125 protein-coding genes and 2 pseudogenes (2 of these 127 cut by a window edge) are annotated in these 110692 nt (G+C 71.2%); 82 read left to right on the plus strand and 45 right to left on the minus strand.

Going from position 1 to position 110692, the window contains the following annotated elements:
- Window positions 1-295: the 5' end (the start) of a class I SAM-dependent methyltransferase gene (locus ABD143_RS31225; RefSeq protein ID WP_343985142.1), read on the minus strand. Its footprint begins 296 nt before the window's first position; only the first 295 of its 591 coding nucleotides appear in the window; its start codon is at window positions 293-295; the stop codon falls past the left edge of the window.
- 125 nt (window positions 296-420) lie between these two features.
- Here ABD143_RS31225 and ABD143_RS31230 point away from each other — a divergent pair, with 125 nt between their 5' ends.
- From ABD143_RS31230 to ABD143_RS31250, 5 genes are all read left to right on the plus strand, one after another.
- Window positions 421-1227: a sensor domain-containing protein gene (locus ABD143_RS31230; RefSeq protein WP_343985144.1), complete on the plus strand. Its 807-nt coding sequence runs from the start codon at window positions 421-423 to the stop codon at window positions 1225-1227.
- Window positions 1228-1333: 106 nt separating this feature from the next.
- Window positions 1334-1804, plus strand: coding sequence for a sensor histidine kinase (locus ABD143_RS31235; protein ID WP_343985146.1), 471 nt, complete (start codon window positions 1334-1336; stop codon window positions 1802-1804).
- The gene (locus ABD143_RS31240) at window positions 1747-2451 is read left to right on the plus strand and encodes a LuxR C-terminal-related transcriptional regulator (RefSeq protein WP_343985148.1); all 705 of its coding nucleotides are present in this window, start codon (window positions 1747-1749) and stop codon (window positions 2449-2451) included. Before ABD143_RS31235 ends, ABD143_RS31240 begins: the two co-directional genes overlap by 58 nt.
- Window positions 2452-2475: 24 nt before the next feature.
- Window positions 2476-3549, plus strand: a complete 1074-nt coding sequence (gene ychF / locus ABD143_RS31245; RefSeq protein WP_343985150.1) for a redox-regulated ATPase YchF — start codon at window positions 2476-2478, stop codon at window positions 3547-3549.
- A gap of 313 nt (window positions 3550-3862) precedes the next feature.
- Window positions 3863-4822, plus strand: a complete 960-nt coding sequence (locus ABD143_RS31250; RefSeq protein ID WP_343985152.1) for a TRADD-N-associated membrane domain-containing protein — start codon at window positions 3863-3865, stop codon at window positions 4820-4822.
- Here the strand turns inward: ABD143_RS31250 and ABD143_RS31255 are convergent.
- Genes ABD143_RS31255 through ABD143_RS31280 form a run of 6 tightly spaced genes read right to left on the minus strand, consistent with a single transcriptional unit; the run spans window position 4743 to window position 9402 of the window.
- A complete protein-coding gene (locus ABD143_RS31255; RefSeq protein WP_343985154.1) occupies window positions 4743-5903 on the minus strand; it encodes a tyrosine-type recombinase/integrase in 1161 nt (386 codons plus the stop codon). The two genes, ABD143_RS31250 and ABD143_RS31255, sit on opposite strands and share 80 nt — an antisense overlap.
- Window positions 5903-6085, minus strand: a complete 183-nt coding sequence (locus ABD143_RS31260) for a helix-turn-helix transcriptional regulator (RefSeq protein ID WP_343985156.1) — start codon at window positions 6083-6085, stop codon at window positions 5903-5905. The genes ABD143_RS31255 and ABD143_RS31260 overlap by 1 nt, the downstream gene beginning before the upstream one ends.
- A complete protein-coding gene (locus tag ABD143_RS31265; RefSeq protein ID WP_343985158.1) occupies window positions 6082-7413 on the minus strand; it encodes a replication initiator in 1332 nt (443 codons plus the stop codon). Before ABD143_RS31265 ends, ABD143_RS31260 begins: the two co-directional genes overlap by 4 nt.
- Window positions 7410-7976: a hypothetical protein gene (locus ABD143_RS31270; protein WP_343985160.1), complete on the minus strand. Its 567-nt coding sequence runs from the start codon at window positions 7974-7976 to the stop codon at window positions 7410-7412. Before ABD143_RS31270 ends, ABD143_RS31265 begins: the two co-directional genes overlap by 4 nt.
- Window positions 7973-8188, minus strand: coding sequence for a hypothetical protein (locus ABD143_RS31275; protein ID WP_343985828.1), 216 nt, complete (start codon window positions 8186-8188; stop codon window positions 7973-7975). The genes ABD143_RS31270 and ABD143_RS31275 overlap by 4 nt, the downstream gene beginning before the upstream one ends.
- Window positions 8188-9402 carry an FtsK/SpoIIIE domain-containing protein gene (locus tag ABD143_RS31280; RefSeq protein ID WP_343985162.1) on the minus strand — a complete coding sequence of 405 codons (1215 nt, stop codon included), beginning with the start codon at window positions 9400-9402 and terminating at the stop codon, window positions 8188-8190. The genes ABD143_RS31275 and ABD143_RS31280 overlap by 1 nt, the downstream gene beginning before the upstream one ends.
- A 22-nt stretch (window positions 9403-9424) precedes the next feature.
- On the opposite strand from ABD143_RS31280, the gene ABD143_RS31285 reads away from it, so the two are divergent.
- Window positions 9425-9595, plus strand: coding sequence for a hypothetical protein (locus tag ABD143_RS31285; RefSeq protein WP_343985164.1), 171 nt, complete (start codon window positions 9425-9427; stop codon window positions 9593-9595).
- 29 nt (window positions 9596-9624) lie between these two features.
- Here the strand turns inward: ABD143_RS31285 and ABD143_RS31290 are convergent, their stop codons facing one another.
- The 3 genes from ABD143_RS31290 to ABD143_RS31300 form a co-directional block, all read right to left on the minus strand.
- On the minus strand, window positions 9625-9834 hold the full coding sequence (locus ABD143_RS31290) for a hypothetical protein (RefSeq protein ID WP_341333632.1): 210 nt from the start codon (window positions 9832-9834) through the stop codon (window positions 9625-9627).
- Window positions 9825-10034, minus strand: coding sequence for a hypothetical protein (locus tag ABD143_RS31295; protein WP_343985167.1), 210 nt, complete (start codon window positions 10032-10034; stop codon window positions 9825-9827). Before ABD143_RS31295 ends, ABD143_RS31290 begins: the two co-directional genes overlap by 10 nt.
- Window positions 10035-10187: 153 nt before the next feature.
- Entirely contained in the window at window positions 10188-10568 is a 381-nt protein-coding gene (locus ABD143_RS31300; RefSeq protein ID WP_341333634.1) for a hypothetical protein, read from the minus strand.
- A gap of 122 nt (window positions 10569-10690) precedes the next feature.
- Between ABD143_RS31300 and ABD143_RS31305 the strand changes: the two genes are divergently transcribed.
- The gene (locus tag ABD143_RS31305; protein ID WP_343985169.1) at window positions 10691-11515 is read left to right on the plus strand and encodes a hypothetical protein; all 825 of its coding nucleotides are present in this window, start codon (window positions 10691-10693) and stop codon (window positions 11513-11515) included.
- The gene (locus tag ABD143_RS31310) at window positions 11506-12327 is read left to right on the plus strand and encodes a hypothetical protein (protein WP_343985171.1); all 822 of its coding nucleotides are present in this window, start codon (window positions 11506-11508) and stop codon (window positions 12325-12327) included. Before ABD143_RS31305 ends, ABD143_RS31310 begins: the two co-directional genes overlap by 10 nt.
- Before the next feature lie 91 nt (window positions 12328-12418).
- Here ABD143_RS31310 and ABD143_RS31315 read toward each other — a convergent pair whose 3' ends face one another.
- The 3 genes from ABD143_RS31315 to ABD143_RS31325 form a co-directional block, all read right to left on the minus strand.
- Complete coding sequence (locus ABD143_RS31315) at window positions 12419-12940, minus strand: hypothetical protein (protein ID WP_343985173.1); 522 nt, start codon at window positions 12938-12940, stop codon at window positions 12419-12421.
- 995 nt (window positions 12941-13935) lie between these two features.
- Window positions 13936-14106, minus strand: coding sequence for a hypothetical protein (locus tag ABD143_RS31320; protein WP_343985175.1), 171 nt, complete (start codon window positions 14104-14106; stop codon window positions 13936-13938).
- A 147-nt stretch (window positions 14107-14253) separates the two neighbouring features.
- Entirely contained in the window at window positions 14254-15429 is a 1176-nt protein-coding gene (locus tag ABD143_RS31325; RefSeq protein ID WP_343985176.1) for an erythromycin esterase family protein, read from the minus strand.
- 91 nt (window positions 15430-15520) lie between these two features.
- Here ABD143_RS31325 and ABD143_RS31330 point away from each other — a divergent pair, with 91 nt between their 5' ends.
- Both ABD143_RS31330 and ABD143_RS31335 read left to right on the plus strand, forming a co-directional pair.
- On the plus strand, window positions 15521-16207 hold the full coding sequence (locus ABD143_RS31330) for a TioE family transcriptional regulator (protein WP_343985178.1): 687 nt from the start codon (window positions 15521-15523) through the stop codon (window positions 16205-16207).
- Between the two features lie 273 nt (window positions 16208-16480).
- Window positions 16481-17431, plus strand: a complete 951-nt coding sequence (locus tag ABD143_RS31335) for a DUF4331 family protein (RefSeq protein WP_343985180.1) — start codon at window positions 16481-16483, stop codon at window positions 17429-17431.
- Between the two features lie 52 nt (window positions 17432-17483).
- Here ABD143_RS31335 and ABD143_RS31340 read toward each other — a convergent pair whose 3' ends face one another.
- Complete coding sequence (locus ABD143_RS31340; RefSeq protein WP_343985181.1) at window positions 17484-17744, minus strand: hypothetical protein; 261 nt, start codon at window positions 17742-17744, stop codon at window positions 17484-17486.
- 98 nt (window positions 17745-17842) lie between these two features.
- Between ABD143_RS31340 and ABD143_RS31345 the strand changes: the two genes are divergently transcribed.
- Together ABD143_RS31345 and ABD143_RS31350 are read left to right on the plus strand one after the other, a co-directional pair.
- A complete protein-coding gene (locus tag ABD143_RS31345; protein WP_343985183.1) occupies window positions 17843-18082 on the plus strand; it encodes a hypothetical protein in 240 nt (79 codons plus the stop codon).
- Window positions 18083-18382: 300 nt separating this feature from the next.
- Window positions 18383-18970: a hypothetical protein gene (locus tag ABD143_RS31350; protein ID WP_343985185.1), complete on the plus strand. Its 588-nt coding sequence runs from the start codon at window positions 18383-18385 to the stop codon at window positions 18968-18970.
- A 450-nt stretch (window positions 18971-19420) separates the two neighbouring features.
- Here ABD143_RS31350 and ABD143_RS31355 read toward each other — a convergent pair whose 3' ends face one another.
- Entirely contained in the window at window positions 19421-19648 is a 228-nt protein-coding gene (locus ABD143_RS31355; protein WP_343985187.1) for a hypothetical protein, read from the minus strand.
- A 49-nt stretch (window positions 19649-19697) separates the two neighbouring features.
- Between ABD143_RS31355 and ABD143_RS31360 the strand changes: the two genes are divergently transcribed.
- On the plus strand, window positions 19698-19976 hold the full coding sequence (locus ABD143_RS31360; protein WP_343985189.1) for a hypothetical protein: 279 nt from the start codon (window positions 19698-19700) through the stop codon (window positions 19974-19976).
- A 418-nt stretch (window positions 19977-20394) separates the two neighbouring features.
- Here ABD143_RS31360 and ABD143_RS31365 read toward each other — a convergent pair whose 3' ends face one another.
- Window positions 20395-21027 (minus strand): NYN domain-containing protein, encoded by a 633-nt coding sequence (locus ABD143_RS31365; RefSeq protein ID WP_343985191.1) that lies wholly within the window; start codon window positions 21025-21027, stop codon window positions 20395-20397.
- Window positions 21028-21200: 173 nt separating this feature from the next.
- On the opposite strand from ABD143_RS31365, the pseudogene ABD143_RS31370 reads away from it, so the two are divergent.
- Window positions 21201-21659, plus strand: a pseudogene (locus tag ABD143_RS31370) (SDR family oxidoreductase); the annotation flags it as partial.
- Window positions 21660-22007: 348 nt separating this feature from the next.
- On the opposite strand, the gene ABD143_RS31375 reads toward ABD143_RS31370, so the two are convergent.
- Complete coding sequence (locus ABD143_RS31375) at window positions 22008-22772, minus strand: SDR family NAD(P)-dependent oxidoreductase (protein WP_343985831.1); 765 nt, start codon at window positions 22770-22772, stop codon at window positions 22008-22010.
- Between the two features lie 171 nt (window positions 22773-22943).
- On the opposite strand from ABD143_RS31375, the gene ABD143_RS31380 reads away from it, so the two are divergent.
- Together ABD143_RS31380 and ABD143_RS31385 are read left to right on the plus strand one after the other, a co-directional pair.
- Window positions 22944-23804 (plus strand): FkbM family methyltransferase, encoded by an 861-nt coding sequence (locus tag ABD143_RS31380; RefSeq protein WP_343985834.1) that lies wholly within the window; start codon window positions 22944-22946, stop codon window positions 23802-23804.
- Window positions 23805-23872: 68 nt separating this feature from the next.
- Entirely contained in the window at window positions 23873-24721 is an 849-nt protein-coding gene (locus ABD143_RS31385; RefSeq protein ID WP_343985193.1) for a class I SAM-dependent methyltransferase, read from the plus strand.
- On the opposite strand, the gene ABD143_RS31390 is transcribed toward ABD143_RS31385, so the two are convergent.
- Window positions 24690-26162, minus strand: coding sequence for a hypothetical protein (locus ABD143_RS31390; RefSeq protein WP_343985195.1), 1473 nt, complete (start codon window positions 26160-26162; stop codon window positions 24690-24692). The genes ABD143_RS31385 and ABD143_RS31390 overlap by 32 nt on opposite strands.
- 262 nt (window positions 26163-26424) lie before the next feature.
- On the opposite strand from ABD143_RS31390, the gene ABD143_RS31395 reads away from it, so the two are divergent.
- The 5 genes and pseudogenes from ABD143_RS31395 to ABD143_RS31415 all read left to right on the plus strand — a co-directional run bounded on the left by ABD143_RS31395 (window position 26425) and on the right by ABD143_RS31415 (window position 29192).
- The gene (locus tag ABD143_RS31395; protein ID WP_343985197.1) at window positions 26425-27117 is read left to right on the plus strand and encodes an alpha/beta fold hydrolase; all 693 of its coding nucleotides are present in this window, start codon (window positions 26425-26427) and stop codon (window positions 27115-27117) included.
- Window positions 27118-27192: 75 nt separating this feature from the next.
- Complete coding sequence (locus ABD143_RS31400) at window positions 27193-27699, plus strand: hypothetical protein (protein WP_343985199.1); 507 nt, start codon at window positions 27193-27195, stop codon at window positions 27697-27699.
- Window positions 27700-27788: 89 nt separating this feature from the next.
- The gene (locus ABD143_RS31405; RefSeq protein ID WP_343985201.1) at window positions 27789-28130 is read left to right on the plus strand and encodes a YciI family protein; all 342 of its coding nucleotides are present in this window, start codon (window positions 27789-27791) and stop codon (window positions 28128-28130) included.
- Window positions 28127-28690: pseudogene (locus ABD143_RS31410) on the plus strand (RNA polymerase sigma factor); the annotation flags it as partial. The gene ABD143_RS31405 and the pseudogene ABD143_RS31410, both read left to right, overlap by 4 nt.
- 124 nt (window positions 28691-28814) lie before the next feature.
- On the plus strand, window positions 28815-29192 hold the full coding sequence (locus ABD143_RS31415; RefSeq protein ID WP_343985890.1) for a hypothetical protein: 378 nt from the start codon (window positions 28815-28817) through the stop codon (window positions 29190-29192).
- 10 nt (window positions 29193-29202) lie between these two features.
- On the opposite strand, the gene ABD143_RS31420 is transcribed toward ABD143_RS31415, so the two are convergent.
- The 3 genes from ABD143_RS31420 to ABD143_RS31430 all read right to left on the minus strand — a co-directional run bounded on the left by ABD143_RS31420 (window position 29203) and on the right by ABD143_RS31430 (window position 33345).
- Window positions 29203-31170 (minus strand): CehA/McbA family metallohydrolase, encoded by a 1968-nt coding sequence (locus tag ABD143_RS31420; protein WP_343985202.1) that lies wholly within the window; start codon window positions 31168-31170, stop codon window positions 29203-29205.
- Between the two features lie 267 nt (window positions 31171-31437).
- Window positions 31438-32499, minus strand: a complete 1062-nt coding sequence (locus ABD143_RS31425; RefSeq protein WP_343985204.1) for a 3-deoxy-7-phosphoheptulonate synthase — start codon at window positions 32497-32499, stop codon at window positions 31438-31440.
- Between the two features lie 159 nt (window positions 32500-32658).
- Window positions 32659-33345, minus strand: a complete 687-nt coding sequence (locus ABD143_RS31430; RefSeq protein WP_343985206.1) for a DUF2848 domain-containing protein — start codon at window positions 33343-33345, stop codon at window positions 32659-32661.
- A 96-nt stretch (window positions 33346-33441) separates the two neighbouring features.
- Here ABD143_RS31430 and ABD143_RS31435 point away from each other — a divergent pair, with 96 nt between their 5' ends.
- On the plus strand, window positions 33442-34809 hold the full coding sequence (locus ABD143_RS31435) for an MFS transporter (protein WP_343985208.1): 1368 nt from the start codon (window positions 33442-33444) through the stop codon (window positions 34807-34809).
- Here the strand turns inward: ABD143_RS31435 and ABD143_RS31440 are convergent.
- Window positions 34781-35443 (minus strand): GntR family transcriptional regulator, encoded by a 663-nt coding sequence (locus ABD143_RS31440; protein ID WP_343985210.1) that lies wholly within the window; start codon window positions 35441-35443, stop codon window positions 34781-34783. The genes ABD143_RS31435 and ABD143_RS31440 overlap by 29 nt on opposite strands.
- Window positions 35444-35472: 29 nt before the next feature.
- On the opposite strand from ABD143_RS31440, the gene ABD143_RS31445 reads away from it, so the two are divergent.
- Window positions 35473-36261, plus strand: a complete 789-nt coding sequence (locus ABD143_RS31445; RefSeq protein WP_343985212.1) for a carbon-nitrogen hydrolase family protein — start codon at window positions 35473-35475, stop codon at window positions 36259-36261.
- Between the two features lie 126 nt (window positions 36262-36387).
- Here ABD143_RS31445 and ABD143_RS31450 read toward each other — a convergent pair whose 3' ends face one another.
- Window positions 36388-37479, minus strand: coding sequence for a LacI family DNA-binding transcriptional regulator (locus ABD143_RS31450; RefSeq protein WP_343985214.1), 1092 nt, complete (start codon window positions 37477-37479; stop codon window positions 36388-36390).
- Between the two features lie 286 nt (window positions 37480-37765).
- On the opposite strand from ABD143_RS31450, the gene ABD143_RS31455 reads away from it, so the two are divergent.
- The 5 genes from ABD143_RS31455 (at window position 37766) to ABD143_RS31475 (ending at window position 42829) form a co-directional block, all read left to right on the plus strand.
- Window positions 37766-39049: an extracellular solute-binding protein gene (locus ABD143_RS31455; protein ID WP_343985216.1), complete on the plus strand. Its 1284-nt coding sequence runs from the start codon at window positions 37766-37768 to the stop codon at window positions 39047-39049.
- Between the two features lie 126 nt (window positions 39050-39175).
- Window positions 39176-40063: a carbohydrate ABC transporter permease gene (locus ABD143_RS31460; RefSeq protein ID WP_343985218.1), complete on the plus strand. Its 888-nt coding sequence runs from the start codon at window positions 39176-39178 to the stop codon at window positions 40061-40063.
- A 1-nt stretch (window position 40064) separates the two neighbouring features.
- The gene (locus tag ABD143_RS31465) at window positions 40065-41003 is read left to right on the plus strand and encodes a carbohydrate ABC transporter permease (RefSeq protein ID WP_343985220.1); all 939 of its coding nucleotides are present in this window, start codon (window positions 40065-40067) and stop codon (window positions 41001-41003) included.
- 30 nt (window positions 41004-41033) lie between these two features.
- The gene (locus tag ABD143_RS31470; protein WP_343985222.1) at window positions 41034-41729 is read left to right on the plus strand and encodes a ThuA domain-containing protein; all 696 of its coding nucleotides are present in this window, start codon (window positions 41034-41036) and stop codon (window positions 41727-41729) included.
- A complete protein-coding gene (locus ABD143_RS31475; RefSeq protein WP_343985224.1) occupies window positions 41714-42829 on the plus strand; it encodes a Gfo/Idh/MocA family protein in 1116 nt (371 codons plus the stop codon). Before ABD143_RS31470 ends, ABD143_RS31475 begins: the two co-directional genes overlap by 16 nt.
- Window positions 42830-42879: 50 nt before the next feature.
- On the opposite strand, the gene ppk2 is transcribed toward ABD143_RS31475, so the two are convergent.
- Together ppk2 and ABD143_RS31485 are read right to left on the minus strand one after the other, a co-directional pair.
- Window positions 42880-43677 carry a polyphosphate kinase 2 gene (gene ppk2, locus ABD143_RS31480; RefSeq protein ID WP_343985226.1) on the minus strand — a complete coding sequence of 266 codons (798 nt, stop codon included), beginning with the start codon at window positions 43675-43677 and terminating at the stop codon, window positions 42880-42882.
- Between the two features lie 24 nt (window positions 43678-43701).
- The gene (locus ABD143_RS31485) at window positions 43702-44028 is read right to left on the minus strand and encodes an ArsR/SmtB family transcription factor (protein WP_343985228.1); all 327 of its coding nucleotides are present in this window, start codon (window positions 44026-44028) and stop codon (window positions 43702-43704) included.
- An 84-nt stretch (window positions 44029-44112) separates the two neighbouring features.
- Between ABD143_RS31485 and ABD143_RS31490 the strand changes: the two genes are divergently transcribed.
- Entirely contained in the window at window positions 44113-45285 is a 1173-nt protein-coding gene (locus ABD143_RS31490; protein ID WP_343985230.1) for an MFS transporter, read from the plus strand.
- A 116-nt stretch (window positions 45286-45401) separates the two neighbouring features.
- Here the strand turns inward: ABD143_RS31490 and ABD143_RS31495 are convergent, their stop codons facing one another.
- Window positions 45402-46106 carry an alpha/beta fold hydrolase gene (locus tag ABD143_RS31495; RefSeq protein WP_343985232.1) on the minus strand — a complete coding sequence of 235 codons (705 nt, stop codon included), beginning with the start codon at window positions 46104-46106 and terminating at the stop codon, window positions 45402-45404.
- A gap of 205 nt (window positions 46107-46311) precedes the next feature.
- Between ABD143_RS31495 and ABD143_RS31500 the strand changes: the two genes are divergently transcribed.
- The 3 genes from ABD143_RS31500 (at window position 46312) to ABD143_RS31510 (ending at window position 48931) form a co-directional block, all read left to right on the plus strand.
- Window positions 46312-47334, plus strand: coding sequence for an AraC-like ligand-binding domain-containing protein (locus tag ABD143_RS31500; protein ID WP_343985234.1), 1023 nt, complete (start codon window positions 46312-46314; stop codon window positions 47332-47334).
- Window positions 47291-47602 carry a 4a-hydroxytetrahydrobiopterin dehydratase gene (locus ABD143_RS31505; protein WP_343985236.1) on the plus strand — a complete coding sequence of 104 codons (312 nt, stop codon included), beginning with the start codon at window positions 47291-47293 and terminating at the stop codon, window positions 47600-47602. The genes ABD143_RS31500 and ABD143_RS31505 overlap by 44 nt, the downstream gene beginning before the upstream one ends.
- 135 nt (window positions 47603-47737) lie before the next feature.
- Window positions 47738-48931 (plus strand): right-handed parallel beta-helix repeat-containing protein, encoded by a 1194-nt coding sequence (locus tag ABD143_RS31510; protein ID WP_343985238.1) that lies wholly within the window; start codon window positions 47738-47740, stop codon window positions 48929-48931.
- A gap of 16 nt (window positions 48932-48947) precedes the next feature.
- Here ABD143_RS31510 and ABD143_RS31515 read toward each other — a convergent pair whose 3' ends face one another.
- Genes ABD143_RS31515 through ABD143_RS31525 form a run of 3 tightly spaced genes read right to left on the minus strand, consistent with a single transcriptional unit; the run spans window position 48948 to window position 51837 of the window.
- Window positions 48948-49808, minus strand: a complete 861-nt coding sequence (locus ABD143_RS31515) for an ABC transporter permease subunit (RefSeq protein ID WP_343985240.1) — start codon at window positions 49806-49808, stop codon at window positions 48948-48950.
- Window positions 49805-50794: an ABC transporter ATP-binding protein gene (locus ABD143_RS31520; protein ID WP_343985242.1), complete on the minus strand. Its 990-nt coding sequence runs from the start codon at window positions 50792-50794 to the stop codon at window positions 49805-49807. The genes ABD143_RS31515 and ABD143_RS31520 overlap by 4 nt, the downstream gene beginning before the upstream one ends.
- Complete coding sequence (locus ABD143_RS31525) at window positions 50791-51837, minus strand: LolA family protein (RefSeq protein WP_343985245.1); 1047 nt, start codon at window positions 51835-51837, stop codon at window positions 50791-50793. Before ABD143_RS31525 ends, ABD143_RS31520 begins: the two co-directional genes overlap by 4 nt.
- A 107-nt stretch (window positions 51838-51944) precedes the next feature.
- Here ABD143_RS31525 and ABD143_RS31530 point away from each other — a divergent pair, with 107 nt between their 5' ends.
- A complete protein-coding gene (locus tag ABD143_RS31530) occupies window positions 51945-52628 on the plus strand; it encodes a response regulator transcription factor (protein WP_343985247.1) in 684 nt (227 codons plus the stop codon).
- Entirely contained in the window at window positions 52625-53992 is a 1368-nt protein-coding gene (locus ABD143_RS31535; protein ID WP_343985249.1) for a sensor histidine kinase, read from the plus strand. Before ABD143_RS31530 ends, ABD143_RS31535 begins: the two co-directional genes overlap by 4 nt.
- 15 nt (window positions 53993-54007) lie before the next feature.
- Here the strand turns inward: ABD143_RS31535 and ABD143_RS31540 are convergent, their stop codons facing one another.
- The gene (locus ABD143_RS31540) at window positions 54008-55336 is read right to left on the minus strand and encodes a hypothetical protein (protein WP_343985251.1); all 1329 of its coding nucleotides are present in this window, start codon (window positions 55334-55336) and stop codon (window positions 54008-54010) included.
- A 122-nt stretch (window positions 55337-55458) separates the two neighbouring features.
- Between ABD143_RS31540 and ABD143_RS31545 the strand changes: the two genes are divergently transcribed.
- From ABD143_RS31545 to ABD143_RS31585, 9 genes are all read left to right on the plus strand, one after another.
- A complete protein-coding gene (locus ABD143_RS31545) occupies window positions 55459-56328 on the plus strand; it encodes an NUDIX domain-containing protein (protein WP_343985253.1) in 870 nt (289 codons plus the stop codon).
- Window positions 56329-56373: 45 nt separating this feature from the next.
- Window positions 56374-57225, plus strand: coding sequence for a type IV toxin-antitoxin system AbiEi family antitoxin (locus ABD143_RS31550; protein ID WP_343985255.1), 852 nt, complete (start codon window positions 56374-56376; stop codon window positions 57223-57225).
- A 234-nt stretch (window positions 57226-57459) separates the two neighbouring features.
- Complete coding sequence (gene typA / locus ABD143_RS31555; protein WP_343985257.1) at window positions 57460-59340, plus strand: translational GTPase TypA; 1881 nt, start codon at window positions 57460-57462, stop codon at window positions 59338-59340.
- Window positions 59341-59410: 70 nt separating this feature from the next.
- The gene (locus ABD143_RS31560) at window positions 59411-61237 is read left to right on the plus strand and encodes an ABC transporter family substrate-binding protein (protein WP_343985259.1); all 1827 of its coding nucleotides are present in this window, start codon (window positions 59411-59413) and stop codon (window positions 61235-61237) included.
- 224 nt (window positions 61238-61461) lie between these two features.
- Window positions 61462-63225, plus strand: a complete 1764-nt coding sequence (locus ABD143_RS31565) for an ABC transporter family substrate-binding protein (RefSeq protein WP_343985261.1) — start codon at window positions 61462-61464, stop codon at window positions 63223-63225.
- A gap of 126 nt (window positions 63226-63351) precedes the next feature.
- The gene (locus tag ABD143_RS31570; protein WP_343985263.1) at window positions 63352-64332 is read left to right on the plus strand and encodes an ABC transporter permease; all 981 of its coding nucleotides are present in this window, start codon (window positions 63352-63354) and stop codon (window positions 64330-64332) included.
- Window positions 64325-65254 carry an ABC transporter permease gene (locus ABD143_RS31575; protein WP_343985265.1) on the plus strand — a complete coding sequence of 310 codons (930 nt, stop codon included), beginning with the start codon at window positions 64325-64327 and terminating at the stop codon, window positions 65252-65254. Before ABD143_RS31570 ends, ABD143_RS31575 begins: the two co-directional genes overlap by 8 nt.
- A 68-nt stretch (window positions 65255-65322) precedes the next feature.
- On the plus strand, window positions 65323-66381 hold the full coding sequence (locus ABD143_RS31580) for an ABC transporter ATP-binding protein (protein WP_343985837.1): 1059 nt from the start codon (window positions 65323-65325) through the stop codon (window positions 66379-66381).
- Complete coding sequence (locus ABD143_RS31585) at window positions 66378-67409, plus strand: ABC transporter ATP-binding protein (RefSeq protein ID WP_343985267.1); 1032 nt, start codon at window positions 66378-66380, stop codon at window positions 67407-67409. The genes ABD143_RS31580 and ABD143_RS31585 overlap by 4 nt, the downstream gene beginning before the upstream one ends.
- A 339-nt stretch (window positions 67410-67748) precedes the next feature.
- Here the strand turns inward: ABD143_RS31585 and ABD143_RS31590 are convergent, their stop codons facing one another.
- The 5 genes from ABD143_RS31590 to ABD143_RS31610 form a co-directional block, all read right to left on the minus strand.
- A complete protein-coding gene (locus ABD143_RS31590) occupies window positions 67749-68753 on the minus strand; it encodes an ABC transporter ATP-binding protein (RefSeq protein WP_343985269.1) in 1005 nt (334 codons plus the stop codon).
- Complete coding sequence (locus ABD143_RS31595; RefSeq protein ID WP_343985271.1) at window positions 68750-69751, minus strand: ABC transporter ATP-binding protein; 1002 nt, start codon at window positions 69749-69751, stop codon at window positions 68750-68752. Before ABD143_RS31595 ends, ABD143_RS31590 begins: the two co-directional genes overlap by 4 nt.
- Window positions 69751-70704: an ABC transporter permease gene (locus tag ABD143_RS31600; protein ID WP_343985273.1), complete on the minus strand. Its 954-nt coding sequence runs from the start codon at window positions 70702-70704 to the stop codon at window positions 69751-69753. Before ABD143_RS31600 ends, ABD143_RS31595 begins: the two co-directional genes overlap by 1 nt.
- Window positions 70697-71623, minus strand: a complete 927-nt coding sequence (locus ABD143_RS31605) for an ABC transporter permease (protein ID WP_343985275.1) — start codon at window positions 71621-71623, stop codon at window positions 70697-70699. Before ABD143_RS31605 ends, ABD143_RS31600 begins: the two co-directional genes overlap by 8 nt.
- Before the next feature lie 103 nt (window positions 71624-71726).
- Window positions 71727-73349 (minus strand): peptide ABC transporter substrate-binding protein, encoded by a 1623-nt coding sequence (locus ABD143_RS31610; RefSeq protein WP_343985277.1) that lies wholly within the window; start codon window positions 73347-73349, stop codon window positions 71727-71729.
- 358 nt (window positions 73350-73707) lie between these two features.
- Between ABD143_RS31610 and mshB the strand changes: the two genes are divergently transcribed.
- From mshB to ABD143_RS31625, 3 genes are read left to right on the plus strand one after another with little or no spacing between them, the layout of a single operon-like run.
- Complete coding sequence (gene mshB, locus ABD143_RS31615) at window positions 73708-74583, plus strand: N-acetyl-1-D-myo-inositol-2-amino-2-deoxy-alpha-D-glucopyranoside deacetylase (RefSeq protein ID WP_343985279.1); 876 nt, start codon at window positions 73708-73710, stop codon at window positions 74581-74583.
- A complete protein-coding gene (locus tag ABD143_RS31620) occupies window positions 74576-75007 on the plus strand; it encodes a hypothetical protein (RefSeq protein ID WP_343985281.1) in 432 nt (143 codons plus the stop codon). Before mshB ends, ABD143_RS31620 begins: the two co-directional genes overlap by 8 nt.
- Window positions 75000-75758 (plus strand): hypothetical protein, encoded by a 759-nt coding sequence (locus ABD143_RS31625; RefSeq protein ID WP_343985283.1) that lies wholly within the window; start codon window positions 75000-75002, stop codon window positions 75756-75758. The genes ABD143_RS31620 and ABD143_RS31625 overlap by 8 nt, the downstream gene beginning before the upstream one ends.
- On the opposite strand, the gene ABD143_RS31630 is transcribed toward ABD143_RS31625, so the two are convergent.
- A complete protein-coding gene (locus tag ABD143_RS31630; RefSeq protein ID WP_343985285.1) occupies window positions 75734-76690 on the minus strand; it encodes a GNAT family N-acetyltransferase in 957 nt (318 codons plus the stop codon). The genes ABD143_RS31625 and ABD143_RS31630 overlap by 25 nt on opposite strands.
- Before the next feature lie 113 nt (window positions 76691-76803).
- Here ABD143_RS31630 and fdxA point away from each other — a divergent pair, with 113 nt between their 5' ends.
- Together fdxA and dapC are read left to right on the plus strand one after the other, a co-directional pair.
- On the plus strand, window positions 76804-77130 hold the full coding sequence (gene fdxA / locus ABD143_RS31635) for a ferredoxin (RefSeq protein ID WP_169396823.1): 327 nt from the start codon (window positions 76804-76806) through the stop codon (window positions 77128-77130).
- Complete coding sequence (gene dapC, locus ABD143_RS31640) at window positions 77127-78212, plus strand: succinyldiaminopimelate transaminase (RefSeq protein WP_343985287.1); 1086 nt, start codon at window positions 77127-77129, stop codon at window positions 78210-78212. Before fdxA ends, dapC begins: the two co-directional genes overlap by 4 nt.
- Before the next feature lie 19 nt (window positions 78213-78231).
- Here the strand turns inward: dapC and ABD143_RS31645 are convergent, their stop codons facing one another.
- The 4 genes from ABD143_RS31645 to ABD143_RS31660 form a co-directional block, all read right to left on the minus strand.
- Entirely contained in the window at window positions 78232-79176 is a 945-nt protein-coding gene (locus ABD143_RS31645) for a CHAD domain-containing protein (RefSeq protein WP_343985289.1), read from the minus strand.
- A 36-nt stretch (window positions 79177-79212) separates the two neighbouring features.
- Complete coding sequence (gene dapD, locus ABD143_RS31650) at window positions 79213-80148, minus strand: 2,3,4,5-tetrahydropyridine-2,6-dicarboxylate N-succinyltransferase (RefSeq protein ID WP_343985291.1); 936 nt, start codon at window positions 80146-80148, stop codon at window positions 79213-79215.
- Between the two features lie 11 nt (window positions 80149-80159).
- Window positions 80160-80642: a helix-turn-helix domain-containing protein gene (locus ABD143_RS31655; protein WP_343985293.1), complete on the minus strand. Its 483-nt coding sequence runs from the start codon at window positions 80640-80642 to the stop codon at window positions 80160-80162.
- Window positions 80643-80779: 137 nt separating this feature from the next.
- Window positions 80780-81688: an endonuclease domain-containing protein gene (locus ABD143_RS31660; protein ID WP_343985295.1), complete on the minus strand. Its 909-nt coding sequence runs from the start codon at window positions 81686-81688 to the stop codon at window positions 80780-80782.
- A gap of 310 nt (window positions 81689-81998) precedes the next feature.
- Between ABD143_RS31660 and dapE the strand changes: the two genes are divergently transcribed.
- The 9 genes from dapE (at window position 81999) to ABD143_RS31705 (ending at window position 87747) form a co-directional block, all read left to right on the plus strand.
- Entirely contained in the window at window positions 81999-83069 is a 1071-nt protein-coding gene (gene dapE / locus ABD143_RS31665; protein WP_343985297.1) for a succinyl-diaminopimelate desuccinylase, read from the plus strand.
- A gap of 74 nt (window positions 83070-83143) precedes the next feature.
- Window positions 83144-83908, plus strand: a complete 765-nt coding sequence (locus ABD143_RS31670) for an LOG family protein (protein ID WP_343985299.1) — start codon at window positions 83144-83146, stop codon at window positions 83906-83908.
- Window positions 83905-84480, plus strand: a complete 576-nt coding sequence (locus ABD143_RS31675) for an LOG family protein (protein ID WP_343985301.1) — start codon at window positions 83905-83907, stop codon at window positions 84478-84480. The genes ABD143_RS31670 and ABD143_RS31675 overlap by 4 nt, the downstream gene beginning before the upstream one ends.
- Window positions 84481-84546: 66 nt before the next feature.
- The gene (gene folP, locus ABD143_RS31680) at window positions 84547-85362 is read left to right on the plus strand and encodes a dihydropteroate synthase (RefSeq protein ID WP_343985840.1); all 816 of its coding nucleotides are present in this window, start codon (window positions 84547-84549) and stop codon (window positions 85360-85362) included.
- A 75-nt stretch (window positions 85363-85437) separates the two neighbouring features.
- Complete coding sequence (locus tag ABD143_RS31685; protein ID WP_343985303.1) at window positions 85438-86367, plus strand: glucosyl-3-phosphoglycerate synthase; 930 nt, start codon at window positions 85438-85440, stop codon at window positions 86365-86367.
- 27 nt (window positions 86368-86394) lie between these two features.
- Complete coding sequence (locus ABD143_RS31690; protein WP_343985305.1) at window positions 86395-86736, plus strand: DivIVA domain-containing protein; 342 nt, start codon at window positions 86395-86397, stop codon at window positions 86734-86736.
- Entirely contained in the window at window positions 86733-86861 is a 129-nt protein-coding gene (locus tag ABD143_RS31695) for a hypothetical protein (RefSeq protein ID WP_343985307.1), read from the plus strand. The genes ABD143_RS31690 and ABD143_RS31695 overlap by 4 nt, the downstream gene beginning before the upstream one ends.
- Complete coding sequence (locus ABD143_RS31700; protein ID WP_343985309.1) at window positions 86854-87438, plus strand: DNA-3-methyladenine glycosylase I; 585 nt, start codon at window positions 86854-86856, stop codon at window positions 87436-87438. The genes ABD143_RS31695 and ABD143_RS31700 overlap by 8 nt, the downstream gene beginning before the upstream one ends.
- 141 nt (window positions 87439-87579) lie before the next feature.
- On the plus strand, window positions 87580-87747 hold the full coding sequence (locus ABD143_RS31705) for a DUF3117 domain-containing protein (protein ID WP_075944083.1): 168 nt from the start codon (window positions 87580-87582) through the stop codon (window positions 87745-87747).
- Between the two features lie 197 nt (window positions 87748-87944).
- Here the strand turns inward: ABD143_RS31705 and ABD143_RS31710 are convergent, their stop codons facing one another.
- Window positions 87945-88130 carry a hypothetical protein gene (locus ABD143_RS31710; RefSeq protein ID WP_343985313.1) on the minus strand — a complete coding sequence of 62 codons (186 nt, stop codon included), beginning with the start codon at window positions 88128-88130 and terminating at the stop codon, window positions 87945-87947.
- A gap of 72 nt (window positions 88131-88202) precedes the next feature.
- On the opposite strand from ABD143_RS31710, the gene ABD143_RS31715 reads away from it, so the two are divergent.
- On the plus strand, window positions 88203-88775 hold the full coding sequence (locus tag ABD143_RS31715; protein WP_343985315.1) for a CGNR zinc finger domain-containing protein: 573 nt from the start codon (window positions 88203-88205) through the stop codon (window positions 88773-88775).
- On the opposite strand, the gene glgA is transcribed toward ABD143_RS31715, so the two are convergent.
- The gene (gene glgA / locus ABD143_RS31720) at window positions 88757-89917 is read right to left on the minus strand and encodes a glycogen synthase (RefSeq protein WP_343985842.1); all 1161 of its coding nucleotides are present in this window, start codon (window positions 89915-89917) and stop codon (window positions 88757-88759) included. The two genes, ABD143_RS31715 and glgA, sit on opposite strands and share 19 nt — an antisense overlap.
- A gap of 163 nt (window positions 89918-90080) precedes the next feature.
- Here glgA and glgC point away from each other — a divergent pair, with 163 nt between their 5' ends.
- A complete protein-coding gene (gene glgC, locus ABD143_RS31725) occupies window positions 90081-91331 on the plus strand; it encodes a glucose-1-phosphate adenylyltransferase (RefSeq protein WP_379659956.1) in 1251 nt (416 codons plus the stop codon).
- Between the two features lie 248 nt (window positions 91332-91579).
- Here the strand turns inward: glgC and ABD143_RS31730 are convergent, their stop codons facing one another.
- Window positions 91580-92230: an O-methyltransferase gene (locus tag ABD143_RS31730; protein ID WP_343985317.1), complete on the minus strand. Its 651-nt coding sequence runs from the start codon at window positions 92228-92230 to the stop codon at window positions 91580-91582.
- Window positions 92231-92483: 253 nt separating this feature from the next.
- Here ABD143_RS31730 and sigE point away from each other — a divergent pair, with 253 nt between their 5' ends.
- The 15 genes from sigE (at window position 92484) to ABD143_RS31805 (ending at window position 102571) form a co-directional block, all read left to right on the plus strand.
- The gene (gene sigE / locus ABD143_RS31735) at window positions 92484-93107 is read left to right on the plus strand and encodes an RNA polymerase sigma factor SigE (protein WP_343985319.1); all 624 of its coding nucleotides are present in this window, start codon (window positions 92484-92486) and stop codon (window positions 93105-93107) included.
- 97 nt (window positions 93108-93204) lie between these two features.
- On the plus strand, window positions 93205-93915 hold the full coding sequence (locus ABD143_RS31740; RefSeq protein WP_343985321.1) for an anti-sigma factor family protein: 711 nt from the start codon (window positions 93205-93207) through the stop codon (window positions 93913-93915).
- Between the two features lie 90 nt (window positions 93916-94005).
- Window positions 94006-95553: a S1C family serine protease gene (locus tag ABD143_RS31745; protein ID WP_343985323.1), complete on the plus strand. Its 1548-nt coding sequence runs from the start codon at window positions 94006-94008 to the stop codon at window positions 95551-95553.
- A 16-nt stretch (window positions 95554-95569) separates the two neighbouring features.
- Window positions 95570-95953 carry a Sec-independent protein translocase protein TatB gene (gene tatB, locus ABD143_RS31750; RefSeq protein ID WP_343985325.1) on the plus strand — a complete coding sequence of 128 codons (384 nt, stop codon included), beginning with the start codon at window positions 95570-95572 and terminating at the stop codon, window positions 95951-95953.
- A gap of 175 nt (window positions 95954-96128) precedes the next feature.
- A complete protein-coding gene (locus ABD143_RS31755) occupies window positions 96129-96302 on the plus strand; it encodes a hypothetical protein (protein WP_343985327.1) in 174 nt (57 codons plus the stop codon).
- A 703-nt stretch (window positions 96303-97005) separates the two neighbouring features.
- On the plus strand, window positions 97006-97632 hold the full coding sequence (locus tag ABD143_RS31760) for a hypothetical protein (RefSeq protein WP_343985329.1): 627 nt from the start codon (window positions 97006-97008) through the stop codon (window positions 97630-97632).
- Complete coding sequence (locus ABD143_RS31765; RefSeq protein ID WP_343985331.1) at window positions 97625-98857, plus strand: SRPBCC family protein; 1233 nt, start codon at window positions 97625-97627, stop codon at window positions 98855-98857. The genes ABD143_RS31760 and ABD143_RS31765 overlap by 8 nt, the downstream gene beginning before the upstream one ends.
- Before the next feature lie 3 nt (window positions 98858-98860).
- On the plus strand, window positions 98861-99286 hold the full coding sequence (gvpJ, locus tag ABD143_RS31770) for a gas vesicle protein GvpJ (RefSeq protein WP_343985333.1): 426 nt from the start codon (window positions 98861-98863) through the stop codon (window positions 99284-99286).
- 8 nt (window positions 99287-99294) lie between these two features.
- The gene (locus tag ABD143_RS31775) at window positions 99295-100068 is read left to right on the plus strand and encodes a GvpL/GvpF family gas vesicle protein (RefSeq protein WP_343985335.1); all 774 of its coding nucleotides are present in this window, start codon (window positions 99295-99297) and stop codon (window positions 100066-100068) included.
- 4 nt (window positions 100069-100072) lie between these two features.
- The gene (locus ABD143_RS31780) at window positions 100073-100303 is read left to right on the plus strand and encodes a gas vesicle protein GvpG (protein ID WP_343985337.1); all 231 of its coding nucleotides are present in this window, start codon (window positions 100073-100075) and stop codon (window positions 100301-100303) included.
- Window positions 100304-100413: 110 nt separating this feature from the next.
- Window positions 100414-100932, plus strand: coding sequence for a gas vesicle protein GvpO (gene gvpO, locus ABD143_RS31785; protein WP_343985339.1), 519 nt, complete (start codon window positions 100414-100416; stop codon window positions 100930-100932).
- Window positions 100929-101354 (plus strand): gas vesicle protein, encoded by a 426-nt coding sequence (locus ABD143_RS31790; protein ID WP_343985341.1) that lies wholly within the window; start codon window positions 100929-100931, stop codon window positions 101352-101354. The genes gvpO and ABD143_RS31790 overlap by 4 nt, the downstream gene beginning before the upstream one ends.
- A complete protein-coding gene (locus ABD143_RS31795) occupies window positions 101347-102114 on the plus strand; it encodes a GvpL/GvpF family gas vesicle protein (RefSeq protein ID WP_343985343.1) in 768 nt (255 codons plus the stop codon). The genes ABD143_RS31790 and ABD143_RS31795 overlap by 8 nt, the downstream gene beginning before the upstream one ends.
- The gene (locus ABD143_RS31800) at window positions 102111-102281 is read left to right on the plus strand and encodes a gas vesicle protein (protein ID WP_343985345.1); all 171 of its coding nucleotides are present in this window, start codon (window positions 102111-102113) and stop codon (window positions 102279-102281) included. The genes ABD143_RS31795 and ABD143_RS31800 overlap by 4 nt, the downstream gene beginning before the upstream one ends.
- 17 nt (window positions 102282-102298) lie before the next feature.
- Window positions 102299-102571, plus strand: coding sequence for a gas vesicle protein K (locus ABD143_RS31805; RefSeq protein WP_343985847.1), 273 nt, complete (start codon window positions 102299-102301; stop codon window positions 102569-102571).
- A gap of 98 nt (window positions 102572-102669) precedes the next feature.
- On the opposite strand, the gene ABD143_RS31810 is transcribed toward ABD143_RS31805, so the two are convergent.
- On the minus strand, window positions 102670-104070 hold the full coding sequence (locus ABD143_RS31810; RefSeq protein WP_343985347.1) for an amidase: 1401 nt from the start codon (window positions 104068-104070) through the stop codon (window positions 102670-102672).
- Window positions 104067-104948 (minus strand): D-2-hydroxyacid dehydrogenase, encoded by an 882-nt coding sequence (locus tag ABD143_RS31815; RefSeq protein ID WP_343985850.1) that lies wholly within the window; start codon window positions 104946-104948, stop codon window positions 104067-104069. Before ABD143_RS31815 ends, ABD143_RS31810 begins: the two co-directional genes overlap by 4 nt.
- A gap of 178 nt (window positions 104949-105126) precedes the next feature.
- Here ABD143_RS31815 and ABD143_RS31820 point away from each other — a divergent pair, with 178 nt between their 5' ends.
- From ABD143_RS31820 to ABD143_RS31855, 8 genes are all read left to right on the plus strand, one after another.
- Window positions 105127-105678, plus strand: a complete 552-nt coding sequence (locus tag ABD143_RS31820; protein ID WP_343985349.1) for a DUF3830 family protein — start codon at window positions 105127-105129, stop codon at window positions 105676-105678.
- Window positions 105679-105686: 8 nt separating this feature from the next.
- Window positions 105687-106451, plus strand: a complete 765-nt coding sequence (locus tag ABD143_RS31825) for a maleate cis-trans isomerase family protein (RefSeq protein WP_343985351.1) — start codon at window positions 105687-105689, stop codon at window positions 106449-106451.
- On the plus strand, window positions 106448-107197 hold the full coding sequence (locus tag ABD143_RS31830) for a maleate cis-trans isomerase family protein (protein WP_343985353.1): 750 nt from the start codon (window positions 106448-106450) through the stop codon (window positions 107195-107197). The genes ABD143_RS31825 and ABD143_RS31830 overlap by 4 nt, the downstream gene beginning before the upstream one ends.
- A 12-nt stretch (window positions 107198-107209) precedes the next feature.
- Entirely contained in the window at window positions 107210-107896 is a 687-nt protein-coding gene (locus ABD143_RS31835; RefSeq protein WP_425563752.1) for a GntR family transcriptional regulator, read from the plus strand.
- A 51-nt stretch (window positions 107897-107947) separates the two neighbouring features.
- On the plus strand, window positions 107948-108289 hold the full coding sequence (locus ABD143_RS31840; RefSeq protein ID WP_343985357.1) for a cupin domain-containing protein: 342 nt from the start codon (window positions 107948-107950) through the stop codon (window positions 108287-108289).
- A 77-nt stretch (window positions 108290-108366) separates the two neighbouring features.
- The gene (locus ABD143_RS31845; protein WP_343985358.1) at window positions 108367-109623 is read left to right on the plus strand and encodes an aspartate aminotransferase family protein; all 1257 of its coding nucleotides are present in this window, start codon (window positions 108367-108369) and stop codon (window positions 109621-109623) included.
- Window positions 109624-109694: 71 nt separating this feature from the next.
- Window positions 109695-110051, plus strand: coding sequence for a hypothetical protein (locus ABD143_RS31850; RefSeq protein ID WP_343985359.1), 357 nt, complete (start codon window positions 109695-109697; stop codon window positions 110049-110051).
- A gap of 71 nt (window positions 110052-110122) precedes the next feature.
- Window positions 110123-110692 carry the 5' end (the start) of an MFS transporter gene (locus tag ABD143_RS31855; RefSeq protein WP_343985361.1) on the plus strand. The gene runs 756 nt beyond the window's last position, so the window shows 570 of its 1326 coding nt (coding positions 1-570); the start codon lies at window positions 110123-110125; its stop codon lies beyond the right edge, outside the window.

Below are 110692 nucleotides of genomic sequence, written 5' to 3' on the forward strand. Positions count from 1 at the left end.
CGGCGTCACCGTGGAGCATCTCGATCCACGGAAGCGTGCGGCGCAGGTGCGCGACGAGCTCGGCGTCCAGCTCGACCGCCACGTAGCGCGAGCCGGGGGCGAGCCGTGCGCGGACGACGGGGGAGATGGGGCCGGTGCCGGGCCCCAGCTCGACCACGGTGGTCGCGGTCGTGCTCGGTACCACGGCCGCGATCTCCGCGGCGAGCGCTGCTCCGGTCGGGGCGGGCGCCCCGATCATGGCCGGCTCGCGCAGCGCCCGGCGTAGGAAGGTTGCATACGTCGTCACGCTGATCATGCTCTTTCCCCCCAGGCGTGAAAACGATCGGGCTGGACCGCTGATCCACTGGCGGGACAACCCGATGGTGGGGGTGGGGCTAGGCCTACCGCAAGCAGTTGCGGTGATCGGTCAGACTGGTGGCCGTGACCCGAGTGCGGGAGTGGCTCCGTGCTGCCGTCCGCCTATTTGGTCTCGTCGGCACGTCGTTGCTCGCGCTCCTGCTGTTCTGCACGCTGCTCGTCGGGCTGGTGCTGGTGCCGCTGTTCGGGATGGGCGTTCCCGTCGTGGCAGGGTCGCTGCGCGCCACCCGCACGCTGGCCGACGTGCACCGGCGGGAGGCCGGCAGCGTGCTCGGTGTGCGGCTGACCGGTGCCTACACATCGGAGCCCGGGTGGGCGTGGCGCGACCTGGTGGCGTGCCTGCGCGACCAGCAGAACGGCCGCGACGCGGTGTGGCTCGTCGTGCACGGCCTCGGCGGGGTCATCGTCCTCTGGGTCGGGTACATGCTGGCCGCGGTCGTCTCGGGCGCTGTGATCGCCTCGAACGGCCCGCTGTCGGTGTTCACACTGCCCGTCGTGGTGAGTGCTGCGGTCGTCTGGTGGACCGTGCCGTGGGTCGTGTGCGGCTTCGCGCTGCTGGCGCGGGTGCTGCTGGCCCCGTCCGACGCGGTGCTGGCGAAGCGCGTCGAGCAGCTCGCCGAGTCCCGAGCCGCCGCCGTCGACGCGCAGGCCGCCGAGCTGCGGCGGATCGAACGCGACCTGCACGACGGGGCGCAGGCCCGCCTCGCCGCCGTCGGCATGACGCTGGGGCTCGCGGCACAGGCTCTGCACACAGATACGCGCCGCGCGGGCGAGCTGCTGGATGAGGCCCGCGCCGACGCCGGGCGGGCGCTCGCCGAGCTGCGCGACCTCGTCCGCGGCATCCACCCGCCGGTGCTGGGAGCGCCCTGAACAACTCGGCCCTACTGCGCGCCGCCCAGGCGGGCACCTCGCGGCGTTGGACGTTCGGGCCGATACAACAGCGGTATCGGCCCTCCGCGTCAGGTGACCCGATGCGATGCACCCACCTGGACGCCGCTCGCTACGGGCGGAGTCGTTCAGGACCCTCCCAGCCGACCGCGGGCTGGCCGGCGGGCTGGAGGCAGCGGCGCTGCTCTGCCCGGTCCCGGTCGCGGTGTGGGTGGATCTCCGGGGCCGCCCCGACGCGCCCGTCGAGTCGGCGCTGTACTTCACCGCCACCGAGGCACTCGCCAACGTCGGCAGGCATGCGCACGCCACCCGGGCCTGGCTGCGCGCCTCGTACGCGGACGGCTTGCTCAGCGTCGTCGTCGCGGACGACGGGCGCGGGGGCGCCGACCCGTCCCGCGGCACCGGCCTGCGCGGCATCGAACGCCGCCTCGCCGCCTTCGACGGCACACTGCGCGTGGCGAGCCCGCCCGGCGGTCCGACCGAGATCACGATGGAGCTGCCGTGCGTCCTCTCCGGACCGTCATCGCCGAGGACCACGTCCTCCTCCGCGACGGGCTGATCCGGCTGCTCGGCGCCAACGGCTTCACCGTCGTCGAGGCTGTGGACAACGGCCCCATGCTGCGCGACGCCCTGCTGCGCAACCGCCCCGACGTGGCCGTCGTCGACGTGCGCCTGCCCCCGACGTTCACCGACGAGGGCTTGGCGGCGGCCGTCGCGGCGCGTAAGGAGGTGCCCGGTCTCCCGGTGCTCGTGCTCTCCCAGTACGTCGAACAGCTCTACGCGCGCGAGCTGCTCGCCGACCAGGCCGGCGGGGTCGGATACCTGCTCAAGGACCGCGTCGGCAACGTCGACGAGTTCGTCGAGGCCGTGCGGCGGGTGGCGGCGGGCGGCACGGCGATGGACGCGGAGGTGATCGGCCAGCTCCTCGGCCGCCGCGCCGCGCCGATCGCGACCCTGACCCCACGGGAGCGGGACGTGCTGGAACTCGTCGCCGAGGGCCGTTCCAACGCCGCGATCGCGGCGGCGCTTTTCGTCACGGAGAAGGCGGTGGGCAAGCACATCACGAACATCTTCACGAAGCTGGGCCTGCCGCCGTCCGACGACGACAACCGCCGCGTGCTGGCCGTGCTCGCGTACCTGCAGGCAGTGGGCCAAAGCATGTCCGACGGATCAACGCCGCCAGGCGGGGATCCATCGGTGAGATGAGAGACGCGACTACCCTGGTATCTCGTGTCACTCACCCTCGGCATCGTCGGCCTTCCCAACGTGGGCAAGTCGACGGTGTTCAACGCGCTGACCCGCAACGACGTGCTCGCCGCCAACTACCCGTTCGCGACGATCGAGCCGAACGTCGGTGTGGTGCCCCTGCCCGACCCGCGGCTCGAGGTGCTCGCCCGCATCTTCTCCTCGGCGAAGATCGTGCCCGCCACCGTGTCGTTCGTCGACATCGCGGGCATCGTCAAGGGGGCGTCCGAGGGCGCGGGGCTGGGCAACAAGTTCCTCGCGAACATCCGCGAGTCCGACGCGATCTGCCAGGTCGTGCGGGTCTTCGACGACCCGGACGTCGTGCACGTCGACGGCCGCATCGACGCGGCGGGCGATATCGAGACGATCTCCACCGAGCTGATCCTCGCCGACCTCCAGACGCTGGATAAGGCCGTCCCGCGCCTGACCAAGGAAGCGCGGATGCAGAAGGACCGGCGCCCGGTGCTGGAGGCCGCCGAGCAGGCGGTCGAGCTGCTCAACGGCGGCACCACCCTGTTCGCCGCGCGCGTCGACCCGGAGCCGCTGCGCGAGCTGACGCTGCTCACCACCAAGCCGTTCCTGTACGTCTTCAACGCCGACGAGGGCGTGCTGTCCGACGAGTCGAAGCGCAAGGAGCTGGCCGAGCTGGTGGCCCCGGCCGACGCGGTGTTCCTCGACGCGAAGGTCGAGGAGGAGTTGCTGGAGCTGGACGAGGAGTCGGCCCGCGAGTTGTTGGAGTCGATCGGCCAGGACGAGCCGGGGTTGTACTCGCTCGCGCGCGCCGGGTTCCACACGCTCGGACTGCAGACCTACCTGACTGCAGGGCCGAAGGAATCGCGGGCCTGGACGATTAAGAAGGGCGCGACGGCGCCCCAGGCGGCCGGGGTGATCCACACCGATTTCGAGCGCGGGTTCATCAAGGCCGAGATCGTCTCCTACGACGACCTCGTCGAGGCGGGCTCGATGAACGCGGCCAAGGCGGCGGGGAAGGTGCGAATGGAGGGCAAGGACTACGTCATGGCCGACGGTGACGTGGTGGAGTTCCGCTTTAACGTCTGACACCGGGCTGTCTTGCCTGGTCAGCGGACCAAGCAGTCCCGCCGTTCGTCAGTCGTTCGTCAGTAGGCAGAGCCTGTGACGGTTGTCGAATGATCGGGCCGACTCGCGGACTCGATGGGGTTGGCCGTGAGACTCAGCGGCCACGGTCATATCCAAGGCTTGAGCTAGGGCGTAGTCCGGGCAGTCGGTCGACTTTGGCGTCCATATGCCGAGTAGCTGGACATCTGTCGCGGTCCTCCCGCGGACGTGTAACGCCGATGCACGTGCTCGCGACGGTAGTTCTGGTACGACCGGTCAAGAGGAGCGGCAAGAGATGCTGGGCATATTGGATACGACGTTGCTTGCGTCGAACGTTGTAAAAGCGCTCCTTGTTTCGAAGAATCGCAATATTCATGAGTTCGAACTTTCGGCTATCGGGCGCAAGTGTCGGACTCGCAGATTTTTTCTCTATGTTCTGGCGGCCAGTACCGCATGCGCGACGGGCATACTAATCGCGTTTGGCAGATTTGCATTTGCCTTGCCGGCAGATTTCGTCCTCGCCACTGCGATCGCTGGGGGCCTGATCGCGGTAACGCTGGCAGGAATCGGTGCATTCCAGTATAATCAAGACCTAGTTAACTTCGTGCCCGAGATGGCACTGGAGCAGGAGCGTAAGGCGGAGGAAGAGCGGCTTCGTGAGCTGACTGACACATCTCTGCCGGCTATGCTGAAGTTTAATCGCGATCAGATGGTGCTCTATCACACCATCGCTACCACGCAAGCTCGCGTTGCTGGGCGAAACAGTCAGCTAGCAATTGCGGCGGGGTTCGTTTTGCTTATTGCGGGCGCTGTCATCGCTATTCTGAGCCCGGATATGACGACCAAGATCGTGACTGCTTCTTTAGCGGGCCTCGGAGGAATCTTCTCGGGCTACATCACGAAGACGTTCTTTGTGGCTCAAGATCGCGCCATTCAGCAGTTGTACAGTTACTGGCAGCAGCCGCTTACGACGAGCTACTTGTTGGCGGCTGAGCGAGTCGCGACCCAGGTTGATGCTTCCTCTCGCGAAGTGTACTTCGCTGAGCTATTAAAGCATACGCTGCGTATTGTGTCACCCCAATCTGAGATCGGTAGTGATCTCGGCATGGCCGGTGGAGCGACCGGGAGTCAGGGGCGCCAGCTGCTAGACAGTGGCATTTCGAATGCCAAGGAAATCAGCTCGGCTTCGACTGCTCAGCCTCGTGGAAGGATGGAGCGATTTCTGCGTAAGCCATTTCGGCAAGGACCTCAGTGAGCATGGATGACGCACCAGATCGTGTGCGATCTTCTGCCGTTGGCCAGAGGTGCGCGTAGGTGTTCAGCGTGACGGTCGCGCTTGAGTGCCCAAGTGCGCGCTGGACAGTCACCACATCGCAGCCCGCCGCGATTAGGCCGGACGCGTAGAAGTGCCGCAGGTCGTGCAGCTTGATCGTCGGGCTGCCCGCCGCCTCACGAGCCTTGCGCCACCAGTAGCCGACCGTGTTCTGGTGCGGCGGGTTTCCATTGTCGCCGTGAAACAGCCAATGCTCGGCGCCGCGGGCGGACAGACGGGCGATGTGGGCCTTGACGATGGTGACCAGGCCGTCGGCGAGGTAGACGGTCCGCTCGCTGCCGTACTTTGGTGACCGGATCTCGACGCCCCCACCGCGCTCGCGCTGGACCTGGCGGCGGACGAGAAGCGTCCGCCCCGAGAAGTCGATGTCGCCAACCTGGACCGCCGCAGCCTCGCCGAGGCGCAGCCCAGCGAACGCGCAGAGAGCGACGAACGCGCGGAAGTCACGATCCGCGGCGTCGAGGAGCGCGCGGACCTGCAGCGCAGTCGGCAGCTCCATCGCGACGTCGGAGCGGCGGCCGCGCGGGAGCCGGACACCCTCGCTCGGATCCGCCGCGATGATCCGGTCCTTGACGGCACCTCGGAGCGCAGCCCGAACGTTGTTGAAGCGGGTTCGGATGGTGCCCGCCGCGAGCCCCTGAGGCTTACCCAGCCCGCGATCAGCGGACTGCATCGTCTTCACCCACGCCTCGATGTGCGACCGCACGAGGGACCGCATCGGGACGTCCCAGAACGTCACGGAGCGGGCGGCGAGGTTCATCGCACGTTCCGTACCGGGCGCCCAGAGCTGCCGGGCGGCCCACCGCTCGAAGTAGTCGCCGAAGCTCACCCGGCCGGCGTTCGGGTCGACGTAGTTGCCGGTGACCAGGGCCGTCGTCTGCTCGTCCAGCCACCGTTGCGCGTCGACCTTGCGTTGCGTGGTCCGGGTGACCTGCTTCCCGCCCGGGTAGGGGCGGTACTGGGCCTGCCAGCGTCCGTTCGGCAGCTTCCGGATGCTGGCCACTACGCAACCTCATGGACGAGCGAGGCGACCCAGGCGCGGACGTCTTCCGGCCTGTAGCGGACATGGCGACCGACTCGGATACCGCGAGGTCCGTAGCCCCGGCCGCGCCACTGGTAGAGCGTCTGGACTGGAACCCGCGGGTAGTCCGCGACGTCCTTGATGCCCCAGAGCTGTTCGGTCATGACGGCCTCCCGGTGGTGGTCCTGCGCTGTTCCCGGTTGCGTTCGGCGTGGGCGATGGCGAGTTCGCGGTCGGTGTCGGTGTGGTGGCCGATGCCGACGAGGTGCCAGTCGTTGATGACGAGGACCGGGTCGTCGGCGGGGTGGCCGAGCTGGTCGAGCTGCTCGGCGAGGCGCCAGGCCCGGCGGTCGCCACGGATGGTGCGGAAGGTGGTGGAGTAGGCGCGGCTCTTGGTGAGGAAATGGCCGCGGAACCCGAGCATGTGAGCCCACTTGCGCAGGTTCAGCTCCGCGTACTGCGGCAGGCCGCCGAGGTGCCAGGCGGTCTCGATCAGCCGCCGGTGGTGCTCGGCCAGCGTCATGCGCTCGAGGTGCGCGAGGGAGCGGATGGGGCGGTCGGGGTGGCCGTCGGTCTTGCCGGTGCCCTTGGTGGCGTACTTGGCGATGTAGCCGGCCAACCGGCTGTCGGTGATCTCGCCGGTCTCGTCGGTGACGGAGTCGTGGGCGGTGGGGGTGATCTCGCGCAGGTCGAGTTGCGCGCCCCAGCGCAGGGTGAGGGTGGTGCCGTCGGGTTGGGTGGTGTCGAGGCTGGTCGCGGTGGCTGCCTCGTGGACGGCGTCGCGCAGGGCCTCGGCGGTGAGCCCGGCGGGCGGCGGGTCGGCGGGTCCGTCCGAGCCGTCGAGCCGGATCGCGGCGTGGAAGTGGACGAGCCCGCGGCGCTGGTATTCGGCGACCTTGGCGTAGGACAGCCGCGCGACCTGGCCGAACCGGCGGCCGGAGACCCCAAGCCGAGCGGCGAGCGCGCGGCGCAGGGCGATGGCGAAGCGGTGCCAGAGCTTCCCGGCGTGGGCCTGCCAGAGCACCGCGGCGGTGTAGTCGTAGCTGTCGTGGTCGATCGCGCCGCCGAGCTGCGGGTCGTTGTCGCGATGGTGCGTTCCGCAGGCGCACGGGATGACCCGGCCGCGGGCGGTGAGCCGTCGAGTGTGGACGGGTCCGAACGACGGCGCGGTCAAGGTCAGGAAGAGCCGGGGCCGGTCGGTGATGGTGGCGGGGATGCCGCGTTCGGCTCCGGCGAGTCCGGCGCGGATGAGGTGGAAGGCGTCGGCGGCGTAGCGGTCCGAGCAGGACGGACAGACCGTCTCGCGGCGGTTCCCGCACGGTGCCCAGACCTCCCCGGTGCGCTGGACCAGGACGCGCCCGTCGGAGGTGGTGATGGTGGAGGAGCCGCGGAGCCGGACGGGGTGGGCGCAGCCGCCGGTGGCTTCCATGCGGGCCCGCCAGGTCGGGTAGTCGAACGAGCGCAGCCGGTGGGTCAGGTCCAGGTCGCTCATCGGGGGTAGGCCTCGTGTTCGTGTTCGATCTCGACGGGGTCGGCGCGCAGGCCGTAGTGGCGGGCGAGGCGTTCGGCGCCGGCCCGGTAGGAACGGGCCCGCCCGATGACCTCCCCGGCGCTGGTCTCGACGAGGTAGCTGCCGTTCTCGCGGACGATGGCGCCGGAGAACTCATCCGCGGTAACCAGGCCATGCCCGGGTCGGACAACGTCGACGAAGACCCGCACCCGGTCCCCGGGCTGGGCGTCGGTGCTCGCGATAGGGGCGACGTCGACGGTGGTGGCGGCTTCGGGCTCGGTGCGGCCGTCGACGGTGACGGTGACCCGGGACCCGTGGACGAGGCGCCCGGCGCTGAGGAGGTGATGCACGGTGGCGGCGACGTCGGGGCGGACGGGAAGGGCGTGTTCGGCGGCGCGGGTGCCGATGTGGCGGGTGTGCACGGCCTCGCCGATCCCGACCAAGACGAACCCTGGATCGTGGGCGTCCCGCAGGACGCGGTCGGTGATCTCGTCGTCGAACAACAAGCCCTGACCGGCCGACTCCCGGTGGAACAGGCGGGTCATCGGGACCACCACCACGAGTACCGGGCCTCAGTGCCCCATTCAGTGGCCAGCGCGCGGGTCGTCTTCCACTCGATCAGGGCGGCGCCGACGACGGCGGCCCAGAACCAGCCAGACCCGGTGCCCAATACGAGCCAGAGCACTCCGAGGGTGGCGGCGAGGGCGAGGGTGACGCGCAGCCAGGTGGCGGCGGCCCATCCGGTGACGGCCCACATCACGCCGCCTCCCCGTCCTCGACCGTGCGCAGTGCGGGAGGCGCGGGCGGGGCGCAGCGGGCGACGAGCTCGTCGATCTCGTCGTCGGTGACCAGGCAGGCGCGGAAGCGGATCGGGAGCCGGGAGCGCTGGTCGATCACGTACCCGATCCCGGCGTGGGCGGGGTCGCCCGGGATCTCATCGGCCAGCGCGCCCCGCTCACGGGCACCTTCACCGAGGACCATGTCGACGTGGGAGCTAGCGGTGACGCCGAGGCAGATCCGGGTGGGGAACAGCTCGCGGACGTCGACGACGTCCTTGGACGGTTCCTGGACGTAACCCATGACCGAGGTGAGGCAGGCCCGTCCTTGAGTGAGGATCTCGGCGAGCAGGCGCAGGGCCTCGCGGACGTCGCCGCGTTCCCCGTAAGCGGTGAGCATCGCCATCTCGTCGATCACGACCAGGTCCAGCGGGGTCTCTGGGGAGACGTCGAGGCGCCGCAGCCCGTGGGCGGCCATGTGAGCCTGGCGGGCCTTCATCTCGTCCCGCACGGCGGTCAGGACGGCGATGGCCTCGGCCGGGGTGGTGGCGTGGCGGTGGAACAAAGGCGCTCCGCGATGGGTCTCGGCGCCGCCCTTCAGATCGATCACGTGCACCCGCACCAAGCCGTCGCGGATCGCGGGCCCATCGCGCGCAGGGGCGCCCAGATCAGCGAGCCCTTCCCGGAGCCGGTGGCGCCGGCCACCAGGACGTGACGGCCGGGAACGCCCAGGGTGAAGGGGTGGCCGTACTCGTCCTCCCCCGACCGGGAGCGCGGCGAGGTCTACGGCGTCGGCCTCCGCGGGGATGACCGGTGCGGGAATGGGCAGGGTGAAGGGCATCTGTCGTTCGACCACGACGGTGAGCACGCCGGGGCGGTGACGGGTGACGGCGACCCGGTGGGCGCGCATCGCGTCGGCGAGGGTCTCGGTGCGCCCCGCCCACAGCGTGAGGTCCTGGCCGCGGGTGAGACGGACCCGCAGGGTGTCGATCGAGCGCGTGGCCGAGCGGACCCGCAGTACCCGTGGGGCGTCGATGCGGCCGGTGTGGTGGTTCTCCCTCGCGAGGCCGCAGTCGGCGAGCAGAGCCGCCCAGCGGCGGCCGCGGTAGGTGGTCCAGCGCCGCCAGGCTGCGCGCAGGGTGGGGGCGGCGAGGCGGTCGAACGTGGGCGGGTGCAGCCGCCCCCACACCACCACGGCCAGCAGCAGCGCGCCGATAGTGATCGGCGGCCGGGACCGGGCCGACGAGCACCGCGGCCGCGACGAGGGTGGTGGGGACGAGCAGGAACAGGGGGTGGCGGGCCAGCCAGGCCAGGCCGCGGAACTCGCCGCCGACCGGGCGGGAGGAGTGCCGGACCGTCGGGCGGTGGTGTGCTTCGGCGTGGCGTAGGGACGGGCGGTGCAGCGGGCGGGCCATGATCAGACTCCCTTGCGGATGGCGAGCTGGGCCAGGCGCAGGCCCTCGGCGACCCCGGCGCGCCAGGCCTGCTCGGTCGGGACCTCCGGGGTGGTGGCGTGCAGGAACCGGCGGCGCTCGCGGTCCAGGCGGCGCACGAGGCGCCCGACGCCGTTCGCGGGCTGACGGACCCGGCCGTGCCGGACGGGCTTCTCGGTGGCGGTCAGGGACATGTCGTCTCCTCGGGAGTGGTGGCGGTGCAGGGGGTTCCGGTGCCGTGACAGACGGGACAAATGCCGTCGCCGGGGCAGTCCCGGCCGTCACCGGCGCCGGGGGAGGTGTCCGGGGTGGTGCCGTAGCCGTCGCAGACGTCGCACGAGCCGGAGCCCGAACAGCCGCCGCAGACGGCGGTCGTGGTCGCGGTGGTGGTCATCAGGGGCCTCCGGTTCCGGGGGTGGCCTGTTTTCGGGCAGGGGGCAGCCACTGCGGAACTGCGGTTATTTCGCCGATCAATGAGGGGTCGGCTGCCCCGTCCCCGAGCGCGGCCGATCAGGCCGCCGGGAGGTGGGCCGTCAGGCCCGGGCTGCTACTTGTCGCTGCTCGGGCGCGGCGCCGGGGCCGAGGCGTGCTTGAGGCCCATCGCCCGCCACGCGAGCCCGGAGTTGACCCGGCCCGCGGACTCGAGCTGGTAAGGGGACACGCGGACGTCGATCAGCTCGACCCGCACGTCCTCCCCGAAGTCCGGGCCGGGATCGGTCGCCAGCGTCACCTTGATCTCCTCGCCCTTCGGGGCCCGCTCGCCCGGCTTGGCCCGCAGCTTCGCGAACAGCGACACCGTGAACTGGGTGGCGCCGTCGCGGTCGGTCACCGGGATCTGGGCGCCGTTGACGTCATCGCGCATCTTCGGGGCGGGCGGCTCCACGATCGTCAGCTTGTAGCCGCCGAGGTTCACCGGAATGTCTCGCATCGCTCTTGCTCCTTCGATCGGTCCGTGTAGGCCCCTAAACATCTGAAGCAGTGACGTTGAGGGGGCTAAACCGACGATGGTCCGCGGCGAGCCTACTTGTCAAGGGGCCTAAACTCGCGGGCGTGGATGAGGAGTTCGAACGCCTGCGCCGGGAGCCTGACCCGGTGCGACGAGGGCGCAGGGCTACCGAGCTCCTGGCTACCTACCAGCAGCGCTCGGTGGAACTGGCGCGGCTGCGTCGGGCCGCGATCGAGGAGGCGCGGGACCAGCTCGGCGGCAGCTACACCGAGGTCGCCAAGGCGTTCGGGCTGACGAAGGGCCGGATCACGCAGATCCGCAACAGCGCACCGCCCGCGCACCGGGCGTTCTTCGGGGTCGGCCCGCTCGACGTCGCGGTGGTCGGCCGGCGCATCTTGGAGCGCGAGGACATGGTCATCGCCGCCGAGGACGACGCGGTGGGCGCGCACCTGATCGCGGAAGCCGAGCAGCTCGCGTTCACCGCCGAGCGGCTGGTCATCGACCCGCGCCAGGAGTGGGAGCCGGCCAACGACGCGATCGTGGTGTGTGGCCCGGCGTCGGCGCACATCGGCAACGCGCTGATGAGCGAGGACCCGGTACTCGGCATGACCATCGCCGACGGGGGCCGCTGGTACATCGTGGACAAGGCGACGGGGGAGCGGTTCGGCTCCGCGTTGGACGACCCCGAGCCCCGCCGGGCCGACGTCGCCTACCTCGCCCGCCACGTCCGGGACGGCCAGGTCGTCACGCACATTGCCGGTGTTCACGCGCTCGGCTCGATCGGCGCCGCGCACTACCTCACCGAACACCTGGCCGAGCTGTACGCGGCGCACCCCGACGAGTCTTTCAGCATGGCCGTGACCGCCGAGTTCGACGGCCTCACGCCCAAGTCCAGCGACGTCCTCGTGGCCCCGCGACCATGGGCCTGACCGTCGCCGCTGCATCGCTTCCTGGCGGGGACCCGCCGGGACAGGACCGGTGGGGGACGAGCGCGCGAGCCGCGGTCGTGCTCGACGGCGCCAGCTCGTACAGCCCGGAGGCCCCGCCTGCCGATGACTACGTCGACGTGCTGCTCCCGGCTCTGCTCACCCGCGTGGACGACGGCGATCTCCGCGAGCAGCTCCGCGAGGCTCTCGCCGAGACGGTCGACCGACTCGGGTTGATGCCCGGCGCGGCGCCCTCGTCCACTGTTCTGATGCTGCGAGTGGGGGAGGCGCTGGTGGAGGTGGCGGCCCTTGGCGACAGCACAGCTGTCATCGGCCACCCGGACGGCACCACGAGCCGACTGTCCGACGACCGGCTCGCCCGCATCGGAGCTGACAAGCGCCGCGCCTACCGCGAGCACCTGCGGCGGGGGAGTGGTTTCGGTTCCGAGCACGGCGGCCGTCTACGCGAGCTGCAGCGCAGCGAGTTCCCGCACCGAAACCGGCCCGGGGGCTACTGGATCGCAGAGGCCGATCCTGCGGCTGCTGATGAGCTGGTGAGTTGCTCGTTCCAACGGGACGCGGTCTCCTGGGTCGTGCTCGCCACCGACGGAGCCCAGAAGCACGTCGACCGGCTCGGTGGCCAGTGGGACCTCATCGTGAACCAGGACAACGATCAGCTCACCGCGTTCCTCAAGAGCGCGCAGCAGTGGGAGACCGAGGCAGATCCGGACGGCATCGAGATGCCCCGATCCAAGCGCCACGACGACAAGACCATCCTCGCCTGGCAGCAGCCCGCGCCGTCACCCATCAACTGAGCACGCGCCTCGCTGCATGGCTGCTCCGCACGCAGCTGACCTGCAGTTCCCCGTAGCCCAAGGCCGCGGGGTTCAGACTTTCTCTACCTGTTCAAGGCGCCGCCTCCGGCGGCGCGGGCGGGCTTGGCTCGCGCGCTCCTGCCTCCGGCCCGCGCGCGGCCAGCCCGCCCGATAGCTCGTCGTCGCCGCGTTGAGCCACAGACTTGGCAGAACCGTGGCCCCAGTGCTCGCTCAACGGCTCTCGGGTCTCATGGACGGTCTCGCCGGTGGACGGATCAACGACCGTCTCCTCGTACCAGTCTCCGTCGCGATCGATCAGCCGGCGCTTGCGGACCCAGCGCCCGCTTGCAACCGACAGTTGATCTCCGGCCTGCAGCTCGAATCGAGGTCTCTTCACGCCCGGCGCCTTGCCCCGCAGGCCGATGAACTCGTGCAGTTGCGCGTGGTCGGACCCGTGTAGGTCAACCAACCACGAGATGGAGCCGCAGTCTGGGCATGGTTCGCTCTGCACCTGTGGGTCGTGTCGCCACTGGTCAGGCTCCGGGATCGCCCAGCCACACATACGGCAGGAGACGGCGGCTTCGACGTCGGGATCCTGACCCGGCGGAGTCATCTCGCAGACCTTACGCGGGCTCCGCCCGAACCCCGGCACCGCTCAGAGATCCGGGGGAGTGCGGCGGGGTGGTGATCTCCTCACGGCACGCCGATACGGCAGCCAGACCGAGGGGCGGGCCACAAGGCGGGACGACGTGCCTTGCACCCCACCCCTCGGCCCGGCAGGGTTCCACCCGCGCCGCGAGGAGATCACCACCAGCTCCCAGCGTGGGGAGAAGATCCGGGCCATTCACGGGCCATTCACGGGCCATTACGAGCAGTCAGCAGCGGTCAACGACGGGGTACCCAGACCGGGACGCGGCGCAGGTCAGGACCGGGACGTCGCCCCCACACGCTGATTCCCAAGCAGATGTCTCCGCAACAGCGAAAGTTCGCTGAACGTGTGGTCTCTACTCCGCAGTCGCTGTTATCTGATAAGTCCATCGAACTACGACGCCGTTACCATCCGTCTCAAACGGTTCAGCACTGATGGTGTCGAGTCGAAAAGGCGTCCGCCCGAAGTGTCTCAATGCTTTTGAGTTTACAAACTCAAGAGCCTCCACCTCGGAGCTGGCCGTCGTTCCGAACGTCTCGGTTGTCGCCATCCGGTGCACCTCCCGCGTCGCTTCGTGCTGTCAGATCGTGTTGCAGCCTAGGCTGGGTGCGGCACCCCGTCGTCGACCTCCCTCGGCCAGCTGTGCCCGGGACACCGCGCGATTGGGGCTGCGCAGGTCGACGGGATGCCGCACGAGCCCCGAAGTGGGTCAAGATCGGTGGGCCGGCCCGTTCGTCAATCGTTCGTCAGGACACCCACCGGCAGCGGAGAACAGCGACAAGCGCCGAGCAGCGTTCGCGCAGGTCAGTACCGGTGTCGGGGGAGTCGTGGCAGGTGGGCGCGACCTGCCGACTCGTTCCGCTTCTACGTCTGAGCCAGGCCCCTTTGGCCTGGTCAGTGTGACCTCCAGCGGTCAGTGGCGCCGTTTTCCCAGCATTATCTGACGTGGTCTCACGAGTTCAGGGTGCTGCACGGCGGTCTTGCACCGAGGCGGTCGCGACCACGACGGTGAGCAGCTGATCGAGGGTGTCGGTGACGAAGAACCGCTTGCGGTCGGTGATCTTCTTCACCGAAGGCTGGCGGGCCGCTGCGGCCCCACGCACCGTCAACGAGTCCGACACCTCATTCATGCTTCACCCGTGAACCCGGGGGCCGTCGACCAGCCCGCACAGCAGCAATCACCTGGCGATCCCGGGCGCTGCCTTCGCTGAGGGCGCGGGCATGGATCGTGATTGATGCGCGTGCATGTCAGAACAGCCTGACACGCACGCGCCCTGTCAACCCAGCGAACCCAGCCTGACCGCCTGCTTGAGGAAGACGACGCCGTCGATCATGTCGAGCTGGGCCGGGTCCAGGGGGAAATAGGCGAAATCGTGGGAGATGCGCGTGGCGGGCTTTGTGATGGCCTCGGCCAGACGGCGGGCGTCGATGAGAGAGTGGTCCCACGGGAGCGTGGACAGGATGCCCTCGACGGTGTCCGCGGGCGGGGTGTTGTCGCCGGCCGTGCCGAAGGCGGAGGCCAGGAAGACGTACCGGTCGCCCAGATGCGACCCGGTGATCGCTCCCGCGCTCCACCACTCCAGCTGCTGGTCGCCGAACGACATGAAGCTCTTGTTCCGCTGTAAGTGGAGGTTGGAGGCGAAGACCAGAGCCGGGCCGTGCTCGGCTACGGCACGCAGGTTGGCGGCCATCATCGCGTCCCGCAGGGCCGACAGCCGGGTCCACCGTGCCGGGGACGCGTCGGCCATCCAGTAGTGATAGCGGAGCAGGCCGGTGGCAGTGCGCCCATACAGTGCCGCCCGCTCCCTGTCCTGCGCGCTCAGCTGCGGCGCCTGCGTGTCGAATAGCGCCACCAGGTCGTCGGCGATCAGCCGCAGGCGCTGGGCGTCGGCGGACTGGCCGATCGACTGGGACGGATCCATGGCCGCGGCCTCGTTCGACCACCGGTCGTCCGGGCCCAGCAGCGTGTCGAGGGTTTCCCTGGTGACTACGGTGCGGGGGAGCGGGCCGTCGAGGAGGGCGTAGAGCGCGGTGAGCGCCTGGCGAGGGCTCGCCGCCCAATACTCCAGAGGGCCGTCGAACCCGAAAAACCGCAGCTTTTCGTCATGCCCCTCGTTGTACGCCCGCATCCAGCGCAAGATGTCGCGGTTGGCCGGTGACGTGCCGAAGCCATGGCTGAAGCCGCGTTCCATGACGTCATCGAGTGTGCCCGCGCCCGTCGTGATGTAGTCGTCCACCACGAGGCCCATGAGACAGTCGCTCTCGATGGCGAACGACCGGTAGCCCTCGTGCTCGACCAGATGCCGGAACATCTCGTTGCGCAACTCGCCCAGCTCCCCCACGAAGTGCCTGGCCTCGCCCAGGCCGAGCAGCAGGGGCCGGGCGGGAAGCGACCGGAGGAACGCCGAGACGCCCGCGCCATCGAGCAACCGGGCCGTGTCCTTGATATCCATGCCTTCAACGGTATCGCTGAACCCTCGGTGTAAACTTTGTCCGGGAAATCCCCGGTCTATACGCGATGGACCTTCAATCGATGATGCATTCATGAGGCCAGTGGACCTGGCGCGCGAGCACGGCTTGTCCACCCAGGCGATCAGGAACTACGAGGACGCCGGCATCCTGCCCGCCGCCGAACGCACCGTCACCGGCTACCGCACCTACACGCCGCTGCACGCGCAAGCCCTGCGCGCGTTCCTCGCCCTTGTCCCCGGGCACGGTCACCAGACGGCCACGTCAATCATGCAGGCGGTCAACCGCGGTGCCACCGAGGACGCGCTGCGGCTCATCGACGAGAGCCACGGCCAGCTCCTCGACGACCGCCGCACCCTCCAGGCCGTCGAAGCTGCGCTCGGCGATCTGGCGCCTGTGCCGCAGGAACGCGGCGAAACGTTCATCGGCCCCCTGTCCAGACGGCTCGGCCTTCGCCCCGCCACCCTGCGCAAATGGGAGAACGCCGGGTTGGTCCGGCCGCGCCGTGACCCGCAGACGGGTTACCGGATCTACAGCGCGGCCGACGTACGGAACGTCCGGCTGGCCCACCAGCTCAGGCGGGGCGGCTACCTACTGGAGCAGATCGCCCCGCTGATCGCTCAAGTCCGCTCCGCCGGAGGCGTCGCCCCACTGGAGTCGACCCTGCGCGACTGGCAGGCCCGCCTGTCCGCCCGGGGCCGCGCCATGCTCAAGGGCGCCGCCGACCTGGACGCGTACCTCCGCGCCCGCGAGCCCTACTGAGTCCAAGTCACGGGTGCCTCAAACGGGGACGGTCCGGCGTCTCAGTTCGTAGGAACTGGAACACCGCCGAGCAGCCGTGATCGCGCCGGCTGCGCCTCGTGCTGCATCGTCTTCGAGGTGCCTGCGACCTCGATCACCGCTCGCATCACCCGCCGGGGATGAGGCGATCCCCGGACAGCGCATGGAAGCGTCGAAATGGCCGGCCGTCGCCGGATGTCGCGTCGCCGGCCGGGTCTTCGAGACGACCAAGAGCTGGAATCTGCAGGAGTTGGCATGTCGAACCACTTCAGCGCGGACAATCTGACGTTTCCCGGTGACGATGCGCGCCTGGACCTCACCGACCTCTTCGCATTCACGTCGCCGGACGACCCCGGGAAGACCGTGCTGATCATGGACTGCGACACGTTCTTGACCAGACCAGATTTCCACCCCGACGCGGTCTACCGGATCAACATCGACAACGATGGTGACGCGCACGCTGACGCCGCGTTCTCGTTCGTGTTCTCGGAGCCGGAGAACGGCACGCAGACCGCGACCGCCTACTACGTCACCGGCAGTCAGGCACGCCAGCCCGAACCTGCGGGTGACGTGCTCGTCGCCGCCACGCCGGTCGGCTTCGACGCGACTGCACAGTCCGTCCAGGCCGGCCCATCCCGGCTGTTCTTCGGGGTGCGCAGTGATCCGTTCTTCGCCGACGTCGAGGGCGCCCTGCACGACTTTCGGTGGACCGGGCACGACACCTTCGGCGACAAGAACGTCCTGTCCATCGCGCTCGAAGCGCCGAACGACATGCTCGGCGCCGATCCGATGATCGGCGTCTGGGCCACGATCAGCGTGCGCCGCGACGGCAGCCTGGTGCAGATGGACCGCGGCGGCAATCCAACGATCAACCCGTTCATCACCCCGGACGGTCAGAAAGCCGAATTCAACGCCCGGCAACCCGCTGATGACGTGGAGAACTACCTTGTGCCGTGGTTGAGACTCCTGCAGGAGAACGGCTACCCGCCCGAGGAGGCCGAGGCCGCCGCCCTGCAGATGCTGCCGGACATCCTCCGTTACAACCGCGCCCAACCGGCCGCCTATCCCAACGGCCGCGTCCTCACCAACGACGTCTTCAGCTGGCGTTGGGCATGGCTGACGCATGGAAGGGTCGGCTCTCAAGGCCTCGAGCCGCACAAAGATCTCCTGGCCGAGTTTCCCTACCTGGGGCCGCCGCACACCTGACCCGAGGCCACGTCGCCAGCGCTGAGGTCTAAATAAACGAGCGACGGAGTGCTCATGCCCTCTCGTCGGGCTGGATGTACGGGCGGGCGAGACCGTGAGCCGTCCCGAACGGGACGCCGGTCAGCTCTGCCAGCTTCGGCCAGGAGACCCGGCGACGCATGTAGAGCGCGGCGATTAGGCGTCCCACCCGCTCACGTGCGGCGTCCCGGTCCTCATCGGCGAGCCGGACCGCATGGACAAGCTCGTCATCGCTCAGGTCTGCGGTCGGGCGTGCGAGCAGACCAGCAAGCTCGGCAAGCCTCTCCGGGTCCATAGATCGAGTGTTCGTCGTGTTGGCTTTCGAGAGTCGAAACCCAACAGCTCGGGAGCGCCATCACAGCCGACCGGGCCACCGTGTTCACGGTCCACTGGGTGCGGCCCGACGACCTCGGCGCCGTCGAGATCGTCTTCCTCGACGAGCACGAGGCTCGTCAGTACGCACAGGACCGGTCGCGAGACTGGCGGGTGCTGGCAACCACGGTTACCCGCTTCATGGTCGGCCAACTCGGAACTAGGCATCCAGTCGCCTGGTTCGTGGACGGCGAGGAGCAGCCGGCCCGGAAGGCGCGGCCCGGCAAGCTGTACCCGGTCGCGGATGCCGGGAGCGTTTGATGTCCGTGCTGACTCGCAGGAAGAGGCAACGCAGGCGATGTACCGGGCGTTCGAGCAGGTCGGCGCCCGGGACTGACACGCCTGGCGTCCGCCCTTGGTGGTGGGCGGACTGCGCAGCCCCGAGAGGGGGAGTGCGCCGCGGACGGGCAGTGTGGCGAGGACGCCGGCCCCGGCGAGGCCGCGCTGCCAAACGAGCACGCGCCGCCACCCATGGACGCGAGCTGAACGCCGGCTCGGGCCTGGTCACCCTGGCCGCTCGCCATGCGGAGCGGCCGGAGGCCTAGCGGGAGGCCTTCGTCAGTGGACCGGTCGCTCCGTCAGGACCCCAACGACGTCGCGGCCCCCGGCATCGGCCTGACCGCGTTTGCACCGCCTGTCGGTGATCCCACCTTGCGATGCGTTATGAATAAGTTCAGGATGGATCCTGTGGCGGGGACGGAAGTTCAGTGGAGCGATGTGCAGCGCGATCCCAAGAGTGTGGCCGCGAAGGCTGACGATGCGCCCGTGCGGGTGCGTCGCCGCGACGGGGTGCCGTTGGTCCTCATGCGCGAAGACCGAGCTGTGGCTGCCGAGCAGGGCGCTGTCACGGCGGCACGGGCGTTGCGCATGGCGCTGAAGGCACTCAGCCCCTCCGGGGTGGCAGCAGCCCTGCGCGACGAGTTCCCCTGGCTTGATGTCTTACCCTCCTCGGAACTTGCCCAGTTCACGATCGACTTCACCAGGGCGACCGAGGCCTGCGCGGAGCTTGGCGAGTGGGGCTTGTTCACGCGGACCGTCAGTGAGTGGAAGGCAACAGCGGCGATTCACGCCGACCCTGAGCTGCACCGCAACCTGACCGGGGCCGTTGTCGGAGACTTCGGCCGAGTGCCTGGCCCCGATGAGTGCTGAGCGGTGCCGGCGAAGCGGGGGGATCGTGTCAGTCCGCCAGGTCGTCCGAATGGATGGGAAGCCAGGTTCGCGACGACCGAGGCGGCCAAGGGCTGGGATGAGCTATGCAGCCACGCGAAGGCGAACACCTGGGAGGCGTACATCATCCTGACCGCGAGGCCGATCCAACCTGAGAACCCGGCTCGACAGCACCGGCACGGGGCAGCCTCGCCATGCGCGACGTGCAGGGCAAGTCGCTGGAGCAGTGGCAGTACGAGGTGACCGGATCTGGCCGAATCGCCTGCCGTTCGCCATCGACCGCTACCCGCTGACCGGAACCACCGCAATCCTCGGCGCGGACTCGTTGAAAGTCGATCCGGTGTCGTCCCCAGACGAACACCTACTCGCTGATCTATGGCGTCGCCGACTTCGGCGTGTGAGTGCCTCAACAGGCACCCACCGGGCCGGGGTCTACGCCCCCTCGGGGTCGTCGGCAGACAAGTACGGCTGAGCACGGCGGTGCGCCGTGGTCTGAGAGATGCCGGTCAGCCTGGTGATCTGCGGCCACGACAGGCCGTGAACGTCGTGCAGTGCCGCCAGCAGCCGGCCCGACAGTCTGAGCGACTCGTCGCGTTCGCCCTCCACCTTGCGGATGGCAGCGATCAACTCGGCTTGCGACATGCCGCCGAGATCTGACACTCACCGACCGTAGATTGATCTGCCTTCCCATTAATGGGAAGCTCTCGGAGTGAGCACTGGACTGAGCTACGTCTACGCCGTGCACTCGACCCGACCGGATGATGTCGGCGCGGTGGAGATCGTGTTCGTCGACGAGCGCGAGGCGCGGCGATACGCACAGGACCGGTCGCAGGACTGGCGGGTGCCGGCCACGTCGGTGACTCGGTTCGTGGTCGGGTACCTCGGTACGCGGCACCCACTGACGTGGTTCGCCGATGGCGAGGAGCAGCCGGCCCGCAAGGCTCGGCCGGGCAAGCTGTACCCGGTCGCGGATGCCGGGAGCGTCTGATGTCCGTTCTGAGGTCGCAGCGGTGGGATACCCGAGTTGTGTTCATCGAGCGTCAGCAGCGTTGGTGGTGGAACGCCTGGAGGGAGGCCACGGCTACGGAGCTGTACGGCTTCGCTGACTCGCAGGAAGAGGCAACGCAGGCGATGTACCGGGCGATCGAGCAGGCTGGCACCCGGGATTGACACGCCAGCACGTGTGACGAGGCCGTCGGCCAGGGTGACCCCCGGCGAGGCCGCACTGCGAAGACTCATGGCCTGTGCGGCGCGCTCGTTCGGCCCTGGCCGTGCGCCTCCGAGCGGGAGCCGGCTGGACAAGTCACGGTCGGCATGTATCGTGGACGCATCCCCCCAGGAGCTTCGGTTCCTGGGTGCGAGGCCCCGCCGCAAGGCGGGGCCTCTGCTTTTCTCCCCTCTTCCACCTACCAGCCGCGGGGCTTTGTGAACGTTCCCGTGCCGTCCTGAAGAGTGGTCGGGAACTGGCTGGCATCAAGCACACCGGCACGGATCTGCTTGAAGAAGCTGGGCTTGCAGCTCATGAGAGCACGGCTGCGCTTGGCCGTCGGGTGCGGGTTGATGACCCCAACCACCATTCCCAGCTCGTGCCGGACGATCCGCATCGGCTCCGTAAGGTCGCTGTCGTTGCTGATGATGACGAAGCACTCCGCGTCGTCCCGGAAGGCGTCAGCGAGGAGGTACGTCGCCAGGTTGACGTCCGAGCCCTTCTCCTCCGTCCTCATGACCTCGGCGAACTTCGGTCCGCCTGGTGTCGGCTCGGCGAGCGGCATCGTGGCCGGCTTCGTGAGGAAGTGGCCGAGGTGGATGGTCAGGGATGGGAGAGTCGCCAGTGCCCGGAGGTAAGTCTCCTGGTGAATCGGATCGTGTGGCTTGTTCGGGCGGGCGGCGACCCGAGCGGTGAAGTAGCGAATCCGGTTAATCGTGTTCTTCGGGAGCATCCGATCGCACAGCGCCCCGAGGTCGAGCCACCTGTACGGCGTACCCTTGAGGCAGCCGTAGTACAGGTTGAACCCGTCCACGTAGACATTCGTGCGCATCCGATGAGGCTATCGGCCGACCCTGACCGGACGCCGGCGCGGACTCCCGCCTCAGTATTCGGCGCCATTCGCTTTCATTGAGGGCGAGCCGGAGCATCGCTGGGTTGCGGACGGTGCGGGCCGGCGCCGACGGAGGCAGTGTGGGGAGGACGTCGGAGCGAGGGGAGATCACCATGCGGATCGCAGTCGCAGGCGCGACCGGGCACATCGGTTCACTCACGGTCGCCGCGCTTGAACGCGGCGGGCACGATGTTGTGCGCATCAGCCGCTCGCTCGGCGTGGACCTGTCGACTGGTGCCGGGCTCGACAACGCCCTGGCCGGCGTCGAGGCGCTCGTCGATGCCACCAACATTTCAGCGGTCGACCGGGCCGACTCGGTGGCGCTGTTCGGCACTGCCACGCGGAGCCTGCTCGCCGCCGAGGAGCGGACCGGCGTCCGTCACCACGTGCTGCTCTCGATAGTCGGGATCGACCGAGTCGAGGGCAACGCGCACTACGCGGGCAAGCGGGAACAGGAACGCCTCGTGGCCGCGGGACCCGTGCCGTGGACGATCGTCCCGGCCACGCAGTTCCACGACTTCGCTGCGATGGTGGCGACCTGGACCGAACAGGACGGCGTCGCACCGATCGCGCCGCTGCTCGTGCAGCCGATCGCCCCCGCGGACGTGGCCGACGTCCTCGCCGAGATCGTGGTGGGAGAGCCGCTGGGGCGTTACGTCGATGTCGCCGGGCCGGAGACACAAGACCTGGTGGACTTGGCCCGGCGTACCAACGAGGCGCGCGGCCGCGCGGTGAAGCTCGTCCCGACGTGGTCGTCGATGTTCGGCACGGCCATGGCGGGCGATGTGCTACTGCCCGGCCAGGGAGTCCCGCATCGCGCCGACGACCTTCGACGACTGGCTCGCGGAACAGCGATAGCCAGGCCGCAGAGCCGGCTGGGCGCACGATCGGCCGCGACGACCGGCGAAGGCTGGGGCCGGTCAGCCTTCCTGTTCGGTCGGGCGGATCAGCACTTCGTTGATCGCGACGCGGCGCGGGCGGGTGACGACGTAGCCGATCACGTCGGCAATGTCCTCCGCCTCCATCCGCTCCATGTCGCGGAACCGCGTCGAGAGCGTCTCCCGAATTTCGGGGCGGTTGTGGCCGGCAAGCTCGGTGGCCACCGCGCCGGGCTCGACCAGCGACACCCGGACGTGCCGCCTGGTCACCTCTTGCCGCAGCGCTTCGCCGAACGCACCGACCCCGTGCTTCGTGAGGTTGTAGACGCCGCTGCCGTTGCGGGCGACGCGGCCAGCGACGCTGCTGACCAGCACGAGATCGGCCACCCGCCGCGGTTCGGAGGAGGCGGCGCCGAGCAGATGCGGCAGCGCCGCGTGCGAGGTGTACAGCAGCCCCATCACGTTGGTCTCGACCATCCGCTGCCATTCCTCGACCGGCGCGTTCTCGATCGGGCCGAGCAACATGACGCCGGCGTTCGCGATGACGGTGTCCAGCCGGCCGAAGCGCTGCACCGTCTGCTCGATCGCATCGCGCGCAGCCGCTTCGTCGGTCACATCGGCCTCGATCACCAGCACCTCGGCACCGTCAGCCTCGAGACGTGCAGCCAGCTTGGCCAGCCGGTCGCGTCTCCGCGCAACGATCGAGACGCGAGCGCCTTGCCGGGCGAGCTCGACTGCCGTTGCCTCGCCGATTCCGCTGCTGGCGCCGGTGACCAGCGCGACCGTGCCATCAAGTCGTTCGCTCATCCATTCATCCTCCACGCCAACTCCCGCACGCGCCTGGGCCTGCGCGCTCCACCACACCCCGCGCCATTGCGGACAGGTCGAGCCCTACGGTGGGCGCTCATGCGGTGCGGGCTGTCGCGGGTGGGTACACCTGGCGGCGGTCGTTCTGCAGGCATGGGAAGGCGGAGAGCGGTGGCAGCCGAGCGGACGGGGCCGGAGCCCATGCCAGGCGTTCCGGACGCCCACCAGACATCCCTGCGGCGTCTGATGCCTGCCGTGTTCGCCCGCGCCTACGGGATCGCCCGGTCCCTCGTCATGTACCACGGCATCCCCGGCAGGCACCGACGGATGGTGCGGTTCTACAGCGAGTTCCTCGCGCCTGGCGACCTCGCCTTCGACATCGGCGCCCACGTCGGCAGCCGGGTCCGCGCCTGGCGCAAGCTCGGGGCCACGGTGGTCGCGGTCGAGCCGCAGCCGGATCTCGTGCGCGTCCTGCGACTGTTCTTCGGTCGCACCTCCGGCGTCACGATCCTCTCGCAGGCCGTCGGGGCGCAGCGCGGTCGGGCGCGGCTCGGCGTCTCCACCGCTACCCCGACGGTCTCGTCGATGTCGGCTGATTGGATCGAGTCGGTCACGGAGGACCGCAGCTTCGCAAAGGTGCGGTGGGACCGCTCCGTCGAGGTGGAGGTCGTGACACTCGACGACCTCATCGCCGCTCACGGCGTCCCGGCCTTCTGCAAGATCGACGTCGAGGGCTTCGAGGGCGACGTGCTGGCTGGGCTGAGCCGGCCACTGCGTGCGCTGTCGTTCGAGTACCTGCCCCCGGCCCACAACGCCACGCTCGCCGTCCTCGACATCGTGGAGCGGCTCGGCGCGGAGGTGGGCGGCTACCGCTACAACTACTCGCCCATCGAGACCATGCGGTTCGCATCCGACCGCTGGCTCGACGCGGAGGAGCTGGTGGCGCTGCTCGAACGCTTCCGCCCCCTGGGACGCTCCGGCGACGTCTACGCCCGCCTGGCCGGCCCACCCGGGTCGCAAGCCGACACCTGAGGTTGCGCGCTCGTCCGCTGTCCGCGATACCGCTTGCCCCGCTCGCCTGCCGCGCCATGCTCGGGTGCATGAGCCCAGCGTCGTTCGCCGGACCCACTGCCGAGCACTACGCGAAGTTCCGCCGCGGCTACAGCGCGGACGTCGTCGATCATGTGGTGGTCTCGCTCGGGCTCGACGGCCGGTCGCGAGTGCTCGACCTCGGCTGCGGCACCGGCCAGCTCACCCTCCCGCTCGCGCGCCGGACGCGCGCGGTGCTCGGAGTCGACGTCGAACCCGACATGTTGCGCCTGGCCCGCGAGGCCGGGCTCGCCTCCGGCGTGACCAACGCCGGATGGCTGCTCGGCGCCGACAGCGATCTCGATGGACTGGTCCCGCTCCTCGGCGAGCACTCGTTCGACGCGGTCACCATCGGTCAGGCCCTGCACTGGATGGATCCGCCCCGGCTCTTCTCCACGCTCGGGCGGCTGCTCCGGCCCGCGGGCACGGTCGGGGTGATCGCCAACGGCACGCCGCTCTGGCTCCAGGACACGGCGTGGTCGCAGGCTCTGCGTGCCCACCTCGAGTCGTGGCTCGGCGTCGAGCTCACAGCATGGTGCGGCTCCGATCCCGCGACCCGAGGCGAGTACGCGGCGCAGCTCGCCGACGCGGGGTTCGCCGACGTCGCGGAGACCGTCGTCGAGTACGTCGACCAGCTCACGTTCGAGCAGGTGGCCGGCAACGTCTATTCCGCGATGAGCCCGGAGCAGCTACCGCACGGCCCGGACCGCGAGGTCTTCGAGCAGCGGCTCCGCGAAGCGTTCGCCGGGGCCTCCGCGGCGGACCCGTACGTCGAACGGGTCGCGGTGCGTGTGCTCGCCGGACGGTGCGTTCAGGACGACCACCGCGTCACGGCAGCAGTTCGAGCACCTTCGCGATGAGCCCGATCGCGGGCCCCGCGATGTCGGACGCGTCCGAGACGGCCGTCTTGACGGTCTCCAGGATCCCGCGCACCTTCCCCGGCTCGGGGGAGTCGCTCGCCGACTCGCCCGCGGCCTCGTCGACCAGCTTTGCGAGCCGCTCCCGTTCGGCCTCACCGAGCGCGGGGCTGGACAGCACGAGCTGCAGCAGCTCGCTGAGCCCGCGCTGCGCCGGGCCGTCCCCGTGCGCGTTCTGGAAGTCGGTGATCACCGTGTTGACGGGCCGGTTCACGAATGTGGTCTGCCCGTGGAAGTTGAACTGGTCGGACACCTTGCCTCCGAGGTGGACGAACACCGTGTGGTCGCGGAACACGAACTGCTGGGAACCGGCAGAGGCCGGACGGAGAGTGTCGTTCAGGCGTTGTTCGGCTCGGCGGAGCCGGGCGAGTGCCTCGCCGCGGGCCGTCGATTCGCTCCGCGCCCCGCGCGCCTGATACGAGGTGGATTCGTAGGCGTCCTCGAGCGTGTGGCCGGCGCCCACCACGTCGGCGATCTCCTGCACGAGGCGCCGGACGCCGGACATCGTGAGCCCGTCGATCGGGAAGACGAGCTTCCGCTCGTCCTTGTGTCCGGCGAAGAGCACGAGACAGGGGAGCGCGTCCACCGGGACGCCGAGTTCCCGGGCCAGCTCGTACGCCCTGGCCCTCTCGAACGGGACCCACCGCAGCCACCGCAGCGAAGCGAAGCTCCGGTACAGCTCCGGCTCCAGCCGAGGCTTCCAGTACCTCTTGGCCGCGCGCCAGTCGTTCGGCCGCTCCATCACGAAGATCCGCAGCAGCGTGCCGGTCAGGGCGTTGAGCTCGTCGAAGTGGGTGCGGATGAACGTCGCCACCCCGGCATCGGCGTCGGTGTAGAGCAGGACGCCGTGCACGACCGGTTCGTCACTCGGCAGGGAGAGCCGTTCGGACAGGACGAGCCGGGAGAAGAGCTGCTGCGGTGTCGCCGCCGGCCCGAGCTGGTACATGGCTTGCGGCGGGTGCTCGATGCAGAGCACGAGGAGGTCGCCGTCCCCCAACCCTGCCTCGCCCGCCGTGGTGTCGACGTCCACGGGAGCGTCCGTCGCCGGGTCCGTGAGCCACACGCGCGGGTCCTCGCCCCCGAACCACTTGACCCGCGCCTGGTCCGCGCTCGACGCGAGTCCAGCGGCCCTCGCCGCGTCGAGGGCGAGGTCGGTCAGCGTCGCGACGGGCATGTCCGGCGTGATGTCGACGGTGCACGTCCCGGCGAGCAGCACCGCATCGAGCCGGGCCCATCGGGACGTCATGTCGTCCGTGGTCCGGTCGCCGAGCCGCTGCACGTCGAACTCGCGAAGACTGTCCATGCGACGCGCGACGTCCGCGCCGGCCGGGGAGTAGGAGGTGGTGACGAAGTCCCCCTCTCGCACAGCGACGTGCAGACGCATCTAGCCTCCGGGGAAGCGGTGTCGATCAGGCGCCATGATCGTAGCGGGGCAAAACGTCGGTTACTGCCTACGTAGCTCACGGCTTACGCCGAGCTCATAACGACCATCCATCATCGGCGACGAGGAGCACGGCTTCCCCGCAGGCGCGGCGGGTGACCCGTGGCTCGTCCCGGCCCGGTCGTGGCGGTTTGGCCGTCGAGCGATGACTTCCCGGCGCCCGTGGCGTCATACCTTCGGAATGCCGGCACGAAGGAGGACCGCAGTGGCTGCGAACCCCACGTACGTACTCATCCCCGGGGCCGGAGGCAGCGCCTTCTACTGGCACCGCCTCGTGGCGGAGCTGGCGGGCCGCGGCCGCGACGCCGTCGCCGTCGACCTCCCGGCCGGCGACGACTCGGCGGGGCTCGCCGAGTACACCGATGCCGTGGTCGACGCCATCGGAGGCCGCTCGCCGATCGTGCTCGTCGCCCAGTCGATGGGCGGGTTCACCGCGCCCCTCGTCTGCGAGCGGGCGCCGGTCGAGATGGTCGTGCTGCTCAACGCGATGGTGCCGGCGCCGGGCGAGTCTCCGGGCGAGTGGTGGGACAACACCGGGCAGCCGCAGGCGAAGGCCGAGATGGCTGAGCGCGAAGGCCGGCCCACCGGGGGCGACTTCGATCCGCTCGTGGAGTTCTTCCACGACGTGCCGCCCGATGTGACCGACGCCGTCTTCGCCCGCGGGGAGCCCGAGCAGTCCGGCACGCCATTCGAGAGGCCGTGGCCGCTCGCGTCCTGGCCCGACGTCCCGACGCGCTTCCTCCAGGGCCGCGACGACCGGTTCTTCCCGATGGAGTTCCAGCGGCGGGTGGTGCGGGAGCGGCTCGGGATCGACCTCGACGAGATGCCGGGCGGGCACCTGGTCGCGCTCAGTAGGCCGCAGGAAGTGGCCGACCGGCTGGAGGGGTACCTCTCCTGAGCGAACAGGGGACGCAACCTGCTGTTCAGCCAGCACGCATGGTGCTCGTCAGATGGGCCTTCCTACCCTGCGCGGGTGAACGAGCACACGCAGGTGCAACTGCCGGTGCGGGCCAGGCTGGCCCACGTGGAGAACGCCGTGGCCACCGCGGCCGCGGAGGTGGGCGTGGAACACCCGCACCACGGGTTCCGTGCTGAGCTCGACGAGCTCGGCGCGCGGCTCGCGCAGGTGCACGACCGCTGCCACGAGGTCGACGACGACGCGTGGGCCGCGTACAGCGCCCGGCTCGACCGCGGCCTCGACGAGCTGCACGTCGAGCTGGCCCGCGCGGCCGAGCACCCGAACTCGGGCCCGTCCGGCGACGACGTGCTGTTCGCGCGGACGGCCCGGCTGGAGCTCGACGGCTGGCTCGTGCGCCTGGACGTGCCGGGCGCAGCTTCCGACCATCCGCGTGCCCGAGAGCTGGCGTCGGCCGCATCGCGGGAGCTGGCGGACTACCGTGCGAACTGCAGCACGGGAGCGGGCGCTTCCCGTGCCGGCGTCGGACAGGCGATGGCGGCGCTGCGGCACGCCGCTCGCTGAGCCGGCTGGAACTTTCTTCGGGGGAAGTGTCGATCCTCCGCCTCCCCGGTTGTCGTGATAGCGACGTACCGGAACCAGGGAGGACCGAAGTGCAGTACATGCTGATGATCTGCGGTACCGAGGGTGCCGGGCCGGAGCCCGGCTACGACATGGCCGCGGCCACCGACGCCTGGGTCAAGGAGATGGACGGCCGGGGCGTCCGGCTGCAGGGCCACCGGCTGCGGCCGGTCGTGGACGCAACGACCGTGCGGATGCGCGGCAACGAGGTGCTGATCTCCGACGGGCCCTTCGCCGAGACGAAGGAGCAGATGTTCGGGTTCGACCTCATCGAGTGCGCGGACCTCGACGAGGCCATCGAGGTGGCGTCGAAGCACCCCGTCGCCATGTTCGGGATGGTCGAGGTGCGGCCGTTCTGGCCCGACGAGGAGTGAGCGCCGACAGCGGCGAGGCGATCGAGCAGGTCTTCCGCGCGGAGTGGGGCCTGGTCGTAGCCACCCTGATCCGCGCGACCGGCGACTGGGATCTCGCCGAGGAGTGCACACAGGACGCCGTCGCTCAGGCACTCGACCGCTGGCCGCGCGACGGAGTCCCGCGCAACCCCGGCGCGTGGCTCACCACCACCGCGCGGAACGCGGCGCGCAACCGGCTGCGCCGCAAGGCGATCGAGTCGGCGAAGCTGCGGGAGATCGCGATGGGACCACCCGTTCCCCAAGAATCGGGGCTCGACAGCGTGGTGCAGGACGACCGGCTGCGGCTGATCTTCACCTGCTGCCACCCGGCCCTCCCGCTGGAGGGCCGGGTGGCGCTCACGCTGCGGACGCTCGCCGGGCTCACCACCGCCGAGATCGCGCGCGCGTTCCTCATCTCGGAGCAGGCGATGGCGCAGCGGCTGGTCCGCACGAAACGCAAGATCCGGGAGGCCGGCATCCCGTACCGGGTGCCGCCCGACCACCTGCTCCCCGACCGGACCTCGGCTGTCCTCGCCGTGGTGGCGAGGTCAGCCCGGACGGGCACGGCGGTGCGGAGCTGCCCATGTGACATCGCAGGGCTCGTATGGGGAGATCGTGCCCGGCTAGGCGCACGGTCCAGAAGTAGCCGAGCAACTTCGTTTGCAGATGCAAATTTTTTCGGGAGAGATCGCGCAGGACGTCGGCCCGCAGCTCACCCCGAACCGGCAGTCGGTCACCATGAGCTACGACGACGTCGGCAACCTCGTGAAGATCGAGTTCTGGGCGGCCTCGCGCATCCTCCGTCCGGATACGTTGAGTTCGGGAAGAATGCGGCTGACCTATGACTCCGAGCTAGACGAGGCGCGCTTGCATCTGGCCGGCGGCATTGTTGACGACTCAGAGCTGTTGGTGGTCGGGCCGCAGCTGACGCCGACGGCGGATCGGCTCCTCCTCGCGTATGACACCGCCGACTACCTGGTGTACGTCGATGTCGAGGGCGCCGACCGGGTGCTCCGAGCCGAGACCCTGGCCGCCGCCTTGTGAGCGGCGGCTCTCAGCCCAGCTGAGACTCGTAATACGGACGCGCCCGTGTGATCACGTCGAGCACGTCGTCACGCTGGGCGTCGCCGGCGAACCGGCCGTGCTCACGCACCAGCGTCTCGAACCGGTCGAGCCAGTCGAGCAGCCAACGCGCACTGGCCGCCCGGCGAACCGGTCGCCCGTGCACCTCGATGTGCACGGGGCTGGTGTGGGCGAACACCGCCGCTCCGGGGACCGACGGGTGGGCCGGTCCGCGGGCGACGGCCGCGAGCCACGTCGACGCGGCGGCGTCGACGCCGGTCTCGATCGCCGAACCGTCGCTCTCGGCGAGCACCCCGTCCGGCCCGACGAGCTGCAGGCTCTCGACGCCGAGCCCCGTGCACGCGACGCTCACCGGAACGGCCGTGGCCGGGTCGGCGGCGATGACGTCACCGGGTCCGCGTCCGTCGACGGTGAGGTCGAGCCACGGTCCGGTCGTGGCGAGCGTGCGGCCCGCGCGGATGGCCTCCTGGAACGCGGCCACCGACAGCGGGGCGCCGCGCAGGTCGGCGTAGACGCGCGCCCAGCCCGGCGGGTTGGAGATCAGCGGGCCCGACGAGAACGAGAGCCAGACGTCGGTGCCCGCCGTGGCCGCGAGCCGCAGGCCGGTGCTGAGCAGGTGGTGGTAGAGCAACGTGGTGCCCTCGGCGTCGTTCGGGCCGAGGAGGTCGACGGAGTCGACGAGCCCGAGCGCCGCGTCGGCCACCAGCTCGCGGGCCTCCACGGACCGCGGGAAGCCGAACACCTCGGCCGGTGTGCCGTCGCTGAGGGGGGAGAAGACGGGGTGGGTGTAGCTGACGGTTGCGCCCAGCTCGCGCAGCTCCGCGCAGGCGTTCGCGTTGGCAGGCCAATCGTCGGGGTGGTCGGACGCGGCGTGGCCGGTGGAGTAGTGGGTCGGCACGCCGGTGAGCCCGAGACCGTGAACGTGGCCGAGCAGGTCGTTGCGGTACTCCACGCCGAACCGCGCCACCCGCCGGTCCGTGCTCCACGGCAGGTCGGTACCCACGGTGGCCTCGAACGCCTCACGGTCGTAGACGCGGGTGCTGCCGATGTTGCCGGCCACGAGGTGCATCAGGTGCAGCCCCTCGCCGAGCTGCATCTCGGCCGCGTGCTGCGGCGCGACGACCAGGTCGCCGCTGTAGTTCATGTGGACGTGCAGGTCGCCGCCGTACCAACCGCGGGCGGCCGGGTCGTGCAGCCGCCGCGGGTCGAGCGCGACAGGCACGGTGGCGCCGGGGTCCGGAATGATCGTCGCGAGGGCGGTCTCGAACTCCATCCCGCGCCCGCAGGTGACCGTCAGCGGCACTGCGGGAACGTCCAGTTCGAGGTCGTCTCCGTGGAACATCGGTGTGCCGTCGGCGTCCCACTTGCGCAGCGCGCCGTCCGGGAACCACGCGACTCCCCGGTCGTCCACCACCGACCAGCGGCTCGGGGCGCCCGCCCGCAACCACAGCCGCGCCGCCGGGACGTGCTCGCCGGCGGAGGTGGAGGCGGTGCCGACCGACAGCCGCCACGGGCCCTGCCCCGCGCGCGTGGCGAGCTCGACGCCGCCCGCCGCGACCTGCACCTCCGTGCCGTCGATGTCGACGGTGGCCGGCTCGGCCAGACGCGAGTCGACGAGCACCCCCACCTCGAACTGCCCGCCGGGGAGGGCGTACGGCCATGGACCTGTCCGCAGCCGCACGCCCATCGGTGTGAGGGTGGCGACGATGAGCCCGGTGGGAAGAGGGTCGGGGAGCGCCGCCCGCACGGTGGATGGCCAGTCGCCCGCGCTGAACACGAGGTGCGGACCCAGCCACCGCGCGAAGGCCTGCCCGCGCCCGACCTCGTCGAACTCCCCGCCCCACTCCCTTGGCCGCTCGGCGTGCAGCGTTAGGTACTCCTCCAGCATCGCCCCGACCTGCGGCGGGAGCAGCGCGGTTGTGGGCGGGTCGCAGCACATGCGGGACACCCTGCCAGTGATCCCGGACCTTGGGGACTGAACCGGATGGGTAGACGTCCGGTTCTGGCCGAGGAGATGGAGCAGATCGTCACGGACGCACTCGGACGAGCACCGCTGCTCTGACCATCCGAGTCGTCAGTTCTGACGAACTGGGGTCAACTGGCTAATGGCTGCGACCTTTCGCGCGAAAGGGGGATGGGGCTCCTCGGCGATCGGGAGGCGGGCGCTGCCGGCGGAGGGGCCGGCAGCGCCCGCACCGTCACCCGGTCAGCCCCTCCGAGCGGCGACCGCCCCGGCCAGCTCGTCGAGCAGCCGGGCGGTCGTGCCCCAGTCCATGCACGCGTCGGTGATGCTCTGCCCGCGTGTCATCGACGGGCCGAGGTCCTGCCGGCCCGCCACGAGGAAGCTCTCCATCATCACGCCGGTGATCCCCGGCTCGCCCGCGCCCACCCGCTTGGCGATGTCCTCCACGACGGACGCCTGGCGGATGTGGTCCTTGCCGCTGTTGCCGTGGCTGGCGTCGACGATCAACCGGGCCGGCAGGCTCGCGGTCCGCAGCCGGTCCAGTGCTTCTTCGACGGACGCGGCGTCGTAGTTCGGGCCGCCGGAGCCGCCACGCAGGATGACGTGGCAGTCGGGGTTACCCGCGGTGGTGATGAGGGCGGCGAGCCCGTCCGGGTTGATCCCCATGAACACGTGGCTCGCGGCCGCCGCGCCCACTCCGTCCACGGCGACCTGCACGTCACCGTCGGTTCCGTTCTTGATCCCGACGGGCATCGACAGCGCGCTGCACAGCTGCCGGTGCACCTGGCTCGCGGCCGTGCGGGCGCCGATCGCGCCCCAGCTCACGATGTCCGCGATGAACTGCGGGGTGATGGGGTCGAGGAACTCGCAGCCGACGGGCAGCCCGAGCGCCGTGACGTCGAGCAGTAGCCGCCGGGCCGTACGCAGGCCCCGGTTGACGTCGAACGTGCCGTCGAGGCCGGGGTCGTTGATCAGGCCCTTCCACCCGACCGTGGAGCGCGGCTTCTCGAAGTAGGTCCGCATGACGATTCGCAGCTCGCCGGAGACACGTTCGGCGTGCGCGGCGAGCCTCGTCGCGTAGTCCATCGCGGCGTCGGGGTCGTGGATGGAGCACGGCCCGACGACGACGATCAGCCGGTCGTCTCGGCCGTCGAGGATGTCCACGACCTCGGCGCGGGCGCGCGTGACCGTCGCGGCGACCTCGGTGTCCGCGGGCAGTTCGTGCCGCAGCAGCGCAGGGGAGAGCAGCGGACTGATCCGGGTGGTGCGGTGCTCGTCCAGCGTGGGGACGGCGGTGAGGGTCATGACGGGTGCTCTCTGATTCAGGCGAGCCAGCCCGTCGTGATTCCCGCCGAGCCGGCTCGAAAGTCCGGCTCGAGGAGGGTTGATCAGCGCAGCGGTTCGGCCGCCGACCCCTCCCGGGCCGGTCGGATAAACCAGTAGTAGCGCTCCACGAGGCCCACTTTAACCGATCGGCTCCGGCATACGCTCCACTCGGTAACCGAGGTCGAGCGTGCGACTGGTCACCGGGTCGGCCAGCTCGACGCGCCAGTGCTGAGCGAACTGGTCAACGCCAGGCAGCATCGCGAACGTGCCCGAGAGCAGCACCGTGCCCGGCACGAGCAGGTCGGCGATCTCGTCGAGCCAGTACCGCGGCGGGAGCAGGGCGGCGAGCGAGGCGTCCTGGATCAGGTGCTCGGCGCCGTCGGCGGTCACCCACGCGCGCAGGCGCAGCTCGTCGACGTGTTCCTCGACGTCCGCGAGCCGCCACGCGCCCCGGCCGAGCACGTCGAGGCCCGCGTTCTTGCTCCAGGCCACGCCGTGCACCTCCAGCTCGCGGTCGGTGTGGTCGCAGGCGACGGTGAGCAACAGGTCCTCCGGGGCCGGACCCGCGACCACGAGCGCCCACTCCGCCTCCCCGGACGTGCGGCCGTGCTGGACGGGAACTCCGTCCACCTGCGCGGCCAGGTAGGGCGCGACTGGGTACAGAGCAGGTGTGACCGCGGGAGCAGGGATCCCGAGCTCGGCCAGCTCCGCCACGTGGGCGGCGACCTCCTCCTGCTCGCGACCGGCGTACCCGGCGTTGAGCAGGCGCGTGACGGTGACGGCCGCGGTGGCGCCGTCGGGCAGGTCGAAAACGAGATCGGTCATCGGTGAACCTTCCTGCAAGCCTTGCGCATGCCGCTTGTATACATGAAGTATGACGGAACCCGCCACCGCGGAGTGCCGCCCGAACAGGAGGACCTGATGCCCGACCCGACGACCGGGCCCCGGCAGATCGACCAGCAGATCGACCGGCGCTCGCTGACCAAGGCGTTCACCGCGAGCCTCACCGGCACGTCGCTCGAGTGGTACGACTTCGCCGTCTACTCCGCGGCGGCGGCGCTGGTGTTCCCGCAGCTGTTCTTCCCCAACTCCGACCCGCTGACCGGCACGCTCCTGGCCTTCTCGACGTACGCGGTCGGCTACGTCTCGCGCCCGTTCGGCGGCTTCGTCTTCGGGCGGCTCGGCGACGTCATCGGGCGCAAGCAGGTGCTCGTGCTGACCCTGCTGCTGATCGGGCTGGCGACATTCCTGATCGGCCTGCTCCCCACGTACGCGACGATCGGGGTGGCGGCGCCGATCATCCTGGTGCTGCTTCGGTTCGCGCAGGGCGTCGGTGTCGGCGGCGAGTGGGGCGGCGCGGTGCTGCTCTCCAGCGAGTTCGGCGACCCGCGCAGGCGCGGCTTCTGGTCCTCGGCCGCGCAGATCGGTCCGCCCGCCGGCAACCTGCTGTCCAATGGCGTGCTCGCGCTGCTTACCGTGACGATGTCGGACCAGGAGTTCCTCAGCTGGGGCTGGCGGATCGCGTTCCTGCTGTCCGCCGTGCTGGTGGCGTTCGGCCTGTGGATCCGGCTGAAGCTCGAGGACACCCCGGTCTTCCGGGCGATCCAGGAGCGCGGCGACCAGCCGGCGGCTCCCATCGGCGAGGTCTTCCGCACCCAGCGGCGCGCGCTGCTCGCCGGGGTGCTCAGCCGCATCGGCCCGGACGTCAGCTACGCCCTGTTCACCGTCTTCGTGATCACCTACGCCACCACCGTGCTCGGCCTGAGCCGCGGCCAGGTGCTCACCGCGATCCTCATCGGGTCGGCGTTCCAGCTCGGAATGATCCCGCTCGCCGGGGCCATCTCCGACCGCGTCAACCGGCGGCTGGTCTACGGGATCGCCGCCGCGGGTGCGGCCGTGTGGCCGTTCGTCTTCTTCCCCATGATCAGCTCGCGTTCGACGGCCTTACTGGTCCTCGGCGTGGTGGTCGGGCTGGCGCTGCACTCGTTCATGTACGGGCCGCAGGCCGCGTTCGTGACCGAGCAGTTCTCGACGCGGCTGCGCTACACGGGCAGCTCATTGGCCTACACGCTCGCGGGCGTGGTCGGTGGTGCCGTCGCGCCGCTGGCGTTCACGGCGCTGCTCAGCGGCTGGGGCACGTGGGTGCCGGTGGCCGTCTATGTCTTCGTGGCGTGCCTGCTGACGCTGGTCGGGCTCGCACTCGGGCGTGACCCCGACCCGGCCGAGGACGAGGCGTACCTCATCCAATGGTCGGCTCCGGTCACGCCTCCAGGAACAGCCGCAACGTGATCCGCAGGTGGTCCGAGATCGCCTCGCGCGCCGCGTCTTCGTCGTCCGCCGCGAGCGCTTCGACGATGCGTCCGTGCTCGACGCACACGGCCCGCTGCCGGTCGGTGGTCCGGAACAGCGCGGCGACGCCGACGCGCACCTGCCGGGTCCGAAGGCCCGCGTAGGTGCGCGCGATCAGCTCGTTCCCCGCCGCGTCGACGAGGGCCTGGTGGAACTGCCGGTCCCAGTCGATGAACTCGCGTGCGGTGTCGTTGTCGCGGGCGTCGCCGGCCAGCAAGCGCTCCTGCTCTGCGAGCGCGGCGCGCATGGCGGCGACGGGCACCGAGCCCGTGGCGAGGGTCACCGACGCAGCGTGCTGTTCGAGCAGCGTGCGCAGCTCCATCAGGTCCTTTATCTGCCGCCCGGACAGGGGTGGCACGTACGCTCCGCGTTTGGGCACCATCTCGATGAGGCCGTCGGCGGCGAGCAGGAGCAGCGCCTCCCGCACGGGAGTGCGCGACACGCCGATGTCCTGGGCGAGCTCCACCTCGTTGAGGAAGGTCCCTTGCACCGCCGGATCGACCAGCACCGTCTCCCGGAGGTGGCGGTAGGCGCGCTCGCGGCCCGACGCCGGCGCAGCCCCGGCTCTCTGCATGCAACATGTATACAGTAACTGGAGGTTTCGTGCGGATCACACTCGCCCAGATTGCGTCGACGGCCGATCCGGCCCACAACCTGGGCCTCGTCGAGGACGGCGCGCAGCGCGCCGCGGCGGCCGGGGCGGCGGTGGTCGTCTTCCCGGAGGCCACGATGTGCGCCTTCGGCCACCCACTCGGGCCGGTCGCCGAGCCGCTGGACGGGCCGTGGGCCGAGCGGGTGCGCGCCATCGCCGCCGAAGCGGGGATCACTGTCGTCGCGGGCATGTTCACCCCCGCCGACGACGGTCGCGTCCGCAACACGCTCATCGCCACCGGCCGAGGTGTCGAGACGTCCTACGACAAGATCCACCTCTTCGACGCGTTCGGGTTCGCCGAGTCGCGCACGGTCGCGCCCGGCACGAAGCCCGCGAGCATCGAGGTGGACGGTGTGCAGATCGGCCTCGCGACCTGCTATGACCTGCGCTTCCCCGGGCTCTTCCAGGAACTGGCCGGGAGTGGTGCCACCGTGATCCTGGTGCCCGCGTCCTGGGGTGCCGGGCCCGGCAAGCGGGAGCAGTGGGACCTGCTGGTGCGCGCCCGCGCGCTTGACAGCACCGCGTTCGTGGCCGCGTGCGACCAGGCCGACCCCACCACCGTCGGCGGCGAGGCGGGCAAAGCCCCCACCGGTATCGGCGCGAGCCTCGCCGTCGGGCCGCTCGGCGGGGTGATCGACCAGCTCGGTGCCGAGCCCGGGCTGCTGGTCGTCGACCTCGACCTCGCGGCTGTCGAGGAGGCCCGCAAGGCCGTGCCCGTGTTGGCGAACCGGCGCTTCTGAGGCGGTACTTCGGCGGGGGTGTCCGTCGACCCGTCGATTCGTCGATGCGCCTGGTCCGCGGAACCCGCTGCTGTGTCCGATGGTGAGCTCGCAAGCTCGCTCACGACTCCGCCGCGTCCGGTCCCGTCATAGATCGGGTGGCGGAGCGGTCGAGCCGCGCACGACCAGCTCCGTCGCGAGCTCGACGTGGTGGGAGTCGAGCGCGTCCCCGGCCGCCAGCTGCAGCACCGACTTCAGGGCGACGCGGCCCATCTCCCGCAGCGGCTGTCGGATCACGGACAGCGGGGGCGATGTCATGGTGGAGAGCTCGGTGTCGTCGAAGCCGGTGACGCTGACGTCCTCGGGGATCCGCAGGCCTCGCACCCGGGCGGCCTCCATGATCCCGATCGCGATGGTGTCGCAGCCACCGACGATGGCGGTGGGGCGCGCGGCGAGGTCGAGCATCCGACCACCGGCGCGGCGGCCGACGTCGTAGGCGAAGTCCTCGTTCGCCACGTATTCGGGACGGCTGGTGATCCCGGAGTTCTCCAGCGCGGCCCGGTACCCGTGCAAGCGGGCCTGGTTGCACCCGGAGCTCGGGGGCCCGCCGACGTAGGCGATGCGCTCGTGCCCGAGGTCGAGCAGGTGCCGGGTCGCGCTCATGCCGCCGGCGAAGTTGGTCGAGCCCACGCTGGTGACCTCCGCGCCCGGCATGTTGAGCGGGTCGATCACCACGAGCGGCACACCGGCGAGCGCGAGCGCGGTGACGTGCCCCCCGGTGAGGGCGCCGGTGACGACGATGACGCCGGCACGGCCGGCGCCGACGAGCCGCCGGGCCCAGCCCTGGGGCGCGAAACCGGGCTGGCGATGATCGTCCAGGGAGCCGACGACGATCGACGTGCCGGTCTCCGCGCCGGCCTGCACAACGCCCTCGATCACCTGGGTCGAATAGACGCCGAACGGCCCGCTGATCAGCAGCTCCACGGTCGTCGACGCGCCGGCGGCGCGCCGCACGGACGGCGGAACGTACTCGTGACGGCGCAGGAGCTCCTCGACAACGGCCCGGGTGCCGGCGGCGACGTCCGCACGGCCGTTGACGACCTTCGAGACGGTCGCCACCGACACGCCGGCGGATGCGGCGATGGTGGCGAGGGTGGTGCGTCTGGTGTGCCGGCTGCCGGCAGACCGTTCGGGTGCGGTCAGTGCAACGTTCCTTCCGCTTCGGTGGGATTCCGCCACGGTGCCCGTTCGGCTGAGGGCAGGGTAGCTCCCGGAAGTCCCGGGGCCCAGCAGATTCCGAAACTTTTCGAGATATCAGCGTGCGAGCGGCGGGTGGATCGAGTGCTTGACGCCGTCTAACTGCACTCCCTATGGTCGCGGGGCACCCCGGACTGTCGAAAAGTATCGGAGCCGTATCCGAGCAGTTCACCGTCCGGATCGAGCGGCCGCAGCGACGCGGCCCGGCGCAACGGAGATCGACGTGGATCACAACCGCATTTCCCGACGGTCCTTCCTGGCATTCGCGATGGCCGTACCGATCGGTGCGAGCGCCCTGGCCGCCTGCGGGACGGCAGGTCCCGGCCAGGCCGGCAGCGGCGGGGCCAGCATCTGGTACCTCACCGGGCAGCCCCAGGAGGGCATCCGCAAGGACGGCGTCGACGCGTTCAACGCCGCGCACCCGAACGGGCAACTGGCCGCAACATGGTTCCAGAACGACGCTTACAAGACCAAGATCCGCACCGCGCTCGGCGCGAACCAGGCGCCGACGATCATTTGGACGTGGGGCGGCGGCGGCTTGCGGGACTACGTCCGCGCCGGCCAGGTCGAGGACCTCACCGACTGGTTCGCCCAGAGCCCCGGGGTCAAGGACATGCGCTTCGCCACTGCGTTCGGCGCGGCGACGGTCGACGGGCGGATCTACGCCGTGCCGTGCGAGAACGTCTCGCCGATCGTCCTGTACTACAACAAACAGGTCTTCGCCAAGGTCGGCGCGCAGCCGCCGACCACCTGGAACGAGCTGATGGCGCTGGTGCCCGTGTTCAACGCGGCCGGCATCGCGCCGCTGTCGCTCGGCGGGCAGTCGCGCTGGACCAGCATGATGTGGCTTGAGTACCTGTTCGACCGCGCGGGCGGCCCCGCGGTCTTCGATGCGATCGCCGCCGGAGAGCCGGACGGCTGGTCGAACCCGGCGGCGATCGACGGGCTCACGAAGATCCAGGACCTCATCCGCGCGGGCGGCTTCGTCAACGGATTCCAGTCGATCACTGCGGACTCCAACGCCGACCAGGCGCTGCTCTACACCGGCAAGGCCGCGATGATGCTGCACGGCGCCTGGACCTATGGCTCCATGAAGGAGGACGGCGGAGACTTCGTGCCCGGCGGAAACCTCGGATACACCGCCTTCCCGGCCGTCGAGGGTGGGACGGGTGATCCGGCAAACGCCGTCGGCAACCCGTCGTCCTACCTCGCGCTCTCCTCGCGCGCCACGGACGAGCAGAAGGCCATCGCGAAGGACTACTTCGCGACCGCGCTGCTGAACGACGCCGACGCCGACGCGTGGATCACGAAAGCGGGCAGCGTCCCGATCGTCAACGGCGCCAACAGCAAGTTCGCCGGGAGCCCCGACGCCGGCTGGCTGCAGTTCGTCTACGACCTGAGCTCGAAGGCGCCCACCTTCGCGCAGTCGTGGGACCAGGCGCTCCCGCCGGCAACCGCCGAGGTGCTCCTCAACAACATCGAGCAGCTCTTCGGCCTCAGCATCACCCCTGAGCAGTTCGCCGCCAACATGAATGCGGCGCCGAGCTCGTGAGCGAGCTTGCGAGCTCACCATCGGACACAGCAGCGCCGCGAACGCGGCCGACGAGCGCTAGCGAGGAGGACTCGTGAGCGAGCGACGGCGAGCGCAGCGCCGGCCGGGCTTCGGTGGGGGCGGGCGGTGAGCGCCGCGCTCGGCACCCGGCACGGGTCGCTGGCCTGGCTGGTGCTGCCCGCGCTGTTGTTCTTCACGGCGTTCGGGATCGTCCCGCTGGTGGGCGTGCTGGTGCTGAGCTTCGCCACGTGGGATGGCATCGGGGTGATCACGCCGGCCGGGCTCGCGAACTGGATGTCGGTGCTCTCCGACCCTGGCCTGCTGCACGCCCTGTGGGTCACGTTCCTGGTGATGGCGCTGTCGTGGCTGGTGCAGACGCCGCTGAGCATCCTCATCGGGGTCTTCCTCGCCGGGGGCCAGCGGTACCGCGCGGTGCTCGCGGTGCTGTACTTCCTGCCGCTGCTGCTGAGCTCGGCGGCCATCGCGATCGCCTACAAGTCGCTGCTGGACCCGAACTTCGGCCTCGGCGCCGGCCTGGGGTTGCCGTTCCTGGCGCAGAACTGGCTGGGGGAGCCGGCGCTCGCGATGGGCGTCGTGGTGTTCGTGGTGTCGTGGCAGTTCATCCCGTTCCACTCGCTGATCTACCAGGGCGGCGTGCGGCAGATCCCGGTCTCGCTCTTCGAGGCTGCCCGCATCGACGGGGCCGGGCGGGTGCGGCAGTTCTTCTCGATCACGCTGCCGCAGCTGAAGTACACGGTCATCACGTCGTCGACGCTGATGGTGGTCGGGTCGCTGACGTTCTTCGACCTGATCTTCGTGCTTACCGCGGGCGGCCCGAGCGACGCGACGCGGGTGCTCGCGCTCGACATGTACCTGCGCGGCTTCCGCGGCAACCTCATGGGCCCGGCCAGCGTGATCGCCGTGATCCTCGTGCTCGTCGGACTGGTGCTGGCGCTCGCGCTGCGGCGCCTCGGTGGGAAGGACCCGAACGCGAGTCAGCTGGAAGGAGCCTGACATGGCGACCCGCACCGGCACCGGCACCGGCGCCACCACCGGACCCACGGCCCCCGCGCCGGGCCGGACCCCGCGCGGCGGCGGCTCCGGTCCGGCCGGTGCCCGCCGCAGGGGCGCGTCCGCCCAGCGCCGCAACTACCTCGGCGGTCTCGCCGGGTGGGTCTGGCTCCTGATCATCATCGTGCCGATCTACTGGATCGTCATCACCAGCTTCAAGAGCCAGTCCGTCTACTTCTCGACGAACCCGCTGGCCCTGCCCGGGGAGCCGACGCTCGACAACTACCGGACGGTGATCGAGGCCGACTTCGTGCGGTACTTCGTGAACTCGGTGACGGTCACCGTCGGCGCGACCGTGCCGGCGGTGCTGGTCTCGTTCATGGCCGCCTTCGCGATCGTCCGTGGCGGCAGGGGGCGCTTCCTGCGGCTGGCCAACGGCGTGTTCCTCATGGGATTGGCCATCCCGCTGCAGGCGACCATCATCCCGATCTACCTGATCATCATCCGGCTGCACCTCTACGACAGCCTGCTCGCGCTGATCCTGCCGTCCATTGCGTTCGCCATCCCGCTGACCGTGCTCATCCTGGCCAACTTCATCCGCGACGTGCCGAACGAGCTGTTCGAGTCGATGCGGCTGGACGGCGCGACCGAGTGGGGAACGATGTGGCGGCTGGCGTTCCCGCTGACCCGCCCTGCGCTGGTGACGGTGACGGTCTACCAGGCGCTGCAGGTGTGGAACTCCTTCCTGCTGCCGCTCGTGCTGACCCAGAGCCCTGAGCTGCGGGTGCTGCCGCTCGCGCTGTGGAGCTTCCAGGGCCAGTACAGCATCGACATCCCCGCGGTGCTCGCGTCAGTCGTCCTGACGACGCTGCCCATCCTGGCGCTCTACGTCCTCGGGCGGCGCCAACTGCTCTCCGGCCTCACCGCCGGCTTCACCAAGTAGCCGGATTCTCTCGACGTGAAGGGAACTTTCGTGACGGAACGGCAGGCGTTGGTGGTACGCGGGGGCTGGGAAGGGCACCATCCCGTCGAGGCCACCGACGAGTTCCTCCCGCACCTGAAGGACAACGGCTTCGCCGTGCGCGTCGAGGACTCGCCCCGCGTGTACGCCGACACCGGCTACATGGCCGGCGTGGACCTCGTCGTCCAGTGCATGACGATGAGCACGATCGAGCAGGACGAGCTCTCGGGCCTGATCACCGCCGTCGAGAACGGCACCGGTCTCGCCGGCTGGCACGGCGGCATCGCCGACTCGTACCGCAGCTCGGCCGACTACCTGCACCTGATCGGTGGCCAGTTCGCCTGCCACCCGCCGAAGGCGCCCACGGAGCGCAGGGGCGAGCAGGCGGACAACTTCATCCCCTATCGCGTCGAGATGCTGCCGGCGGCGGCCGACCATCCGATCACGCAGGGGATCGCGGACTTCGACCTGGTCACCGAGCAGTACTGGGTCCTCACCGACGCCTACGTCGACGTCCTAGCCACCACGACGCTGGCCGCGCGCGAGTGGGACCCCTGGCACCGGCCCGTCCCCTCGCCGGCGATCTGGACCCGCGATTGGGGCCGGGGCCGCGTCTTCGTCTGCACCCCGGGCCACGACATGGACGTCGTCCGGAATCCGAACGTCACGACGATCATCGAGAGGGGCATGCTGTGGGCGGCCCGCTGAACGCACCGCTGCGGGTCGGGGTCGTCGGGGCCGGCAACATCTCGGCGCAGTACTCGACCTGCCTCGCCCGGTTGCCGCAGCTGCGCGTCACCGCCGTCTGCGACCTGCAGGCCGACCGCGCCGAGGCGCTCGCCGCGCAGCACGACGGCGCGCGTTCAGTTCCGCTGCCGGAGCTGCTCGCGGCCGAGGACGTGGACGTCGTGCTGGTCCTCACCCTGCCGGCGACGCATGCCGACGTGGCGCTCGACGCGCTGGCGGCCGGCAAGCACGTCTACGTGGAGAAGCCGATCGCCACGTCGGTGGCGGAGGGCCGCGAGCTCGTGAAAGCCGCGGCCACGGCGGGGCTGCGATTGGGGTGCGCCCCGGACACGGTGCTCGGCACCGGCGTGCAGACCGCCCGCGCCGTCGTGGACGCGGGGCGGATCGGCACGCCGCACTCGGCCACGGCGTTCATGACCACCCCGGGCCACGAGCGCTGGCACCCTGCGCCGGACTTCTACTACCAGCCCGGGGGTGGGCCGCTGCTCGACATGGGCCCGTACTACCTCACGTCACTGGTGCACCTGCTCGGTCCGGTCGTGCGCGTCACCGGGGCGTCGTCCCGGCCGTCTTCCACCCGCACGATCGGCAGCGGCCCGCGCGCGGGCGAGTCGTTCGACGTCGCGGTCGACTCCACTGTCACCGCGATCCTCGAGCACGCCTCCGGCGCGCTGTCCACACTGATCATGAGCTTCGATGTGTGGGCCGCCCGGCTGCCGCGCATCGAGGTGCACGGCACGGGCGGCTCGCTCTCGGTGCCCGACCCGAACGCGTTCGCCGGGACCGTCGAGCTGTACTCGGCAGCCGCGCCGGACGAGGGCTGGGTCGACGTCGGGGTGACCGCCGGCTACCGGGACGCCGGGCGCGGCTACGGGATGGCAGACCTCGCGATCGCACTCGCCGACGGCCGGCCGCACCGGGCGGGCGACGAGCTCGCCCTGCACGTCCTGGACGTGATGGAGTGCGTCCACCACGCCGCCGACACCCGGATGTCGCTCGATGTCACCACCACGTGCGAGCGCCCGGACCCGGTGGCGGGGGTGGTAGTCCTCACCGGGTGACGCGCAGGGCGTCCGTCCGTCGTAGCCGGACGGAGAACGCGGGAGCTCGTTCAGGCGCCCGTCAGCGTGGTGGCGTGGTCGGGCACCTCGTGGAACTGCTCGCGCGGCGGGCGCTGGTATCCGCGCTGCGGCGGCCGATCAGGCAGCTTCAGGCTGCGTGACGGCACCGGTTGCCACGGCACGCTGGCCAGCAGGTGGGCGATCATGTTGATCCGCGCGTTGCGCTTGACCTCCGCTTCCACCACGTACCAGGGCGATGTGCGGGTGTCGGTGTGGGCGAACATCTCGTCCTTCGCCCGCGAGTAGTCCTCCCAGCGAGTGATCGACTCCAGGTCCATCGGGGAGAGCTTCCACTGCCGCATCGGGTCGTCCATCCGACCGCGGAACCGGCGCTCCTGCTCGCTGTCGCTCACCGAGAACCAGTACTTGCGCAGGAGGACGCCGTCCTCGATCAGCAGGTTTTCGAAGATCGGGCACTGCCGCAGGAACCGCGCGTACTCGTCGGGCGAGCAGAAGCCCATCACGCGCTCGACGCCCGCGCGGTTATACCAGCTGCGGTCGAGCAGCACGATCTCGCCGGCTGCGGGGAGGTGCTCGACGTAGCGCTGGAAGTACCACTGCGTGCGCTCCCGCTCGGTCGGCGCCGGCAGCGCGACGATGCGGCAGATCCGGGGGTTGAGGTACTCCGTGATGCGTCTGATTGCGCCGCCTTTGCCGGCGGCGTCGCGGCCCTCGAACACCACGACGAGCCGGGTGCCGCTGGTGCGCACCCACTCCTGCATCTGCACCAGGTCGGCCTGGAGGCGCAGCAGTTCGCGCTCGTAGGGCTTGCGGCGAAGGCGGCTCATCGCCGCATCCTCCCAGAATTCATGTCAGTGTGACGCGTTCAATACGCCGTCGAGCAGGCCCGGGTAGCGGGCGTCCAGATCCTCGCGGCGCAGGCTGGAGAGCCGTCGAGTGCCCTCGGCGCGCATGCTGATCACCCCGGCCTCGCGCAGGATCCGCAGGTGGTGCGTGCGCGTGGACTTGGTGACGGGCAGCGGCACCGCGCCACACGCGACGCCCTCGGGTGAGCGGGCGAGAGCCCGCACGAACAGCAGCCGCACCGGATCGCCGAGCGCCTGCAGGACCTGCTCGATGCGGATCTCCTCCCGTGCGGGCTGCGGGAGCACGGTGTGCTGCGCGACTGTGGGCGGCATACGGAAATAGTACGACGGCCATCGAAGTTCGACCACTATCGTAGTACGGTGCCCGTCGTACTAGTGGTCCAGGGAAGGCAATCGATGTCCGCACGCACCTACCTGCTCGCCGCCGGCGCGTTCGCCGTCGGCACGAGCGCCTACGTGGTTTCCGGCGTGCTGCCCGCCGTCAGCGCCGAGCTGGGCGTCTCGCTGACCGCCGCGGGCCAGCTCGCCACGGCGTTCGCACTCGCCTACGCCGTCAGCGCCCCGCTGCTCGCGACGCTCGCAGGCCGCTGGGAACGACGCACGCTGCTGCTCGCGGCACTGGGAGTCGCCGCGTTGGGCAACGCGCTCGCGGCCGTGGCGACGACCTACCCGCTGCTGCTCGTCGGCCGAATCGTGGCAGCGCTCGGGGCCGCCGCCTACACCCCGGCAGCCACGCTGTTCGCCACCGCACTGCACCCGCCCGAGCGCCGCGGCAGGGCCGTCGCCATCGTGTTCGGCGGATTGACCCTCGCGCTCGCCATCGGCGTGCCCGCAGGCACTCTCCTCGGCGGCGCCATCGGCTATCAGGGTGTGTTCGGGCTGGTCGCGGTCGTCTGCGTGCTCGTCGGGGTGGCCGTGCGGCTGCGCCTGCCGCGCATGGACGCGCCGCCGCCCGTGCCGCTTCGCGACCGGTTCGCCGTCGGCGCCGACCGCCGGGTGCTCACCGTGCTCGCGATCACCGTGTTCGGTGTGGTCGGCACGATGGTCGTCTACATCTACGTGACGCCGCTGCTGACCGCCACGACCGGGCTGGACGGCGCCACGATCGGCCTGCTCCTGCTGGTCTACGGCGTCGGCGCGATCCTCGGCAACAGCTGGGGCGGCCGCGCCGCCGACCGGTTCGGGAGCATCCCGACGCTGTTCGGCGTGCTGGCGGGCTTCGTCGTGATGATCGCGACGCTGCCGGTCACGGCCACCACCCTCGCAGGTGCCGCGATCGCGTTGTTCGTGTGGAGCGTCTTCACATGGTCGTTCAACCCGCCCGTGCAGTCGCTCCTCCTGGAGCTGGCGCCCGCCGGCGGGCTCGTCCTCTCGCTGAACGCCTCCGCGATCTACTTCGGCATCGGCATCGCAGGCGTCCTCGGCGGGGTGGTGATCGACACCGCGGGCGTGCTGGTGTTGCCGGAGGTCGGCGCTGCGCTCGGCCTGGTCGTGCTCGTCCTGCTCCTGAGCCTGCGGGGGAGCGTCCGGCGCGCGGCGCAGCCGGTCGCCGCCATCCCGGCCGATTAGGCCGTGTCCCGCGGATCGAGAAGTGGTAGCACCGCCGGAGCGGCGGCCAGGTCTGGGAAAGCGGCCTGACCGCCGCGTCGCGTCCGCGGCTACGGGCAGAGTTATTCAGGACCCTCCTAATCCGACGTCGTGACAGCCGCGGCGGCGGTCTTGATCAGCTCCGCGACCGCTTCCGGCCGGGACACGTAGACAGAGTGGCTGCCCGGGCTCTCGATCACCGTGGCACCGGCGCGCTCGGACATCGCCCGCTGTGCGGGCGGCGGGATCATCCGGTCGTCGGTGGCTACCAGGTACCAGCTCGGCTTGGAGCTCCAGGCGGGATCGGTCACCGAGCCGCTCAACGCCCCGACACCCCAGGGCACCTGGGAGTCGGCCATGAACTGCGCCTGTGCCGGGGGGAGATCGCCGGCGAAGGACGCGGCGAACTTGTCTCGATCCAGGAAGAGGCAGCCGTCGCGGGGCGGCAGGATCGGCGGCACCGGTGCGCCGGGCGGCGGGTCGGCGATGAGGGTGTTCACCGACTCCCCCTTGTCCGGGGCGAAGGCCGCGATGTAGACGATGGCGGCGACCCGCTCGTCGGTGCCGGCCTCTGTGACAACCACGCCGCCGTAGGAGTGCCCGACGAGGACGACGGGTCCGCCGAGGTCGTCGAGCACCTGCTTCGTGGCCGCGACGTCTCCTTCCAGGGACACGGTGGGGTTCTGGACGACCGCGACGCGGTAGCCGTCGGCGACGAGTAGCTCGTGCACGCCTTGCCAGCCGGAGCCGTCGACGAACCCGCCGTGCACCAGCACGACGCTCGGCAGTGTGGGGATGGACATGGTGGTGGAGGGTCCTTTCGACCGGTTGGGCCCCGCGCCGGCTGATGAAGCCACGCGGACGATCGGCGTCCACGATGCGGTTGACGGCGCTCCGTGTCCTGGACGACGGTGAACCGGAACCAGGACCACAGCGCACCCTGCAAGCCCCGCTCGGAGCACCTTGACGTCCCCCTGACGGTTCGCAGACTGCCGCCGGGAGGCCGCCATGCCGATCGTCCTGAACATCGACGCGATCGCCGCCGGCGACCGCGCGGAGGTTTGGCACGACTCCTGCGCCCGGACCTTCGTCGGTGTCGACGTCCGCCCGGCGCTGGACGAACCGATCGGAGGCCGCGTCCGCGCCTACGATCTGGGCGACCTGGTCGTCGGCGAGATTGATGCGTCAGGCCAGGGAATGGCCCGGACGCAGCAGCTCATCGACCGCACCGACGAGCAGTACCTCTTGCTCACGCTGCAGACGCGCGGGACGGGACGGGTCGCTCAGGGCGATCGGCGCACACTGCTGCGCCCGGGCGAGTGCGCCATTTTCGAGTCCCATCGGCCGTTCGAGCTGAACTTCGACGCCGCCTTCGATGTGTGGGTGTTCGGGTTCCCGCGACACCTCGTGCGGCTGGCCGAACACGAGCGCCGGCAGTTGGCGGCGCAGAGCGTGAGCTTCCGCACCGGTCTCGCCGGCGTGGCGAGCAGGGCACTACAGGATCTGGCCCTGCACAGCGAGGATCTCGCTGGTGAACCACCCGGCAGTGTCCTGTCGATGGCGAACGACCTCGTCGTCACGATGTTCGCCGAGCATCTGCCCAAGAACAGCGAGCGGGGCGGGGCGCTGCAGGCGACCATGCCGATGCGCGTCAAGCACTACATCGACCAGCGACTCGCCGACCCCGCCCTCGCACCTGGTGACGTGGCGGCCGCGTTCGGTATCTCGACTCGGTACCTGCACCGGCTGTTCGAGACCGAGCACGAGACCGTGGCGCAGTACATCAGGGATCGGAGGCTCGAGCGGTGCCGGCTCCAGCTGCTGGACCCGCGGCTCTCCGGACACACGATCTCGACGCTTGCCCACGGCTGCGGATTCGGTGACCTCAGCGGATTCAACCGTGCGTTCTGGGCGAAATACGGCATGACACCTCGGCAGCTTCGCATGCCGTCCCCTGGACACGGCCAGAACCGGGCAGGATGCCCCCATGCCCGAACTCCTGGACGACACCGCGGTCGCACGGGCCCTTGAGGACCTGCCCGGGTGGCAGCGCGACGGTGACGCGATCGTGCGCACCGCCAAGCTGCCCTCGTTCCCCGCGGCGATCGGTGTGGTGGACCGGGTCGCGGAGATCGCGGAGGAGCGCGACCACCACCCGGACATCGACATCCGCTGGCGCACCCTGACCTTCCGGTGCTCGACGCACTCGGCCGGCGGGATCACGGCCCTCGACGTCGCGCTCGCCGCGTCGATCTCCGAGCAGATCGACGCGGCCGGCACCCGCGAGGCGTCGGTGTAGCGCCCCGCGAGGGTCTTGATGGTGGCCGCCGGGAGTTCGGTGGCGAGACGAAATGATCCACAGCCATCGCTTGGCGTCGAGTTGGAGATCACGGGTGGACAACCCGGCTTCGCTCCCGACGAAGGACACGGGCCGGTGAACCAGGGCACGCGCCGGATCGCGCTGCTGGCTGCGGCGCTGGCGCTCGGGCTGACCGCCTGCGGCGGCCCCGAGCAGAAGCCCGGGGTCGGCGGGGTGTCCCAGGTCCCCGACGCCCGCGCGCTCCCGCCCGCCGGTGGCTCGTCCGGGTCGGCTGCGGACGGCGGCTCCGCGTCGGAGTCGGAAGCGTCGGAGTCGGAAGAGGAAGGCAAGGGCGACCCGCGGAACGTCCCGGGCGTGGAGGTGGACGCCCGCGCAGGGACGTTCCCCCTCCCCGCCGCGCAGCCGGTCACCTGCCCGGACGGCGGTAACTCGGTGAGCGATGCCGCCGAGCTGATCGAGGTTCTCGCGGGCGCCGGGCCCGGGGACGTGATCAGGCTGGCCGACGGCCGATACGAGGGCACGTTCGTGGCAAGCACCTCCGGCACGCCCGACGCCCCCATCTGGCTCTGTGGCAGCCGGGACGCGGTGCTCGACGGCGGCGGGATCCGTGGCGGGTACGTGCTGCACCTCGACGGTGCCACCCACTGGCGCCTGGTCGGCTTCTCGGTGTCCAACGGGCAGAAGGGCGTGATGGCCGACGGGACCGTCGGCTCGGTGATCCAGGACCTGACGGTCAGCGGGATCGGCGACGAGGCCGTCCACCTGCGCCGCCACAGCACCGACAACCTGGTGATCGGCAACGAGATCAGCGACACCGGTAACCGCCGGGACAAGTTCGGTGAGGGCGTCTACATCGGCACCGCGGTGAGCAACTGGTGCACGATCACCGACTGCCTCCCCGACCGGAGCGACCGCAACGTGATCGCGCAGAACACGATCCAGGACACGACGTCGGAAGCCGTCGACATCAAGGAGGGCACCACCGGCGGGCTCCTGGTCGGCAACACCTTCGACGGGTCGGGGACGACGGCGGCGGACTCCTGGGTCGACGTCAAGGGGACCGCGTGGACCATCCGCGGCAACCGCGGCACCAACACGCCCCTTGACGGCTTCCAGACCCACCAGATCGAGGACCGGTGGGGCGAGCGAAACCTGTTCGAGCAGAACCGGACCACCAGCGGCGCCACGGCCGACAAGGATGGCGACCCCGGCTACGCCATCGCACTGCGCCCGGCCGGGGACAACGTGGTCGCGTGCGACAACGTCGCCACCGGCGGGATCCAACCGGCGAACGTCGACTGCCGGTGACCGGAGCGCTGGCCCATCAGGCGTCGCGGCGCAGCATTCGGTACGTGGTGAACCCGATGCCGATGGCCAGGTAGCAGAGGGCGCGGAGCGTGCTCTCGGCCATCCCGCCGAGCGGGAGCGGGTCGCGCAGGGCGTCCGCGCCTGCTGTCCAGCCGCTGGTGAGCAGGTAGGGCTGCAGCCATTCGAGGGTGGGGATGGCACCGAGCACGCCGAACACGATCAGCCCGCCCAGCACCGACGCCAGCACGACAAGCGGGTGCTCGGTGACCGACGAGATGGCCAGCGCGACCGCGCCGACCGCGGCGAGCTGCCCGATCGTCCACACCGCGACGAGCGCCACGCGCCCCAGCGCGTCCCCGAGGCCGACCGCGGTGCCGGAAAGCGTCACGAGCTGGCCTTCCGCGCCGCCGACCACGATGAGCCCGGCGATCACACCGACGACGGCGAGGGCGAGCGTCGCCAGCGTCGCCACGACGAGAACGCCGAACGCCTTCATCCCGACCAGCCGCAGCCGCCCGACCGGGGCGATGAGCAGGCCGCGCAGGGTGCCGTGCGCTGCCTCGCCCGCGATGGCGTCGGCCGCGGCCATGGAGACGGCGAGCGGCAGGAGGAGGGCGAGCGCGAGGGTCATCGCCGCGATCGGCAGCACGAGCCCGTTGCCCGCGACCGCCCCGATGAGCCCTGGCCCGTCGCCCGGCCCCTCGTCCGCGACGGCCACGCCGATCGAGATCAGCACGGGCACGAGCGCGAACACAGCGAGCATCACGAGCGTGCGCGGCCTGCGCAGCACCCAGCGCAGCTCGGCGCCGAGCAGGCGCCCGAGGGGGGCGCTGCGGGGCGGGGTGTCCGGCCCGGCGGTGAGAGCCGTGGCGGTCATGAGGGCTCCTCGGTCAGCCGGGCGAACAGTTCCTCGAGGTTGGCGCGGCTGCGCCGGGCCTCGTGCACGGCCACCCCGGCCCGCACCAGCGCCGCGATCACCTCGGGCGCAGGCGGCCCGTCGTCGCCGACGACCACCGCTTCCTCCTCGCCGGGCGCGCGCTCGGCCCGGTAGGCGGTGGCGCCCGCGGAGCGCAGGGTGCGCAGCGCGAGCTCGACGTCGGGGGTGGCGACGACGAGACCACCGGCGCCCGCGGCGAGCAGCGTGCTCAGCTCGCCCGCCGCGACGAGCGTCCCCGCCTGCAGCACAGCCACGTGCGTGCAGGTGGCCTCCACCTCGGCCAGCAGGTGCGACGAGACGATCACGGTCGCGCCGCCCGCGTGGAGCTCGGCGATGATCCGCCGGACGTCACGGGTGCCCGCCGGGTCGAGCCCGTTGGTCGGCTCGTCGAGCACGACGAGCCTGCGGGGCAGCAACAGCGCGGCGGCGAGGCCGAGCCGCTGCTTCATGCCGAGCGAGTAGCCGCGGTACCGCCGGTCGGCCGCATCGGCCAGGCCGACGCGTTCGAGCGCGGCGTCCACAGCTGCCGGGATCTCCCGGTTCGGGAGCATCGGCTCAGTGGCGGCGGTCCGGCGCAGGTTCTCGCGTCCGGAGAGGAACGGGTGGAAGCCGGGACCCTCCACGAGCGCGCCGACCTGCGGCAGGGCGAGTGCCGACTCCTCCGGCACCGCGTGCCCGAGGAGCTCGGCCGCGCCCGCGGTCGGCTGGGTGAGACCGAGCAGCATCCGGATCAGCGTGGTCTTGCCGGAGCCGTTGGGGCCGAGCATCCCGAGCACCGACCCGGCCGGGACGTCGAGGTCGATCCCGTCGACGGCGACCGTGCGGCCGAACACCTTGCGCAGCCCGATCGCGCGCGCCGCGACCGGTTGGACGGACACGGCGCCGGCCGAGGCCGACGCCGTGTCCAGAGATGACGTGCTGGTCACCGGGCCAGTGCCTCGGTGAGGACCTGCTCGGGCACGGCACCGGCGGCGACCCGGCCGTCGTCGGTGATGATCGCGTTCGCGACCGCGGTACTGATCAGCCTGCCGTTGCCCCACGGGCCGCTGACCGGCGTGCCGAGCGACGAGAGGTCGGGCGCCCCCTCGGGCGTGCTCGTCGTGTCTTGGGCGGGCTTCGACGCCACCACCACGGTGTCCCAGCCGTCGCCGACGATCGTCGGCGCAGCGCCCTCGTGCTGCTGAGCGTCCTCGGGCGCGCCGTCGGGGCGCTGGGCGTCCTGCACGGTGGCGCCGGGCGGCGGGGTGAAGGTGAAGAGCGACGGGTCCTGCGGCCCGAACGTCACATCGGTGAAGCCGAGCTGCAGCACCGGGTTGGTCGAGCCGTTGGCCAGCACGGTGAGCTGCAGCGGCACGCGGTGCTCCGCGTCGACGGCGACCCGGACCTCACGCAGCAGCGTGCGCTCGGAGGCGGCCGGGGCGAGCACGAGCTCGTACGCGGGACGCCCCGCCACCTCCGCCGTGCCGTCGACGCTGATGTCGCTGGTGGGCCGCAGCGCCGCGAGCGCCTCGGTGGCAGCGGCCGCCGGGTCGGCGTTCGCGGCGTCACGGCCGTCGCCTGTGTGCTGGCCCTCCGGCGCCTTCGTGACCGTTCGATCCTCCGAGTTCCACGCCCAGAACGTCGTGCCGTCGGACACGAGCGTGCGCTCCCCGCTGCCGGTCGGCAGCTGGACCCGGCCGCGGCCCGCGCCGTCGGACCAGAGCCGTGCGGAGCTCGTGCCGTTCGCGGCCTGCGGCATGCCCGGCAGCACCGGGAGGCCGAGCGCGTTGTCGAGCTCCACCGTGCCATCGAAAGCACCGGGGTCGGCGGCAAGCACCGAGCTGACCAGGTCCTCCGGCGTCACCGGCGGCAGCTCCGGCGCCGCTCCCGCCCCGCCGGGCGCCGCGAGCAGCCCCAGCCCCACTACCCCGGCCACCGCGATTCCCGCGGCGGCGATCCGTCCCGTCCGTGCCGTGCGCCCCGTTGCCATGGGTCTAGCGTGACCGATGTGTGCTGAGAGTGTTCTGAGGTGCGGTTCACAGCACCGCTCCCGGTACTGATGCGCGCTGCGCGAGCTACGCGCTACCGTCCGGCGAGATGGCACGCGTGCTGGTGGTGGACGACGAACCGGGCATCCGCACGGCCGTGACACGCGGGCTCACGGCCGAGGGGATGGAGGTCGTCGCGGTCGGCGACGGCCAGTCCGGCCTGGCCGCCGCACTCACCGGGACCTTTGACGCCGTGGTTCTCGACATCATCCTGCCCGGCCTGTCCGGCTACCGCGTGCTCGAACAGCTGCGCGCCGCAGGCGTGGACACCCCCGTGCTGCTGCTCTCGGCGAAGGACGGCGAGTTCGACCAGGCGGACGGGCTCGACCTCGGCGCCGACGGCTACCTCGTCAAGCCGTTCGCGTTCGTCGTGCTCGTGGCGCAGCTCCGCGCGATGCTGCGCCGCCGCGACGCGGCGCTCGGCCGCACGGGCCAGCGGGTGCGGCTCGGGCCGCTCCTCGTCGACCCCGTGGCCAGGGCCGTGAGCTGGGAGGGCGAGGCGGTCGAGCTGTCGCCGCGCGAGTTCGCGCTGCTGCACGCCCTCGCGACCCGTCCCAACACCGCCGTTGCGAAGGGTGAGCTGCTCCGCCTGGTGTGGGGCGACGAGCAGGCCGCCAGCCGCAACGTCGTCGAGGTCTACGTCGGGTACGTGCGCCGCAAACTCGACGTCGTGGGCGCCGGGCACGTCCTCAAGACCGTTCGCGGCTACGGCTACATCGTCGAGGCGCCGTGAACGAGCCCGCGGGCGCACCACCGGCGCGCGGGCCACGACAGCAGGGGCGGCTGCGGCGCTGGTGGGCCGGGCGGTCGCTGCGGTTACGGATCACGCTGGTCGTCGGGGTCGTCGCGCTGGCGGCACTGCTCGCCCTGAGCCGGCTGGGCGTCCAGCTGCTCTACGGCACGATGCTCGACGCCGCCGACGCCCAGCTGCGCAGCCAGGCCCAGACGGTGGCCGCGCAGCTGGCGTCCGGCACACCTCCGAACGACGTCCGCGGCCCCGAGATCCGGGTCGTCGACACGGCCGGTACCCCCGTCGACGGCGGCCCCCCGCTGCCGCTGCCGCCCCGGCAGGTACGAGAGCTCGCCGCGGGCGAGGCGATCATCGCCGGGCACTTCGCGGAGCTGCGGCGCTGGCTCGCCGTGCCCGTCGTGATCCCGAACGGCACCACGCGGCTCGTCGTCACCACGGCCGACATCGTCGGTGGGGCGATGCTGCTCGCGCACGCGGCCGTCGGGTTCGTCGTCGGGGCGCTGGTCGTGGCGGCGGTTGTGGTGCTCGCGGCGTGGCTCGCCACCAGGGCCGCGCTGCGGCCGGTCGACCGGATGCGCACGGCGGCGTCCGCGCTGCCGCCCGGCGAGCGGCTACCGGTGCCCCAGCCCCGCGACGAGCTGCGCGCCCTCGCCGAGGAGATCAATCTCCTGCTCGCCCGCCGGGACGAGGCCGTGGCCAGGCTGGAGCGCTTCACCGGCGACGCCGCGCACGAGCTCCGCTCGCCGGTCGCCGCGATCCGGGCCCAGGCCGAGGTGGCCGTCGCGCACCCCGATCCGGAACTCGCCGAGGAGACGTTGCGCGAGGTCGCCGAGGAGGCCACGCGGCTGTCGGTGATGCTCTCCGACCTCCTCGCGCTCGCCCGAGCCGACGCCGGGCAGCGGCCGCCACCGCACCCCGTTGACCTGGTCGCCGCGGCCGGGGCCGCGATCTCGCGCGCCGGCACGGGGCTGGACGGGCCCGTGCTGGAGCTGATCGCGCCGGCCCCGGCGCAGGTGGGCGCGAGCCCGTCGGAGGTCGCGCTGGTGCTGGACAACCTGATCGCCAACGCCCGCCGCTACGCCAGGTCGCTCGTGCGGATCAGCGTGCTGCCGGCGGGACGTTCGGTGCGGCTGCTCGTCGAGGACGACGGCCCGGGCATCCCGGCGGCCGACCGGCGGCGGGTGTTCGACCGGTTCGTGCGGCTCTCACCGGAGGCCCGCGGCGGTGCCGGGCTCGGGTTGGCGCTCGTCGCGGCGCTGGTGCGGGGCCGCGGCGGCACCGTGACGGCCGGCGCGACCCCGACGGGGGGCGCGCGGATCGAGGTGCGCTGGTTGGCGACCCGCTGAGCCCGGGTCTCGGCCTCAGAGGTACGGGTTCGGGGCCGAGGTCTGGCTCTGCTCCGCTTCCGGCGCCTTGGACGGTTCCGGGACGCTGCCCGGCTCGGCCTCGACGGCCTTGTCTCCGGGCTGAGAGGTCCAGTCGCCCGGCGGGAAGCGCATCGGCTGTGGCCGCGAGGTCTCGTACATCGAGTGCTCAGCGGGAACCGCGTGCTGGGAGGTGTCCGCGGGCGGGACGGCGGTCATGGGCTGGGTTTGCGCAGGTGCGGTGGGGTGCGTCGGCTGCGGGGGCTCGGGGGACTGCGGAAGCTCGGGGGACAGTGGGGACAGTGGGGACAGTGGGGACAGTGGGGACAGTGGGGACAGTGGGGACAGCGGGGACAGCGGGGACTGAGGCGACTGGGCGGGGGCGTGGCGGGCCTGCTCGGCAGGAGCGACCAGGGACAGGTGGGGCGGGGTGTGCCGCTGGCCCGAGGTGGTGCGCGGCGTGTCGTCCGGCTTTTGCGGCGTGGCTGCCGGCTCCTGGGCGGTGGACGCCGCGTGCGGGTCGGGCAGCGCGCGGTCGAGAAGCTTGCGGCTCGTCTCGAGCTGCGACGCGAGCCGTTCGCGCAGCGAATGCAGATCGTCGACCTTGCGCTGGGCGTCGTCGACCGTGCGGCGCACCGCCTCGCGGGCGTCGGCGAGCACCGATCGGGCCTGTTCGTCAGCGTCGTCGATGACGCGACGGGCGCTGCGGAGGGCCTCGGTCTGCAGCCGGGCGAGCTGGGCCATCGCTTCGCGGCACCGCAGCGTGAGGACCTGGCGGAACTCCTCGTCGGCCTCGGCCCGCCGCGCGGCGGCCGCCGCGTCGAGCCGGGTCCGCTCCTCGGCAGCCAGCCAGCGCATCCGTTCGAGCTCCTGCTCGTTCTGCGGGCCGCGCCACTCGGCCTCGTCGGTCTGGGGGGCGCCGGTCCCGGCCTCCGACCCGACCGAGGCGATGATCTCCGCGGCGTGCGCGGCGGCCTGCGCGGCCGCGGTGGCCCGCATGCCGCCGAACTCGTCCCGGGCCAGGCGCAGCATCACCTGGAGCCGGTCGTTCATGCTCGCCACACTGTCCGCTGGGCCGGACAGCGCCCGCAGCTCCTCCCGTAGCCGCTCGATCTCCGTGCGCGCGGCGTCGAGCTCGCTGCGGGTGGAGTCGAGGTGCTGGCCGAGCTGCGTGGCCTGCTCCACCGCGGCGGCGCGGTCGGCGGCGAGGATCGTGGTCTCAGCACTGATTTGGTTCAGATGCTCGGAGACCTGATCGGGGTCGTAGCCACGCCGCACCACCGCGAAGGAAGGAGCGGCGATCGGCGCCTGTGCGACAACGGCCATGGCGATCACGGTACGAGCGCGACGGGCCACAGGCGGTAGCGCATTTCACATTTCACCTGGTCGTGGCCGTTCTGGGGTGACCTACGGGGGCGTCGCGGCGCGGACGCTGACACGATCGGTGTGTGCCCGTCCTGCGGTCGACCGTGCTCATCGACGCCCCGCCACGCACCGTCGCGGGGCTGCTCCGCGACTCCGCTACGGCCGAGGAGGCCATACAGTGGGTAGGGCACAGGTTCGCGGCGAGCAGCCGGCTCCTGCGTCCTGGTGACGAGGTCCGCATCGGCACGCGGGTCGTGCCCGGCATCCGCGTGCCGATCCGCACCCGGATCAGCGCGGTGTCCGTGGATGGCATGGCGTCGGTGCTCGTCGGCGGGCCGCTCCCCGAGCTGACCCACACGATGCGGCTCACCCCCACCCCGGCCGGCACCCTCCTGCTCGACGAGGTGCGCTGGCGGGCGCCGCTCGGGGCGCTCGGCCGCGTGGCGGACGTGGTGCTGCTGCGGCGGCTCGTGCTGCGCATGCTCGCGGCCCGCTCCGAGGTGCTCGTCGAGCGGGCGGCCGAGGTGCTGCGCCAGCCCGTGATCGTCGCTGCCGCGGTGGTTCGCGACGGAGAGGTGCTCGCCGCCCAGCGCACCCGGCCGCCCGATCTCGCCGGGCGGTGGGAGCTGCCGGGCGGGCGGGTGGAGTCGGGGGAGTCGGAGCCGGACGCGGTCGCGCGAGAGCTGCGTGAGGAGCTGGGGGCCGAGGTCGCGGTGCAGGAACGCCTGGGCACCGACCTCCCGCTCGACGGCGCGCTGCTGCGCGTCCACATCGCGCGCCTGCTGCCGGGCGGCCCGGAGCCGCGCCCGCTGGAGCACGCCGCGCTGCGGTGGGTCGGCCCGGCTGAGGTGCCCGAGGTCGACTGGGTGCCCGCCGACCGGGCAGCCGCGGCCGACCTGGTCGCGCTGCTGCGCGCGGACCCACCGGCGCGTGAGCTGGACGCGACCGGCTGATCGCGGGGCGGAACCGGGAGCCGGGCGGGACCGTCCAATCAGGACATGCTCCCGCAGAGCCTCCAGGACCTCATCGCGCGCCAGTCGGGCGTGATCTCCCGGGGCCAGGCGCTCGACGCCGGCCTCACCCCTGCCGCCGTCGACGACCGGCTGCGGCTGCGCCGCTGGCGACCCGTGCACCCCGGCGTCTACCTGGCGGCCGGGCACCCCTGCGACGACGAGGCCCGCGTCAGGGCCGCTGTCCTGTGGGCGGGGCCCGGTGCCGTGCTCTCGGGGCTCGCGGCGGCGTGGTGGCACGGGATGGTCGAGGAGGCGCCGCTTCGGATCACGGTGATCGTGCCGGAGCCGCGGCGCCGCCGCTCCGGCGGCGATCCGGTGATGACCCGGCACCATCGGATCGCCGCCGACGACCTCGAGGAGCGCCGGGGTCTGCCCGTCACGGCGCCTGCGCTTGCCGCTCTCGAGGCGGCGGTCGAGGCCGGAGCCGCGGGCGCGGTGCTGCTCGACCACATGCTGCGGCACCACGTGGCGTTCCCGGAGGTCCGTGCGGCGCACCTGCGCAACCTGGTGGCGCCGGGCTCGACCACCGCCGCCCGGATGCTGCTGGCGGCGGCCGACCGCTCGGCCGCCGCGGCCGAGGACGTTCTGGTCCGGACCCTGCGGGAGGCCGGGGCCCGGGGGTGGCACCGCGGCGTCGTGTCGGCCGGGCGGCCCGCGCCCGTCGTGTTCCCGGCGGCCCGCGTCGCCATCGAGGTGACGGGCTGGGCCTGGCGGCCCGGCGAGCCCGGCCCGGTCGCACGTCCGGGATGGACGGTGCTCCGCTTCTCCTGGGCCGACCTCAGCCGCCGACCAGCCGTGATCTTCGCCACCCTCGATGGCCGGTCAGCCGGTCCGTAACGGGGCCGGGCGCGCCGCTGACCCGGTATGCGAGCCCGTCCCGACCGCCCAACCCCAGCTCAGCACCGTTCGTCGGGGATTCGGACGAGAATCGATCCAGTTGCGCCGATTCATTCCCCTCTGACCCAGGTGAGGCTGTACTCACGCCGGCGCGGGACCACGGTCGGCGTCGGGCTACCGTGAAGTGTGAGCACAGCAGCATCCACTCTCGCGGCTCCCGCGGACCAGTCTCGCGTGACCCGCGAAACGGGCGCGCAGCTGCGCAACGTAGCAATCGTCGCCCACGTCGACCACGGGAAGACCACCCTCGTCGACGCCATGCTCCGCGCCTCCGGCGCATTCGGGGAGCGCGCCGCCGTCGTCGACCGGGTCATGGACTCCGGCGACCTCGAGCGCGAAAAGGGCATCACGATCCTCGCCAAGCACACGGCGATCGACTGGCAGGGGATGACGCTCAACGTCGTCGACACCCCGGGCCACGCCGACTTCGGCGGTGAGGTCGAGCGCGGCCTCTCGATGGTCGACGGGGTCGTGCTCCTCGTCGACGCCAGTGAGGGCCCGCTCCCGCAGACCCGGTTCGTCCTCCGCAAGACGCTCGCCGCCGGCCTGCCGGTGGTGCTCGTGGTCAACAAGACCGACCGCCCCGACGCCCGCTGCGCCGAGGTCGTGAACGAGAGCCTCGAGCTCCTGCTGGAGCTGGCCGACGAGCTGGAGCTCGACGAGTCCACCACGGGCCAGCTTCTCGACCTGCCCGTCGTCTACGCGAGCGGCCGGGCCGGCCGCGCGTCGCGCACCCGCCCCGCCGACGGCGACCTGCCCGCCGACCCTGGCCTCGAGGCGCTGTTCGACACGATCGCCGCGCACGTCCCGCCGCCCGCCGACGACGCCGACGCGCCGCTCCAGGCGCACGTCACCAACCTCGACGCCACCAGCTTCCTCGGCCGGATCGCGCTCTGCCGGGTCCGTGCCGGGGTGATCCGGCGCGGCCAGCAGGTCGCCTGGTGCCAGGCCGACGGCTCCGTCACGCGCGTGAAGATCACCGAGCTGCTTCGCACGGAGGCGCTCACCCGGGTGCCGGCCGAGTCGGCGAGCGCGGGTGACCTGGTCGCCGTGGCCGGCATCGCCGACGTCATGATCGGCGACACACTGGCCGACCCGGAGAACCCGGTGCCGCTCCCGCGCATCCACGTGGACGAGCCGGCCATCGCGGTCACGATCGGCATCAACACCTCGCCGCTGGTCGGCCGCGATGTGCACCCCGGCACCAAGCTCACCGCCCGCCAGGTCAAGGGCCGCCTCGACTCCGAGCTGGTCGGCAACGTCAGCCTGCGCGTGCTGCCCACCGAGCGTCCGGACGCGTGGGAGGTGCAGGGCCGCGGTGAGCTGGCTCTGGCCGTCCTCGTCGAGACGATGCGCCGGGAGGGCTTCGAGCTCACCGTCGGCAAGCCCGAGGTCGTCACGCGCACGATCGACGGCAAGCTGCACGAGCCGTTCGAGCAGCTGTCCTGCGACGTGCCCACCGAGCACCTCGGCGCCGTCACGCAGCTCGTGGCCGGGCGCAAGGGCGAGCTGGGGCAGATGGTCCACGGCGAGTCGCGCGTGCGGCTGGACTACCGCGTGCCATCCCGCGGGCTGATCGGCTTCCGCACCGAGTTCCTGACGATCACGCGCGGAGCCGGCATCGCGAGCCACGTCTTCGACGGCTATGGGCCGTGGGTGGGCGAGCTGCGCACGCGGCTGCGCGGTTCGCTGGTGTCGGACCGCTCCGGGCCCGTCACGGCCTACGCGATCGACCAGCTGGCCGACCGCGGCGTGCTGTTCATCGGCCCCACCACGCTGGTGTATGGCGGCATGGTCATCGGCGAGTACACGCGCGCCGAGGACCTTGAGGTCAACATCACGCGCGAGAAGAAGCTCACGAACATGCGCACGTCCACCAGCGACGAGCTCGTGAAGCTCACACCGCCCACCGTGCTCAACCTCGAGCAGGCCCTCGAGTTCTGCGCCAACGACGAGTGTGTCGAGGTCACGCCGGAGTCGGTGCGCATCCGCAAGGTCGAGCTGGACGCGCACGCGCGGGCGCGGGCGCGGTCCAAGGCCCGCCAGGCGAACTGACCACCGGCGCCCGATCCACGGGTGCGAGGATGGCTCCCGCGGGCGTTGCGCCCGCGGGAGGGAGCGAAGTGTGAGGGTTTCGAAGCGCGGGCCGCTCGCGGCGCGCGCGCTGCAGGTCGTGGCCGGTCTGCTGCTCGCGCTCGTGATGGCGGCGTGCACCAACGCGCCTGTCACACCCCCACCACCCGCTCCCATCCCGACGCCACGGCCCGAGCCGACCAGCCTGGTGGTCGGCGTCGACAACCTCGGCGCCGGCTTCAACCCGCACCTGTTCGCGCACCAGTCGCCCGTCACCACGGCGATCGGCACGCTCGTGCTGCCGTCGGTGTTCCGGCCTGACGCGAGCGGCACCATGCAGCTCGACACGACGATCGCCACGAGCGCGCGCGTGACCGCCACCCAGCCGTTCACGGTGAGCTACGAGCTGAACCTCGAGGCGTCCTGGTCGTCGAACGCACCGATCGCCGCCGAGGACTTCGTCTACCTCTGGGAGCGGATGCGCAGCGAGCCGGGCGTCGTCGACGCCGCCGGCTACCGGCTGATCACCGAGGTGCGTTCGCGGGCCGGCGGCAAGGCCGTCGACGTCGTCTTCTCGAAGCCCTACCCCGCCTGGCAGTACCTGTTCACCGATCTGCTGCCGGCGCACATCCTCAAGGACGCCCCGGGCTCGTGGACGGGCGCGCTCACCGACGGGCTCCCGGTCTCGGGCGGGCCGTTCCGCATCGCGTCCGTTGACCGTGCCCGCGGTGAGATCGTGCTCGCCCGCAACGACCTGTACTGGGACACGCCCGCCGTGCTCGACCAGCTCGTCATCCGCAGGATGGACAGGCAGGTGCTGGCGGCGGGTCTCGCGGCGGGCGACGTGGACGTCGCCCTACCCGCTGCCGACCAGGAAGTCCGCACCGCCCTGTCCGGGGTGCTCCCGCCACCGCGCCTGCAGCTCGCACCCCAGCCGACCGTGACCGAGCTGGTGATGCGCGCCGACGGCGGCCCGCTCGTCGACCCGCGGGTGCGGCGGGGGATCGCCGCCCTGATCGACCGAGAGGCCATCCGCGCCGCCGTGGCGCCCGAGGGGCTGACCGCCGACGCGTTCGGGCTCGCGCCGTCCCAGCCCGGTTACGCCTCCACGGCACCGCCCGACGCCCCCATCCGGCCCGACCCGGCGGCCGCCGATGCGCTCCTGACGAGCGCGGGCTGGACGCGGGACCCCACCACGGGCCGCTGGGAAGTGGCCGGGTCCCCGGTGCAGCTCGTGCTGGGTGCGGCGGCCGAACGGCCGGCCGACCTCGAGGTCGCCCGCATGGTCGCTGCACAGCTCGACGCGGCGGGTGTGGATGTGACGCTAGTGGCACCGCCTGCCGTGCAGCTGTTCGGTCAGGCCTCGGTACCGCCCGTGCCGCCGAGCCCGACTCCCACCCCGACGCCGTCCGCCACACCCGGTCTGGCCACACCGCCGCCGACGACGGACCCCGCGGGCACGCTGACTACGGAGCCCGCGCCGACCACCACGACCCGGCCACTACCGGCGGGTGTGGAGGTGGACCTCATGGTTCTGCCGCGCACTGTCGGTAGCGATCCGGGCTCCGAGCTGGCGTCCGACTACGGCTGCCCGGCGCCCACAGCGCTCGTGCCGAATCCGCCGCGTCCGCCCGGCGGGTTCTGCTTCCCGGCCCTGCAGCCGGCGTTCGACGAGCTGCTGTCGGGCTCCCCGCGGCCGGACACCGCGACGGTCGTGGAGCAGGTGCTGTGGGCGCAGCTCCCCGCATTGCCGCTGTTCCAGCCCATGACGCTCGTGGTGAGCACCCCGACTGCCGACGCCGTGACGAACATCGGGCTCGGTCCACTCGCGACGGGCCCCCTCACTGGGGCCGATCGCTGGCGCAACCCGAACGGGTGACATGATGCCCGCGGACGCGGGGTTACCGGCAGGTAATGATCTCGTGTCCGGACGTTCGGGAGCGGTCACCCTTCGGTCACGATCGGGTCTTCCTGGATGACGGGCGGGAAAGTGCTTCCTACCGTGCCCGGTGATCGGTGCGCCCGTTCATCACCGTGGACAGGCCGCTGTGCACAACCGGGGCGTCCGACCAGGACGGTCCAGTAGAGAGAGGTCATGAGTCGATGACGAGAACGAGGGCAGCGGCGCTTGTCGCGATGTCCGCGGCGGCAGCGATGGTGCTCGCCGCGTGCGGTGGTGGCGGCGGTGGTGGCGGCGGTGGCGGGGACGCGTCGCAGGGTGGCGTGTTCGCGGACTGCGCCACCGACCCCAACAGCTGCAACGCGGTACCTGCCGACCAGTTGCAGCAGGGCGGTCAGCTGACCTTCGCGATCGAGAAGAACATCCCGAACTGGAACCTGAACTCGTCCGAGGGCAACGTCTTCGAGACCGGGCTCGCGGTGAAGTCGGTCCTCCCGTACACCTACTTCACCACCCCGGACCTCAAGAACAACCTCAACACCGACCTGCTCGAGTCGGCCGAGGTCACGAACACCAACCCGCAGACGGTCGTCTACCGGATCAAGCCGGAGGCCGTGTGGTCCGATGGCACGCCGATCACCGCCGACGACTTTGTCTTCAACTGGAAGACCCAGAACGGCCGCGACTGCCCCGACTGCGCCACCGCGGGCAACGGTGGCTACGACCTGGTCACCTCCGTCACGGGTTCCGACGGAGGCAAGACGGTCACCGCCACCTACAGCGGGCCCTACGCCGACTGGAAGAGCCTGTGGGCCTCGTCCGCACCGCTGTACCCCGCGCACATCGCCGCCCAGCATGGTGACCTCAACACCCCGGCGGGTGTCGCGGCTGCCTTCAACTGGCTCGGCGCGACGGTCCCCACCTACGCAGGCGGCCCGTTCCAGATCTCGAACTGGCAGGACAACGTCGCCCTGACGCTGACGCCCAACCCGAAGTGGTACGGCGCGACGAAGCCGAAGCTGGACCAGGTGATCATGCGGGTCATCACCGACGCCACCCAGGAGCCGATCGCACTGCAGAACAACGAGGTCCAGGTCATCTACCCGCAGCCGCAGGTCGACCTCGTGCAGCAAGTGCAGAACATCCCGAACGTCTCGCAGACCCAGGGTCTCGGCCTGACCTGGGAGCACTTCGACCTCAACCTGCAGAACCCGGCTCTGGCCAACGAGGCGCTGCGGGACGCGATGTTCGTGGCGACGAACCGCCAGGACATCATCGACAAGACCGTCGGGCAATTCAACAACGAGGTCACGCCGATGAACAACCACAACTTCGTGCAGGGCCAGGAGGGCTACGAGGATGTCCTGGCGCCCGAGCAGGGCAGCGGCGACATCGAGGCGGCCCGGAAGATCCTCACTGACGCCGGCTACACGAACGTGGCCGAGGGCCAGCAGCTGACCGCGCCGGATGGCCAGGCGGTGCCGCCGCTGCGGCTCCGCTACACCACCGGCAACGCGATCCGGCAGAGCACATGCGAGCTGTTCGCCTCGTACATGCGCCCGCTGGGCATCAACGTCGAGGTCGTGCCTACCGATGACCTCGGTGGCGATCTCGACAGCGGAAACTACGACATCATGCTCTACGCGTGGGTGCAGTCGCCGTTCCCGTTCGGCGGAGCTCAGCAGCTGTGGCTGTCGACCAGTGGCAGCAACTTCGGCGGGTACAACAACCCCGAGGTCGACCGCCTGATCAACGAGGCCGGCGCCGTCGGGGTGACCGACCCTGCGGCCGGGTACGCCCTCCTCAACCAGTCCGACCGGATCCTCTCCGAGGACTCGTACGTGCTGCCGCTCTACCAGAAGCCGACCTTCATCGCGGTGCAGAACAACGTCGGGAACGTCCGGAACAACTCCTCGCTCGACGGTCCCACCTACAACATCTCCGAGTGGGGCCTGCGCACCGGCTGACGCTGGTCCGACCCATCCCGAGGGGGGCCGCTGCTCCGGCGGCCCCCCTCGGGCCAGGGGTAACCTGCCCAGCAATCTCGGCCTACGCCACAAGCGAGCGCCGAACCGACCAGCCGGAAGATCTCAATGCTCGCCTTCGTCGTGCGGCGGATCGCTGTCTCCATCCCGATCCTGCTGATCTCGTCGTTCATCGTCTTCATCCTCGCGTCGCTCTCGGGCAACCCGTTGTCCGGCCTGCTGACGCGCAACCCACCGCCCTCGCCCGAGACGATCGCCCTCGAAGCGCACCGCCTGCGGCTCGATCTGCCGCTGATGGAGCGCTACTGGCTGTGGCTCACGGGCTTGTTCACCGGCGACTTCGGCCCGTCGGTGCAGTCGAACCTCGACGTCGGCGCCGAGGTGTGGCACCGGTTCGGCGTCACCATCCGGCTGATCCTCGTCGCGATGGTCGTCGCGGTCCTGCTCGCCGTCGTCATCGGTGTGATCAGTGCCGTGAAGCAGTACTCGAAGACCGACTACACCGCGACGTTCCTCGGTTTCCTCTTCCTCGCGATGCCCGCGTTCTGGCTGGCCATCCTGCTCAAGCAGTGGGGCGTCGACTTCAACAACGCGGTCGACGAGCAGGTCATCTACACGATCGGCGCCACGTCCGTGCCTCCCCCGGAGGGCTTCTGGGCCCAGGTCGGCGACATCGCAGGGCACATGGTGCTGCCCACCATCTCGCTGGCGCTCATCTCCTACGCCGCGTGGAGCCGCTACCAACGCGCGTCGATGCTCGAGGTGATGAACAGCGACTACGTGCGGCTCGCCAGGGCCAAGGGCCTGTCCCGGCGCCGGGTGATGGTGAAGCACGCGCTGCGCAACGCCCTCATCCCGCTCACCACGGTCACCGCGCTCGACCTCGCGTCGATCATCGGCGGCGCCGTGGTCACCGAGACCGTGTTCCAGTGGCGCGGAATGGGTGACCTGCTGCTCAACGCGATCCGCACTGACGACGTCTACGTGACGATGGCCTGGCTGCTGGTCACGGCGACCGTAGTGATCCTGTTCAACCTGATCGCCGACCTGCTCTACGCCGTCCTCGACCCCAGGATCCGCTATGCCTGAGAGCTCAGCCCCCGTCTCGGCCCCGGCGGCGGGGCCGGGCGCCCCGGCATCGGAGCGCGAGTTCACCGTCGCCGAGCGCAGCCAGTGGCAGCTCGTGCTGCGCCGGTTCCTGCAGCACCGGCTGGCCGTGATCAGCCTCTGCGTGCTGGTCGCGCTGGTGCTGCTGGCCTACGTCGGCGGCGCGCTCTGGCGGTACGACTTCGGTCAGATCACCCCCGACAACTCCGAGCCGCCGTCGCTCGCGCACCCGTTCGGCACCGACTCCGTCGGCAAGGACCAGTTCGCCCAGGTGCTGCGCGGCACGCAGATATCGCTGCAGATCGCGGTGCTCGTCGCGCTGTTCTCCACGCTGGTGGGCACGATCTGGGGCTCAATAGCAGGCTACTTCGGCGGTCGTACCGACACGATTTTGATGCGGATCTCCGACCTCATCCTCACCCTGCCGCTGATCGCGGTGGCCGCGATGCTCTCGCAGAACTTCGGCGGGTCGTGGTGGCTGGTCTCGCTGGTGATCGCCGGCCTGTACTGGGCCTACGTCTCCCGCGTGTCGCGCGGTGTGGTGCTCTCCCTGCGGGAGAAGGAGTTCATCGAGGCAGCGAAGGCGCTCGGCGCCAGCGACGCGCGGATCATCTTCCGCCACCTCGTGCCCAACGCGCTCGGCTCGATCATCGTCAACGCAACGATCCTGGTGGCCACCGCGATCCTGCTCGAGACGTCGCTGTCCTACCTCGGTTTCGGCGTGCGAGTGCCGGACACCTCGCTCGGCATCCTGGTCAGCGAGGCGCAGACGGCGTTGACGACGAGACCGTGGCTCTTCTACTTCCCGGGACTGTTCATCATCTTGATCGCGCTCACCATCAACTTCATCGGCGACGGGCTGCGTGACGCGCTCGACCCGCAGCAGACGAAGGTGCGGCAGTGACCGCCGCGGAGGACCCGCTGGCCGGGCCGGCGTCCAGCCCCAATGGCGCAGCGGCCCCGGCCGGGGATGTGGTGCTGGAGGTCTCCGACCTCACCGTCGGGTTCCCGAGCGACGAGGGCCTGGTCCGCGCCGTGCGCGGCGTGAGCTACGAGCTGCGCAGCGGCGAGGTGCTCGGCATCGTCGGCGAGTCCGGCTCCGGGAAGTCGGTGACGTCGCTGGCGGTGATGGGCCTGCTGCCGGGCAACGCGCGCGTCAGCGGTTCGGTGAAGTTCCGCGGCCAGGAACTGGTCGGTGCGTCCGACGCGGCGATGACGAAGATCCGCGGCCGTCGCGTCGCGATGATCTTCCAGGACCCGATGACGTCGCTGAATCCCGTCTACACGATCGGCTACCAGATCGCCGAGACGCTGCTCGCGCACCACGACGGCATGAGCAAGAACGCGGCGCTCGAGCGGGCGGCCGAGCTGCTCGAGATCGTGCGCATCCCCAACGCTCGGGGGAGGCTGAGCAGCTACCCGCACGAGCTGTCGGGCGGCATGCGCCAGCGCGTGGTGATCGCGATCGCGATGGCGAACGACCCGGACGTGATCATCGCCGACGAGCCGACCACGGCGCTCGACGTCACCGTGCAGGCGCAGATCATGGACGCGCTCGACACGGCGCGGAAGGCCACCGGCGCGGCGATGGTGCTGATCACCCACGACCTCGGCGTGATCGCGGGCCAGGCCGACCGGGTGCTGGTGATGTACGCGGGCAAGCTGGTGGAGCGCGGCTCGGCGGAGGACATCTTCTACACCCCGCGCATGCCCTACACGCTCGGACTGCTGGGCAGCCTGCCGCGGCTGGACCGGGCGTCGGCCCGGCTGACCCCGATCCCCGGCGCCCCGCCGTCTGTGGTGAACATGCCTCCGGGATGCCCGTTCACCCCGCGGTGCCCCCTGGCGCAGCCCGTCTGCGACGAGGTCGAGCCGGAGCTGGCCCCCACCACCAGCCCTGACCACTCCGCAGCCTGCCATTTCTCGCAGGAGTTGGTGGGCCGGGAGGCGCAGGACCTGTTCGAGACGACCGTGAGCGACGCCCACGCGCTCGCCCAGTTCGTCCGCGAGACCGAGGACCAGACCTCATGACCACCACGCCCGTCGCGGCCCCGCCTGTCCTCAGCGTGAAGAACCTCGTCAAGCACTTCCCGGTGCGCTCGCGCGGCCTCCTGCGTAAGCAGGTCGGCGTCGTGCACGCGGTCTGCGGCATCTCCTTCGACCTCGCCGAGCGGGAGACGCTCGGGCTCGTCGGCGAGTCGGGCTCGGGCAAGAGCACCACTGCGCGGGCGCTGCTCAACCTGCAGCCGGCCACCTCGGGCGAGGTGTACTACCAGGGCCGGGAGCTGACGAAGCTCTCCCGCGGCGAGATGCGGGCGCTGCGCCGCGACCTGCAGATCGTATTCCAGGACCCCTACGCCTCCCTTGACCCGCGCATGCCGGTCAACGAGATCGTCGCCGAGCCGCTGCGCATCCACGGCCTCTACGGCAACGACGGCCGTACGGTCGTACGCGACCTCCTGCGCACCGTCGGGCTCAAGCCGGAACACGGCAACCGCTACCCGCACGAGTTCTCCGGCGGCCAGCGCCAGCGCATCGGTGTGGCCAGGGCGCTCGCGCTGCGGCCCAAGGTGCTCGTTCTGGACGAGCCGGTGTCGGCGCTCGACGTCTCGATCCAGGCCGGCGTGCTGAACCTGCTCGACGAGCTGCAGACCGAACTGGGCCTGTCCTACCTGTTCGTCTCGCACGACCTGTCCGTCGTGCGGCACATCGCCGACCGGATCGCCGTGATGTACCTCGGCACGATCGTGGAGATCGGCACGTCCGAGCAGCTGTTCCAGGCTCCCGCGCACCCGTACACGCAGGCGCTGATCTCGGCGATCCCGCTGCCCGACCCGCGCAAGGAGCGGGCCCGGGAGCGGATCACTGCCGTGGGCGACATGCCCAGCCCCGTCAACCCGCCCAGCGGCTGCCGGTTCCGCACCCGGTGCCCCAAGTTCGCGAACGAGCTGAGCGAGGCCGAGCGCCGCGTGTGCGTGGAGGAACCGCCGGAGCTGGTGGACCGCGGCCAGGGCCACCCGGCCGCATGCCACTACGCAGAGGGTAGGACTCTTTTTTAGGAGCGCGCTGAAGAACTCGCTGCGGCGCGCAGGCTCTGCACACCCATACGCGCCGGCCCTGGCGTGAGATGCGCACCAGAGCGAATCCGCCAACTAAAAGCAGCTCCGGTGTCCATCTCACGACCCGCCGGGAAGTGCATGGACGCGCATATGTGTGCAGAGCCTGGGGACCGCCCGCGCATCTCCAGGCTCTGCACACACATACGCACCGACTGGCACCGTGAGATGGACACCAGCGCGATCTAGCCAAGCTCATAAAGCCCTGTTGTGATTTTCACGGACCGTCCGGGCGTGATCGGACGCGTATTTGTGTGCAGAGCCTGTGTTGGGCGGTATCCCTCAGCCGGGCAGCAGGTGCTGTTCCTCCGCGTGGTGACAGGCGCTTCTGTGGTGGCCGCCCGCTCTCGTCAGCAGCGCCGGCTCCTCCTCGGCGCAGATGTCCGTGGCCTTCCAGCACCTGGTGCGGAAGCGGCAGCCGCTCGGCGGGTTCACCGGGCTCGGGACGTCGCCGGTGAGGCGGATCCGTTTGCGTGCGGCCCGCACCCTCGGGTCGGGCACCGGGACGGCCGACAGCAGCGCCTGCGTGTACGGGTGGGACGGCCGGTTGTAGATCTCGTCCTCGGTTCCGATCTCGACGATCTTGCCCAGGTACATGACGGCCACCCGGTCCGACAGGTGCCGCACCACGGAGAGGTCGTGGGCGATGAAGATGTAAGAGAGACCGAACTCGCGCTGCAGGTCGCCCAGCAGGTTCATCACCTGCGCCTGGATCGACACGTCGAGCGCCGACACCGGTTCGTCGCAGATGATCACCTCCGGCCGGAGCGCGAGGGCGCGGGCGATCCCGATGCGCTGGCGCTGGCCGCCGGAGAACTGGTGCGGGTAGCGGTTGATGTGCTCGGGGTTGAGCCCGACCACGTCCAGCAGCTCCTGCACCTTGCGCCGCCGGTCGCCCTTCGGCGCCACCTCGGGGTGGATCTCGAACGGCTCCCCGACGATGTCCCCAACCGTCATCCGCGGATTCAGCGAGGTGTACGGATCCTGCAGGACGATCTGGATCGAGCGGCGCAGTGCCTGCAGCGCCCGGCCCCGTTTGGGGAAGACGTCCTCGCCGTGGAATCGCACCCGCCCGGACGTCGGCGGCTCCAGACGCATGAGCACCTGGGCGAGCGTCGACTTGCCGCAGCCGGACTCGCCGACCACGCCGAGCGTCTCGCCGCGGCGCAGGTCGAACGAGACCCCGTCGACCGCGCGCACGTGCCCGACCGTGCGCTTGAAGACGATCCCGTGCTGCACCGGGAAGTGTTTGACGAGGTCCTCGACCTCGAGGATCGACTCCGTCATGACCCCACCAGTTCGTTTGCGAACAGGCACGCCGACGACCGCGGTCCGGGCAGATCCGCCAGCGGCGGCACCACCTCGCGGCAGAGGTCGACGGCCATCGAGCAGCGCGGGTGGAAGGGGCAGCCCGGCGGGATCCGGGCGAGGTTCGGCGGGAGGCCCTTGATCGCCCGCAGCTCCGTGCCCTTCGTGTCGACCCGCGGGATCGACTCGAGCAGCGCCCGCGTGTACGGGTGGCACGGGTTCGCGTACAACGAGTGGACGTCCGCGTTCTCCACGATCCGGCCTGCGTACATCACCGCGATGCGGTCGGCCACCTCGGCGACCACCCCGAGGTCGTGCGTGATGAGGATGAGCCCCATGTGCCGCTCGGCCTGGATCTCGGCGAGCAGATCCATGATCTGCGCCTGCACCGTGACGTCCAGGGCCGTCGTGGGCTCGTCGGCGATGAGGACGTCCGGGTCGAGCGCGAGCGACATCGCGATCATCACCCGCTGCCGCATCCCCCCGGAGAACTGGTGGGGGTGGTCGCGCACCCGTTGGCGCGCGGCCGGGATGCCGACCTGGTCGAGCAGCTCGACGGCCCGCTTCTCGGCGTCGCGGCGGCTCATCCCGCGGCGGGTGCGCAGCTGCTCGCCGATCTGGAACCCGACGGTGAACACCGGGTTCAACGCCGACAGCGCGTCCTGGAAGATCATGGCGATGTTCTCGCCGCGCAGGTCCCTGCGCCGCTCCGGGGACGCTGTGAGCAGGTCCTCGCCGCGGTAGCGCACCGAACCGCCGGTCACGGCGCCCGGCGGGGTCTGCAGGATCCCCATGACCGTGTTGGCCGTGACGCTCTTGCCGGAGCCCGATTCGCCGAGCACGGCGAGCGTCTCACCGGCGTCCACGTGGTAGTCGACGCCGTTGAGCACCTTGGCCACGCCGTCGCGGGTGCGGAACTCGACGTGCAGGCCGGCCACTTCGAGCAGGTGCGGTTCGAAAGCCTGGTGCTGGTGCATCAGCGGCCCTTCGGGTCGAACGCCTCGCGCACCGCGTCGCCGAGCATCACGAACGCGAGCACCGTGACGGCGAGGAACGCGGCGGGGAACAGCAGCAGGAACGGGGCTACGCGCAGGTAGTCGCGGGCCTCGCTGATCATCACGCCCCACGACACGACCGGCTCGCGCAGCCCGATCCCGAGGAACGAGAGCGTGGCCTCCGCGCCGATGAACGCGCCGAGCGAGATCGTGGCGTAGACCAGCACGGGAGCGAGGCAGTTGGGCAGCATGTGCCGCCAGATCACCCGTGTCGGCCTGGCGCCCAGCGCCCGGGCGGCCCGGACGTAGTCCTGGTCGCGTGCGGCGATCGCGGCCGACCGCATGATCCGCATCGTCACGGGCCACGAGAGCACGGCCATCGTGAGCACCACGAGCGAGGTGATCCCGACGGCGCCGCCGCCGACCGACTCACGGAACGTCGAGAGGATCACGATTGCGCCGAGCACGAACGGAAGGCCGAAGAAAACGTCGGTCACGCGCGAGACCAGGCCGTCGATCCAGCCGCCGTAGAAACCCGCGAGCAGCCCGAACGAGCCGCCGATGAGCACGGTGAGGGTGGTGGCCAGCATGCCGACGATGATCGAGACGCGGGTGCCGTAGATCGTGCGGGCGAATACGTCGCGGCCCAGCAGGTCGTAGCCGAACCACGCCTGCGCGGACGGGGCCTGGCGGCTGCGGGCCAGGTCGCCCGCGGTGGGGTCCGCCGACGTGAAGAGCTGGGGGAAGGCGGCCAGCAACAGCAGGAACGCGATGAGCGCCACCGAGATCAGGAAGAGCGGGCGGCGGCGCAGGTCGTGCCACGCGTCGGAGGCGAGGCTGCGCGGCCGGTCGGGCGCGTCGGCGGGCCCGGCGACCAGCGCGGGGCTCGCCTCGGCTATCGGGCCTGCGGTGCCGAGCGCGCTGGGGTCAGACATAGCGGATCCTCGGGTCGAGAACGGCGTAGAGCACGTCGACCAGCAGGTTCATCAGCAGGTAGACGATCACGAGCAGGACGACGACCCCGGTCACCGTGGCGCCCTCCCTGGTCGCGATGGATCGGAAGATCAGGCCACCGATGCCGCGGATGTTGAAGATGCCCTCGGTGACGATCGCGCCGCCCATCAGCGACCCCAGGTCCACACCGAGGAAGGTGACCACCGGGATCAGCGAGTTGCGCAGCAGATGCACCCCGACGACCCGGCGCGGCTCCAGCCCCTTCGCGACTGCGGTGCGGACGTAGTCGGAGCGGCTGTTCTCGGCGATCGACGTGCGGGTGAGCCGGGCGACGTAGGCCATCGACAGGCTGCCGAGCACGAAGCCGGGCACGACCAGCTCGCCGAACCCCGCCTCGGAGGAGACCGTCGGGTTGATGATCCCCAGCCGCAGGCCGAGCACGGTCTGCAGCACGTAGCCGGTGACGAACACCGGGATCGAGATCAGGAAGAGCGTCGAGACCAGCACGAGGTTGTCGAGGAACCCGCCGGAGCGCAGTCCGGTGAGGATGCCGGCGATCAGCCCGATGATGCCCTCGATCAGCAGCGCGACGATCGCCAGCCGGACCGTCACGGGGTAGGCGTTGGCGATGAGCTCGCCGACCGACGTGCCGGAGAACGTCTGCCCGAAGTCGCCCTGCAGCAGGTTGCCCAAGTAGCGGAAGTACTGGACGAAGACGTTCTCGTCGAGGTTGAACTCCTCGCGCATCCGCGTCACGTAAGCGTCGGGGCAGGCCCGCTCGCCGCACTTGCCCGCGAACGGGTCACCAGGCAGGGCCCAGACCAGGAGGTAGATGAGGAACGTCGTCCCGATGAAGACCGGGACGAGCTGGAGCAGCCGACGGAGGACGTAGCGTCCCACGTTTGTCACCTTCCGGGGGTTGGCCACGGCGTCGTGGGCCGTGGGCGCGACCACGGACGGCGACCGGGCCGGATGGGCCCGGCCGCCGTCATCGGCGCGCGGTCTACTCGGTGACCGTGACGCTCTCCAGGTCGAGCTCGCGGAACGGCGTCACCGTGACGTTCTGCATCCGGTCCGACCAACCGGCCTGGAACGACTGGAAGTACAGCGGGATCGCGGGCATGTCCTGGACGATCATCCGCTCCGCCTCCTGGTAGAGGGCGTTGCTCTCCTCCACCGACGGGGCCGCGTCGGCCCGGGCCAGCAGGGCGTCGACAGCCGGGTTGGTGTACTCGCCGTCGTTGCTCGCCGCACCCGTGCGGTACATCGGGTTGAGGAAGTTCTCGATCGAGGGGTAGTCGGCGACCCAGCCCGTGCGGAAGATCCGCGAGAGTTCCCGCGCGTTGATCGCCGTGCGGAACTCGCCGAACGTCGGCACCGGCACGAAGTTGCACTCCCGGCCGAGCGCCTGGGTGATCGTGACGCAGGTGGCCTGCATCCACTCGGCGTTGCCGGAGTCGGCGTTGGAGGTCAGTTCGATCGGCCCCTGGAAGCCGGTGGCGTCGAACATCTGCCGGGCCCGCTCCGGCTGGTAGGTGCACAGGTCACCGCACTGGTTCGTGGTGCGGCCCGGCACGTTGGGTGCGACGAGCCCGTCGGCGGGTGGTCGGGTGCCTGCGAAGATCTGCTGGTTGACCGCCTCCCGGTCGATCGCCATCGAGATTGCCTGCCGGAGCTGGACGTTCTGGTAGCGCGGGTCGTACAGCGGGAACCCGATGCGCTGCAGGCCGAGGTAGGTCTGCGACACGCTGCGACCGGCCAGGTCGGTCTCGTAGAGGTTGCCTGCGAGGCCCGACGGGGGGATGACCTCGATGAAGTCGAGGTTGTTCGACACGACGTCGGCGTAGGCCGCCTCGGCGCTCTCGTAGAAGCGGAACTCGACCCCGCCGATGCTGGGCTTCGGCGCGCCCGGCCACGGGTCATAGCGCTCGACCATGATGTTCGCGCCTGGCTGCCGGGAGACGTACCGGAACGGCCCGTTGCCGATCGGGTTTGCCTCCCATGCGGCCTGGTCGGTGAAGAACGCGTCCGGCAGCGGCGAGAACGCCCGGTAGCCGAGCATGATCGGGAACACCGCGAACGGCTCGGTCAGGGTGACCTCGAGCGTCAGGTCGTCGACTACCCGCAGGCCCGACATCTCCTGCGCGGGCGGCTGCGGGGCCTGCTGCGGGCCCGAGGCGCCGTCCGGGTCCTCGGCGTTGACCTGGTCGTAGCCCGCGATCTGGGAGAAGAAGCTCGCGTTCTGCTGGCCGTTCGGGGAGTACGCGGTGTAGTTCCACGCGCGGGCGAAGCTCTGCGCCGTGACGGGCGTCCCGTCGTGGAACGTCCAGCCGTCCTTGAGCCGGATCGTGTAGACGCGCGAGTCGGTCGTCTCGATCGACTCGGCCACGAGGTTCGCGGGCTCGGCCGTGCGCGGGTCGTACTCGACGAGCGGGCTGAACAGCGCGTCGATGACCTTCCCGCCGCCCGTCTCGTTGGTGTTGCCGGGCACGAGCGGATTCTCCGGCTCCGTGCTGTTGACGCTGATCGTGACGTCGGTCTGCGCACCGCCGCCCTGAGGGGCCTCGGTCCCGCCGCCCCCGCCGCAGGCTGTGGTGAACAGTGCGACGGAGACCGGTAACGCCATCCAGGCAGATGCTCGTCGTGCTCGCATGGGCTCCCAAATCCTCCGGACGACGCGTACGGGTGATGTGCGCCGTCGCAATCGGGGTGATCGTGTGCGCCGGACAGTAACTGTCCGAATCGTTACGGTAAGGTGCATCAAGGTCACAAATAGGTTGCGTCCTGGGTCTCGTCGTGCCGTCTGCCGCTTCCGTTCTTTATGTCTGGAACCGAAGCCGGAGGATCTTTCTGATCGAGAATTCGCAGGTGGGCGACCCGGTGGGGCGGCAGGCGGTGAAGTCACACGGCTGCCGGGGAGAGCAGCGCGCCGGGCGTCCCGGGCCGAACTCGGATCACACGAAGGTTCCGCATAGTCTCGGGCGGTGACGTCCGACCACCGGCGCAGGTTGGTGCTGGTGCATGCCCACCCTGACGACGAGACGCTGACCACCGGGGGCACGATCGCGCGCTACGCAGCAGAGCCCGGCACGTCCGTCACGCTGGTGACGTGCACGCTCGGCGAGCAGGGCGAGATCATCCCGCCCCACCTCGCGGAGCTGGCGGCCGGTCGCGGCGACCAGCTCGGCGGCTACCGCGTCGGCGAGCTGGCGGCGGCGGCCAGGGCGCTCGGCCTCACCGACCAGCGCTTTCTCGGCGGCGCCGGCCGCTGGCGTGACTCCGGCATGGCACTCGCCGGCCACGGTGTCCGGGCCGCCACGCCGGAGCACCTGCATCCACGCGCGTTCGCGCAGCCGGGCGCGTTCGACGAGCAGGTGGACGCGCTGGTCGCCGTGCTGGAGGAGGTGCGCCCGCAGGTCGTCGTCACGTACGCCGCCGACGGCGGGTACGGCCACCCGGACCACGTCAGGGCGCACGAGATCACGGTCGCCGCGCTGCAGCAGGCGCCGGCCCGGTTGTTCTGCACCGTGGTCGGCCGCTCTACGCTCGACGCCGGGCTCGCCCGGCTTGCCGAGACCGACGGCCTGCCGTTCCGGATGCCCGCCACCGACGAGCTGCCCAGCGTCCCGCAAGCCTCGATCGGCACGCGGATCGACGTCGCGGCCCAGCGCCCGGCCCGGCTCGCCGCGCTGCGGGCGCACGCCACGCAGGTCGCCCTGTGGGACCGCGGTGCCGGCCGGGACGGGGTGACCGCGTTCGCGATGAGCAACCTGGTGGCGCAGCCTCTCCTCGAGGTGGAGGAGTACCTCTCGGCCGAGGGTGCCCCGACCGACGACCTGTTCGGGAGATCTGGTGAGTGAGCGGACTAGCGAGCAGGTCAGCCACGAGCCCGCCGACGAGGAGCCGAAGCGCGAGCGCGAACTCCCGAACGGTGCCCTCATCGCGCTTCTGGTGCTCGACGGCGGGCTGCTCGGGGTGTTCGGGCTGGTGTTCACCCCGCTCTACACGAACGGGATCCCGGTCCCCATGGGCGCGGTGCTCTCGTTCCTCGTGCTGCCGTGGCTCGTCGCCAGGGCCGGGGAGATCGACCCGCGACCCGCGGTGGCCGGGGCGCCGCTCACGGCCTGGGCGGTGACGATCGGGGTGCTCGTGATGTTCGGGCCGGGCGGCGACAACATGCTGCTGATCGGCTGGCCGGCGCTGGGGCTCGTCGCCGCGCTACTCGCGGGTCTCTGGTCGCTGCGTGCGGCCGTCGAGCGCGGGTACCGGGGGAGCAGTGGCTGAGGCGATCTCCGACCGCGCGGTCATCGCGATCCTGCGGCCGTTCGTCCGCGCCACCCGGCCGCTGCTCGCCGGGCTGCGTGAGTCGGACCCCTTCGGGCTGCGCACGCGCGTCGCTGCGCCCGACGACCCGGATCGCGGCCTGGGTGAGCGGCTCCTCGATGCGCTCGCGGCCGTCGAGGTGCCGGGCACCGCGGCGTGGGCGGCGATGGACGTGCCGGCCCGCACACGCTGGTGGGTGCGCCGCGTCGGCCGGTTCACCACCCTCCTCGCCGCAATTCCAGGGCTGGGCGGGGCGCTCGCGAAGCGGTTGCCGGTGTCGTCGGTGGTCGGCGCGGCGGGGCAGGGAATGCTGCTCATCGCGATCGCGGGCGAGCACGGCGTGCACGACGAGGACGAGCTCGTCGCGCTGCTCGGCTCGGTGATGTTCCGGCGCCGACTGACCGTCCAGGCGCCGAGCGCGGCCGACGACGCTGAGGCCGACGCCCGCGCGGCCGAGCTGACCGGAGACCTCTCCGAGCCGCGGCCCACGCTCGCCCGCGTGGGACGGGCCGTGTGGCGGCTGGGGCGCGCGCTGCTGGCCGTCGAGGACGAGCTGGACAAGCGCCCGCACGGCAACCTCCTGCACGAGGGCATGAGCTGGTTGCCCGTGGTGGGCGCGGTGGGGAAATACCTCGGTGAGTGGTCCGGCCTCAAGAAGGCGGCGCGCGAAACCCAGAACTGGCTCGATCAGCGAGAAGACGGCACGAGGTAGCGGTACCGGTGGTGCTCGACGTGTCCGAGGCGCCCGTAGAACGCGCGGGCGCCGGTGTTGTGCAGCGCCACTTGCAGCACCGACCACCGGGCACCGTGCTCCTGCGCCCACGCCGCCACGGCGGCAATGAGCACAGTGGCGAGGCCCTGTCGCCTGCCCGACGGGTCTACCTGGAGCAGTGACAGGTGCAGGTGGTCGGCCACCAGGGCCCCGCGCACCTGGCCCAGCGCCGCTCCGGACGGCCCGCGCAGCAGCCCGAACACCGTGCGCGGTTCGCCTTCAGGTGCGATCACCTGCCGCTGCGCCGGCGTGGGAGGCGCACTGAGCGCAAGTTCCCAGAACTCCGCCGACGGGCGCTCGGCCAGCTCGACCCGGGGGTCGTGGGCCCCGGCCAGCGGTGCGACGAGCACGGCCGACTCTGCCCCGGCGGCGTGCGCGGCGTCGAGCACCCAGCCCTGCTCGGCCACGGCCCGTTCCCACGGCGACCCGGCGGGCGCGTGCACCCGGGGCTTGATGCCGTGCTCACGCGCGAACCGGCGCACCTCGGCGAGCGCCTCCGGTACCGGCATCCCCGGGTCGCCGATGGCGAGCGCTGAGTCGGAGCGGCCGGTGTAGCCACCCGCCGCGCGGAGCCGCCACGCGCCGAGTGGTTCGTCGACCGGTGCGGGCCAGGCGTCCGCGCAGAGCCCTTCGAGCCGGGCGACCGCGGCCAGCGGGGCGCGGCGCGGTACCGCGGGCGGTACCGCGCGCACCGCGACGACCGCCGCGCGCTCCACCCGCACCGGCCCGCGCCGCGTCCGTACCAGCACCGCAGCGGGCCCGTCGGCGCTCAGTTCGCCGACGGCGTCGCTGAAGAGCGGCCGCCCGTCGCGCTCGCCGATCCGGTGGCGCAGCGAGACCCGGGCGCCGACCAGCGCGTCAGGGATCTCCACGAGTCCATCCTGCGCCGTCCTTTAAGACCCGTCTCACACCGCCCCGGCTCCCGCTGCGATCGGCCAGCGGGACATACTGTGCGTGTCAGGACGCCCGAGTGGAGGACCACCCCGTGACCTACGTCATCGCCGAGCCATGCGTCGACCTGCTCGACAAGGCGTGTATCGAAGAGTGCCCGGTGGACTGCATCTATGAGGGCGGGCGGATGCTCTACATCCACCCGGACGAGTGCGTCGACTGCGGAGCCTGCGAGCCGGTCTGCCCGGTCGAGGCGATCTACTACGAGGACGACGTGCCCGAGCAGTGGAGCGCCTACACCAAGGCCAACGTCGACTTCTTCGACGAGCTGGGCTCGCCCGGCGGCGCGTCGAAGATCGGCAAGGTCGAGCGCGACGTCGAGCCCGCCCTCAGCCTCCCGCCCCAGCAGCACGACGAGTGAAGCTCGGCCTCCCCGACTTCCCCTGGGACTCCCTGGCCGACGACAACGCGATCGCCGTCGCCCATCCCGGGGGGATCGTCGACCTCTCGGTCGGCACCCCGGTCGACCCGGTTCCGTCCGTCTTACGCGACGCGCTCGCCGGGCCGGCGGCAGACGTCGCCGGCTACCCGACCACGCACGGTCCCGACGCGCTCCGCGAGGCCATCGCGGGCTCGCTGGAGCGCCGGTTCGGCGTCACCGTCGATCCAGTGGCGGTCCTGCCGACGATCGGTTCGAAGGAGCTGGTCGCCTGGTTGCCGACGCTGCTCGGGCTCGGTGCCGGCGACACCGTGGTGATCCCCGAGCTCGCCTACCCGACCTACGAGGTGGGCGCGCGGCTCGCGGGTGCCGAGTTCGTCCGCTCCGACTCGACCGCGGCGCTCGGCCCGCGGCGGGTCGCGCTCGTCTGGATCAACTCCCCGTCCAACCCGACAGGGCGCGTGCTCCCGCGCGAGCACCTGCGCAAGGTCGTCGACTGGGCGCGGGAGCGCGGCGCGGTCGTCGCATCGGACGAGTGCTACCTGTCCCTCTCCGACGGAGCCGCGTCGGTGCTCCACCCCGACGTCTGCGGCGGGTCGTTCGAGGGACTTCTCGCCGTGCAGTCCATGTCGAAGTCCTCGAGCCTCGCCGGGTACCGCGCCGGGTTCGTCACCGGCGACCCGGCGCTCGTCGCGGATCTCCTCGAAGTGCGCAAGCACGCCGGGATGATGGTGCCGCGGCCCGTGCAGGCTGCGATGCAGGCCGCCGCGTCCGACGACGCGCACGTGGCCGCCCAGGCCGCGATCTACGCCCGGCGGCGCGCGCAGCTGCGGGTTGCTCTCGAGGCTGCCGGCATGCGGATCGACCACTCCGAGGCGGGCCTCTACCTCTGGGCAACCGCGGGCGAGCCGTCCCGCACGACGGTCCGTCGACTCGCGCTGCTGGGGATCCTGGTGGCGCCGGGCGAGTTCTACGGCCCGGCGGGCGAGCAGCACGTGCGGGTGGCGGTCACAGCCACCGACGAGCGCATCGGCGCAGCGGTGGAGCGCCTCGCGGGGCTCTGACCGACCCCGGGGATTGGCGTCAGAGGGCGGCGCCGTGCTCCGCCACCGCAGACCACGCCGCCCGCCACTCGCCGCGCTTCACGTCGGCCCTCGTACGCTCGCGCTCCACGAGCCGGCCCGCGACGAACACGACGTGGGCGTCGATCGTCTCGCCGAGCCCGTCCAGCAGCTCCCGGATGCGCTGCTCAGCCACACAGGCGTCCTGGTGGTCGCCGAGCACCTCCTGCAGCTCGCTGGTGGCCTCGAGCAACTTCTTCACCGTGACGCCCGCCGCTGTGCCCTTCAACGCCGACCGAACAAGCTCGCCGGTGTAGCGCACGCGCTTCGCGCGGATGCGCAGCGCGTGCAGCACCTCGTCGGCGGGATCCTCCCCGGCCCGCTCGACGGCCCGGCTGATCTTGCGGAACTCGACCCGGACCAGCTCGGGCAGCTCGGGCTGCGCCGTCGTGGCCGACGGCGTGGGCAGCGGGAGCCGGATCGCGTCGGCCAGCCGCTCGATCAGGGCGGTGTAGCGCGGCGCCTCGAGGGCCGCCAGCATCTCCACGCGGGCCTCGCCGTGCTCCTGCACGAGCCGCCCGACGAGCACCTCACCCGCCGCCTTCTCCCGCTCGGGCAGCCCGGCGATCTCGCCGCGCAGCCGCAGCAGCATCACGTCGAGGTCCCGCACCGGCCCCAGCGCGCGGCCCAGCCAGCCCAGCTCGGCGCGCAGGCCGTCGGCCCAGGCCGCGTCGAGGAGGGGGCGGGCGGACTTGAGCGACGCGCGCATGCGGCGCACCGCCACCCGCATCTGATGGAGGTCCTCGATGTCGGCGCCGGTGCGGGTGCCGGGGTCGTGCCGCAGCAGCGCCCGCAGCCGCAGGTCCAGCGCCGCCCGCACGTGCTGGGCAGGCGGATCGGACGGAACGGCGGCGAGCGGTGCCGGGAGATTGCGCACGTCGACGGGGAACGGGGTCACGGTGGGCACGAGGATCGAGATTACCGGCCGGGAGCCGCGGCCCGGTCAGTTCGTGTGCAGCGCGGTGTTCAGCGCGACGCCCTCGCCGGTGCGGGAGAGCGCCTCGACGGCCCCGGTGATCGAGTTGCGGCGCAACAGCATCCCGTTGCGGCCCGACAGCGCGCGGGCCGCCGCAGTGGTGCCGTCGGGGAGGAGCACCTTCGTGCCGGCGGTGACGTACAGCCCAGCCTCGACGACGCAGTCGTCGCCGAGGGAGATGCCGATGCCGGCGTTGGCACCGAGGAGGCAGCGCTCACCGATCGAGATGACCTCCTTGCCGCCACCCGAGAGTGTGCCCATGATCGACGCGCCACCGCCGATGTCGGAGCCGTCGCCGACGACCACACCCGCCGAGATCCGCCCCTCGACCATCGACGCGCCGAGGGTGCCGGCGTTGTAGTTGACGAATCCTTCGTGCATGACAGTGGTGCCGGCAGCGAGGTGGGCGCCGAGGCGCACTCGGTCGGCGTCGGCGACCCGGACGCCGGTGGGCACCACGTAGTCGACCATCCGCGGGAACTTGTCCACGCCGTACACCGTGACGTGCCCGCTTGCGCGCAGGCGGGCACGGGTCGTCTCGAAGCCGGGCACCGCGCACGGGCCCAGGTCGGTCCACACGACGTTGGCGAGCAGCCCGAAGACCCCGTCGAGGTTGGCCTCGCGCGGGGCGATCAGGCGGTGGCTCAGCAGGTGGAGCCGCAGGTAGACGTCGTGGGCGTCGACGGCCGGGTCGGCGAGGGAGTCGACGGCAGTGCGCACGACGACCGTGCTGACACCTCTGGCGTCGTCGCGGCCCGCGAGGGGGGCGAGGTCACCCGCCACGTCGGGGGCATCCGGACCGAGGGCAGGGGCGGGGAACCAGGTGTCGAGGACGGTTCCGTCGGCGGCCACGGTGGCGAGGCCGGTGCCGGAAGCGCCCTCCCGGCGCGGTGCGGTGCTCACGACTTCCGACGTTAGCCGTCCCGCCGCCGCCCGGGGCCCTCCGGGGGTGGCGATCCATGGCCCCGCAGGACACGGACCTCCCACTGGCTCCGGCGCCGCTGGGCGTCGCGCCTGCGGCGGTCGCGATGGAACGTTTCGGGCGGCCGGGCGAGCCCGTACCGATCGCCCCACCAGTCACCGCGCTCCGGGTCGAGCACCGTGTCGAGGTGGGTCGGGTACCGCCGCTCGGCCCCGTCACGGATGTCGTCGCGGTCGTCGAGCATCGGCGGGACGAGCCGCCCTGCCCCGTCCACCGCCACGAGGTCGAGACCTGCGGCGGCCAGCAGGCGCCGCAGCATGCCGAGGCTCGGGGTGAGTGAGCCGTCCTCGATGCGCGCGACGGTGGACCGCGCGACGCCGGCCCGCGCCGCGAGCTCCCGCTGGCTGCAGTCGGCCCGCCGCCGAGCGGCACGGACGAGCCCGACGGGGTCGAAGTCGTCGGGCCGGATCTCCATGCCTAGAGGCTGACAACGGCCGCCCCCACCCACAACCCACCCGGGCGGGACCTGTGGACAACTCGCTTCCCCAGGCTCTGCACACATATACGCGCCGGGAGACCGTGAGATGGACACGAGGGCTGTTCGATCTTGGATTAGGGGATCTGGTGTGAATCTCGCGGCCGGGCGAGGGCTCGGCGGATCGTCGCCGCCACCTCGTCGGGTTCTAGGAAAACCTGGTACTTCGTGAAGCGGAACATTCGCCAGCCGGCGTCCACCAAGGTCGTGTAGCGGGCGGCGTCGCGCAGCACACGCTCCGACCGGGTGTGCTCCTCGCCCTCGTACTCGATTCCGATGCGCAGCTGCGGGTAGGCGAGGTCCAACCACACGGCTTCACGGCGCCGACCGTCGAGGACCGGGTACTGGACCTCGGGCGTCGGGAGGCCGCGCAGCAAGAGGACCAGCCGCAGCCGGGTCTCCATCGGCGAACCGCTCCTGCGGTCGGCCAGGCCGACGACCTGGGGAAGCCGGCTGCGGCCGCGGGCCCGCGGGTAGCGGGTGGCGAGCTTCAGTACGGCGGCGGGATCGAAACCCGGCGTCCGGCCGGATGGCCAGCGGCCCCGGTTGGCCAGGGCGTCGAGGGCGACGACGGCCTCCACGAGTTCCAGCCGGCGGGCCAGGTCGTAAGCGGTGCGCACCGGCGTGGTCACCAGCACCTCGCCGCACCGCTGCACCTCGCCTTGGGCGAGCCGATCGCGGTGCATCAGCAGGCTCGGATGCGACCGCACACCACCCCCGGGCACCGTCAGCTCGGCTGCGGCCCCGTCACTACCGCAGGATGCGCCGATTAGTTCAGCCGCCGAGTAGCCGGAGAGCACCCCGCGCCCGCGGCCGAACAAGTACGCCGCGTGGGAGCGGTCCGCCAGGCCGGGCGGCTCCCCGGTCGTCGGCGTGTAGACGTCGGGCAGCAGGCGGAGGTAGCGCGGCCCCCGCAGCTGGCCCTTCGTCACCAGCCCGGCCTGTATCGCCGCCGTGCCGCGGAACACCTTCGGCAGTCCGATCACATCCGCAGGGTGGCCGACCGCCCGCGCCGGCGGGCGCGTTCCGACCGACAGCACCCGGGAGATGCAGCGCGGGGGCGCGTATGTGTGTGCAGAGCCGGTGAGACGGGCGGCCGCACCTGCAGGCTCTGCACACACATACGCACCGAGGACCGGGCGCCGGCAGTAGGTCGACTCCGGTGAGATGGACAGGGGAGTCGTTGCGTAAAGATCAAACTGCTCGGGTGTGCATCTCACGGAGTCAGCTGGGTCGGCATGGACGCGTATGTGTGTGCAGAGCCTGGTAGCAGCACCCCCGGTAGGGTCGGGGGTCGTGACCAGGCCCGTTCTCGATCTCGCCGCTGACCCCGTCGACCTCTGCGCCGCCCTCGTCGACGTGCAGAGCGTCTCGGGCGACGAGGCCGCGCTTGCCGACGCCGTCGAGCGGGCGCTGCGCGAGCAGGCGCCGCACCTCGAGGTGCTCCGCTCCGGCCACGCCGTGCTCGCCAGGACCCATCTGGGCCGGGGGAGCCGGGTGCTGCTGGCCGGGCACCTGGACACGGTCCCGGTCGCCGACAACCTCCCGAGCCACCGCGACGGCGACCTCCTCTTCGGCTGCGGCACGTCGGACATGAAGGCCGGGGACGCGGTGTTCGCCCACCTCGCGGCCACGCTCCCCGAGCCGCGCCACGACGTCACGCTCGTCTTCTACGACTGCGAGGAGGTCGAGGCCGCGCGCAACGGGCTGGGCCGCATCGAGCGCGAGCACGCCGACTGGCTGCGTGCCGACCTCGCGATCCTCGGCGAGCCGACCAACGGGCTCGTGGAGGCGGGCTGTCAGGGCACGCTCCGGGCGGAGATCACGACCCGCGGCAGGCGGGCCCACTCGGCGCGTTCGTGGCTGGGCAGCAACGCGGTGCACGCCGCCGAGCAGGTGCTGCAGCGGTTGACCAGCTACGCCGCCCGGGAGGTCGACATCGACGGGTGCCGCTACCGCGAGGGGCTGCAGGCCGTGCGGATCGCCGGCGGGATCGCGGGCAACGTGGTGCCCGACGAGTGCGTCGTCACCGTCAACTTCCGGTTCGCCCCCGATCGCGACGCGGCGGGCGCGGAGAAGCACGTCCGCGAGGTATTCGACGGGTTCGAGCTGGCGGTCACCGACCTCGTGCCCGGCGCGCTGCCCGGGCTCGGGGCGCCCGCCGCGCAGGAGTTCCTCAGCGCGACGGGTGCCGCGCCCGCCGCCAAGTACGGCTGGACCGACGTCTCCCGCTTCGCCGCGCTCGGCATCCCCGCGCTGAACTACGGGCCCGGCGACCCCAACCTCGCCCACACCCGCGAGGAGCACGTGGACATCCGGCGGATCACGGAGGCGGCGGATGTCCTGCGTACGTTCCTCGCCCCCTGACCGAAACCGCACCGCCATCCCACGCTCCCCCGGCCGTCCGGTGCGGCCGAACGCGCGTCGATACTGTGAACTGCATGACCGACGAGGGGGCGGGGCGCCCAGACGAGAAGCAGCGCGGCCCCGTGGTGCTGCGCCGCGAGCACCGCAACGAGTCCACCACCACCGACCAGCGTCTGCTGGACTCGCGCGGGCCGAGCGACTGGGTGCACACCGACCCGTGGCGCGTGATGCGCATTCAGGCCGAGTTCGTCGAGGGCTTCGGGATGCTGGCGGAGCTGCCGAGGGCCGTCACCGTCTTCGGTTCCGCGCGCACGTCGCGCGACCACCCCGAGTACGCCCAGGGCCGTGAGCTGGGCGCCGCGCTCGCGCAGGCCGGTTTCGCCGTCATCACCGGCGGCGGGCCGGGTGTCATGGAGGCCGCCAACCGGGGCTGCACCGAGGTCGGCGGGTTCTCCGTCGGGCTGGGCATCGAGCTTCCGTTCGAGCAGGGCCTCAACGACTGGGTCGACCTCGGCATCAACTTCCGCTATTTCTTCGCGCGCAAGACGATGTTCGTGAAGTACTCGCAGGCGTTCGTCTGCCTGCCCGGCGGCTTCGGCACTCTCGACGAGCTGTTCGAGGCGCTCACGCTCGTGCAGACGAAGAAGGTGACGAAGTTCCCGGTGGTGCTGCTGGGCACCGAGTACTGGGGTGGGCTCTACAACTGGATCGCCGACACGGTGCTGAGCAGCGGCAAGATCGGGGAGAAGGACCTCGCGCTCCTGCACCTCACCGACGACGTCGACGACGCCGTGAAGATCGTGCAAGAGGCGTGGCGGGCGTGGGAGGAAGCGCATTGACGGGGCGGTCGTTCGCGGTCTGCGTGTACTGCGGGTCCATCGAGGGCCTGCCGGACAGCTACCTCGAGCTCGCGTCGGAGGTCGGGCGGCAGATCGCGGCGCGGGGCTGGAACCTCGTCTCCGGGGGCGGCCGCGCGGCGATGATGGGCCGGGTCGGCTCGGCGGCGCGTGCGGGCGGGGCCCGCACCACCGGAGTGATCCCGCAGGCCCTTGTCGACCGGGAGTGGGCCGACCACGACTCCGACGAGCTGCTGATCGTCGAGACGATGCGCGAACGCAAGGCGCTCATGGAGGCGCACGCCGACGCGTTCCTCGCGCTGCCGGGCGGAGTGGGCACGTGCGAGGAGCTGTTCGAGGTCTGGACGGCGGGCTACATCGGCCTGCACAGCAAGCCGGTTGTGCTGCTCGACCCGGACGGCCACTACACCGGCCTGCTCGACTGGGTGCGGGAGATCGGCGAGCGCGGTTTCGTGCGGCCGGAGGCGATCGAGCGGCTGGTCGTCGCCACCGACGTCGCCGAGGCGCTCGACGCGTGCCTGCCCTCGGCCGACGTATCGCAGGTGGCCGTGTGAGCCGCAGGTGATTCGGTGGTGATCCGGTTCGGCACGCGTGAACCGGCGCAGGACCGGGCGCTCGTGATGGCGATCGTGAATCGCACGCCCGACTCGTTCTACGACCGCGGCGCGACGTTCGCCGACTCCGATGCGATGGCGAGGGTCGACGCCGCGATCGCCGACGGCGCCGACATCATCGACATCGGCGGGGTGAAGGCGGGGCCCGGCCCCGAGGTGGACGTGGCTGAGGAGGTCCGCCGGGTCGTCCCGTTCGTGGCGGCCGTGCGCGCCCGCCATCCGGACGTCGTGATCAGCGTGGACACCTGGCGCGGGGAGGTGGGCAGGCTTGCCGTGGCCGAGGGTGCCGACCTGCTCAACGACACGTGGGCCGGGGCCGACCCGACGCTCGGCGAGGTGGCCGCGGCCGCAGGCGCCGGCATGGTCTGCTCGCACACCGGCCGCGCCGTGCCGCGGCGCAGGCCGCACCGGGTGCGCTACACCGACGTCGTGGCCGACGTGCTGGCCGATGTATGCGGGCAGGCCGAGCGGCTGGTCGGCCTGGGCGTGCCGCGCGAGGGCATCCTCATCGACCCCACACACGACTTCGGCAAGAACACCTTCCACGGCCTGACTCTGCTGCGCCGGTGTGACGAGCTGGTGGCGAGCGGCTGGCCCGTGCTCATGGCCCTGTCGAACAAGGATTTCGTCGGGGAGGCGCTCGGTGTCGCCGAGGTGACCGACCGGCTGGAGGGCACCCTGGCGGCCACGGCGCTGTCCGCGGCGGCGGGCGCCCGGGTGTTCCGGGTGCACGAAGTGGTCGCGACGCGCCGCACGCTGGATATGGTCGCCACGGTCCTGGGTAGCCGTCCCCCTGTGCGGACGGTCCGAGCGCTGGCCTGACAGCGGGCTCGTCACCTGCGATTCTGGTCCGACGGCAACGGCGCCGGTCCCCCCTTCTATCGTGAGGAGAGACCAGTGGATCCGCTCACCGAGCAGTGGTTCGCGCGCCGCACATGGCAGGAGCCTGCCTGGAGCGCCGACGATTTGGTGGCCGTGAAGAACAGCAGGCGCGTGTCGGTGGTGTTGCCCGCGCTGGACGAAGAGGCCACGGTCGGGGCCATAGTCACGGCGATACTCCCGTTGACGCTCGGTCCGGCCCCGCTGGTGGACGAGCTGGTGGTGGTCGACTCCGGCTCCACGGACCGCACCGTGGAGGTCGCCACCGCCGCGGGCGCCAAGGTCGTGCACCGCACCGACGTGCTCCCGGAGCTGGAGCCGGTCCCCGGGAAGGGCGAGGTGTTGTGGCGCTCCCTCGCGGCCACCACCGGCGACATCATCTGCTTCCTCGACTCCGATCTCGTCGACTTCGATCCCGGGTTCGTTCCCGCCCTGCTCGGCCCGCTGCTCACCGAGCCGCAGGTCGAACTGGTCAAAGGCTTCTACCGGCGGCCGCTGCGGCTGGAGACCAAGGAGACCGACACGGGCGGCGGGCGTGTCACAGAACTGCTCGTCCGCCCCCTGCTCGCGGCGCTGCGCCCCGAGCTGGCCGCGGTCGTCCAGCCGCTCGGGGGCGAGTACGCCGCCACACGGCGGCTGCTGGAGTCGGTGCCGTTCGCGGCCGGGTACGGCGTGGAGATCGGGCTGCTGCTCGACACCTACGCGAAACTCGGCCTGGAGGGGCTGGCGCAGGTCAACCTCGGTGTGCGCAAGCACCGAAACCGGTCGCTCCTGCAGCTCGGGGTGATGGCCCGCCAGATCCTCGCCGCTGCGCTCGCCCGGAGCGACGTGCCGGACGCCCGTGGAGCGCTCACCCAGTTCCTGCAGGTCGACGGCGAGTGGCTGCCGACTTCCACCTCCGTCAACATGAGCGAGCGCCCGCCGATGTGCGAGGTGCTGGTGCGCTGATCCATCGGGCGTGGTGGGATGGCCAGAGTGGGCACCGCGCTGATCTACCTGCTCGTGGTCGCTGTCGTCGCCGCCGTGCTGTTCGGTCTGGCCGTGGTCGTGTTCGGCCGTGGTGAGGAGCTGGCGCCGCTCGCGCCGGGCGCCACTCCCACCCGGCTGCCGGCCGGTGAGATCGATGGCGAAGACGTGCGTGAGCTGCGCTTCCAGCAGGCCGTGCGCGGATACCGGATGGATGAGGTGGACTGGGTGCTCGACCGGCTCGCCGATGAGCTGGACCGCTCCGGCGTGGAACGCGACGGGCTACTCGCGAGGGTCGCCGAGCTGGAGTCCCAGCTCGCCGACGGTGTGCGCAGCGAGGGGGACCGGTGACCCGCGTCCGGCTCACCGTGCCCGTCGAGGTGGAAGCACCCGCCGACGTCGTCGGTGTGTTCGAGGTGCTGTCGCTGCGCAGGTTCGCCCGATTCTGCGAGGCGGAGTACCGCGCCAGTGCCTGAACCGGTTCCCCAGCTCACCACCGACGGGCGCCACCGCTGCGGCTGGGCGGGTTCGGCCCCTGAGTACATGGCCTACCACGACGACGAGTGGGGCCGCCCGCTGCACGGCGTCGACGCGATGTTCGAACGGCTCTCCCTCGAAGGGTTCCAGTCGGGGCTGTCCTGGCTGGTGATCCTGCGCAAGCGCCCTGCGTTCCGAGCCGCGTTCGCCCGGTTCGACCCGAAGAAGGTGGCGGAGTTCGGCGACGCCGACGTGCAGCGCCTGCTCGCCGACGCCGGCATCGTCCGCAACCGGGCGAAGATCGAGGCCACCATCCACAACGCGCGAGCCGTGCTTGAGCTCGAAGAGCCGCTCGACGAGCTGCTGTGGTCCTTCGCACCCGACCCGGCCACGCACCCCCGCCCAGCCACTCTCGCCGACGTACCTGCGACGTCACCGGAGTCCACGGCGATGGCGCGCGCCCTCAAGCGGAACGGGCTGCGGTTCGTCGGACGGACCACCTGTTACGCGCTGATGCAGGCCACCGGGCTGGTCGACGACCACGTCCAAGGCTGCTGGCGTGCAGCGATGGGCTGACTTCGCAGCGTGAACGACGCGCGGCTAGATCGCTCCGGTTTCACGCTCGTCGGATGTATGGGGAAAGATGTTCGCAGCATCCCCGCCGCGCGCTCCCCCCGCGCAGCGGCGCCCTGCAGACGACGACAGAGGAGGCAGGAGATGGCGGCGATGAAGCCCCGGACCGGTGACGGTCCCCTGGAGGTGACCAAGGAGGGTCGGGGCATCGTGATGCGCGTCCCGCTAGAGGGCGGCGGCCGCCTGGTCGTGGAGATGTCGGCCGAGGAGGCCAGCGACCTCGGCGACGCCCTCAAGGCCGCCGCAGGCTGACCCGCAGTACCGGTACCACACCAGCACCTGTACGGCACCAGTACCGCTACCGCACGAGTACGCCGCCCCGCACCGCACGCGAGGCTCCGCTTTCCCCGTCGACGGCACCGGCGGACGGCCCTCGAGCCGCACGCCGGTGCCGTTCGTCGTTGGTGCATCTCGTCGTCGAGATTCCGCTTGCGCCGCGGCACCTGACGTCACCGCGCCTGCGCGAGCTCCCGCACGGGCTCGATCTGCACGCCGGCTCCGCTGCCGAGCCGCATCATCTCGATCGCCACCGCGCCGCAGACGCAGCGCCGGTAGCGCACCCAGCCCTCCGACGTGTGGTGCGTCGAGAGCACCGCCGTCTCGTCGACCGGCCATCCGCACTTCGCGCACCGCATCCCCGAGTCCCCTCCGTAATATGTATCGTTGGTTGGCATCTTACAGTCGCGGGGGCCAGGAGTAATAGGTCAGTGAACTTCATCGGTTACCGAAGCGACGCGCTGGGTGCCGCCGTCGAGCTCGTCAACGCGGTCACGGGCACTCTCGACAAGCCGGCGCCGGGCGAACCGGGGCCGGCCGCCGACCAGATGCGGGCTGTGCTCGTGGCCCACGGCTTCCTCGCGGGCCGCGCCCCCGCGACGGTCGAGCCCGCGCTGCGGGCGTGGGCCCGCCGGCTGCGCACGGTCTTCGACGCCACCGATCCGGAGGCCGCAGCGGTGGCCGTCAACGCGCTGCTCGCCGACGTCCGCGTCGAACCTCACCTGTCCGACCACGACGGGCAGGGCTTCCACCTGCACTACTCACCGCCCGAGGCGGACGTCGTCGACCGGCTGCGGGCCAGCACGGCGTTCGCGCTCGCGATGCTCGTGTCGGAATACGGCGTCGACCGGCACGGCCGCTGCGCCGCGGACGGCTGCTCGCGCGTCTTCGCCGACACCTCCCGCAACGCCGCCCGCCGCTATTGCTCGCCCGCCTGCGCCAACCGGTCCGCGGTGGCCGCCCACCGCGCCAGGGCGCGTGCGGCTCAGGTGAGCGAGCGGTAGATCTCCACCGTCCGGGCCGCGGCCTGCTGCCACGTGAACTCCCGTTCGGCGCGCTCCCGGCCGGCCGCGCCCATCACCGCTGCTCGCGCCGGGTCCTGGAGCAGCTCGTTCACGGCGTCGGCGAGCCCGGCGCGGAACTCGTCAACCCCGTGCTCGTCGAAGTGCACGAGCAGCCCGGTGGTGCCGTCGGCGACGACCTCGGGGATGCCGCCCACGTCGGATGCCACCACGGCCGTGCCGCAGGCCATCGCCTCCAGGTTCACGATGCCGAGCGGCTCGTACACCGACGGGCACACGAAGACCGTCGCCGCCGACAGCAGGCTGCGCACGTCCGCGGCGGGCAGCATCCGGCGCACCCACACCACGCCCGGTCGCGACGAGCGGAGCTCCGCGACCGCCTTCTCGGTCTCCTCGGCGATCTCCGGGGTGTCCGGCGCTCCCGCACACAGCACGATCTGGGCGTCGCGGTCGATGTGGTGCGCGGCGGCGAGCAGGTGGCCGAGACCCTTCTGCCGGGTGATCCGCCCCACGAAGACGACGCTGGGCCGGTCCGGGTCGACGCCGGCCGCGCGCACGACGTCAGGGTCGGGTCCGGGTCGGTAGAAGTCGGTGTCGATGCCGTTGTGCACGACGTGGACGCGCCCGGGGTCGAGGGCCGGGTAGCACTCGAGCACGTCGCGCCGCATGCCGTCACTCACCGCGATGACGGCGTCCGCACCCTCGTACGCGGTGCGCTCCACCCACGACGAGAGGCGGTACCCGCCGCCGAGCTGCTCGGCCTTCCACGGCCTGCGCGGTTCCAGCGAGTGGGCCGTGACGACGTGCGGGTCGCCGTGCAGGACCTTCGCGATGTGCCCTGCCATGTTGGCGTACCAGGTGTGGGAGTGCACGACGTCGGAGCCGGAGAGCGCGGCGGCCATCGACAGGTCCACACCCAGCGTCTGCAGGGCCGGGTTGGCCTCGGCGAGCTCGGCAGGCACGCGGTGCGCATAGGTGTCCGGCCGGCCCGCCCTCGGCTCGCCGAAGCAGTGGACGTCGACGTCCACCAGGTCACGCAGCGCTGGGACCAGGTGCCCGACATGGACACCGGCCCCGCCGTAGACGTCAGGGGGGTACTCGCGGGTGAGCAGGCCGATGCGCACCCGGGAACGGTAGGTCATGTCGCCGTCCCTCGTGGGGTGACGGTTGCCGACCCGTCGTCAGGAGAGCGTCTTCCGGTGGCCCAGTACCATCTGAGCGCACTAGGGTCATTTCCGTGACGACGTTGCCGGCCGGTCCGGGCCCGCGGGAATCGGGCGGTGGAGCGTGACAGCCGCCCGTCTGTCGCCTGCCTCGCCTCTGGCACTCGGGGCGAACGTGCTCGGGATCGTCCTCGCCGGTGGCGAGGGCAAGAGGCTGTGGCCGCTCACAGCCGACCGCGCCAAACCCGCGGTCCCGTTCGGGGGCAACTACCGGCTCATCGACTTCGTGCTGTCCAACCTCGTGAACGCAGGGATGGACCGCATCTGCGTGCTCACGCAGTACAAGTCCCACTCCCTGGACCGCCACATCTCCACCACCTGGCGGCTGTCCAGTGTGCTGGGCCAATACATCACCACCGTGCCCGCTCAGCAGCGGCTCGGCAGGCGCTGGTACACCGGCAGCGCCGACGCGATCTTCCAGAGCCTGAACCTCGTCTACGACGAGCGGCCCGACTACATCGCGGTGTTCGGCGCCGACCACGTCTACCGGATGGACCCCGGGCAGATGCTGGCACGCCACATCGAGACGGGCGCGGGCGTCACCGTGGCGGGGATTCGGGTGCCGCGCGCGGAGGCCAAGGGCTTCGGCGTGATCAACTCCGACGCGAGCGGCAAGATCGTCGACTTCCTGGAGAAGCCGTCGGACCCGCCGTCGGTGCCGGACGACCCGGACGTCACGTTCGCGTCGATGGGCAACTACATCTTCACCACCGAGGTGCTGCTCGACGCGCTGCGTGCCGACGCCGAGGACGGCGACTCCGACCATGACATGGGCGGCGACATCATCCCGCGCCTGGTCGCGCAGGGCGACGCCGCTGTGTACGACTTCGCCGACAACGTGGTGCCGGGCGCCACCGACCGCGACGCGGGCTACTGGCGTGACGTCGGCACCGTGGATGCGTACTACGAGGCGCATACCGACCTCGTCTCGGTGCACCCGATCTTCAACCTCTACAACCAGCGCTGGCCGATCCGCACGGCGAGCGTGCCCCTGCCCCCGGTCAAGTTCGTCGAGGGCGGGATCGCGCAGGACTCGATCGTCGGGGCGGGCACGATCATCTCCGGCGCCATCGTCCGGCGCTCGGTCATCAGCTCCAACGTCCGCATCGAAGCCGGCGCCGAGGTCTCCGACTCCGTCGTGCTCCCCGGCACGCGGGTGGGCCGGGGTGCGGTGGTCCGCGGAGCGATCCTCGACAAGAACGTCGTGGTCCCCGACGGCGCGCTGGTCGGCGTCGACCTGGGCCTGGACCGCGCGCGCTACACGGTGAGCCAAGGCGGAGTGGTGGTCCTGGGCAAGGGCGCGACCGCGCTGTAGGACGGGCACACCCCTCTGCGCGGCACCAGGGCGCTTCTAGGTTGGGCTGGGCGGTGTCGAGCCCGGACGGTATGCCGTCGGGACTAGGAGCGCCCTGAACAACTCGGCCCTACTGCGCGACGCCCAGGCAGGCACCTCGCGGCGTTGGACCATCGGGCCGATACAACAGCGGTATCGGCCCGATCGCCCGCCTTGCGATGCACCCACCTGGACGCCGCTCGCTACGGGCGGAGTCGTTCAGGACCCTCCTAGGCAGTTTTGACCGCCGCCAGCAGGCCGTCGCCCAGTGGGAGCAGCACCGGCACCAGGCGGTCGTCCTCGCGCACCTGGCGGGCCACCTCGCGCAGCGCGAGAGTGCCGGTGTCCGCGGCTTCCGGGTCCACCACGCCGCCGTCGAGCACGCCGGCCAGCACGACGATGCCGCCGACGCGCAGCAGCCGTACGGCCTCGTCCAGGTAGCGGGGGTGGTCGGACGCGGCGGCGTCGACGAACACCAGGTCGTAGCCGGCGTCGGTGAGCCGCGGCAGCACCTCGAGGCCCATCCCGTTGATCAGCCGCAGCCGCGACGGACCGTACCCGGCTGCCGTGAAGGACGCGCGGGCGGTGCGTTGGTGCTCCGGGTCGACATCGATCGAGGTCAGCACGCCGTCGCCGGCCATGCCGCGCAGCAGCCACAGGCCGCTCACCCCGGTACCCGTGCCGATCTCGACGACCGCGCGGGCGCTGATCGTGGCGGCGAGGAAGCGGAGCCCCGCCCCCGCCCCCGGGCTCACCGGGATGCAGCCGGACCGCGCGGCGGACTCTCGCGCGGAGACGAGCAGGTCGTCCTCGGTCAGGTACGCTTCCACGTGGTCGCGCAACGCCGGCAGGTCAGCGGCTGCGTCCGGACGGCCCAACATGATCGGAAGGCTACTGCCTCAGCGTTTCGGCTGCTCTGCGGCTTCTCGCCGGATCTCGTCCACCGGGTGTCCCGGGAGGTATCGGGTGTCGCTTTATCAGGCTCCTCTCAGACGGTTCTCACCCATCCTTCAAGGGCATGGGGCACGGTAGGTGTCATCGGTCGGGGCGTCGACCGAGGAAGACCGGGAACTCTCAAGCCACCGGTCTTCGTTGGCCGGAGGCACGACCCGCCGCAGGAGGTGCGACCCCACAATGAGCGACAGCTCAGCTGTGCTGTTGTCCGGCGAGACGACCGGCGGGACGGTGTTGCCAGGAGGGGGAGCCGAGTGGGCGCCGCCGAGCTGGGACGAGGTGGTCCGCGAGCACGCGGACCGCGTCTACCGCCTCGCGTACCGCCTCACGGGCAACCCGCATGACGCGGAGGACCTCACGCAGGAGACGTTCGTGCGGGTCTTCCGCTCGCTCGCGTCGTACAAGCCCGGCACCTTCGAGGGCTGGCTGCACCGCATCACCACGAACCTGTTCCTTGACATGGTGCGCCGCCGCTCCCGCATCCGGATGGAGGCGCTGCCCGAGGACTCGGACCGGCTTCCCGGCACCGGCCCCGAGCCGGAGCAGGTCTTCTCCGACACCCACCTCGACCCGATGCTCCAGAGTGCGCTCGACGAACTGCCGCCCGAGTTCCGCGCCGCCGTGGTGCTGTGTGATGTCGAAGGTCTTTCGTACGAGGAGATCGGCGCGACGCTCGGCGTGAAGCTCGGTACGGTGAGAAGCAGGATCCACCGTGGGCGAGCCGCTCTGCGCGCTGCGCTGGAGCGCAGCCGTGTCGCCGAAGGTCGGATCGGCGTGCAGCAGTTGGAGGAGGTTGGCACATGAGCGAGCTTGCGAGCTCATCATGGGTGCATCAGTGTCGCGAAGCGTCGGCCGAGCGCCGTGAGGCCGTACGGTGAGTGATGGGCGTTGGCGGATCTCGGTGACCGCTCCCGACTGGGGGCAGGACCACCTATCGCTCGACGCCATCGTCGCCTACGTCGACGACGAACTTGCCGAGGGCCCGCACCTGCGCGCCACCCGGCACCTCGCGCAGTGCCGCGAGTGCGCGGCGCAGGTCGTCGCACAAGGACAGGCGCGAGCCGCACTGCGCACGGCGGAGGTCCCCAGCCTCCCGTCCTCGCTGCTGTCCAGCCTCCGCTCGATCCCGCAGGACACCGACATCCCCGGCCCGCCCGGCGACCTCGCCGTCACCTCCGACGGCAAGCTCGTGTCCGTGCTGCGTCCCGACCGCGTCTCACCGGTCGCCGACGCCCCCCGGCCGCCCGGCCGCGCCGACCTCCGTCACGAGCCTCCGGCCGGCACCGACGGCGTCCCCGACTCCCACGACGGCAATCACGATGGCCGACGACCCAGCCGCAGGCGCCGGGTCGGCACCGGAGTCGCCGTCTCCGGTCTTGCGTTGGGGGCCATCGCCCTCGCCGCTCCGGTCGCAGTCCCCCCGCAGACACCCGTGCCGGCGGCCACCAACGGTGTGCTCGGGGGTCCCGTGCTCGGCGGCGGTGCACCGAGCGTCGTCGACGCGCAGCTGCGTCTCTCGCCCCTGCCCGCAACCGGCCGGGGACCCGGCCAGCTGCCCGCGCTCCACCGGCTCGACGGCATGCCGGGCTCGTTCTACGGTCTGCTTCCGTGAGTCCGAGTCCCATCGGCTACGCGGACTTCACCGCACGTGAGGCAGGCTGAGCCGGTCCGGTAGGCACATCCCCAGGGAGTCCGCAGCGCGATGAACGAACGCGACGCCCCTGAGACGCGCTCGGACGATCGCGACGAACCCGCAAGCGCGTTCGAGGAGCCGGCAGGCGGCCCGCCCCGCCTGGAACCCAGGCCGCTGGATCGCCCCGACGTCGACGCCGGCGCGGCCGCTGTCTTCGGCCGCCCGCTCGGCGTGGAGGGCGGGTTCGCGGGGAGCCGCGGGTTGCCCGACCGTTCGCGCCTGGCCGCCCCGCCGTCGGCCGCGCTGGCCAGCGCATTCGGTAGGCCCGCGCCTGACGCACCTTCGCTGCAGCGCCCGTCGGTCAACGGCAGGGGCTCCCAGGGCACGGGGGAGGCCGACCCGTTCTGGACGGAGGGCGCCGCCCGCGACCCGTGGCGCAACCCGGACAGCGATGTCGCCCTCGGCCCGCCCGCGGCCGCGGAGCCGCCCGACGACTCGGGGCCGCGCCGCGAGGGCGCGCGGCTGAGCCTGCGCGAGGTGCTCTTCGGCAGGCGCGTCGAGCCGCGGGCGCTGGCCGGGCTGGCCCTGGTCGCCGTGCTCGTCGGGGCGGCGGGTGGGCTCGTCGGGCGGTTCACCGCAGACAGCGCCAACAGCCTCACCAACCCCAACCCCACCATCACACAGACCGTCGACTCGGTGGCGCGGCCGCCGGGATCGGTCGCCGACATCGCCCAGCGCACCGTGCCGGCCGTCGTCTCGATCGAGATCCGGGTGGGGGAGGAGGGTGGCACCGGGTCCGGCGTCGTCATCGACCCCGCCGGTTACGTGCTGACCAACAACCACGTGATCGCCCCTGCAGCCACCGCCACCGGCGGGCAGATCGAGGTGATCTTCCACGACGGCACCCGCGCCGCGGCCCAGCTCGTCGGTCGCGACCCCAAGACGGACCTGGCGGTCATCCACGTGGATGTCGCCAACCCCGTCGTGGCCACGTTCGGGTCGTCCGCGAACCTTGTCGTCGGCGACGGGGTGATCGCCATCGGCTCGCCGCTCGGCCTTGCAGGCACCGTGACCGACGGGATCGTCAGCGCGCTGAACCGGCCGGTGCGGCTCGACGGCAGCGGCACGGACACCAACGCCGTGATCGACGCCATCCAGACCGACGCCGCCATCAACCCCGGCAACTCGGGCGGCGCGCTCGTCGACGCCACCGGCGCCGTGGTCGGCATCAACACCGCGATCCGCAGCCTCGGCGGCGGCGAGGGCGGCTCGATCGGCCTCGGGTTCGCCATCCCCATCGACGACGCACGCGGCATCGCGGAGGAGCTGATCCGCGGCGGCGCCGTTCACCACGCGGAGATCGGGATCAACGCGCGTTCGGTCAACGACGGCACGACCGACGGTGCGCAGGTCCAGAACGTCCAGCAGGGTGGGGCGGCGGCCGCGGCCGGGATCATCGACGGCGACGTCATCGTCAAGGTGGGGGACCGCCCGATCGCAGGCGCCGACGAGCTCGTCGTCGCCGTCCGGGAGCGCAACCCCGGCGACACCGTGGCGGTCGAGCTGATCCGCGACGGGAGGCCGTTGACGGTCTCAGTGGTGTTGACCTCCGACTGAGCCGTACTGTGGTGCTGTGTTCGACAGCATCGGCTGGGGCGAGATCATGGTGTTGGTCGTGGCCGGGCTGTTCATCCTCGGCCCCGAGCGCCTCCCCGCTGCGGCGGCCTGGGTGGGCAAGGCGATCCGGCAGGTCCGGGAGTACGCCACCGGCGCCCGCGAGCAGCTGCGCGGTGAGCTGGGCCCCGAGTTCGACGAGCTGCGCAAGCCGCTCGAGGAGCTGCGCGGCCTGCGCAGCTTCAACCCGCGCACGGCCGTGCGCCGCACGCTCTTCGACGACGGGCCCGAGCCGGGTACCAACGGCCACACCTCCGCCGCCGCCGCGTCGTACACACCGCCGCCCCCGCCAGAGCGGCTGGCGAAGAACGAGCGCCCCCCGATCGACCCGGACGCCACCTGACCTTCCCGGCGCCGCTTTCAGTGGTCGACGGCGGCTGGTGCCTGCGAGGGCGACTGGCGCCGCCCCGGTGGCGCTCCTCGCACCGTGATGGCCTGCGGACGAACCGCGCGGTATCGCGTTTGGGCCGTGCTTACGCCGGGGAACTCGCAAGCACCTTCGCCGCCGGGAGGGCGTGATGAGGATCGGCGATAAGACCAACGCGACTACCAAGGCCAAAACCAAGACGATGGCTGAGCGGGCGCGGGAGCAGGCCAGGCACGGGCTCGGGGTGGGTCGGGCGCGGTTGGACGAGGCGCGGGCGCGGTGGCGGTTCGCGCCAGGAGCCGGCGCACACCGCAGCAGCGACTAGTGTCTCGTGATTCTGCTTTCCTGACATGGCGTTGTTGTCGACGAGTTTCTTGATGTTGGTCTGAATGATACGGACCTTTGCTCCTGCTCGTCTTGATTGCCGTAGCGGTAGGGGCTGCCGTGCGCGCGCTCCCGTTTGCGCTGACGGGAGCGCGCCCGCCCGGCGCGCGGCCGTATGGACTCGCCGTGACGTTCGGCAGGCGGCGCCCGGCCCACGGCATCCGGCCCACCCCGAGATGGGCCGTCCGTCACCGGTTCCGGGGGCCTTCAACAGCGCCCCGGGGCGTCCGGACCGGCCGGGCGCAACCCGGGAAGGGACCCGGGCAGCGGACGAGCCCGGGCGGGAGTGTGAACCGGGTGCTCCCAGCGTCCGGTCGACACCATCGTCGCCGGTGAGGTGCGCACCGCCGATCGCGGCCGGGCGCTCGCTCATTCTTAACATTACGGAAAACTAGGACGATCACATCCGCGCTGCCCAGCCGAGGTGCGGTCACTCGGTGGCATCCTCTGCGCCGAACAGCCTAATTAACAGTGAATCTTCCGAGCAGGTTCGGATGGGCGTGTGTGTGATCTTCACCCGGGGTACTCGGCAGAGCGGCGGCGGTCAGGGGCGCATTTGCAGAAATGGTCTCGGCGCGAGGGATGTCGCGATTGTCAAAGCCGTCGGGCACCGACAACCCGCGACCACGGACAGAGGAGATCTAGTGAAGTGTGGACTGCGAGTAGCCCTCGGCGTCGCCGGGGGCTACTTCCTCGGACGGACCAAGAAGATGAAGCTCGCGTTGATGCTGGGCGGAATGGCCGCCGGCCGGCAGGCCGGAGGTCCCGGTGAGCTGTTGAAGACTGGGACGAAGCTCCTGAACAGCTCCCCCGAACTGTCCCGGCTCACAGACGAGGTGCGGGGCCGGCTCCTCGAGGCGGGCAAGGGCGCCCTTCTGGCGGTGGCCGCCCGGCAGGTGGAGTCGCTCACCGACCGGGTCGGCAAGCGCGTGGAGTCCTTCGGCGACGGGGGGGTCCCGCGGCGCGGGAAGAAGGCCGAGGCGGAGCCCGAGGAGGACGAGTACGCCGAGGACGAGTACGCCGAGGACGAAGGCGCGGAGCCCGACGACATCGCGGAGGACGAGGAAACAGCCGATGAGGCAGAGGCGCGGCCTCCTGCCCGGTCCCGCGCCCCGTCGGGAACGGCTGCGCCTTCTCGCGCGGGCAAGAACCCCGCGACGGCGACCCTCAGGCGGACGGCCGCCCCCGCCGCAGGTACGGCAGGCAAGGCTGCGGCCGGTCGCAGGAGCGGCCGGCCCGCTCGGACCCAGCGGAGTGACAAGGATGGCTGAGACGAATGAGAAGCGGGGCCTCGCGGACGGCCTGCCCACCGACGCGCTGAAGGATGCCGGTCAGCGACTGCTGGGCCTGCTCGTCCAGCGTGCGGCCGAAGCCGCGACGGACCGGGTGACCGGCCTGTCCGAGCGCCTGACCGGCGTGGCCGAGAACCCCGGACAGGGCCTGCGGACCGCGCTCCGCGGCAGGGAGCGCGACGAGGACGAGGACGAGGACGAGGGCGAGGACGACGGCGGTTCGCGCGGGGGGCTGCTGAAACGGGGGTTCAGCGCCGTCAAAGACAAGATCAAGAACGTCTTCGGTGGCGGTGGTGGCGCGGGAGGCAAGAAGAAGCTCAAGATGACGGTCATCTCGGAGCGCCAGGACGTGGGCCTGCCGCTGCGGACGACGTATGACCTGTGGACCCAGTTCGCCGACTTCCCGACCTTCATGAAGAAGGTCGAGAGCGTGGAGCAGGCGTCCGACGAGAAGCTGAACTGGAAGGCGCAGGTCTTCTGGTCCCACCGGACGTGGGAGGCGACGATCGTCGAGCAGGTGCCCGACTCCCACATCGTGTGGCGGTCGAAGGCTCCGAAGGGCCACGTCGACGGCGCGGTCACCTTCACCGCTCTCGGCCGCAACCTGACCCACGTGGCGCTGATCCTGGAGTACTACCCGCAGGGCCTGTTCGAGCGAACCGGCAACCTCTGGCGCGCCCAGGGCCGCCGGGCCCGGCTGGAGTTCCAGCACTTCCGCCGTCACTCCCTGAGCCACGTTCTGATCCGCCAGGAGGAGGTCGAGGGCTGGCGCGGCGAGATCCGCGACAGCGAGGTCGTCAAGACCCACGAGGAGGCCCTCGAGGAGGAGCAGCGCGCTCAGGAGCTCGAGGAGGCCGGCACTGAGGAGACCGCGGCGGCCCGTGCGGACACCGGCGAGGAGGCGGAAGGCGGCGCAGAGGAGCCCGGCCGGGAGGTCGCTGAGGACGAGGAAGGTGCAGGCGAGGAGGAGGGCTACGAGGAGGACGAGTACGCCGACGAGGCCGAGGGAGCCGACGAGGAGGCCCTCGAGGACGAGGAGTACGCCGACGAGGCCGAAGGAGCCGACGAGGAGGAGGCCCTCGAGGACGAGTACGCCGACGAAGAACCGGATGAGGAGGCCGAGGCGGATGAGTACTCGGCCGATGAACGGGTCGAGGAGACCCGGGAGCCGGTGACGGCTTCGCGATCACGACGGAGGCGGTAATCCATGACGGTGTCTACTCAGAGCAGGGGTGGCGGCGGAGTCGTCGACAGAGGCGGCGGCGGCCCCGGCGGAGGGCTTGCGGACGTGGTCGAGCTCATCCTCGACAAGGGGCTGGTCATCGACGTGTTCGTGCGTGTCTCGCTGGTCGGGATCGAGATCCTCACCATCGACGCCCGGATCGTCGTGGCGAGCGTGGACACGTTCCTGCGCTTCGCCGAGGCCACCAACCGCGCTGACCTCTACGGCAAGGGCGCCAAACCCAAGGACCTGGGGGAACTGACGCAGAGCATCACCGAGGGTGGTGCCAAGGGCAAGACGTCCGGTGTGCTCGACGCGGCCGTCGACAAGGTCGGGGAGATGCTCGCCAGCGGTCGGGAGGATCGGGAGGCGGTACGCCGTCGTCCCCGTCAGCGGGAGCGTGACGAATGAGCGACGTCGTGAGCGAGACCCAGACGCCACCTGATGGCGATGCGGAGCTGGTGACCCCGGTGTACGTCTACGGCCTGATTCGGGTGGACACGCAGCTCCCGGACGACCTCGCGGGCCTCGGGCCGTCCGGCCGGGTATCGACGATCGAGCACGGGGAGGTCGCCGCGATCGTCAGCGACATCCCCCTCGACCGTCCGCTCGGCACCCGCAAGGACCTGCTCGCCCACGAGTCGGTGGTCGACGCAGTGGCGGCGAGCGCCGCCGTCCTTCCGATGCGGTTCCCTGCCGTCACTGCGGAGGAGAGCGTGGTCGAGGAGCTGCTCGCGCCACACCAGGATCACTTCCTCGCCGTACTCGGCGATCTCGAGGGCCGGGTGCAGTTCACCCTGAAGGGCCGCTACGTGGAGGACGCGGTGCTGAGCGAGGTGCTGGAGGGCAACGACGAGATCCGGGCCTTGCAGGAGAAGGTGCGCGATCTGCCCGAGGACGCCTCCTACTACGACCGCGTCCGGCTGGGCGAGCTGGTCGTCGGTGTGCTGGAACAGCAGCGCGAGGACGATGCGGCGCAGATACTGGAGCGCCTGGAACCGTTCGCCGTGGCGGTCGTGGCCAACCAGCCGGGCCAGCCGGAGGACGTGATCAACGCGGCCTTCCTGGTGGAGCGCGAACGCATGCAGGAGTTCGATGACGCGGTGGAGAACGTGGGCAGGGACCTCGACGGCCGGGTGCGCCTGCGGCTGCTCGGGCCGCTGGCGCCCTACGACTTCGTACCGGAGGAGTGAGCACGTGGGTTTGTTGACCGGTCTGCTCGGCCTGCCGCTGGCCCCCGTCCGTGGTGTCCTGTGGATGGCCGAGCAGATCCGGGACCACGCGGAGGAGCAGTACTACGACCCGGCCCGGATTCGCACCCAGCTCGAGCAGATCGACCAGGCCCGCCGCAGTGGCGAGCTGCCCGAGGAGGAGTGCGACGCGCTCGAGAACGATCTGCTGCAGCGGCTGATGGTCCGTCGGGAGTAGGGCCGCCCTACCGATGATCGGTCCGGAGCCACCGACCGGGCGCGGCGCAGCCGGCCGGATGCCCGATGTCCAACCGACTCGCGCCTGGTCTGGCGAGGGATGGAGCCGATGTGGTTGACGAGGAGCATGTGGCGCCCCGCCGCACCCGGCGGGCGCGCAGCGGCAGCGGATGGGACGACCAGCACGCGCCGCCCGCTGCCGAGGAGGACGAGGCGGCTGACGACGCCGAGCCGGAGGACGCCGAGCAGGATAACCGCAGACGGGGCGCGGCGGGCGAGCCGGTTGCGCGACCCGGCGAACGGCGCGGAACCGCCGCTCCGGCAGCCGGTCGGGGCGAACGGCGGACGCAGGACGACTCCCGCCCCGCCGTCTCGGCGGCTGTGGCGGCGCGGCGCGCCGTGGAGATCGTCGTGGAGTTCACCGGGCGCGAAGCGGAGAACGTGGTCGCGATCGACCGCCGGGACGGCGACTGGTACGTCGACGTCGAGGTCGTGGAGACCCACCGGATCCCGGACACCACCGACGTCCTTGCGATCTACGAGGTACGGCTCGACCCCGGCGGCCAACTTCTCTCCTACCGTCGGACCCGCCGCTACGCACGTGGCCAACTGGACAGGGAGACTCGATGACATCGGGCGGACTACCCGTTCCCGGTCGTGCCCGCCCCCCGGACCACCGGCGGGAGTCGGCCAACCTGGCCGACATCCTCGAGCGTGTCCTCGACAAGGGGATCGTGATCGCCGGCGACATCAAGGTGAACCTCCTCGACATCGAGCTGTTGACCATCAAGATCCGGCTGCTGGTGGCCTCGGTCGACAAGGCGAAGGAGATGGGCATCGACTGGTGGGAGCACGACCCGTCGCTGAGTTCCGGCAAGGGCGGTCTCGCCGAGGAGAACCGGCGCCTGCGGGAGCGCATCGAAGCGCTCGAAGCAGCCCGCCCGGCGGAGCTCGAGGGCGACGGGGCGGCCGCGCCGCAGCGGTCAGCCGAGCGGCCGCTCAGGCGGGCGGCCCGGCCGAGGGCCGAGCGCCGGAGCGGTGACGATGGCTGACACGGTCGTCTACGTCTACGCGGTCACCGAGGCCGCGATCGCCGAGACCTTGGACGCCGCGGCGATCGTCGGGATCGGAGGGGCGCCGGTGCGCCGGGTCGTCTCCGGTGGTCTCGCCGCTGTGGTCAGTCCGGTCGACGCCACGCGCTTCAGCGAGGAGGCGCTGCGGCGCAGCCTGGAGGATCTGCAGTGGCTGGAGGACATCGCCCGCGCCCACCATGCCGTGGTCGCCGCCGTGGCGCGGTCCGGCCCCGTCGCGCCGGTGCGGCTGGCGACGGTCTACCTCGACGAGGCCAACGTCCGCGCGCTCCTGGACGACCGGGCGGCCGGGTTCGCCGCGGCGCTCGACCGGATCCGCGGACGCACCGAGTGGGGGGTGAAGGCCTTCGCGGCCCGCGCGGAAGGCGGTGCGGAGCCGCCGGCCGCGGACGCTGCGAGGCCCGGCACGTCCTACCTGATGCGACGGCGCGCCGAGCGCGACCGGGCGGCCAGGGGGCACCAGGACGCAGTGGATGCGGCCGAGGCGGTGCACCGGGAGATCTCGACGGTCGCCGTGGCGAGCCGCCGGTATCCACCCCAGGACCCGCGGCTCAGCGGTCACCGCGAGGAGATGGTGCTCAACGCGGCGTACCTCGTCGACCAGGTCGGTGCGGACGCCCTGCGCCGGCTGGTCGAGGACGACCGCGCCGCGCAGAGCCTGCGGATGGAGCTCACCGGTCCGTGGGCGCCCTACTCGTTCGCCACGCTGGATGAGCCGTGACGGCCCCGAGAGATCGCGAGGTGGCGCTCGTCGATCTGCTGGACCGGCTGCTGGCCGGCGGCGTCATGATCACCGGGGACATCACCATCTCGCTGGCCGAGGTCGACCTGGTGCACGTCTCGCTCCGCGCCCTGATCAGTTCCGTCCAGACCCTGGTGGAATCGTGACGGACCTGCCGTCGCGGATGGAGCTGGATCCCGACTCGGTCGGGCGCGACCTCGGCAGGCTCGTCCTCACCATCGTGGAGCTGGTGCGCCAGCTGATGGAGCGCCAGGCGATCCGAAGAGTCGAGGTGGGCGACCTCCCCGAGGAGACAGTCGAGCGGCTCGGGCTCGGGCTGATGCGCTTGGAGGAGGCGATGGACGAGCTGCGGGAGCACTTCGGGCTGCGGGCCGAGGACCTCAACATCGACCTCGGCCCCCTGGGAAACCTGCTCCCCAGGGACCACGGCGACTAGCCGAGGAAGGCCGCAGATCCGAACTCCGAACACGCCTTAGCCCGCCGCTTTCACGAGGAAGTCGCCGCGAGGGCGTGTTGATCGGCTGAACGCTCCGATCAAGGTCTCCGGTGGTGCCAGTCCGTGGCCTGCTGGTACGCGTGCGCGGCCGCGAGCACCGCGTTGTCGGCGTGCCGGCGCCCGACGATCTGCAAGCCCACCGGGAGCCCGTCGGCGGTGAACCCGCACGGCACACTCGCCGCAGGCTGCTGGGTCATGTTGAACGGGTAGGTGAAGGGCGTCCAGGACGTCCAGCGCTCGCGCGCCCACCCCGCAGGCACCTCGACCCCGGCCTCGAACGCCGGGATCGGCAGGGTCGGGGTGAGCAGTAGGTCGTATCGGCCGTGGAACTCGCCCATCAGCGTGCCGAGCTCGTTGCGCACGGCCATCGCGCCGAGGTACTGCAGCGCCGTCATCCGGGAGCCCTGCTCGGCCACCTCGATCAGCCCGGGATCCATGAGAGCCCGCTGCTCGGGGCCGAGCGCCTCGATCGACTTGGCCGCGCCGCTGAACCACAGCACCTCGAACTCGGCCACCGGATCCGCGAACCCCGGGTCGGCCTCCTCGACCATCGCGCCGAGGTCCTCGAACACCCGCACCGCCGCCGCGAACGCCGTCGCGACCTCCGGGTGCAGCTCGACGTACCCGAGCGTCGGGCTGGCGGCGATCCGCAGCCCCGCCACCCCCGCGCCGAGCCCGTCGACGGCCGGGCCCGCCGGCGCGAGCGCCCACGGGTCCCGCGCGTCCGCGCCGGAGATGACGTCGAGCAGCAGCGCCGCGTCCGCCGCGCTGCGGGTCATCGGCCCGACGTGCGCGAGCGTGCCGAAGGGGCTCGGTGGGAAATGCGGCACGCGGCCGTAGGTGGGCTTGAGCGCGGTGGTGCCGGTGAACCCGGCCGGGATGCGCACGGACCCGCCGCCGTCGGTGCCGAGGCTGAGCGGCCCCATCCCGACCAGAACCGCCGCGGCGCTCCCACCCGACGACCCGCCTGCAGTCCGGGAGGTGTTCCACGGGTTGCGGGTGACGCCGGTGAGCGGGTTGTCGGTGACGCCCTTCCAGCCCAGTTCAGGGGTGGTCGTCTTGCCGAACAGCACGGCGCCTGCCTCCCGCACGCGCGCGACGTGCGGGCCGTCGACGGTCCACGGGCCTGCTGGGTCCACCGTGCGCGAGCCGCGCAGTGTGGGCCAGCCCGCGGTGAGCAGGATGTCCTTGATCGAGACGGGCACGCCGTCGATCGCGCCCGCCGGTTCGCCGCGCCGCCAGCGCTCCTCGGCGGCCTTGGCGGCCGCCACCGCCGTGTCAGCGTCGACCAGGCAGAACGCGTTGACGTCCGCGTCGCGCTCGGCGACGCGGGCGAGCACCGCCTCCGTGGCCTCGACGGGCGAGAGCTCGCCGTCGCCGTAGGCGGCCACCAGCTCGGACGCGGTGAGGTCGGCGGCCGACCGGGTCGCAGCGGTCATGCCGGGCTCCCTGAGCTGACGTACCCGAGTGCCTTGTCCACCACGTTGCGCAGCGGCTCACCCGCCCGGTACCGGGCGAGGTTGTCGGCGAACAGTTCCACGAGCGTCTCCCGCCAGCCGACGACGTCCCCGGACATGTGCGGCGAGACGATCACCCCGGGCAGCTCCCAGAGCGGCGACTCCCGGGGCAGTGGTTCACGGGCGAAGACGTCGAGCGCGGCGCCTGCGATCCGCCCAGCCGCCAGCGCGTCGACGAGGTCGGGCTCTACGACGAGGCCGCCGCGTCCCACGTTGATCACACGTGCGTTCGGCCGGAGCAGCGCGAGGGTTGTGGCGTCGAGCATTCCGTGGGTCGTCTCCGTGAGCGGGGCTGCGAGCACCAGCCAGTCAGCCCGGGGGAGCAGGGTCGGGAGCGTGTCGAACTCGCGGCGCCCGACCAGCTCCACGTCCATCCCGACCGCCCCGAGCAGGCGAGCGATCGCGCGGCCGATCGGCCCGCCACCGACCACGACGGCGCAGCGGCCGGCCACCGGCTCGGTCTCCCGGTGGCGCCACTCGCGGCGCGCCTGCGCGGCGAGGCTCGCGGGGATGTCCTTGGCCATCGCGAGCACGAGCCCGAGCACGTACTCCGCCATCGGTGTGTCGAAGACACCGCGGGAGTTGGTGAGCGTGACCGGTGACTCCAGCAGCGCGGGGAACGTCAGCCGGTCGACACCCGCGCTCGCCGTGTGCACCCATCGGAGCGCGTCGGCGGCCCCCCAGTGGTCGCGCACGGCGTTGGAGGTGAAGTCCCAGACGAGCAGCACCTCGGTGCCGGGAAGGGCACTGGCGAATGTGTCGTCGGTGGCGAAACGGACCCCGTCGAGGCCGGGCGGCATATCGTCGGCGTGTAACACCGTGATGATTGGCCGGTTACGTGGACTGTGCCACTGACCTGCAAAAACGGACAAACCGATGGCGCCTTCCGAGGGGGGTCCCGACCGTTGACACGCTAGGAAGCCCTCGTATGATTGTCAACAATCCGCGGTGGTGCGGAACCGTCGTATGGAGACGCTTATGTCGAAGTTGGTCCGCATCAGCCTCGCCCGGCGCGGTGTGTCGTGTGTGGCGGAGTTGCTGGAGAAGGATGCGCCCCGCACCAGCGCCGCGGCGTGGGAGGCGCTCGGGCGGGGCCCGCTCGCAGGCGACGCGCAGCACGCGAAGTACGCCCGCAACGAGGTCTACACGATGGTGCCACGCTTCGCGTCGATCGGACGCGAGAACACCACCGTCACCCCGATCCCCGGCGACCTCGTGCTGTTCGACTTCGCGGGCGGGATGCTCGACGCGGCGTTCAAGGACGACCAGGGCATCGACCAGGAGGCGGGCGCGATCGACCTGGCGATCTTCTACGGCCGCAACAACCTCCTGATCAACGGCGACGTCGGCTGGGTCCCCGGCAACGTCTACGGCACGATCATCGAGGGTCTGGCGGGCATGGCCGAGGCGTGCCACGACGTCTGGCGTTCGGGGAGCGTCGGCGAGCGCCTCGTCTACGAGCGGCTCGAACCCGGCGACGTTCCCCGGGGGATGGCGGCCGGCGAAGCCGGCAGGGCGGGTAAAGGCTAGTCAGGGCCGTGCCCACCGAGCTGTCGGTCGGCCTCACCGAGCCGACCCACCAACAGGGCATCGGCGTCGTCGCACCGTTCGACTTCGCGCTCGACCGCGAACTGTGGCGCTGGGCGCCCGATGACGTCTCGCTCTACCTGACCCGGCTGCCGTTCTTCACCACCCCTGTCACGGTCGAGATGGCCGTGGCCATCGGCGACCGCCGTGCGCTGCGGCGCGCCACCCGGGACGTGCTCACCCCCGAGCCGGGGGTGGTCGTCTACGCGTGCACGTCGGGGAGCTTCGTCGACGGAGCGGCGGGCGAGCAGGTGCTGCGCCGCACGATGGAGGGGGCCGGCGCCCCCGCGGCGTGCACCACGTCAGGGGCGCTGATCGACGCGATCACAGTGCTCGGCGTCGGGCGGCTGGCCATCGCCACGCCGTACATCGAGCCGGTCACGCGGCGGCTCGTCAACTTCCTGCGCGAGCACGCCGTGCAGACGGTGGCGTGCGAAGGGCTCGGGCTACTCGGCAACATCTGGCGCGTCTCCTACGCCGAGGTCGTGGAGGTCGTGCGCGCCGTCGACACCGACGAGGCCGACGCCTTGTTCATCAGTTGCACCAACCTGCCCACCTACGACCTCATCGAGCCGCTGGAGCAGGCGCTCGGCAAGCCGGTGCTCACCGCCAACCAAGTGACGATGTGGGCGGCGCTGCGCGCCATCGGGCGGGAGGCCGTCGGCGGGGGCAGGCTGCTGCACCCGGCCGACCAGCTCGAATCAGGAGTGGCATGACCCCGACCATCGGCATCCTCTACCCGGGCTACTCCGCGGAGGACGACTACCCGCGCGCCGAGGCGCTCCTCACCCGCCCCGCCGGCTCCGCCGGCTTCCATCCCCCAGGCCTCGGCGGCCCGCGGCTAAGGCTTGTGCACACCGAGATGCGCGAGGACGCCCACCGCGTCGACGCGCTGCTCGACATCGGCGGCGACGACGTCCTCGCCGACGGCGTGAAGGCTCTCGGGGCGCCGCTCGACGCGGTGATCTGGGCGTGCACGAGCGGGAGCTTCGTCTTCGGCTGGGATGGTGCGAACGCGCAGGTCGAGGCGCTCGGCGCGGTGGCGGGCGTACCGGCGTCCAGTACGTCGTTCGCGTTCGTCGACGCGTGCGCGCGACTCGGGATCACCCGGGTTGCCGTCGGCGCCACCTACCCCGATGACGTCGCCGAGCGGTTCGTCGCATTCCTGGCGGCTGGTGGTGTGGAGGTGCTCTCGCTCTCGGCGAAGGGGATCATCACCGCGGCCGAGGTCGGCACGCTCCCTCGCGAGACGGTTCTGGAGTTCGCCGCGGCCGCCGATCACCCCGACGCGCAGGCCGTGCTGCTGCCCGACACCGCGTTGCACACGATCGGCCTGCTCGACGAGCTGGACGCCCGCGTGGGCAAGCCCGTGCTCACAGCGAACCAGGTGAGCATCTGGCAGGGCCTGCGCCTCGCGGGAGTCGATGCGCCAAATCCCGGACTCGGCGCTGTGTTCGCCTGATCGGAGAGTCTGGTGGACCTGAGTGATCTAGAACCGGTTGAACGCCGCTCGACGGCTGCCGTCGTGGCGGACCGGATCCGGGTCGCCATCATGCGCGGCACCTTTCCGCCCGGCACCCAGCTGGGAGAGGTGGAGCTCGCCGCGCGGCTCGGGGTGAGCCGGGGCCCGCTGCGCGAGGCGATGCAGCGGTTGGTCGCGGAGGGGCTGCTGCGCAGCGAGAGCCACCGCGGCCTCTTCGTGCGTGACCTCGACGCCGCCGACGTCCGTGACGTCTACATCGCGCGCACCGCGGTGGAACGCGCCGCCGGGCTCCTGATCCTCGCGGGCGACCGGGCGGCGGCCGCCGAGCGGCTCACAAGCGCACTCACAACGCTGGAGGACGCCGCAGGCGATCCTGTTGCGCTCGCCGACGCCGACCATCACTTCCACTCCGAGTTCGTGGCGGCGGCGGGCAGCCCGCGGCTGCGGCGGATGGCGGACGCGCTGCTGGTCGAGACCCGAATGTGCCTCGCCGCCCTGCAGGAGACCCTGCCGCCCGCGGCGGCCCTCATCGCGGAGCACCGGCAGATGCGCGACGCCGTGCGCGACGGAGACGCCGAGCGGCTCACGGCCGTGCTGGAGGCGCACATGGCTGACGCGGTGGACCGCATCCTGGCTCCGCAACCGTCGGTGGCACCGGCGGGGAGCGTCCCGGCATGAGGTGAGCCGGTCACACAGATGAGTTTTGGACGCGGCGGCGATCCTTACCCCATGAGCACCTCATCCCCCGCCGTCCTGACCTTCGACGTGGACGGCGTCATGACCGGTCAGTTCGAGGGCCGTGACCACGGTGGCACCGTCTCGGTGATCCTCGTGGACACCGACGAGCCGGGCGCCGGTCCTCGCCTGCACCGCCACCCCTACGACGAGACGTTCGTGATCCACACCGGGCAGGCCGAGTTCACGGTCGGCGACGAGAAGCTGCCGGCCCGCGGCGGCCAGGTCGTCGTCGTGCCGCCGAACACCCCGCACAAGTTCGCCAACACCGGCGGGCGGCTCGTGATGACCAACATCCACGCAGGCGACGAGTTCCAGACGGAGTGGCTCGAGTAGCGGCTTGCCTGAGCGCGGTGCCGCGTGGTTCCATCGATGAAGATTGTCGACAATCTGACAAATTCGAGGGAGTAGGCATGGCCCAGCTGTCTCCGGCGCTCAAGCAGGCGACCCCCGTGCAGGTCGCAAGGGGCGTCGGCGTCCACCTGTTCGACCTGGAGGGCCGCCGCTACCTGGACTTCACCGCCGGGATCGGCGTCACCAGCACCGGCCACTGCCACCCCCGGGTCGTCGCGGCGGCCCAGGAACAGGTGGCGACGCTGATCCACGGCCAGTACACGACCGTGATGCACCAGCCGCTCCTGCGGCTGGCCGAACGGCTCGGCGACGTGCTCCCGCCCGCGCTCGACACCGTCTTCTTCCTCAACTCCGGCAGCGAGGCGGTGGAGGCGTCCGTGCGGCTCGCGCGGCAGGCCACCGGGCGCCCGCTCGTCGTCGCGTTCGAGGGCGGCTTCCACGGCCGGACGATGGGCGCGGCGGCGCTCACCACGTCCGGTTCGAAGATCCGGGCCGGGATCGGGCCGATGATGGGCGGGGTCGCCTTCGCCCCGTTCCCCTACGCGTTCCGGTACGGGTGGAGCGAGGAGGAGGCGGTCGCGTTCTGCCTGCGGGAGCTGGACCGGCTGCTCGTCACCGTCGCGCCGGCGGCGGACGTGGCGGCCTTCGTGATCGAGCCGGTGCTCGGCGAGGGCGGCTACGTGCCCACCCCGCCCGCGTTCCTCGCCGGCCTGCGCGAGCGCGCCGACGCCCACGGCATCCTGCTCGTCGCCGACGAGGTGCAGACCGGGTTCGGCCGCACCGGCCGGTTCTGGGGCCACCAGCACACCGACGGCCTCACCCCCGACATCCTGATCACCGCGAAGGGCCTCGCCAGCGGCTTCCCGCTCTCCGGCATCGCCGCGCCAGGAGCGCTCATGGCGAAGGCGTGGCCGGGTTCCCAGGGCGGCACCTACGGCGGCAACGCGGTGGCCTGCGCCGCCGCGCTCGCCACCCTCGACGTCATCGAGGACGAGGGGCTCGTCGCCAACGCCGCCGACCAGGGCCTGCGGCTGCTGGAGGGGCTGCGCAAGGTGGCGGCCGACCACCCGGACATCGCCGACGTCCGCGGTCTCGGGCTGATGGTCGGCAACGAGTTCTGCACCCCCGACGGTGCCCCCGACACCGCGGCGGCCACCCGCGCCCACGCCGCGGCCGCCGAGCGCGGGCTCCTGCTCCTGACCTGCGGCCCGTACAGCAACGTGGTGCGGATGATCCCGCCGCTCGTCGTCACGGCCGAGCAGGTGGACGAGGCGGTCGGGATGTGGGCACAGGCGGTGCGCGCAGCCGCGCCGTAGGAGCGCCCGCGGGCGTAGCGTCCCAGACATGTGCGACGGTCGATCCGATCGGCCTCCGCCCCGTCGATGAGGTGCGGATCACGACGCTCGTCGACAACCTCTTCGACGCGCTGCTCGTCGGAGACGACCGGGTCACGCGGCCGGACTTCGGCACCGCCCGGGCAGCAGCGCCGCAGTTCGAGGGCGGGAGCACCGACGTGGGGCTGCGCGCCGAGCACGGCTTCGCCGCGCTTGTCGCGGTGCGCCGCGCGACGAGCACGACCACGCTGCTGTTCGACACCGGTCTGTCGCCGGATGGCGTGGTGGTCAACGCCGACCGGTTGCCTGCCCACTGCACGGGCTGGCGGGCCCAGCACGCCCTCGCCGCGGCCTTCCCGGACGCCTGGATCGCAGGCAGCAGCGGCAGCACCTACCACCTCGCATCCTGACCCGTCAGAGCGTGGTGTGCGTCACAACGCATCCGTAACATGGCGCCCTCCACCGCCCCCGGAGGTGCTCGATGGCGAGCAAGGAAGCATCCGCAGTACCCATGCGCCGGATCGCGGTCGCCGCGTTCGCCGGCACGACGATCGAGTTCTACGACTTCTTCATCTACGGCACGGCCACGGCGCTGGTGTTCGCACCGGTATTCTTCCCGGCCCTCGGAGCTGCCGCAGGCACGGTGGCCGCGTTCGCGACGTTCGGCGTGGCGTTCGTCTTCCGCCCGGTCGGCTCCATCCTGTTCGGGCACTTCGGCGACCGGCTCGGGCGCAAGCGCACGCTGATCGCCACCCTTCTGCTGATGGGCCTGTCGACCTTCGCCATCGGCCTGCTGCCTTCCGCGGACACGATCGGCGTGGCAGCGCCCATCCTGCTCGTGGTGCTGCGCGCGCTGCAGGGCCTCGCGGTCGGCGGCGAGTGGGCGGGGGCGGCGCTGCTCACCGCCGAGTACGCCCCGGCGGACAAACGCGGGCTCTACAGCATGTTCCCGCAGCTCGGGCCGGGCATCGCGCTTGCGCTGTCGTCGCTGACGTTCCTCGTCACCGCCGTGACGATGAGCCCCGACGCCTTCCGCCTGTGGGGCTGGCGG

Source organism: Pseudonocardia aurantiaca (genome assembly GCF_039526725.1).
Lineage (GTDB): Bacteria > Actinomycetota > Actinomycetes > Mycobacteriales > Pseudonocardiaceae > Pseudonocardia > Pseudonocardia aurantiaca.

What these genes read in the sequence shown, in the direction of transcription:
- ABD143_RS31465 (WP_343985220.1), top strand. Translation starts at nt 40,065, where the DNA reads ATGGCGACCCGCACCGGCACCGGCACCGGCGCCACCACCGGACCCACG.
- ABD143_RS31295 (WP_343985167.1), bottom strand. Translation starts at nt 10,034, where the DNA reads ATGACCACCACCGCGACCACGACCGCCGTCTGCGGCGGCTGTTCGGGC.
- ABD143_RS31585 (WP_343985267.1), top strand. Translation starts at nt 66,378, where the DNA reads ATGACCACCACGCCCGTCGCGGCCCCGCCTGTCCTCAGCGTGAAGAAC.
- ABD143_RS31390 (WP_343985195.1), bottom strand. Translation starts at nt 26,162, where the DNA reads ATGCGTCTGCACGTCGCTGTGCGAGAGGGGGACTTCGTCACCACCTCC.
- ABD143_RS31765 (WP_343985331.1), top strand. Translation starts at nt 97,625, where the DNA reads ATGGCTGAGACGAATGAGAAGCGGGGCCTCGCGGACGGCCTGCCCACC.
- ABD143_RS31250 (WP_343985152.1), top strand. Translation starts at nt 3,863, where the DNA reads ATGCTGGGCATATTGGATACGACGTTGCTTGCGTCGAACGTTGTAAAA.
- ABD143_RS31755 (WP_343985327.1), top strand. Translation starts at nt 96,129, where the DNA reads ATGAGGATCGGCGATAAGACCAACGCGACTACCAAGGCCAAAACCAAG.
- ABD143_RS31610 (WP_343985277.1), bottom strand. Translation starts at nt 73,349, where the DNA reads ATGGCGTTACCGGTCTCCGTCGCACTGTTCACCACAGCCTGCGGCGGG.
- ABD143_RS31745 (WP_343985323.1), top strand. Translation starts at nt 94,006, where the DNA reads ATGAACGAACGCGACGCCCCTGAGACGCGCTCGGACGATCGCGACGAA.
- ABD143_RS31325 (WP_343985176.1), bottom strand. Translation starts at nt 15,429, where the DNA reads ATGGATATCAAGGACACGGCCCGGTTGCTCGATGGCGCGGGCGTCTCG.
- sigE (WP_343985319.1), top strand. Translation starts at nt 92,484, where the DNA reads ATGAGCGACAGCTCAGCTGTGCTGTTGTCCGGCGAGACGACCGGCGGG.
- ppk2 (WP_343985226.1), bottom strand. Translation starts at nt 43,677, where the DNA reads ATGAGCCGCCTTCGCCGCAAGCCCTACGAGCGCGAACTGCTGCGCCTC.
- ABD143_RS31600 (WP_343985273.1), bottom strand. Translation starts at nt 70,704, where the DNA reads ATGTCTGACCCCAGCGCGCTCGGCACCGCAGGCCCGATAGCCGAGGCG.
- ABD143_RS31435 (WP_343985208.1), top strand. Translation starts at nt 33,442, where the DNA reads ATGCCCGACCCGACGACCGGGCCCCGGCAGATCGACCAGCAGATCGAC.
- ABD143_RS31815 (WP_343985850.1), bottom strand. Translation starts at nt 104,948, where the DNA reads ATGCCGCCCGGCCTCGACGGGGTCCGTTTCGCCACCGACGACACATTC.
- ABD143_RS31805 (WP_343985847.1), top strand. Translation starts at nt 102,299, where the DNA reads ATGGAGCTGGATCCCGACTCGGTCGGGCGCGACCTCGGCAGGCTCGTC.
- ABD143_RS31490 (WP_343985230.1), top strand. Translation starts at nt 44,113, where the DNA reads ATGTCCGCACGCACCTACCTGCTCGCCGCCGGCGCGTTCGCCGTCGGC.
- ABD143_RS31420 (WP_343985202.1), bottom strand. Translation starts at nt 31,170, where the DNA reads ATGTGCTGCGACCCGCCCACAACCGCGCTGCTCCCGCCGCAGGTCGGG.
- ABD143_RS31315 (WP_343985173.1), bottom strand. Translation starts at nt 12,940, where the DNA reads ATGACTCCGCCGGGTCAGGATCCCGACGTCGAAGCCGCCGTCTCCTGC.
- ABD143_RS31550 (WP_343985255.1), top strand. Translation starts at nt 56,374, where the DNA reads ATGCTCCCGCAGAGCCTCCAGGACCTCATCGCGCGCCAGTCGGGCGTG.
- ABD143_RS31265 (WP_343985158.1), bottom strand. Translation starts at nt 7,413, where the DNA reads ATGAGCGACCTGGACCTGACCCACCGGCTGCGCTCGTTCGACTACCCG.
- ABD143_RS31540 (WP_343985251.1), bottom strand. Translation starts at nt 55,336, where the DNA reads ATGGCCGTTGTCGCACAGGCGCCGATCGCCGCTCCTTCCTTCGCGGTG.
- ABD143_RS31525 (WP_343985245.1), bottom strand. Translation starts at nt 51,837, where the DNA reads ATGGCAACGGGGCGCACGGCACGGACGGGACGGATCGCCGCCGCGGGA.
- ABD143_RS31440 (WP_343985210.1), bottom strand. Translation starts at nt 35,443, where the DNA reads ATGCAGAGAGCCGGGGCTGCGCCGGCGTCGGGCCGCGAGCGCGCCTAC.
- ABD143_RS31320 (WP_343985175.1), bottom strand. Translation starts at nt 14,106, where the DNA reads ATGAATGAGGTGTCGGACTCGTTGACGGTGCGTGGGGCCGCAGCGGCC.
- ABD143_RS31290 (WP_341333632.1), bottom strand. Translation starts at nt 9,834, where the DNA reads ATGTCCCTGACCGCCACCGAGAAGCCCGTCCGGCACGGCCGGGTCCGT.
- ABD143_RS31790 (WP_343985341.1), top strand. Translation starts at nt 100,929, where the DNA reads ATGACATCGGGCGGACTACCCGTTCCCGGTCGTGCCCGCCCCCCGGAC.
- ABD143_RS31705 (WP_075944083.1), top strand. Translation starts at nt 87,580, where the DNA reads ATGGCGGCGATGAAGCCCCGGACCGGTGACGGTCCCCTGGAGGTGACC.
- ABD143_RS31830 (WP_343985353.1), top strand. Translation starts at nt 106,448, where the DNA reads ATGACCCCGACCATCGGCATCCTCTACCCGGGCTACTCCGCGGAGGAC.
- ABD143_RS31235 (WP_343985146.1), top strand. Translation starts at nt 1,334, where the DNA reads ATGCACCCACCTGGACGCCGCTCGCTACGGGCGGAGTCGTTCAGGACC.
- ABD143_RS31505 (WP_343985236.1), top strand. Translation starts at nt 47,291, where the DNA reads ATGCCCGAACTCCTGGACGACACCGCGGTCGCACGGGCCCTTGAGGAC.
- ABD143_RS31515 (WP_343985240.1), bottom strand. Translation starts at nt 49,808, where the DNA reads ATGACCGCCACGGCTCTCACCGCCGGGCCGGACACCCCGCCCCGCAGC.
- ABD143_RS31275 (WP_343985828.1), bottom strand. Translation starts at nt 8,188, where the DNA reads ATGTGGGCCGTCACCGGATGGGCCGCCGCCACCTGGCTGCGCGTCACC.
- ABD143_RS31485 (WP_343985228.1), bottom strand. Translation starts at nt 44,028, where the DNA reads ATGCCGCCCACAGTCGCGCAGCACACCGTGCTCCCGCAGCCCGCACGG.
- ABD143_RS31310 (WP_343985171.1), top strand. Translation starts at nt 11,506, where the DNA reads ATGGGCCTGACCGTCGCCGCTGCATCGCTTCCTGGCGGGGACCCGCCG.
- ABD143_RS31655 (WP_343985293.1), bottom strand. Translation starts at nt 80,642, where the DNA reads ATGGAGATCCGGCCCGACGACTTCGACCCCGTCGGGCTCGTCCGTGCC.
- ABD143_RS31340 (WP_343985181.1), bottom strand. Translation starts at nt 17,744, where the DNA reads ATGGACCCGGAGAGGCTTGCCGAGCTTGCTGGTCTGCTCGCACGCCCG.
- ABD143_RS31530 (WP_343985247.1), top strand. Translation starts at nt 51,945, where the DNA reads ATGGCACGCGTGCTGGTGGTGGACGACGAACCGGGCATCCGCACGGCC.
- ABD143_RS31845 (WP_343985358.1), top strand. Translation starts at nt 108,367, where the DNA reads ATGGCCCAGCTGTCTCCGGCGCTCAAGCAGGCGACCCCCGTGCAGGTC.
- ABD143_RS31430 (WP_343985206.1), bottom strand. Translation starts at nt 33,345, where the DNA reads ATGACCGATCTCGTTTTCGACCTGCCCGACGGCGCCACCGCGGCCGTC.
- ABD143_RS31455 (WP_343985216.1), top strand. Translation starts at nt 37,766, where the DNA reads ATGGCCGTACCGATCGGTGCGAGCGCCCTGGCCGCCTGCGGGACGGCA.
- ABD143_RS31710 (WP_343985313.1), bottom strand. Translation starts at nt 88,130, where the DNA reads ATGCGGTGCGCGAAGTGCGGATGGCCGGTCGACGAGACGGCGGTGCTC.
- ABD143_RS31385 (WP_343985193.1), top strand. Translation starts at nt 23,873, where the DNA reads ATGAGCCCAGCGTCGTTCGCCGGACCCACTGCCGAGCACTACGCGAAG.
- ABD143_RS31810 (WP_343985347.1), bottom strand. Translation starts at nt 104,070, where the DNA reads ATGACCGCTGCGACCCGGTCGGCCGCCGACCTCACCGCGTCCGAGCTG.
- ABD143_RS31365 (WP_343985191.1), bottom strand. Translation starts at nt 21,027, where the DNA reads ATGCGCACGAATGTCTACGTGGACGGGTTCAACCTGTACTACGGCTGC.
- ABD143_RS31270 (WP_343985160.1), bottom strand. Translation starts at nt 7,976, where the DNA reads ATGACCCGCCTGTTCCACCGGGAGTCGGCCGGTCAGGGCTTGTTGTTC.
- ABD143_RS31565 (WP_343985261.1), top strand. Translation starts at nt 61,462, where the DNA reads ATGACGAGAACGAGGGCAGCGGCGCTTGTCGCGATGTCCGCGGCGGCA.
- ABD143_RS31840 (WP_343985357.1), top strand. Translation starts at nt 107,948, where the DNA reads ATGAGCACCTCATCCCCCGCCGTCCTGACCTTCGACGTGGACGGCGTC.
- gvpJ (WP_343985333.1), top strand. Translation starts at nt 98,861, where the DNA reads ATGACGGTGTCTACTCAGAGCAGGGGTGGCGGCGGAGTCGTCGACAGA.
- ABD143_RS31595 (WP_343985271.1), bottom strand. Translation starts at nt 69,751, where the DNA reads ATGCACCAGCACCAGGCTTTCGAACCGCACCTGCTCGAAGTGGCCGGC.
- ABD143_RS31375 (WP_343985831.1), bottom strand. Translation starts at nt 22,772, where the DNA reads ATGAGCGAACGACTTGATGGCACGGTCGCGCTGGTCACCGGCGCCAGC.
- ABD143_RS31590 (WP_343985269.1), bottom strand. Translation starts at nt 68,753, where the DNA reads ATGACGGAGTCGATCCTCGAGGTCGAGGACCTCGTCAAACACTTCCCG.
- ABD143_RS31300 (WP_341333634.1), bottom strand. Translation starts at nt 10,568, where the DNA reads ATGCGAGACATTCCGGTGAACCTCGGCGGCTACAAGCTGACGATCGTG.
- ABD143_RS31500 (WP_343985234.1), top strand. Translation starts at nt 46,312, where the DNA reads ATGCCGATCGTCCTGAACATCGACGCGATCGCCGCCGGCGACCGCGCG.
- ABD143_RS31335 (WP_343985180.1), top strand. Translation starts at nt 16,481, where the DNA reads ATGTCGAACCACTTCAGCGCGGACAATCTGACGTTTCCCGGTGACGAT.
- ABD143_RS31820 (WP_343985349.1), top strand. Translation starts at nt 105,127, where the DNA reads ATGTCGAAGTTGGTCCGCATCAGCCTCGCCCGGCGCGGTGTGTCGTGT.
- ABD143_RS31260 (WP_343985156.1), bottom strand. Translation starts at nt 6,085, where the DNA reads ATGACCGAACAGCTCTGGGGCATCAAGGACGTCGCGGACTACCCGCGG.
- ABD143_RS31330 (WP_343985178.1), top strand. Translation starts at nt 15,521, where the DNA reads ATGAGGCCAGTGGACCTGGCGCGCGAGCACGGCTTGTCCACCCAGGCG.
- ABD143_RS31795 (WP_343985343.1), top strand. Translation starts at nt 101,347, where the DNA reads ATGGCTGACACGGTCGTCTACGTCTACGCGGTCACCGAGGCCGCGATC.
- ABD143_RS31730 (WP_343985317.1), bottom strand. Translation starts at nt 92,230, where the DNA reads ATGTTGGGCCGTCCGGACGCAGCCGCTGACCTGCCGGCGTTGCGCGAC.
- ABD143_RS31425 (WP_343985204.1), bottom strand. Translation starts at nt 32,499, where the DNA reads ATGACCCTCACCGCCGTCCCCACGCTGGACGAGCACCGCACCACCCGG.
- ABD143_RS31495 (WP_343985232.1), bottom strand. Translation starts at nt 46,106, where the DNA reads ATGTCCATCCCCACACTGCCGAGCGTCGTGCTGGTGCACGGCGGGTTC.
- ABD143_RS31575 (WP_343985265.1), top strand. Translation starts at nt 64,325, where the DNA reads ATGCCTGAGAGCTCAGCCCCCGTCTCGGCCCCGGCGGCGGGGCCGGGC.
- folP (WP_343985840.1), top strand. Translation starts at nt 84,547, where the DNA reads ATGGCGATCGTGAATCGCACGCCCGACTCGTTCTACGACCGCGGCGCG.
- ABD143_RS31670 (WP_343985299.1), top strand. Translation starts at nt 83,144, where the DNA reads ATGACCGACGAGGGGGCGGGGCGCCCAGACGAGAAGCAGCGCGGCCCC.
- ABD143_RS31415 (WP_343985890.1), top strand. Translation starts at nt 28,815, where the DNA reads ATGCAAATTTTTTCGGGAGAGATCGCGCAGGACGTCGGCCCGCAGCTC.
- ABD143_RS31570 (WP_343985263.1), top strand. Translation starts at nt 63,352, where the DNA reads ATGCTCGCCTTCGTCGTGCGGCGGATCGCTGTCTCCATCCCGATCCTG.